Raw genomic sequence first — 97,809 nt, 5'->3', positions numbered from 1 at the left:
CGCAGTTTCGTAAAAAAGAAGGAATTTTCTTTCCACAGCCAATATGGTCCTTTTTAACCAAATTTCAACTGGGAAAAACCGGCGATTCGAACGGTTGCGACGATTCCATGACAGTTACCGTGACAATTGGATGAATGAGCATGAAGCCTATGCCTTATATTCTGGCCGTCGATGGCGGCGGCACCGGATGCCGGGCGCTGCTTGCCGACAGCAATGGTGACCCCATAGGCCGAAGCACGAGCGGCCCTGCCAATATTGGTGCAGATCCGGCGACGGCTCTGGATAATATCATGCGCGCAGCGACGCTGGCCGTGCACGATGCAGGACTGGATGTCTCTATATTGAATGAGACCTGCGCCGTGCTCGGGCTCGCAGGCGCAAACTCGCTCCCGGACAAGGATCGCGTGGAACAGAGCCTGCCCTTCGGCAAGGTGAAGATCGTTTCCGACGCTGTTACCGCCCTGCAAGGTGCGCTCGGTCAGAAAGATGGCGCCATCGTTATTCTCGGCACCGGCTCGGTGTTCGTCAAAAGAGAAGAAGACGCCTTCGAGATTATCGGCGGGCGCGGCTTCATGTTGAGCGATCATGCGGGCGGCGCGCGGCTTGGTCGTGAACTTCTTGAAGAAACGCTGCTTGCTCTGGACGGCATGGCGGAGCACACGGAACTTGCCGATGCCGTGCTGGCACGGTTCGGCGGCGAACTTCGCCAGATCATAACCTTTTCGCGCACGGCGACGGCCGCAGACTACGCCGCCTTCGCTCCCATCGTTTTTGACTATGCGCATAAGGGCGATGCGCTCGGCCTTTCGATCCTGCAACGCGCCTGCTCTTATATTGCCCGCGGTCTGGATCGGCTCGGTATAGAAACGCTTGGCCGGTTCAGCCTGACGGGAGGCCTCGCCTCATCCTATGCAGCCCTGCCATTTCTACCGCATCGGGAACGCTTTCGGCCCGCGCTTGGCGATGCGTTGCAGGGAGCATTATCGCTCGCCTTGCTGGCCAACGGACGAAATTAGCCGCGTGAACGCCATGCGCCATCGCGGATGTTCCACACTATAGAAGTCACGCATCGTGCATTCCAAAATCGATTCCGATTTTCGGGCCGATGCTGTAGCGGCAAAAAGACTTGTCGCGGCGGGGTTTACCCCCTAACTTCTTATATACAGGCACTCACAGATATTCGGCCTGATCTTGCGAAACGGTGCCAGCTCACGCTGGCGGCGTGTGTGGCGTATTCTTTTCATGCATTTCCGGACGGAAACCGGTTTCCGTTCCCAGAGGAAATGCTCCACAGGGGTGGCATGCTGACTAAAAAGGGCAAATATGGCCTGAAAGCCATGGTGCATCTGGCGGGCGTTACAGATGGACAGCTGGTTTCGGCCAGCGAAATCGCCGAGAAGCACCATATACCGCGCAAGTTTCTCGACAATATTTTTACCGAACTTCGCAATGCCGGCTTCGTTCTTAGTCGCAAGGGCAAAGGCGGTGGCTTCTGTCTGGCCCGCCCGGCCCACGAGATTGCCATCGGCAATATCATCCGCGCGCTCGACGGCGCGCTTGCCCCCATCGCCTGCGCCAGCAAGACAGACTATCGCCCATGTGACGATTGCGATGAGGACGAATGCGAGGTGCGCCATATGATGCTCGATGTGCGCGAAGCCATCGCCAGCGTTCTGGATCATCGGACGCTAGCCGACAGCAAGGCCATGGATATAGCCTCACTGTCAGAATAGGCCTCAAGCCGCGGCGGCCGACCAGTTCGGGAACGGATCGTTCAGCCCCGACCAGCGCTCTGGCACGAAGTCTTCTTCCTCAAGAAGACATTGATCCAGCTCATCGATGAGCGCATCTTCCTGCATCGGATCGACACCGATGAACACAATCTCCTGACGCCGATCACCCCACACCTTATGGAAATATGGCTCCATGGCGCGCTGCCATTCGGGTTCCGCCGGCCAGTATTGCTTCGGCACGGATGACCACCAGCGCCCTCTTTTTCCGGTGCGGACCAACGCGCCCGCCTGACTGATTTCACCGACAAAATCCGGACGGGTGGCAAGCCAGAAGAAGCCTTTCGCCCGCACGACACCCGGCCAGCCCTTGTCGATGAACGATTGAAACCGTTCAGGATCGAAGGGACGTCGCGCACGATAGACAAAGGAGCGAACGCCATATTCCTCGGTCTCGGGCGTATGCGAGGCAAAGCCATGCAACTCCTTGTACCAGAGCGGATGCTCATGCGCCTTGTTGAAGTCGAAAAGCTTCGTGTCCAATATGGCGTCGAGCGACACTTCTCCGAAATCGACCTCCTCGATGCGGGCATCGGGATTGAGCGAGCGGATGACTTTGTGCGCCAGATCACGCTCCTCTTTTGAAGCGGTCGATATCTTGTTCAGCACGACGACATCGGCGAACTCGATCTGTTCAACCAGAAGATCGACAAGCGTGCGCTCGTCATCTTCGCCAAGGGATTCGCCGCGATCACGCAGAAAATCGCTCGATGCATAATCCTTCAGCAGATTGGCGGCATCAACAACTGTCACCATCGTATCGAGCCGGGCAACGTCCGAAAGACTGTTGCCCTTCTCGTCGCGAAACTCGAACGTGGCGGCAACCGGCAGTGGCTCGGCTATGCCGGTCGATTCGATCAGCAGATAATCGAAGCGTCCCTGAGCTGCCAGTTGTGAAACCTCCTTCAGGAGATCATCGCGCAATGTGCAGCAGATGCAGCCATTGGTCATTTCGACCAGCTGTTCATCCGTGCGGGAGAGATTGGCGCCGCCCTCACGAACGAGGGCGGCATCTATATTCACTTCACTCATATCATTGACGATCACCGCGACGCGGCGGTTCTCGCGATTATTGAGCACGTGATTGAGCAGTGTCGTCTTTCCGGCCCCGAGAAAACCGGACAAGACCGTAACGGGCAGTCTCTTTCTCATGACTCCGTTCCTCATCAAACTGGGTAGAATCAATCGTGATGGTGGTGATCGAGGTTGAAGGTCAGCGTGGTGAAATAGCTGAGCTTGTCCGCTTCCTTTGAATCAGACAGCGGCCTGGAATAGCCCGCCCCAACGACATTGAGACCCGCGTTGCGGATATTGATCCTGGCGATGCCTTCCGCGTCGGTTTTCACCGGCGCTGCGTGACTGTCATTGACATAATCCGCCGTGACCTCGACGCCTTCCACCGGCTTTCCGTCAAACAGAACCTGCACGGGAAGCTCGTTGCCCGCCTCCAATATTGTCGGGTCCATCAACGGAACGATTTCGAAAGGCAAACCTTGGGCTTCTGGCTTTTTGCGCAGATGATCCAGAATGGCGACAGCAAATTTCTGACTCTGGCTGGACTGTTTTGCGCCCGGCACTTCCGATTTCGGCTTGTTGACCCACTTGCCGTCCGGACCCTCGGCCCAGAAGCCATTGTCGAATGTGCCGCTGACCACGACTGCATCCTTGGGCACGCTCAGCAGGGCATGATCTTCCTGTCGTTTGATCTCGACGGCGACATCCTTGCCCTCTCCATTCTTGGCCGTAACCGTCTTGAGCTTCTGCGGGTCATAGGCCTCATCGCTTGCGCCGTGACCGTAAACAACCGCCTGCGTTCCGTGACGTTCTGCAATCCAGATTCCATGAGCACCCGCGATTGCGGGAGCAAGAAAAGTCAAGACAGCACCAGCCTGAAGCGCCTTCACAAAGCTACGCATTCTCTTCTCCTTAATGTTATATCATAACAGATTTAGTGGTGAAAATAGGCGGCCTGAGCCGCCTTTGAGTGTCGAAATGCAAGTTTCGATCCGCTTCAATCAGGTCGAGGCGCACTCATTAGAGCATGTCTCCCGAAAGTGGGAACCGGTTTCGGGATAAAGACATGCTGAAAAACAAACAGATAGAGTATTTCCAATGATTCAATTAAAACAGGAAATGCTCTAGTGCCGGGCTGCCCGTAAGTTAAAGCAGGGTCCAGCCCGGCACCGTTGCGACCGCTACCAAGTTATGGGCGTGCACCTGGCGAGGGCGCGGTCGCAGCTGTTGGCCCTATTTCGACAGACAGTCCTTCAACGAATCCGCCAGATTGCGAATGAGCTGCGGATAGAGATCCGGACCATCCTTCAGTTCTGCCCCCAGCGGATCGAGAACGCCTGTCCTGGCATCCGTTCCTTCGATAACTGTATTCACCAGCTTCGGTTCGAACTGCGGTTCGGAGAACACGCAGGTTGCGCCAAGCGATTTGATCTTCTCGTGAATTTCCTTGATGCGCGCGGCACCCGGCGCCTTTTCCGGGCTGACCGTGATCGATCCGGCCGCCTTCACACCGAAACGATTTTCGAAATACTGGTAGGCATCATGGAAGACGATAAACGGCTTGTCCTTTACCGGCTCCAGTTCGCTGGCGACTTCCTTGGTCAGCGCGTCAATCTTCTCGCCATAGTCCTTGGCGTTCTTTTCATATTGCGCAGCGTGTTCGGGGTCGCTTTCGCCGAGCGTCTTGGCGATATCCGCCGCCAGAACCTTTCCGTTTTGCGGGTCGAGCCAGAAATGCAGATCATATTCACTGTGACCATGGTGATGGTCATGCCCGCTTTCCGATGCTTCGGCGGCATGATTGTGCCCCTTGTCGGCATCGGCGGCATCCTTCTTGTCATCGTTACCATGGTCATGACCTTCGGCACCATGGTTGTGACCTTCATGGCCATGGTCATGCGCTTCGAACGGACCACCTTCACGGAACTTCAGCTTGGTCAGTCCTTCCGCTTCACCAAGAGCGACAACCTTTGCGCCATCGCCAAGTGTGTCGATGGGCTTGTCGAGGAAGGTTTCCATCGACGGCCCGGCCCAGAAAATCACCTTGGCGTGCTCGATTGCTTCGGCATCGGAGGGTTTCAGGCTGTAGACATGCTCGGAACCCGCACCCTGAACGATCAGTTTCGGCTCGCCCACCCCCTGCATGACTGCGGAAACAATGGAATGGAGCGGTTTGATCGAGACCACGACGCCGTCGCGTTCTGCGGCAAGTGAGACATTTGCCGTACCAGCCAGAAATGCCGAGGCTAGGAGGAGGGAGCGAAGATGTTTCATAGTCTCTCTCTTGTACGATTGGGGAGGGGCACCACATTCTTGTGATATGTTATTTTATTACGTCAGTTGCGTTATGCTATAACGTCTGTCATAAGGTGAGGCAACCCCCATTTTGGAAAAATCACAGCGGCGGTTGCGCAATAGAGCGGCAACGGAAAAAGACGCTGGGAAAAATTTCGAATCGGCGGATGATCCGTGCGTGGGACACGAACATACAGGCATTGAAAGCCCGGAATAAATGAGCAGGAAGACCGCCCTCCCCGCCGAAAAAGCGCGGGAAACATTGATTGAACTGAAAGATGCCGGCGTCTATCGCGACGGGCGCTGGCTCGTGCGCAATGTCGACCTGAGTGTTGAGCGCGGGGAGATCGTCACCCTGATCGGTCCGAATGGCGCGGGCAAGAGTACCGCCGCCAAGATGGCGCTGCGCATCCTGAAACCAGACGAAGGCAGCGTGATCCACGCGCCGGGCCTGCGCATCGGCTATGTGCCGCAAAAGATCAATATCGACCGCACGTTGCCGCTTTCGGTCGAGCGCCTGATGACCCTGACGGGGCCTCTCTCGCGCGAGGATACCGAGACGGCCTTGGAAGTGGTGGGCATTCCGCATCTGGCCAAGGCGGAAATCGCTAATCTGTCAGGCGGCGAGTTCCAGCGTGCGCTGATGGCGCGCGCACTCGCGCGCAAACCGGACCTCATGGTGCTGGACGAACCGGTGCAGGGCGTCGACTTTTCCGGCGAAGCTGCATTGTACGAACTGATTGCGAAACTGCGCGACGACACAGGCTGCGGCGTGCTGCTGATTTCGCACGACCTGCATCTGGTCATGGCGGCGACCGACCGCGTCATCTGCCTCAACGGGCATGTATGCTGCAGCGGGACGCCGCGCGATGTGACGGCGAGCCCTGAATATATGCGGCTGTTTGGCAGCCGGGCCGTCGGACCGCTTGCCGTTTATGAGCATCATCACGATCACACGCATCTGCCGGACGGGCGCGTGCTTCATGCCGACGGTTCCGTGACGGATCACTGCCACGCCGATGACGGCCATCATCATGACCATGAACACGGGCATGATCATGAACATCATCATCACGAAGGGAGCGCGCCGCGTGCTTGACGATTTCTTCACCCGCGCCATCATCGCCGGTGTCGGGCTTGCGCTCACGACCGGACCGCTCGGCTGCTTCATCGTCTGGCGGCGCATGGCCTATTTCGGCGATACCATGGCGCATTCCGCCCTGCTCGGCGTGGCGCTGGCGCTCATTTTCGACATCAATATGATGATCGGCGTGTTCGCCGTTGCCGTGGCGATTTCAGCCATTCTGCTGCTCTTGCAGCGCCGACACACATTGTCGGCGGATTCGCTGCTCGGCATCCTGTCCCATGCCACGCTGTCGCTTGGCCTCGTCCTCGTTGCCTTCATGACATGGGTGCGCGTCGACCTGCTGTCGTTCCTGTTCGGCGATATTCTGGCTGTCTCGCGAATGGATATCGCCTTCATCTATGGCGGCGGGGTGTTTGTGCTGGCGGTTCTGGCCTGGTTGTGGCGTCCTTTCCTTGCTGCCACCGTCAGCGAGGATATTGCCCGCGCCGAAGGCATGAACCCCGCCCTGTCGCGCATTGTTTTCATGCTGCTTCTGGCCATCGTCATCGCCATTGCGATGAAGATCGTCGGAATTCTATTGATAACCTCGCTGCTGATCATTCCGGCAGCGACGGCACGCCGCTTTTCCTCCACACCCGAACAGATGGCCATTCTGGCCTCACTGATCGGTGCTGCGGGGGTTATCGGCGGACTTTATGGTTCCATTCATTTCGACACGCCATCCGGCCCTTCCATTGTGGTCGCGGCGCTTGCCATTTTCATTTTGAGCCTGCTACCCCTACATAAGAGGGAAAAGGCATCACCGAAACGGATCGCTGGACAATGAGCACGCATCACCATCATCACGCCCCGCAGGACCTCACCCGCAATCAGACACTGGTTTTCGACGTTTTGTCCAAAGCGGAAGGCCCACTCAGCGCCTATACGATCCTCGACCAGTTGCGTGACGACGGTTTCCGCGCACCGTTGCAGGTCTATCGCGCACTGGAAAAGCTGCTCGATTACGGGATGATTCATCGCCTTGAAAGCCTCAACGCCTTCGTTGCCTGCGCGCACCCGCAATGCCATCAGCAGGGTCTGGTGGCTTTCGCGATTTGCGAGAAATGCGGTCAGGTGACGGAATTCTCCGACGCGGCGATCGAGAACCTTGTCAGCGCCTGGAGCCTTCAGAACGGTTTCAAGTCGCGCAAGACGACACTGGAGCTGCGCGGCCTCTGCGAAGCTTGTGGCGAGCACTGACAAACAGGAACCTGTTCAAGGTAACCATGTCCGCAAAATCCCGGTTTAAAAAGTAACGCATCGGCAATCGAAACCTGCTAGATTAGTCTCAGGGGAATAGCAGGTAAGATTTTGATATGGCACGGGTTAAGCCATCCCACGAACGTCGTAGGGAAGAGAGACAGCGTACAAGGCTGCGCTCCGGAAAGATCGTGGGGCTCGATGGGCGTTTCATCATCGAATGCCAGTTCAGCGATATCGCGCCCCATGGCGCCAAGCTGAGAACTGTCGAAGTCCCGACCCTGCCCGAACGCTTCTGGCTGTTTGACGATTATTACGGACGCGCGCTTCTGGCCCGCGTGGCCTGGCGGGATGGTCGTGAAATGGGTGTGGAGCTTGTATCCGACCCGGCGGTCGCACCGCTCGATGACGAGCGCCTCGCCCAGCTTGCAGGAAAATACTATTCGCTGTGACTGACAGGCTCTGCGTTGGCCTGCTTCTCTGACTGCTTGGCCGGTGCCGTCGGTGTCGGCGTGCCGCGCATGTTCATGGCACGGATTTCTTCCGCTGAAATATAGTTGAACTGCTCGACCAGAAGGTCCTTGATGACCGGCTCGGGGAACCGCGCATTGAGATCGGTGATGATCGAGGCACGAACGTCCTCGAAACTCACCTTCTCGACCTCTTTCGTATCCGAATAGCTGCCATAGAATTTACGGAATATCTCATCGTTGATGAAGAATTCGAGCGGCACGGTCAGCTTCTTGCGAATGTTCGAATCGACCGTATAGACAAGCTGCGTCACCACATAACCGGCGACGCCGCCATTCGAGATGATCGGCACGCTCATCACATCTGTCTTGACGTAATCCACGCCGCCAAATCCACTGGTCGCCGCCTGCGCCTCACCCGAAGATGAGACGTTCTGGCGAACCGCCAGGAAAAGCGAGCCGAAAGCGACGGCACAAATCCACAGACCGATGGCAATGATGCGGATCATCGTGCGTGACCGAGCCTCACACTCTGCATGCTGTAGGTGCCGTCCGCTTCCTGCGTTTCCAGCGCACCGCGAATGAGATCAGCCAACTCACCGACGGCCCGCAGATGCAGCTGCAGCGCTTCGCAATTCCTCTCGAGCTTCTGCTTCAGGCTGTCGAGCAGCGGCTGAAGCCGCTTCATCGTCGCCGGTTCGGCAGCACTGGCCGCTTTCTTGATCGCCTTGTTGAAATCATAAAGCCCACGGCTCTTGCGGGAGTTGATTTCCGCCAGATCCGGATTGCCGCCCTCCAGAAGAAGACGCGTTTCAGTATCGATGACATCTTCCAGACGTTGGATTGCCCGCACGACCGGCTTCAATGTGGGGTTCTCGGCCGGTTCCTCTGCCAGCGCCTGACCCGGTTCGCTCGTGACAGTGACGATTTGCGAATCCTCTGGCGGCAGGCTGTTTTCAGAGCTTGTCTCGGTCATTTAGGGGTCCTCAATTATGAAGCATGGCGGACGCTATGGTTGCGGGCCAATCAGCCGCGCGCGCTGTCCGTATCGCTGTTGTTGTCGAGTTGCTTTTGAATGAGCTTGCGTTCGAAGCCATGCACAATGTCCTTCGATACGCCGTTCTGGCCCACACTTTCTCCCAGATTATTGATCACGTCTCCTAACGCTATCGTCGTCGGCGCGTCTGCCCGCCCGTTGCGCGCCGCCTGTTCCTCAAGCAACTTGGCAATGCCGACACCGCCGCCATCCGCCATCTTGTTTGCCATGGCTTCCGCCATCATGGACTTCCAGTATTCACCGGCAATCCCCTTCCCGAAGGTCGCCGTCGTGTCACTGGTGAACATCGACTGCACGAAGGATTGCAGCATGAAGGCCTCGAACTTGCGATAAGCCGGACTGGCCGCATTCTGCGCATCCGGTCGCACGCTGACCCCAGCCGCAAGGCTGTCGGAAAAGCTGGCGAAATTATCCCGCGTCAGTCCACCACCGGCGGCGGGTGCCGCCATTGTAGCTGCCCCAGTGGATGCCACCATGGTTCCCGATGCGGACGGCGCTCTCAGCCGTTCCGCCGCCATGCGATAGGCTTGCGGATCGGCGGCACGCGCCACGTCCATCACCAGATCTGACGGCGGGTTGATCGCCATGCGCCATTCCTTCTTCTGTTGATTGCACCATAATGGGTCAAACTTGACTGAAACTTGTGCGTGCGTTCAGCCTCAATTTTGCGCTCAATCAGGGTTTTGCGGCCTATTTGTCGTTTTCCGGCTAATAAATTCCTCGATTAGGCTGGAAAGTTCGCGCCGTTCGCGATCATTTTCAGCATCCGTCAGGCGATCTTCCAGCAACTCGACACGTCTTTGTTCCTGCAAAAGTGCTTTGCGTTGTGATTCGAGACGCTGCTCAAGCTGCAGCGATTCGGCAGCGTTATTGCCGAGGCGCTTGATGAGCAGCGACGGATCGATATTGAGCGCATCGCCATCATAGCGGCGGTCCTGCATGGCGATCAGCGCCTCTCGCTCTTCATCCAGCGCGCCCTTGCGCGCATTGGCTGCAGCAAGAGCCTGTTCCAGCCGGGCGCTTCCGAGCTTTTGCAGTTCAATGAGCTTCTTGAGATTGCGCGGATTCGTCATAGCTGCCCTCAAAACAGCTCGCGAAGCTGCGTCGCAGTTTCGTTGGTGAAGAAGCGCAGGAGTTCCGGCAGGATGAAATAGACCACCAGCAGCCCTCCCCCCAGCACGAATGGCATCGATACGAAGTAAACCGGTATGGTCGGCGTCAGCTTGTTCACCAGACCGATGGCGAAATTGACGAGAATCGCAAAAACGATGAACGGCGCTGCAATACGCAGCGTTGCCAGAAAAGCCGCCGAAAGCGCATCGGTGAAGTCGATCATTGCCGCATCGGGGCGAAACTGCCCGTCAACCGGAATCGCCACATAGGAATTGAGCAGCGCCCGGAAGATTTCCAGATGCATATCGGTAATGAAGAACAGGAACAGAGCGCTGAAAGTGACGATGGTGGCAAGTGTCGCCTGCGGTTCGCTTTCGGTGATGGCATCGGCAGGCGAGCCGGAATATCCGACTGAAACCGCCATCGTGCTGGCCATGAATTGCAGCGCCCAGAAATAGATATGCGCCAGAATGCCGATCACCGCGCCGACAAACATTTCGCTCGCCATCAGGCGGAACAGGGTCCACGGTTGCCCGGCATCGACAACGGTAACGATACGCTGCAACACCAGCGGCAGGACCGCGAATGAACAGGCCAGTGCAATGTAGAGTCTGACCTGCAACGGAATGCGCGCACTCGAAAGCCCCGGCATCAGCATCAGGCACGCGCCGATGCGGCAGAACGCCAGAACGGCGGCCAGGATGATTTCGTTGAGCGGCAATTGCGCGACAGGCACTCAAGGCCCTTTCATCGTATGAAGCAATAACTACTCCCCTCGCCCTTCGAGACGCCAAGCCTCGACAAGCTCGGCATGGCTCCTCAGGATGAGGGGTGTGGACGCTAGAACTCTTTCCTCATCCTGAGGAGGTGTCCTGAGCAAAGCGAAGGGAACCGTCTCGAAGGATCAGAGGATCGACGAACGCTGTCCTCTTACGAAATCGCGCCGAGTGACTTCACCTCCACGCCACGTGCGATTTCGACATGGGACAAGACAGGCAGGGTGGCGAACAAGCGCTCGATAATCATGCGAATGTATGGCCGCGCTTCCGGTGACGAAACCAGCACGAAACGTTCGCCATTGTCGAAATGCTTGCGAATGACGGTGGAGGCCTCGGTGCCGAACTGTTCCAGCAGGCGCGGATCGATGTCGAATTCGACGATTTCACCTTTGGCATCACGCTTGAGGCTCTGGTGGAAGACCAGATCCCAGCGATTGCCGAGACGCAGAACGTTCAGCACGCCATTGTCGGAAAGATCGCCGCAAATCTGCTGCGCCATGCGCATACGGACATGTTCCACGATCATTTCCGGGCGGCGAACGAGCGGTGCGATTTCCGCAATGGCTTCAAGGATCAGATGCAGGTTGCGGATGGAAATGCGTTCGGCGAGCAGCAGCTTCAGCACCGCCTGCAGGCCCGAATAGGAAATATGCGTCGGGCAGATATCTTCCAGAAGCTTGCGATATTCAGAGCCGAGACGGTCCAGCAGAATGCGCATATCTTTGTAGGAAAGAAGCTGGGCCAGATTGTTGCGGACGATTTCGCTCAAATGTGTCAGCAGGACTGAGAGATTGTCCACGGTCATATAGCCATCGCGGCGGAGATCGGACGCAAAGGTTTCCGGCACGGAATAGGCGCGCATACCGAAGGCCGGTTCGCGCACTTCCTCACCCGGAATGGATGGGATCGGGCGGTCGCCAAGCACGACAAGCGTTTCACCGACGCGCAGCTCGTGGCTGGCAACGGCCGTACCGTGAATCTTGATGCGATAGCTTTTCGGCGGAAGCGCGATATCGTCCGTGACCTTGATTTCAGGGATGACGAAACCGTATTCCTGCGCGAACTTGCGGCGCATCTTGTTGACGCGATGCGCCAGCTCCTGCTGCGATGCGATCAGGCGGGCGGAAAGCTGCTTGCCGAGGCAAAGCTCGATCTGGTTGGTTTCGAGCGACGCCTTGACGGAATTGCGCTCCTGCTCTTCCGCTTCGCGCTGCTTCTTGCCGGCCTCGTTGGCTTCCGCCTCGCGCTGGCGCGCTTGTCGTCGGGGTACGGCAATACCGATGAAAGCCATTGCGCCACCGAGCATAAAGAACGGGAAGGCTGGCAGGCCCGGCATGATGCCGAGGACGAAAAGCAGCATAGCCGCAACCAGAAGCGCCTTCGGATAGGCACCCAGCTGACCGAAGATCGCCTGATCGGCAGAGCCGCGTGTGCCGCCCTTCGACACCAGAAGACCGGCGGCAAGCGAGACGATCAGGGCCGGAATCTGCGTTACCAGACCATCGCCGACCGACAGCTTGGTGAAGACATCGGCTGCGTGCGCAATATCCATGTCGTGGCGCGTAGCGCCGATGATGATACCGCCGAAAATATTGACGGCGGTGATGATGAGACCGGCAATCGCATCGCCGCGAACGAATTTCGAAGCACCGTCCATGGAGCCGAAGAAGGAGCTTTCCTCTTCCAGCTCGCGACGGCGGCGCTGCGCTTCCTTTTCATCGATCAGGCCGGACGACAGGTCGGCATCGATGGCCATCTGCTTGCCGGGAATGGCGTCGAGGGTGAAGCGCGCGCCCACTTCCGCGATACGCGTCGCGCCCTTGGTGATGACGAGGAAGTTGACGATGATGAGAATGCAGAAAACGACCAGACCGATGACGAAGTCGCCGCCCATCACGAATTGCGAGAAACCGTGAATCACGTGTCCTGCGGCGAGATAGCCTTCATTGCCATGGGTGAGAATCACGCGCGTCGTCGCGATATTCAGCGACAATCGCATCATGGTGGCGATCAGCAGTACCGTCGGAAAGGCGGAAAAATCGAGCGGGCGCTGGATCCAGAGCGCAACCATCAGGATCAGAACCGAGAACGCGATCGAAAATGCCAGGCCGATATCCAGCACGACAGCCGGAACAGGCAGGAAAAGCACGGTCAGGATGATGATGATGCCAACCGCCAGCCCCATATCGCTGCCGGTCAGAAGTCCGCTTTTCATCAAGGGTTTAGCCGCTGCCTGCTGCACATCCATCTCCTGTTTCGGGACGGACCTTAGCTCGCGAAGCTTGCGCGAAGGCTACGTGCTAGAACCCCTTCTCGATACGAGAATAGGCCAGCAGCGTGAAGGAGTTGATCTGCGCACCGACGAACGGCGCGGTGAGGGCCAGCACGACGAAAATGACGATGATCTTCGGCACGAAGGTCAGCGTCATTTCCTGAATCTGCGTCAGCGCCTGGAAAAGTGCGATGCCGATGCCTGCAAGCATGGCGGCAAGCACCGCCGGACCGCTTGCCATAAGCACGGTCCAGATCGCAGAATTGACGATATCAAGCGCGTCGGCTTCGTTCACCGCATCGGTCCTAGCTGATCTTGACGCCTGCACCGATCATCAGCGTCTTGCCGTCTTCCAGTTCGGCCAACATGCCGTTTGACTGGATGGTAACGGATTTTACGACGCCCGATATGCTGCCATCGGCATTGGTCAGCGTACGACCGATCCAGCCCTCAGCCTGTGTCAGAGACGTATTGGCGATCAGCGTTTCAAGCTTGCTGTTCATCTGCACGGCCTGCTCGACATTGGAGAAGGTCGCAAGCTGCGAAACATATTGCGTCGCGTCCATGGGCTGCGTCGGATCCTGATTCTGCATCTGGGTCACCAGAAGTTTCAGGAAGGAATTATAATCGACGCTCGCCTTGTTGGCAGCGGAATTGCTGTTGTTCGTCGTGTTGTTATTCGTCGTATTTGTGCCAATCGGCGGTGTCGTGGTCATGGGTTTGCCTCCGCAGATTTCCGGGTCGCAGCCACGGGCAAAACAGGGCTCTCAAGGCCCATCAGTTCGGCCTCGCGTGGATATTGCGCGCGAATTGTCTTGAGCGCCTCGAAAATGCGCCCGTTATGCACCAGCTCGTCGACCAGCTTCAGCGCATTCAGGATTTCCGCATCCTTGAACGTCGAGAACATGCCTTTCAGCATCTGCGCGAAAGTGGAGTGGGCCTGTTCGCGCATGGCCGGTTCGATCAGCATCATCTGCGCAGCGAAATAGAGCTGGCGCAGCGGCGTGGTCGTGTCTTCCGGCTGGAGAACATGGTTTTCCAGAAGGAAGGTCGCATCGTTCAGGAGTTCGAGCGAGACCTTGCGGTCGGCTCTCAGTACGGCACCGTTGATGAAGATTCGTTCGCCCGCGCGCAGCGAAAGGCGAATGGCCGGTTTTCCGTTTGGGGTCATCTCAAAGCCCATCCCGGATCGATTGTGTGATCTCGATCAGCGTGGCGTAATCATTGCTTTCGCCCTGACGGATGCGCTCGATTTCCTTCAGCACGAAAATACCGACGGAAATGATCGCGGCCTTCAGTTCCTTCGGCAGCACATTTTCCTCGGACCCCAGATCATCGATGATCGTGGTCCAGAGCTTTGTCGTGAAATAGGCCGCGTCAATCGCCTCACGCGAGCCGCTGCCATTTGCCTTCGCCGCCTCGAGCATTGCGATGGAACGGTCGAACAATGCCCGTTCCCGTTCCTTGGCGCTCGCCATATCGTCATTCATGACATCTTCGTAGCGCATCTGATACATGGTTTCTCCGTCTATCAGTTCGGACGGGCTCGCATCATGCTGCGTCCGTCCTCATTTCATCTCAACTATCTGAGATAGTTGAGCAGGCTCATATTCTGCAGCTGAACCGTCAGCGAATAGGACGTTTCAATCTGTGTCTTCAGAGCGTTGACGCGTGTCGCCGCTTCATAAGGATCGACTTCTTCGAGATTGAGCACAGACTGGTTCAGGATTTTTTGCTGTGCCGCGATGCGCGTGGTTGCAGCTTCGGTGCGCGACTGGGCGAGACCGAGCGTCGTCTGTTCCGAGGTGGTTTCGGTGATCGCCGTCGTCGTCGTCTGCATGGCCTGATGCGTCAGGGCTTCAAAAGCCGAGTTATTGAGGCCGATGGTTGCGAATTCGGCCACCATGACCGCCGACATGATGGTCTTGCGGAAACCGTCAGCATTGGCCGAGATCGATGTATCCGCCGTTTCTGTCGGCGAAATACGGCTCTTGATCACCGTGTCCGATGCATCCGACCAGTTTGCGGCCCAGTTGGCATCGTTGAACTCGTCAGCGAAATCACCTTCCAGAAAGGCCTTCATTTCGTCGCCGGTGATGTTCGCCACCTGCGGATCGTCGATGGCAAAACCGAAATGTGTCTGAAACGCCTGGCGCACCGCTGTCTGCGCGGCGCTGCCTTCGGTATAGTCGGCAACCGGCTTCACATCGGTGTTTACACCGGCAAAGATATATTCGCCGTTATAGCTGGTGTTGAGCAGACCGGTGACGGAGTTGAGAATAGACTTTGCCGACTTCGCAATCGTGGAGGCACTTTCGGCGGTATTGTTGGCGCCCGTCAGGTCGCCCAGAAAGTTCTGCGTGTTCTCGATGATCGTGCCGGCAGCGGTCTGCGTCGCATTCATGCGCTGCTGCACCAGCTTGTTCATGTCTGTAAGCACGCTCAGGCGATCGTATTCCTTGCGCAACGATACGGTCTGGCCAGACTTGGAGCCAAGCGACAGACCAACATCGAACACGGTTCCCGTGGTCGCTTCCTGCTGCGCCTTCAACATTTCGGCCTTGTTCTTCGCCACAAGGGCTCGCAGGGCTGACGTTGCGCCATAGGTGGAAATCGATTGCGCTTTCATTGGCCTCACACCGCGTTGAGAAGATCGTCGAGCATTGCGCTGATCGTGGTCAGCACCCGGCTCGATGCCTGATAGGAATGTTCAAGATCGAGAAGCAGCGCCATTTCAGTATCCATATCGACACCATTGGCGTTGGAAAGGGCTGCGTCTGCCTGGCTGGCAATCGTCGCATTATAGGAGAATTCGCTGTTGGCCTTCTGGCGCTTGCCTTCAAGCCAGCTGATCGATGATGAGCTGTAGTCCGTCAGGCTGGAGTTTGTCGCCAGACCCGCCACCGAATTGAAAGTCATCGGCTCGGAGAATGCTTCGTTGAGCGCACGCAGGCGATCGCTGAAACCTGCCCCACCTTCAGTATTGTATTTGTAGTCAGGTCCGTTGGCCCCACCGTCGCGCAGAAGAAGTGAGCTGCCGCCTTCCGACGTAACGAAGGCCGACGACACCTTGATAGTGCCTGCAATGCCTGCCGAGACGCCCGCACCGGGAACATCCGGCGAACCGGCCCAGCTGAACAGGCCCGTCTTGTCCGCGCCAACGCCGGTCTGGTCGCTTTCGGCGAACATCGTCACCAGATTGCGCGCAATCTCATCAAGCTGCATCTGATATTGCGGGGCGATCTGGTCACGCAGCTGCAGCAAGCCGCTCAGGCGACCCGTTCCATAAGGCTGGTCGAATGTCTCGTGGTTGAGCGGAACGCCATCCACCAGTACCGCCTTGCCGGCAATACCCGGCGCCAGCACAGTCGATTGCTCGAAGCTCACCTTGCGCGCCGTGGTCTCAAAGAGTGTCACGCCGTTCTCGGCAAAAATGACCATGTCATTATCGCCGCGCATCATGGTGGTGATGCCGATCTCGCCGGAAAGCTGCTTCAGGATCGAGTCGCGCTGATCCATATAGTCGGAGACATCGCGATTGGCGCGCGTACCGCCGACGATCTCCTGATTGATCTTTTCGAACTTGGCGAGAAGATCATTGATGTTGGCGACGGAATCCGCGATTTCACGGTCCGCATCATTGCGCAGCGACTGAACCTGCTTGGTTCCGGCATTGAGCGCATTGGCAAGCGATTGCGCCGTGGAGACAACACTGTCGCCAAGCGCGCTGTTGGACGGAGAAGCGGCAAAGGTCTGGAGTGCATCGCGCAAATCGCCGATCAGTGCCGATGGCGAACCGGAATAATTATCTGCCGAATAAAGCGACGAAAGGCGGTCAAGCCCGCCTGCGAGAATGGAAGAGGAAGAAGCCGTACTGTTGGACTGGATGAACTTGTTGAACAAGGCTTCATCCGCCGACCGGCTGATGCCCACGTAAAGAGAACCGTAGGGCCCCGATACGAGAGAAGCCGTGCGCCGGGAATAATCCGGATCGTTGGCGCCCGCAATATTGCGAGAGACAACGGAGGTCTGCTTGGACGTTGCCGCAAGCGAACTTTTGGCCGTCAGAAGAGCAGAACTAAGCGACATCTTACCCCATCCTACAAGTGCATCCCCGAAAAGCGCGAAGCGGTCTCGCGTCCGGAAATGCGGCTAAAACAAACACCTGGAAAGCCCCTGATAATTCCGCTGATATCGGAACTGCCCCATGTGCGGACCGTGTCTGTTGCCTGAACGGTCCGTATTCTCAATGCTGCAATTCCGGGGAAGACTTTTTCGCCATCCCCGGAATCGTCTCGATTTATCTCTTCAGATTGACCAGCACGTCCATCAGTTCGGAACCGGTCTGGAATACTTTCGAATTGGCCGTATAACTGCGCTGCGCCTCGATCATGTCGGTCAGTTCCTGCGCAATATCGGCGTTGGATTCCTCCAATGTGCCCGACATGACCTTGCCCATGCCGTCGCTCTGCGGGAAACCGAGGCGGACATCGCCCGAGTCCGCGCTCGGCAGGAACACGTTGCCGCTCACAACCGTCATGCGATCAGGGCTTGCCACATTGGCCAGCGGAATACGCGCCAGAACCTTCTGTGTGCCGTTTTCGTAGATGGCGACGACCGAACCGTCATTGGCCACATCCACGCCCTTGACCGCAGATGGTGCCTGACCGTTAATCTGCGCCTGCGAAATGGTGTAGTCACCTGCGCGCTGCGTGGATGCACCCAGATTGAGATTGAGATTCTGACCGCCATAGGGTCCAAGATCAACCGCAACACCACCGGCAGACGTCATGTCGCCTGTTGTCGGATCGAATGTCAGCGTCGTCGGACCACCGACCACTGCATCGTCGGCAGCATTCTTGACCGTGACGCTCCATTCATCCGCACCGGTCTTGGTGAAATAAACGTCGAGCGTGATCTTCTCGCCCTTGTCATTATAGGAAATCAGCGACGTCTTGTGATTGAACTCACCCGCCGCCGGGATCTGATCGGTAGACGGCAAATTGACCGTGAAATTGCCAGACGTGCTGGCCTCCGGCGGAAGTGCTGCACTGTTGACATTGATGATGTTCAAACCGGCCATTGTCAGCGCGCCAGCCGGGTCGTTCGGGCCCGCGCCCAACAGATAATAGCCGGCTGAGTTGACCAGATTACCGTTCTTGTCGGGAACGAAGGAGCCAGCACGGGTCAGGAAGGTCGAGCCGTCCGCCCCCTGCACCACAAAATAGCCGTTGCCGTCGATGGCAAGGTCTGTCGTGGACGATGTGGAGCGGATGCCGCCCTGGTCGGAAATGCCGTAACGAACATCAGTCAGAACGCTGCCGGAATTATACTGTCCGCCAGTGCTGGGCAGAACGAGCGACGAAAACTGGGTTTCCGCACGCTTGTAACCGACGGTGCTCGCATTCGCGATGTTGTCAGCGACCGCCGACAGGCGGTTCGCCTGCGCGTTCATTCCCGAAACACCGGTCCGCATCATACCGTAGAGGCTCATTGGCAGCTCCTGATTAGTTGTAGCAACCAGCTCAAAGTCCGAAACCGTCGGGCTGGAATTCGTAAAACCGAGCGACTGAATCGGCACACCGATCCAATCATCCGCGGTAAAGCTAATGGACCACGCTTGCGTGAAACTGTAGCCTCGGGATTTTCTACGCTTTTACTGAGGAGACAGGCGCAATTTCAGAAATCCGCAAATGTGCTCGAAATCGCGATACTGGGGATTATGGAGATGCAGCAATATCACTCGATATTGATGCAGTAGCCGAGGAAGCGCTTGGAATCGATCGGATCGAAACCCATCTGCTCACGCAGCTTCTTCCGCAACTTGCTGATATGGCTTTCAACGACGTTTTCTTCGACTTCACTGTCGAAGATGCCGTAGATCGCGCTGAAAATCTGCGCCTTGTTGAGGCGACGACCGCGATTGGCGATCAAATATTCCAGGATGCGGCGCTCGCGACGCGGCAGTGGAAAATCGATGCCATTGATCTGCGGATCACGACCATCGGAGAAAACACGGATCGGGCCGAGCTCAGTGCCGCTGTCGTTGGAAGCAGCTGATGCACCTGCACGGCGGCGGATCGCATTGATGCGCGCAAGGATTTCACGCACATGCACCGGTTTGCGAACAACATCGTCAACCCCGGATTGAAACAGCTCAAGTGTATGTTCAAGCGAGGGGCGATCGTTGACGGCGATGACGGGCGCCTTGCAGCGTTCACGAATCCGGGCTGGAAGGCGATGCTGATCTGCACATTCGCCGATCAGAAAAGCTTCGACAGCCATAATATCCTGTTGTGGAACGCTCTCGACCCATTCGTCGAAATCGGTAGGGGTAAAACCTGTTGTCGTGATGCCTTCGCGACCGAACCAGGAAGAGTATCCTTCAGTCACTATGTCCCTGTCGTCTACGACAACAATCATCGGCCCGCCTTCCGAATCAATATGTTAGCCCAAGCACGATAGGAATAACTGGCAGGAGGAATCAGCAACAATGGCAATTAGTTGCCCGCAATATATTGGGAGGCAATTTAGTATATTCTAATTTAATGGGAATCGCACTGATTGCAATGCGCCTACCTCTTTAGCCGTAAGAACCTTAACCAGATGTTAACGGCTCACGAACTTTTACGATTCTTTACAAGGGCTTAAAAATCCGCGTGCTAATTTAGCTTCCACCGGACCCGGCAATCACAGGTTGAACATAGACAAACCGGGTGTATCTGACGTTCTGTTACAACCTGTAAAATTCCAAGGGATCCCTGTTCAGCCGAAGCAGAAGCTTCGTGCCTGTGGCGTCCAGTTTCCGAAGCCGGTGGCGACCATATTCGTCATCACGCGACAGACATAACGCTTCTGGGCGGGGTCGTTGTTCGGGCCTGCGTGATAGCGCGCAACCGCCATCGTCCAGTTGCCTTCGCGCTGTCGAAGCTGCCGCAGAAAACGCGCCGCATAATCAACATTGAGGCTCGGCATCAGCATCGCGGCGACCGACGGAAATTCCTTGCCGTGATAATAATAGTTGATCTGCATGCAACCGAGGTCGACCAGCTTCGCACCTTCGGCCCGCACTTCCTCGAAGCGTCTCACCGCCGCCATTTGCGATGGCATAAATTCGGCACGGCCTTCAATATTCATCGCATAAGGTTGCAGCGAGTTCTTGCGACCGGTTTCCGTGAGGCCGACCGCGTAGAGTATGCCAAGCGGCACATCGTAGCGGGCGGATGCCCGGTGCATTTCACGCTCGCAGATATTTTCGGCGCGGGCCGGGCTGCTATCAGACAACCAGACCGCGGCCGCGGCCATCATTGCGAGAAATACCGTTCCCGTTGTCATGAGCGGTTTGCATGTCTGAACGCTCGCGTCCTGCCTGACCGGATTCGCCATTCTGCCTGCCCTCACCGCCCATAAAACCCGCCTGTGCCTCAGCGCCGTTTCGCCCGTCGAAGCCCTGCTGCATGTTGAAAGCTTGCTGCTGACCCGGTTGCTGGCCCGGTTGCTGGCCACTGGCCTGTTGCTGGCTCGCATTCTGCGATGCCTGTGCCTGCTGGACGGCACCTGCCGCGTTGCGGTCGGCGACAGTCACTGAAATTTTCGCATCGTCTGCAATGCCCGCCGCTTTCAGTGCTTTCTCAATCATCGAGCGGTCAGCGGCGAGCGCTTCCGCCGCATGGGTCTTTTCAGCGACGAGATGCACCTCGATACCTTCCGACGCCACACGGATACGCGCCGTCACCGCTCCAAGCTCAACCGGATCGAGCTTGATCTGCAAGGTCTTGACCGTTCCGAAGCTGCGCTCGGAAACCACCTGAATGTCGGCTATCCGGGCTGCTGCCTGCGATGGCGTGGTGGCTGCCTTGATGTCTGCAGGCGCGTTACCCTTTGCGGGTGGCTGCTGCTGGATATCAGTTCTGTCAGGCATTTGACCCGACTGCTGCTGTGCCGACCCCTTATCAGTTTTCAGAAGGCTGGCGAGATCGTCTGGAGCGTTTTCGGCCTGATTGTCGCCGGTAGCCTTCGGTGCGTCCTGATTGATTGCCTGATCCGGTTTGGTGCTGGCCGTTGGGATTGCTGCAGCCTTCGAAGGCACTGTTTCAGGCGTGCGTTTCTTCAGATCGGCCTGCAGCTCGCCCCCCTGCCCCTCGACCTGTTTCGGATCGATGTCCTTAATTAAGGCAGAAAGCGGATCGGGGGCATTTGTGTCGTTTTTCGCAGTATTCGGCGTGGAAAAACTGTGATTTGCCCCTTTCAATTCAGGCGAAGAAGCGTCCAAAGAAAGGAGATTTTGTGGCAGGGCAAACAGAGCGACCGGCTTTGAACCTTCCTCATCCTTCGTATCTGTCTCATCCGAACCCGCATTGGCTTCGCTGTCGCTCTTCTTTTCGACCTTGCCCTGAGGCTTTTCGAGAAGCGAACTGAACAATTTTGCCGGGTCAGCATTATCCTGCGCCTCACCCTCGGCTTTTGCCTGGGAAGGACCTGAATTTCGGGCGAGCGAAGCAAGTCGGCTGGTGGAATTCAGCAAAATATCAATGCTCATTGAACGGTCTTTCCTAGCAAGGCATCGATCTCGGCGAGCTTGCGCCGCGCATCTTCCATCGTTTTCTGCAAGTCGTCTTCCGGCTGGTTCTTGACCGGCTTCATGCTAACCGCCGCCGGGGTCGGCTCAGGTTTTACGACCTCATGCTCCTGCGAATCCGCCACTGCCATTGGCGGCACATCCCGTTCGGTGAGAGCGGGTTTTGCAGGCGGCAAAGCATCTGGAGTGCGTGTAACCACCGTGCCGACCGCTTCAGCGGCCTTCAACAATTTCCGGTCACGCTCCTGCAATTTGTCGGGTGAAATCTGCGACAGTTCACGCAGCGCGCTGCCCGCCGAATCCGAAGCCACATCGCTTGCAGCAGCATAAAGATTGGCGCGGGTAGGGTCGGCCTTCAGCCTGTCAGCAAGTTTCTTCGCCTCTGCCGACATGAAACGCGCCCGCTCCGTCTGGCCATCTACAAGCGTACCGCGCGCGATTTGCAGATAAAGCGAATATTGCATCACCGGATCGGCAGAGCCGATCAGTTTTGCCAGCTCCGCATTGCCGATACGGTCGTTGAGTTTCACCGCAGCATCGACAAACTGCGCCATGAAATCACGCATATAGGGCGAACGCGGAAAGCGCTGGAGATAGTTGCGCGACAGGAGCCTGATCTTGTCGGCATCGCCGAGCTTGGCCGCAATCGGCATCGAACGGCGGATTGCCGCTTCCTCAAACAAGGTGCCCGGCGCATCGAGCCGCACCTGATCAAGCCGCATCAAGGCCGTCGCTGGGTCGAAGGCGGTCATCTGGCTAGCGGTGACAAGCACGATGGATGCCTTCAGTTCCGCTGGAACATCAGGCGAAAGCGGGACCGAGAAAAGTTTCACCACCTCAATCGTCTGGCCGGAAGCATAGGCCAATGCGCCCTTGACCAGCTCCGGCGGCACCGCATCGGTCTTGAGGTCGGCAAGAACCTTGCGCACCGCTTCCGGATTGCCGCCGTTGAAGAGATAGATGATCGCCGCATAGACATTTTCCGGATTGCTCCAGACGTCATTCGACGCTCGGCCCATATCCGCGCTGACAAAGCCCAGAAGCTTGTTCAGCATCACCACCGCCTCCGGTTTTCCGGCGACGACCTGATCCTGCAACATGCGCAGCGAACGCACGAGCTTGTAAGGCTCCAGCACCGGCAGCGCGCGGGTCTCAGCCAGTGCCTGCGTCTGCGCAAAGACTGGATAGGCCGCTCCCATCAGGGAGAAGCCTGCAACACATGCCAGCAAAGAGCGCATGGCGAGCTGCATCATGGAGCGGATTTCAGGAAAATATCGATGCGGCGGTTTTCAGCCGCATTCGGATCGCTGGCGTTCTTGGGCTGGCGGTCAGCATAGCCTTCAACGCGCAGCACACGCTTTTCATCGAGCCCGCCGCGAACCAGCATGTAATAAGCCATCTGCGCCCGCGCCGAAGACAGACGCCAGTTATCATAGGTCGCGCTCTTGAACGGGCGCGCATCCGTATGCCCACTGATGATGACTTCACCCGGCTGGCGGGAAATCACCTGCGCTATACGCTCCAGCATCTGCACCACGCGGGCATCCGGCTTGGCCGAGCCGATGGTGAACATGCCATAATCGATCTTGTCGGTGAGCTGGATCATCACACCGCCATCGACCGGAACGACCGTCACATCCGGCATCGGCTCGGCTTTTTTCGCCTCAACGCCGTCTTTCGCGGCTTCGCCCTCAGCTGCCTTCTTCAGGTCGGCAATGAGCTGCTCCTGCGTTTCTGCAGGCTTTGCAGCTTCCTCCGGCTTCGGCTGTGCTGTTTCCGACTTGGGTGGTGCGGCAGGCGCAGCATCGGGCGGGGTCAGGTCATCGACAGCCTTGCTCGACCAGTAATCCGGGCTGAACGGATCGCGATAGGCTTCACCGCCTTCGGCACCCGTTGCCGGACCGGATTGCGAGGTACCGCCATCGCCCTTGGCCGACTGGTTCTGCAGAACACCGGTTTCATGAGCCAGTTCCGAGAGGACCGCATAGGGTTCGCGGAAAAGCTGGCGCTCTTCCTGGTCGCTTGGCGGCGCAACCGTCGTATCGTTGATGACCTTCGTGCTGTTTTCGATCTTCTGGTCGCTCTCATAGCGAACCTTGCCGTCTTTTTCCTCGACATCCTGCACGCCCTTGGAGCTTGAATGCCGGTCCATCAGCTTGACGGGGTTGAAATAGCTGGCAACCGCTGCCTTGGTTTCCTCATTGGCGGCATTGATGAGCCACATGACGAGGAAGAAGGCCATCATTGCAGTCATGAAGTCGGCATAGGCGATCTTCCACACGCCACCATGATGGCTGTCATGGTCGTCGTGCCCGCCCCGGCGAACAATGATGATCTCACGTTTGGTTTCGGGATCAATGCTCATTGAACCGCAGCCTTCAATTCTTCAAGAAGCGGCGCGATGCGCGTTTCAAGCTTCCGGTCGCCAAAGGAAAAGGAAAGTTCTTCCGCCCCGGTTTCTGAAAACCGGCAACCTGACGGCAGCAGAGCCGCATGATCGCGAAGCGGTGCAATCAGTCGCGCTGGACCGGAGATTTCCGGTGCTTCGCCATCGAGCGCCAGTGCCGCAATGCGCCGCGCAAATTCCGCGACCGCCTCACGCTCCATCTTTTCCGCCAGCAAAGGCATCAGGATTTCGGCGATCTGACCGGAAAAGTTTCGTTCAAGCGCGGTCAGCGCTTCGGTCAGACTACCCGCCAAGAGCAAGGCCTGCTCACGCGAAAATGCAGCGCGCAATGTCTCGATCTCGGCCTCATGTTCGCGCAAAAGCCGCGTCTTTTCAGCGTCGTAAAGCGCCTGGGCTTCCCGGTGGCCGTCCTCGCGCCCTGCTTCGAATGCCAGGCGCTTTTCTTCCTCGATGGCGATGATGGCGGCGACTTCGGCCTGCTCGGCAGCGGCGGCTTTCTCAGCCGAGACGGGGCGCTTCGCTCCATCGCCGCCTGCCTGTGGCGGGGGTGTGTCTTTCAGCGGCATCTGCGGCGCAGGCGCAGCAATGATCTCGATCGCCTCATCCTCAATATGATGGGTCGAAAAATCGGGAAGATAACGGCTGAGGGAAAGCGCGCTCATCGTCAGGCCGCCTCAAGCTCCGGCATGGCCGAAACCTTTACGGCCGATTCCCTCAATGGCTGGGCTTCGCGGCTCGCGGCGGTTTCGTGAATCCACTGCTTGAGAATGGAGGCGACGCGCTCCTCATCCATGTCGATCATCTGCTCCAGACGTAGCTTGGCAGGCATGCGCATGCGCTGGCGAAGATCGCTGAGGCTGGTCTTCATCTGATCGGCATAGGCCTCCGGCCCACCGATGACAGCCTGCACGCCTTCACCAGCCGCCTGACCGCCGACGAAATTCGGCATTGCCACTTCACTCGTCTCGCGGACGGCCACTTCCGTGCCGGTTGGCTTGGCATTCTGGTCACGCAGCAGCGGACGCAGACCGAACCAGATCAGGAGACCAACGGCGGCAAGGATTGCAAGCGCATTGACAAAGGAACCGCTCTGGCGAAGCACAGTATCGGTCCACGGCGTGGAGACCGGCTCCATATCGGCACCGGCAGGGTCGAGGAAGTTCACCGCCGTCACATTAATGACGTCACCGCGATCCGCATTGAGACCGGCAGCCGTTGCAACGAGGTCGCGGATCTTGGTGATCTGCTGATCGACGAAATTGGCAGGCGGCGGTGTGGTACCCGCAGTTTCCAGAAGGCGCGCCTGATCGATGACCACGGCAATGGACAGCCGCTTGACGGTATAACCGTCGCTGACGGTGGAGACAGTCTTGCTGTTCATTTCGTAATTGGTCAGTTCCTCGCGGCGGTCGGTCTTTTCCGTCGAGCTTTCGCCGTTGCGGTTCTGGATTTCTTCCTGCGGAATGTTCTGTTCCACACCGGTTGCATTGTCGTTACGATTGTTGCGGGAATCGCCGCTTTCACGGACAACACGTACGGAACGCTCGACGCGGGATTCAGGATCGTAGGTCGTCTCGTTGATCTGGCGGCGGTCCGTATCGAGCACGGCCTGAACGCTCGTCTGGAAATGGCCAATGCCGAGATAAGGCGCCAGCGCCTTGCGAATGCTGTCATCCACATTGCCTGCAACCTGCTGTTCCAGCGAGGCGGTCATGAGGGCTGCGCCATTGGCAGCTTCGCCAGCCGATGCCAGCAGACGACCGTTGGTGTCAAGAACAGTGACGGCGGAAGCATCGAGCGATGGAACGGCGGCAGCGACCAGCTGGCGGATGGACTGTGCAGATTCGGCAGCAAAGCCGCCTTCGGCGCGGATGACGACCGAGGCGGACGGCTTCTGGTCGCCACGACGGAACGAGCCTTTTTCTGCCATGACTATGTGAACGCGCGCGGCTTTCACACCACGAATGGCCTGGATGGTGCGGGCGATTTCGCCTTCAAGCGCACGAACGCGGGTGATTTCCTGCATGAACGATGTGAGGCCGAGCGAACCCATATTGTCGAACAGCTCGTAACCGGCATTGTTCGAGGTCGGCAGGCCCTTTTCAGCCAGATACATGCGGGCATTTTCAGCCTTGCCGATGGGCACGAGGATGGACGAGCCGTCAGCCTTCACGTCGAAAGGAATGCCTGCTTCACCGAGCGCAAGGCCCATGCGGTTCACGTCGTCACGCGAAAGGCCGACATAGAGCGTCTCGTAGGATGGGCGGCTCAGATAGATGCTCGTATAGAGGATCGCGCCCATGAGTGCCGCGCCCACCAGTCCGAGCGCGATGAGTTTTCGCGCGCCGAGCTTGCCGAGCGTACCCTTGAGCTGTTCGATCAATTGCTGGAAATTCTGCTGCATCCACACCACCGCCATAATGATGCATGCAAACTAGCCCGCGAAGCTTGCGCGAAAGTGGCGGCTGATGAAGCAAGTGCTTCCGGAAACTGGTATTGAGCGCAAAGAATTGGGGCGCGGAATAAATCCCGCGCCCCGTTTTCCGCCCAAAGACATCCGATCCGATCAGGTCGGTTCGGATGCGAACCCCTGATTTACCTGAGAACTCGCGAGCGCCGGCAACCCGGCGCCCTTGCTGTCTACTCAGATTAGCCGCGGAACAGCGACAGGATGTTCTGGTTCGACGAGTTGGCAATCGACAGAGCCTGAACGCCGAGCTGCTGCTGAACCTGAAGAGCCGACAGACGTGCCGATTCCTTGTTCATGTCAGCGTCAACGAGCTGGCCAACGCCCTTTTCGATCGAGTCCGAAAGGCTCGAAACGAAATCCTTCTGCATGTCGATGCGTGCCTTTGCGGCACCCAATTCAGCAGCAGAAGTTGCCATCGAGCCGAGAGCGGCTTCAATGTCGGTCAGGAGGTTGTCGAATGCCGCGCCTTCGGTCCCAGCCACGTCCGTAGCGTCATAATCCGTAACGCCGGTCAGATCAGCGACATTGATGTCGAGGATCGACTTGGCAGATGCACCGCCGTTCTTGTCGAGAACGCCGGCAGCCGTGCCGGTGCCGGAATCGATAAGGCGCGTCGTGGAGTAATTCACGGAAATCGTGCCGGTCGTTACCTTGCCCGAAGCATCACGGTTGTAAGAGGTGATGACGTTGAGCGAATTGCTTTCAGCTACTGCCGGGGTGGCAGTAGGATCAGCGGTGTCCTTCGACGAATCCGAGGTCAGCAGGTTGGAGCCGGCATAGTTGGCGCCGGAAACATTGTCCTTGAGCTGAGCAACATAGGTTGCGATTTCGCTCTGAATCTTGGCGCGATCTTCCGCACCAGAAGTCTTCGCAAGAAGAACCTTCTGCTTGATCTGGTCAACAACTTCGATGGCCTTGTTCATGGCCGTATAAGCTGTGTCAACCTTGCCAGCACCGAGGCCGAGCGAATCCTGCACAACCGAGTTGGCTTTGTTGTCCGAACGCATGGTCGTTGCGATGGACCAGTAAGCAGCGTTGTCGGATGCACCGGCAACCTTGAGACCGGTCGAGATACGGTTCTGGGTTGATTCCAGTGCCTTGTTGGTCGAAGAAAGCGTCTGGAGAGCGGTCAGAGCCGACGAATTTGTAAGAATGCTAGCCATAGTTTTTTGCCCCTTGGGAAAAACAATCTGAGGGACAGGCCGGATTTTTATATTACCGGCATGGTGGAGCGGCATCATGCCTGTTGCCGCGTAACGCGCGGAAACCCACCATGAGGATCGTCGTAAGCTCGAAATATTAAGAGATTACTAAATAATCCGCTCAAATTTTAATTGAGGTTTTCTTTTTCATCAAGTGGGTTCCTGACAGATCGACGCGACCCACCGGTCCAAACTTATCCCCACTCCATATGTTCGCCTTATGTTCCACAAGTGTTAACTAATGGAAGGAAGATCATGCTTCGTTTTTCAATTCTGGCTGTTTCGCTCGTCGCCGCTTCAGCTGCATTGGCCGACAATCAGATCACAGTGAACTGGATCAACAATGCGGGCAAGTCCATCAATTATACACAAGGCGCCTGTAATCCCGACGGAAAGTGTACACGACCATCGACAATTGCGAATGGTGCAACCGGCGTCCTCACACACAAGGCAGAAGATGATACTTATCTACGTTCGATGATTGCGAGGTACCGCTATTCCGATAACACCGTTTATAAGTCGTGTCAGTTGACGGTTTATGCTGAAGGGCCAAGCTTCACCAATCCTGCACCTGGATGCAAGGCGTCGGGCTATAGTCGGCATTTCATCAAGTCCGACGGTACCGGCAGCAGCCCCACCTGTACTCTTGTGGCCGAAGAGGTCAATCATGACACCTGCGACTATAAGCTGACAGTCCGCATCAACAACTGAACTTTCGGAACGAGCTGCGGTGTGTCAGCTCGTTCCAGTCTCTACGAAAAGGATCGTATTAGGCTTCCGACCAGAATATTCCAGCCGTCGATCAGCACGAAGAACAGAATCTTGAACGGCAGCGAGATCACCGTCGGCGGCAGCATCATCATACCCATCGACATGGTGAGCGTCGCCACGACGAGGTCGATCACCAGAAATGGCAGCACGATCAGGAAGCCGATTTCAAAACCACGCCGCAGTTCCGAAATCATGAAGGCTGGAACCAGCACGCGGAAATCGACGATACCGTCATCGCCGGTGCGGAACGATGGATCAGCGAGATCTTCAAAGAGCCGCAGGTCCTTGTCACGCACCTGCCCCATCATGAATTCACGGAAAGGCTGCGATATTTCACCGAAAGCAGCTTCCTGCGTGATTTCATTGCGCATCAGGGGCTGCACGCCATTGTTCCAGGCCCGGTCGAAGGCGGGCGCCATGACATAGAAGGTCATGAACAGGGCAAGCGAGATCATCACCATGCTGGCAGGCGCGGTCTGGAGGCCAAGCCCCGAACGCAAAAGCGAAAAAGCGATGGCAAAACGCGTGAAGCTCGTCACCATGATGAGCAGGCCCGGCGCAATGGAAAGCACCGTCAGAAGTCCGAACAACTGCACGATCTGACCGCTCGCAGCACCACTGCCCGCAGGCAGCAGATTGTCGAGCGTCAGCGGCTGCTGCGCCTGTGCGGAAACGGTGAGAGCGAGCGTCAGGAGAACGCCAAGACCAAGAAGTTTTTTCATTCTACGACCAGTGCCGAAATGAAAACACGTTCGACAGCACCTTCCGAACGCAGGCGCGCGCGTTCTTCCAAATCGGAGCGCAAATAGGCAAGCCCGGCCGCGCCCTGCAATTGCATGAGGTTGACACTGCGCAGGAAGCTCAGGAAATCATCGCCGACGCTTGCCGCCACCGCCGCCGGAATTTCATGGCCCGGCTTTGCCACCAGCGAGGCTTCGAGACGCACCCAGGTATTCTGCGGAATACCGAGATTAGTGATGATCGGCTGCAGCGGCACGACGGTGCCGATGGAACGCGATTCGAAGTCGCCCTGCTTCGGCTTGTCTTCCTTGCCGGAAGGTTTGGCCGATGCCAGCTGATCGGCGGAAATCATGCCGCCCAGATACCAGCCGCCACCGCCCGCGATGACGGTCAGAACCGCGACAGCCGCCAGCAGCCCCGTCAGGGAGCCTTTCGCCTTACCGTCTTTTTCCGTTACCGTCGTATCACTCATGCTCAGCGCCCTAGAACGGAGAAACCTGATCGAGAATCTGCTGGCCGTAAGGCGGCTGCTGAATCTCGCTCAGACGTCCGCGGCCACCATAGGAAATGCGGGCCTCGGCAATCTTGTCGTAGGAAATCGTGTTATTGCCGGAAATATCGCGCGGACGCACGACACCGGCGACATTCAGCACGCGCAGCTCATTGTTGACGCGCACTTCCTGAGACCCGCGGATGATCATGTTTCCATTGGGCAGCGTATCGGTGACGATGGCAGCAACCTGCAGGCGGATATCTTCACTGCGCTCGATGGTGCCCTTACCCTTCGACTTGCTGTCGGAATGGGTGTTGAGCGAAGCATCCATGTCGCCGCCGGCACCGGCACCCGTGCTGCTGCTCGTGGCAAACGAACCACCGGCACCGTAAATGCCCTTCGACACACGCTCGCGATCCGTCTTGTTATCGAGATTGGCGCGATCGTTGATTGAAATGATGACGGTCAGGACATCACCCGGCGTCGCCGCACGCGGATCCTTGAAGAAATTGGTCGAACGCTGGTCCCAGAGCGAATAGGTCGCCTTGCTCGGACGCGCCGGATAGCCGTTGAACTGCGGATTGTTCTGAATACCAAGATGGGCCGCAACCGGGGACAGATCGGGTGCCCGACCGATTTCCTCCGGCTTGGTGGCACAACCGGCCAGAAGAACCAGTACTGCTGCTGTAAGGGTTGCTTTGTTCATGCTGTTTTTCATTGAACCGTATTCCCGGACTGCGCCGCGGCGCGCTGATCCCTGCCCGACTGATCCTTCACAGCCTGCGGTGCAGTCGTCGTGCGCTGCGAACCGACGATGACGCGGGCCAGCTTGGCCGCCTTTTCCGGCGGCATTTCATTGAGGATGATGCTGGATACGCGCGGGTTGAGCTTGAGGATCAGGGCTGCCGCCGCTTCGTCACCAATCAGCGCCATCTGCGCCGCCGCTGCATCGGGCTTCATTTTCGAGATGATATCGACCAGCGAATCCTGCGCCTTGCTGACAAACTCGTCGCGGCGCTTCAGCCACATTTCATATTCCCGGCGCTTTTCCTCAAGCGCACGCATCCGTTCCTCGACATCGGCCTTCAGCTCGGTCAATTGCTTGGCCTGCAGCGCGTAGCGGGCGTCCGCCGCCTGATCGTCGATATTGCCGCAGAACTTGCGGATTTCATCGAGGTTGCCAAGCGGCGGCGAAGAAGCAAGCTGCTGTGCCGCCGATGCCTCTACCGGTACTGGAGCGGGCGTCGCCGCCTGCTGCGCCAATGCCGGAGCGGAGGCAGCCAGAAGCAGCGCTACTGCCGAACCATACCGGATCATTTTATGAGCCATGGTCATTGCACCACCAGTTCCGCATGAAGCGCGCCGGATGTCTTGATAGCTTGCAATATTGCGATGATGCCGGTCGGCTTCACGCCGATCTGGTTCAGGCCCTTCACCAGATTTTCAAGATTTGCGCCGGTCAGAATGCCAATCTTGGCGTTCTGCTGGTTGACGGCGATATCGGTGTTCGGTTCGACAGCCGTTACACCATCGCTGAACGGCTCTGGCTGAACGACCATCGGGGTTTCTGTTACACGAACCGTCAAGCTGCCATGGCTGATCGCCACTTTGGAGATACGCACCTTCTCGCCGATGACGACAGTTCCTGTCCGTTCGTCAACCACCACACGCGCCACTTCGTCAGTCGTGATCGGCAGGCCTTCAAGCTCTGCGAGGAAACGTGCGGCAGGCACGTTCTTCGGACGCGACAGGCGGATCGTCTTGGCGTCGCGCGCAATAGCGACACCGCGACCATAACGGCGCTTGGCGAAGACATTGATCGTGTCGGCAGCGCGCACGGCAGTGGTGAAATCAGGATCGCGCAGCTCGACGATCATTTCGGTTTCCTTGCCGAAATTACCCGCCACTTCGCGTTCGACCAGCGCGCCATTGGGGATGCGACCGGAAGTCGGCACACCCTGCGTCACGCTTGCGGCTTCACCTTCCGCCGCAAAGCCGGACACGATCATGTTGCCCTGCGCAACGGCATAAATCTGATTGTCGGCACCCATGAGCTGGGTCATGACCAGTGTGCCGCCCTGCAGCGACGTCGCATCGCCGAGTGACGATACCGTCACATCGATGCGCGAACCGGCACCGGCAAAGGCGGGCAGGTTCGCTGTCACGATGACCGCAGCCGTGTTTTTAGAGCGGGTGGAGTTGCGCGGCGCGCTGATGCCGAGATTGTCCAGCATGGCGCGCATGGACTGTTCGGTGAACGGCGAATTGCGCAGGCTGTCACCGGTGCCCTTGAGGCCGATGACAAGACCATAGCCCACAAGCTGGTTTTCGCGCACGCCCTGAATGGTGGCGATATCCTTCAGGCGCGCAACCGCGCTTCCCCGGCCAAGTTCGGCATAGGCCATTTTCGACGGATCGCCACCCGAGCCAAGCCAATCGGCATCAGCATCCACTGCGGAACCGAATTCCCGCGCATTCTTCGACGACTCGTCCGCAAATCCTGCAACAGGCTGGAAAACGAGCGCCAGGACGGCGAACAAAGTGGCGATCTGGGCGGCGCAAGTTTTTCTCACTGCATCCCCACCTGAATGCGCCCATTGGCCAGCACCGTGCCGGACACGATGATGCCGCTATCGACGTTACGAACCTTGATGAAGTCGCCAGCCGCGCCGGATTCAAGCGGCGTGCCCATGGCGGTTATGGTCAGCGTACCGGCGGTAAAGACCAGCGGCGCCGGTACACCGCGTGTAACCAGAGACGGCTCCCCCAATGCGGAAACGAGGATCGGCTTGCCGGGGAGCAGCGTCTTGCGCGCCACCTTGCCTGCCGCCTGATCCGGGGACAGCACATATTGGGTCGCCGCCGGCGCATTGATGAAGAACTGCTTCTCCAGCAATGCCGTATCGCTTACGATCTGGCCGGGATAGACGGTGGCCGAAGGCACCACAAAGGCGATGCGGTCTGCCGCACTTGCACCAGCCATTGCGGCAAGCAGGAAGCCACCGGCAAGAACCAGCCTTTTCTTTTGAAAGATCGCCTTCACACAGCCCATCGCCATCACCGTCAGCGCAAGTTCTTCGATACGGTTGCCGCCATTTCGTCGGCAGCCTGAATAACCTTGGAATTCATTTCATAGGCACGCTGCGCCGTGATGAGATCGGTGATTTCCTTCACCGGATCGACATTCGACGCTTCGAGATAGCCCTGCTTGATCGAGCCGTAGCCCGGATCGCCTGGCACGCCGACCAGCGGACCGCCGGATGCTTCCGTCTCGCGATAGAGATTGCCGCCGAGCGGCTCCAGACCCGCTTCATTGGTGAAGTTGGCGAGGGTCAGCTGGCCGAGATCGACCTGATTGACCTGATCCTGCAGCTTGGCGAAAACCTGTCCCGTATCGGTGACCGTCACTTCAACGGCGTCTGGCGGAATGGTGATCGCCGGTTCGACAGGATTGCCATCGAGCGTCACAAGCTGGCCATCGGCATTCTTGTTGAACGCGCCAGCGCGCGCATAAAGCGTCTCGCCGGTCGGGCTCTGAATCTGAAACCAGCCCTTGCCGGTCAAAGCCAGATCGAATGGATTGCCGGTCTGGTTGAAACTGCCCTGCATATGGAGATTGCGCACCGCTGCCGTCTGCACGCCAAGGCCAACCAGAGCGCCTTCCGGCACGATGGACTGGTTAGCCTGATTGGGCACGCCTGCCGTACGCTCGGACTGATAAAGAAGATCGGAAAATTCCGCACGCGCGCGCTTGAAGCCCGTTGTGTTGATATTGGCGATGTTGTTGGCAATCACTTCCAGATTGAGCTGCTGGGCGTTCATGCCGGTGGCGGCGATCGTCAGGGCTTTCATGGCTTATTTATCCTTGGCTACCGCAAATCAGATGGGCATACGGCTGATTTCGAGATAGGCCTGCACGATCTTGTCGCGGATCGCGATGGCCGTCTGAAGCGACTGTTCGGCTTCCATGACTGAGCTGACCACATCGCGCACCGGCGCATCGCCCTTGATGCCCTGAATGGACGTCGCTTCAGCCGTCTGCAGCTTCTGGCCGACGGAATCCGTCATCTGAGACAGAACTTCGCCGAACGAGGCACCCGGAGCTGCCGGAACAGCCTGCGGCGCGGAAGTGGAACCCACGCCCTTTTCGGCTACGGTTTCCGAGAGGCGCGACAGGGCATTGCGCGCCGAAATGCTCATGATCGAGTCGTACATTATGTGCTCCTCAAGAGATCGATGGTCATGGAAATCAGCTCACGGGCTTGTTTCACGACCTGCAAATTGGCTTCATAGGAACGATTGGCTTCGCGCATGTCCGCCATTTCGACGACCATGTTGACATTGGGGTAACGGACATAGCCGCGCTCATCCGCTGCGGGATGGCTCGGCTCGTATTGCTCGATAAAGGGCGATGTGTCCTTGCCGACTTCGGCAATGCGAACTTCGGCGGCTCCTGTGCCCTGTTCCAGCTCGGTACGGAAGGACACCGTCTTGCGGCGATAGGGATCGGCGTCGGCAGTCTCGGCGGTGGACTGCGCATTGGCGATGTTTTCGGAAACGATGCGCAGACGCGTCGATTGGGCTGAAAGGCCCGACGCTGCGATCTTCAATGTGCTTTGCAAGGCATCGGAAGACATAACTACCCCTTCGCGACCGAAAGCATCATGCGATGGAACGCTTTGACGATGCTTGTGTTGAGCGAATATTCGCGGGCGATCTCACCGGCCTTCATCATTTCCTGTTCGACATCGACCGTATTGCCGGAATGGGTCTGCTCGGTGATGTCGTCCGGCCGCAGGCGCGCACCGGTAATCCCGTCGGCCCCGGATTCCAGATGCAGGGGGCTGGTGGCAGCCATGGTAAGCTGCGTCTTGTCCAGTACATCCGCGAAAGGCTGCACGTCCCGCGCCCGGAAATCCGGCGTGTTCGCATTAGCGACATTGCCCGCAACAGTGGCTTGTCTCACCGACAACCACTGCGCCTGCCTTGCAGCCAGATCGAAAAGATGAATGGAGCTCATGGAGTTTCCCGCCTTTACAGTTGATTAACTTAAAGGCCGGAACTTGCGTCAAGCTTGCGGGAGGATAGGGCAGGAGGGCCTTATTGCCTTCCCCCTCACCTCCGCATCTCAATCACATCGCCCGACGATGTCGTGAGCTGCCAGGTGCCAGCACCGCGACCGATTGAGACAAGGTGACTGCCATCCGGCAGCAACGAGCCTTTTTCGACGAACCAGTAGCCTGACGTATCCTCGATCATCGCCATGCCGCCGACGACTTCGCGCAGCGCGAAAACCGGCTTCGGGAACGCCTGCCCATCCCCGCTTCCATCGCCGCCATTGCCCATGCCGGTGCCCGGAAGCCCCTTGCCGTTCGACATGACCGAGCCTGTCATCGTGTTGTCCACATCGGCATTCGGCGCAACCTGCTCCGATGGTCGGAAGGACGGAAAACGACGCACCGTTTTCTGTTCCGAACGGTCCAGCGGATCGATGATCTTGCGCTCGGCCTTCTCGGGCGAACCCAGATCGACGCGCTGAAGATAGGTGACGAAAGGCAGCATCGCACTTCCGGCGGCGAGTGTGATGGCCGCGATCTTGAGGTAGCGATCCACCTTGCTCTGCGGCTTCTTCATGCCTTCCTGTCGTGCAGCGGCCTCGACCTCCGCCGTCAGATCTGCAAGGAGTTTCTCTTCCTTTGTCTTGCGAAAGCCCGTCATCATGCGTGTTGCGCCTGTCTGTCGCCGCGCAGTGCTGCGGCAAGGTCGTTATAGGGATCGTCCGATAGGCCGGTTTCCGGCGATTGCTGCAAGGCGTCGTAAATGCGCGGCACAAGATCGACCGCCTGGTCCAGAAGGCCGTCATGGCCTTTCTGGTACGCCCCGATGGCCCGCAGGTCGCGCGTTTCCTCAAAACGGGCAACCATGCCCCGCAATTGGCTGACCAGCTTGCGTTGTTCCGGCGTCCAATTGTGTTTCGCAAGGCGCGAAACCGAGCCCGGAATATCGACCGCCGGAAAGCGTCCCTGCGCTGCAATCGCGCGGTCAAGCACGATGTGGCCGTCCAGCGTGCCGCGGATCGTGTCGGAAACCGGATCATTGTGATCGTCGCCGTCGACCAGTACCGAATAGATGCCGGTGATGCTGCCTCCCGCTTCCGTGATACCCGGCCCCGCGCGCTCCAGAAGACGTGGCAATTGGCTGAAGACGCTTGGCGGATAGCCACGCGAAACCGGCGGTTCCTCAGCGGCAATCGCCACTTCACGCGCTGCATGGGCAAAGCGCGTGACGGAGTCGACGATCAGCAGGACATTCTGACCAAGATCGCGAAAATATTCGGCGATGGCCGTCGCCGTATTGGGCGCGAGGCGGCGCATCATCGGGCTTTCATCGCCCGTTGCAACCACGGTTATCGTTTTGTCCAGGTGACCTGCCATGGTCTCTTCCAGCATCTCGCGCACTTCGCGTCCACGCTCGCCGGTCAAAGCCAGTACCACCGTGTCGAAATCCGCCGCACGCGTCATCATCGCAAGCAGCGTCGATTTGCCGACACCCGATCCTGCAAAGATGCCGATACGCTGGCCGAAGCAAAGCGGCGTGAAAATGTCGATGACATTGACGCCTGTACGCAAGCCGCGATCCACCCGCCCGCGGCGCAAGGCAGCCGGTGCAAGGCTCTCGGATGCCATTGGCCGGGTACCGGGCTGCAACGCGCCCTTCCCGTCAACCGCCTCGCCCAGCGCATTGATGACACGTCCGCGCCATTCGAGTGCCGGGCGGATGCGCATCGGCCCTTCCTCGAAAACCGCAGCGCCAAGCGACGGAATGATGCGGTCATCGAAGGGTTTGACCAGCACCTGCGTGTCAGCCACCCGAATGATTTCGGCAAGGCTCTGGCCGCCTTGCGCGTGGATCGCCACCGCATCGCCCAAATGCGCATCACGCGAAAGCCCGCGCACGGCAATCGCCGAGCGTGACACGTCGCTCACCGTTCCGCCGATACCGGTGAGCGGCTTTGGCGCCACCGATTGCTGACGGGCAAAAGCGGCCAGACGGGAGAGCGGCAGATCAGGCGTCATCCGTTTCTGGAGCCCAGGGTCTTGATGGCTTCAGAGACGGTGCTTTCCTGCTGCGACAAGAGATTGTTGACCTGCTCGAAGGCGCGGCTCACGCTGATGAGGCGGGTCATCTCCGTCATGGCATCAACATTCGATCCCTCGATCATGCCCTGCACGACGCCCACGCTGTTGTCGTCGGCCACCGGCTGGGCAGGCTTGTTCGGGATCACGCCGGATGTGCCTGCATAGGTCAGGTCGGCATCGGCCGGGATAGTGTAAAGACCGATGGCACCGATCTGTGCTCCGTTCTGGTAGATTGCGCCGTCGCTTGAAATCTTCGGTGCGCCGCCGCCGGGATTGAGTACGATAGGGGCACCGCCGACATCGAGAACGGGGTGGCCGGTGATGGAAACGAGATCGCCCGTCGGCAGCATGTTCATGCGCCCGTCACGCGTATAAATCTGCCCCTGCGGTGTCGAGACCGACATCCAGACATCGCCCTTGACTGCAACGTCCAGCGGATTGTCGGTCTTGATCATCGGACCTGCTTCGGTACGGATGAAGCTCTTGCCCGCCGTGGCGAAACTCACATCGTCGCTGGCCTTGTTTGAAACGATGGTATCGAACTTGGTGCCCTCGCCCCGGAAACCGACCGTTGAGACATTGGCGACATTATGAGCAATGGCATCCATCCAACGTTCCAGCGTGATGAGCGACGAAAGCCCGACATAAATCGAATTATTCTGCATCGCCTAACGCCCGCCCGGCTTGAAGTTCTGCAAGGTGCTGAGAATATCCATCGAAATGCCGACGGACGAGGTTCCGCCCAGAAGCAGGGACGCAATCGACGCCGGGCTGCTCGCCGTTGGATTGTTCATCTCATACATGGCGGTAAAGCGCGAAATGAGCTTCGATACGTAATCGGGATCGGACATCTTGGTGAAGTCGATCTTGTCCTCGATCATCTTCGCCTGCTTGTCGACATCGGCGTTGGATATGCTGGATGGCCAGCCGAAGGTCGTCTGGATCATCGACACCAGCGCCTTGTCGCCAAGGATTTCGTAGGCATTGGTGATCGTCGGCGCCTTGCGTGCGAAATAGAGTGCCAGCCGCACGCCTTCATTCTGGCTTCCGGCTTCCGTTTCCAGCGTCTGACGAAGATATTTGTCGACGACACCTTGTTGGGCCGCAGTGCTCTCAGTCGCCTCTGCGCCCTTGCCTGCAAAGTCGAAGACGGTTGCAAATTCCTTGTAGCGTTTGTCGGTCAGCTTGTTCGCCATGGCATCATCGCTCGTGATGCCTTCGGTCAAAATCTTGCGGACAAACGCCTTGGCGAAGGCCATGTCTTCCAGACCGAACGCCTTCATCGCGTAATTATAAAGGCGGCTATCGGCCATGAAATCATCGATGGATTTCACCTTGCCGATATTCTCCTTGTAGTAGGCGGTTTCCCGCTCCACCATCGGTTCCTTCGAAACACGCTGCAACGACCGCGTCATATCCGACGCGATCAGGCGATAGCTCGTCATCGTATCGACCATGCGCATGACCCCCTTCCGGTATTTCGATCCTTTATGAAAGACCAAGCTTGTCCGAAGCTGGCTTCCGCCCGTGCCAGTTGGCAAGCTTCGCGCAAGCCGCGATCCATAAGGTGCAATGAACGAACTTGTACGCGGGAGTCTCGAGCTTTGGGCATTATCGTCGGTCTTGTCATCACACTGGGTTGTATGCTGGGCGGCTTTATCGCCATGGGCGGACATGTCAGCGTGCTCATTCAGCCCTGGGAATTCGTCATCATTCTGGGTGCGGCACTCGGGACCTTCTTCATCGCCAACCCTTTCTCGCTCGTGAAAGACACGGGCCGCGCCTGCATGGAAGCATTCAGCAATGCGGTTCCAAAACAGCGCGACTATCTCGACGTTCTGGGCGTGCTCTACAGCCTGATGCGCGAGCTGCGCGCCAAGTCGCGCAACGAAGTGGAAGTGCATATCGACAACCCGAAGGAATCGTCGATTTTTCAGGCCTATCCGAGCGTATTGAAGAAAGAAGACCTCACCCATTTCATCTGTGACTATTGCCGCCTCATCATCGTGGGCAATGTGCGCTCGCATGAAATCGAGGCGCTGATGGACGAGGAAATCCACACCATCGCCCGCGACAAGCTCAAGCCCTACCACGCCATGGTCAGCATTTCCGAAGCCCTTCCGGCACTCGGCATCGTTGCCGCTGTTCTCGGCGTCATCAAAGCCATGGGCGCGCTGGACCAGTCGCCGGAAGTGCTGGGCCATCTGATCGGTGCCGCCCTTGTCGGCACCTTTGCCGGCATCTTCTTCTCTTACGGCGTGGTCGGCCCGATCGCAGCCAAGATCAAATCGACCCGCGAAAAGAACAATCGCCTTTACATCGTCGTGAAGCAGACGCTTCTCGCCTATATGAACGGCTCCCTGCCGCAGATCGCCGTGGAGTATGGCCGCAAGACCATCTCCGCCTATGATCGCCCGACCATCGATGTGGTCGAGCAGGAAACCATGGCGAGCGCGCCGACCCAGCAGGCAGCGTAAGATGACTACCCCCGACACAGCCACATTGGGGCAAAACCGCAAAAGCGATGTTCTGGCCGAGAACCTGCTGCGTGCAGCGGGTCTTTCAGGCGACGACCTGAAATCGCTTGCCCATGTGTTCAAGGATGCCTCGACCCATTTCTGTGACCGGCTGAAACATGGCTGCGCTGCCGCATTCGACGTTGAAGCAGGCCAGGTGGAAAGCACTGACGATGCTGCCTTTGCCGATATTCTCGACAAGGCTGCGATCATCGCACCTTTGAAGGCCGAGCGTTGGGGCAGCACACTTTATCTCACCGCCGATGCGACGCTCGTTTTCTCCGTGATCGAAGCCATGTATGGCGCCCAAGGTAATATGGGCCATGTCGGCTCTGTCGATGAGGACCGGCCTTTCGGCATGCTGGAACAGAAGATTTCCGCTCTTCTTGCCGGTCATCTCGCCAGTTCTCTCGATCAGGTTTTTGCCGCAAACGGACAGGCGCTTTTTACCGCCGGTGAATGCACCGACACAGCCGAATTCGACCGTGAGAATTTCGAGCGCTCGCGCCTTTTCGCCTGCCGCATCGATGTTACTGCCGCAGGCAAAACCGGGCAGGTTCATCTGCTGCTGCCGCGCAGCACGCACAAGCCGATGCAGGATGCCGTGGCAGCCTTTTTGCGCCGTCCGATGAACCAGACCGATCCGAGCTGGGCGAAGAAGATGCGGCAGGAAGTCAGCCGTGCCCGCATCGAACTCGAAGCTTTCATCCAGCAGGGATCGATGACGCTGGACGCATTGTCGATGCTCGAAATCGGTCAGGTTCTCAAACTGCCTGTCGATGCCATGGAGCAAGTGCGCCTACGCGCCGGCGATCAGCAGCTTTTCAAGTGCACGCTCGGCAAATCGGGCATTCATTTCACAGTCAAGGTCGGCGACCCGGTCAATCAGGAAGAGGATTTCATCGATGAGCTTGTTGCTGGCTAACGTGCTTTCCACATTGATGGCTCTTGCCTCGCTTGCTGCGCTCATCGTGGTTGGCCGCAAAGCCAACGAGACGATCAAGCTTGGCAAGCTGCTGGCGCTGCGCGTTGCAGCCGCCTCCAACGGTTTGGAGCGCGCCGTCAAGGCGATCCAGAGCGAACGCACCGACCTGACGGACGAAAACAACAAGCTCGAAGCCCGTCTTGCCGAAACACAGCGCGTGCGCCGCGAAATGGAAGAGGCCATCGAAGAACTGAACAGGCTGCGCAAAGCCCTGACCCGCGACATCCGCCATGCGCGCAACGTCGCTGACAGCTCGCCGCGCACCGAAGACAAGATCGCCACTGCCACCGAACAATCGCTCCCGAAGGAAAAGAACGCGCTGCCGGTTTTCGTGCGTCGCGCGGTTCGTAAAGCTACCGTCGAACTTGCGGGGCAGGCATGAGCGCTGACAACAAGGACAAGAACATGCAGCAGGAACTGGACGAAGCCATTGAGGAACTGCGCGAGGAAAAGCCGCGCGGCACGCAGAAGGGCGCATCCAAACCCAATCTCGAACTCATCATGGGCATCCCTGTCGATGTTCAGGTTGTTCTTGGCGGCACGACCATGCCAGTTGCCAATCTGATGAAGCTTGGTCGCGGTGCGGTCATCACCCTCGACAAGCAGATCGGCGATCCGGTCGATATCGTGGTCAATGGCCGCGTCATCGCCCGTGGCGAAGTGATCGTCCTTGAAGACGATTCCTCGCGCTTCGGTGTCAGCCTCACCGAAATCATCGGCAAGTAACGGACGTGACCATGGCCGACAATGAACAGCAAGCCCTCGCGGAAGACCTTGAAGGCGGCGCTACCGGCCTCGTCGATACGCTGACCGGCCCGCAAAAGGCGGCAGCGATCCTCGTTGCCATCGGACGCCCCGCTGCCTCACGTCTTCTGAAGCATTTCAATGCCGAGGACCTGCGCAAGCTTGCCGGTCATGCCCGTACGCTGGAACCGATTTCTCCGCTCGACTTCGAACAGCTGGTCAAGCAGTTCGAGGATTCCTTTGCCGAAGGCGCGCCAGTTTCAGAAGCCGCCCAACGGTTCGAAGGTCTCTTGCGGGAAGCTCTGCCGCAGGAAGAAGTCGATGCAGTTCTGGAAGACCGCGTTCAGCCGCAGCTCGTTCAGGAATCGGTCTGGGTGCAGCTTGGGCGCCTGCCGGTTGATAACCTGCAGGCCTATCTGACCGACCAGCATCCGCAGATCATCGCCTATATCGTGTCGAAGCTGCCATCCGACCTCGCAGCCCGGCTGTTCGTCGTCCTGCCGCCTCAGCTGCGCAATGCCGTCGTGCAGCGCTCGCTTCATATTGGCAATGTGGCACCGGCGGCTGCGGAACTTCTCGAAGACGTGCTGCGGCGCGATCTTCTCGGTCGCAGCGATTCCGGTCCGGTCAAGGCGCATCACGGCCAGATCGCCAACATCTTCAACCAGCTCGACAGAAGCGAGATGGAAGAACTGATGGCGAGCCTGGAAGATCTCAACCGCGACGATCTCAACCGCATCAAGGCCAAGCTCTTCACCTTCGAAGACATCGAGCGCCTGTCGCAGCGCGCGCGCCTGCTGCTCTTCGATGAAGTGCAGACGGAACAGATCGCAACCGCACTTCGTGGAGCAGACACAAGGCTTCAGGAACTCGTTCTCTCGTCGCTTTCGACCCGTGGTCGCCGCATGGTGGAAACAGAGCTTGGCGCCGAGCAGGGCAACATAACCGCGCAGAACATTGCCGATGCGCGCCGCACGATAGCCCGTATCGCCATCGATCTTTCCGAGCGCGGTATCATCACCCTCGACGCAAGCGAAGCTTCGTCCTGATCCTGTGTGACCCATGGCAGATGATGCTGACAAGGAAAGCAAAACAGAAGAAGCCACCGAGCAGAAGATCCGCGACGCCTTGGAAAAGGGCAATATGCCCTTCTCCCGCGAAACGCCGATCCTCGCCGGTATCGCTTCCTTTCTGATTATCGCGGTCTTTGTCGCAGGGCCTGCCACCACGAAGCTCGCCGTCTTCCTGCGCGAACTAATCGACCGCCCCGAGGACTGGCTCCTCAACAGCGCGGAAGATGCAAGCCGCCTGTTTGGCGTGCTGGCGCTGGCAGTCGGTGCAGCCCTGGTGCCAGTGTTCATCATCATTCCGCTTGCCGGTATTGCAGCCTCCGCATTCCAGAATGCGCCGCGCTTCGTTGGCGAACGCATCCGCCCGCAGGCATCCCGCATATCTCCGCTTAAAGGCTGGCAGCGGATTTTCGGGCGCGCCGGTCAGGTGGAATTCCTCAAATCGCTGGCGAAATTTCTGGCGGCAAGTGTCATCGTCTTTGTCGTCTTCTTCAACGGCAACAGTCTTTTCACAGATGCGGTCGCTTCCGACCCGAGCGCCTTGCCGGAGTTTCTGCGCGAGAACATGGTGCGCCTGCTCGTCGCCAATGTTCTGGCCATTACCGCAATTGCGGCATTCGACCTTGCCTGGTCACGCATTCACTGGCGGCAGGAACTGCGCATGACGCGACAGGAAGTCAAAGACGAACTGAAGCAGTCGGAAGGCGACCCGCTGGTCAAATCGCGCCTGCGTTCGCTTGGCCGCGACCGTGCGCGCCGCCGCATGATCAACACCGTTCCGACGGCAACGCTGATCGTCGCAAATCCGACTCATTTTTCCGTAGCACTGCGCTACAAGCCCGATCAGGATGCAGCCCCGATCGTTGTAGCAAAGGGACAGGATCTCATAGCACTGAAGATAAGAGAGATTGCAGCGCAGCATTCCATCCCGATATTCGAGGACGTTCCGCTGGCGCGCGCGCTCTATAAACAGGTCAATGTCGACCAGATGATCGCGCCCGAATTCTACAAGGCTGTTGCCGAGCTTATCCGGGTGATCAATGCACGGCACGCGATACATTGATGAATAGCCATGATTTTTATATATTTCAGAACAGTGACAGCCTGTTCCCCCAGATCGGCGGTGAAACCATGAAGAGCCTGCAATTCTCGAACGAGCGCGAGGCGATTATTGCCCAGAACCTGGTTGAGGTCGCAACCGATCTTCGTCTGGTCGATCCGGCGGATTACATTGCTTTCATACGCTGCGAGCTTTTTGCCAATATCGCCGATATCGTCAGTTCAGCTACCGAGCTTTATTTCTTTCCCGGCACGCTGGAACTCGGCCATGGCGGCGAATATCTCTGCGACTGGCAGTCGGCTCCAGCCATCGTGCTCGACATGGAATTCCGCAATCAGGGCGTCTATGCCTATTTCCGCCTGACGCTGACCGACAAGACTGCCGGAGTAGAGCTGAACCATATCGCCTTCGAAGATGCGGATGAAGACCCGGCCAAGAATACGGCGAGGCTTGCCAACGCATTCGACGCCGCACGCCTGCCGCTCAGAAAAAGGGCCTGAAGCATTTCCAGCAAAAGTGCGGAGTGGTTTGCGCAAGGCAGATGTGGCGAGAAGAATAAACAAACACCGGATGTCTCAGCATCCGGTGTCGTTATAATCAGGTCTTTATACTGCGGCTGAACTACACCAGATGGTGAACTTCCGGCATTTCGATAATGCCGAGCGACAGCGCCGTCGCGACAGCCGACGTGCGGTTGGAACAGTTGAGCTTGATCTTCGCATTCTGGAGATAGGTCACGACGGTCCAGCGCGCGATACTCAGGATTTCCGCAATCTCTCCGTCCGTCTTGCCGTTCGCGGCCCAACGCAGGCAGTCGACTTCACGCGGGGTGAGAAGGCTTGCGACCGTCGCAACATCCTTGCAGCCGCACAAGGCTGAATGAATGATCCCGGACAGACTCAGCAGGCGCGGTCGAAGCTTGGCCACAAATTGCTCGCGATCCTCGTCGGGGCTCATCTCGAACATGAACAAGGTGCATCCCACAGCACCTTTCTGGCTCCGGGCTGACACGGCGACGAAGATGTTGCCCAGTCCGTGCTTTTCCGCATCCTGCAGCAGTTCAGCAATGGACGGGCACTCATTGGCATCTTCCTGAAGATCGCGAACGATACCGCTGGCATCATTCTGGAAATAAGGCGCGTCTTCCTGAAAGATCGGATCGATGACGAAATAATTCTTGGTGGAATAACGCGCAGTCCAGGAGGTCGGCACGGTCATCACGACTGTCAGATCGGAAGAAGTGGTTTTCGTGCAGTCACCCATGCGCCCGCGATAGGTATGCATGATGTGGCGGCAACCGATCTCATCGCGAATTCGCGTCAGGAGAGCAAGGGTGTCGCTTTGGAAGGCCGTTCCAAAGAAGGTCTTCTTAAAATTCGGAAAATGAATGAGATCGAGTGTCATTTTTACAATATCCTTGGTACGCAAGTCCGAGGGTTACTTTGTTGCCGTCTTGAAATATCAGCGAATCGTGTCCCTAGAACTTTTCAATCGTTTATAAGTGACATAAAAAATGTAGTCTCTGGCAACCCGCAATTAATGGATTGCAATCCTTTACACACAAGAACAGTGCGTAAATTATGGCCCTCAAGCAAAATTTATAGATTGAGCCAAAAATAAAATTTTCTAAATCGATTTGTAAAAATCAACTGTTCTCTTTTTGAACACTTCGCTGCTCCGTGCCATAGGCACGGTAGAAAAAGTCGATGGCGAGCTCAACGTTTTTACGAATCGTTTCCGCCGATGGCGGTTCCGGCAAAACGCCAAACAGGCGAGGCCGATAGAGGCCAGACAGGAACAAATCGGAGAGCTGATAGGCCATTTTCTCGGGATCGAAAGGCTCCAGTTCGCCATTCTTAATCATATCATCGAGATACTCGGCCATGAGAACGAGGCTGCGCTTCGGTCCGCGCTCGTAGAAGCGGGCTGCAAGCTCGGGCTTGCGCTCGCTGACACCCAGAACAATGCGCTGCGCGCGCACTGCCGTCGGCGAGGTTATCAGCGTGACCAGCGCCACGCCGAAGTCGGTCAACTGCTGGCGCGAATTAAAACCCTTGTCGAGTTTTTCGATCAGTTCACGAAACATTGTATCGCGGTAATGCTCGCATAGTGCGACGAACAGATCTTCCTTGCTGTTGAAGTAAACGTAGATCGTTCCCTTCGACACGCCAGCCTCGCGCGTGATGTCGTTCATGCTGGCTGCGTCAAACCCCATGCGCAGGAACACATCCTGAGCGCCTTCAAGGATTTGGCGGCGTTTTGCAGGGTCCTGACCGGCGCCGAGCCGCGTGCGACCGCATTCCGTTTCGGAGCAGGACGATTTGCTGTTTCCGGGTCGGCCGACACCTTTTTCATCATGCCGGTTCCGGTCATGCATCATCGTATCCGGTGTTCCTTTGGTGTTGCGATCAGGCTTCATTCTTCGAGACTCTTAACTTTTTTCGAACCAAGCGGTTCGATATCCTCTTGATATGCGCATCTTATTGATCTATGTCAACATCGAACCGAACGGTTCAATCCGAAGGATGTGCAGAAAGTTTCCCCTATGTCCGCCCCGAAGTCCGTTGATAAGGCCGATATTCATCCGTTCCCCAACGCCAAGAACTTCGCCTCGGCAACCCAGCCAGCGACAAGTGAGGCGCCTCTGAACGAGAGATCGCAGCCCCATACCGTACCGACCCCGCAGGAAGCCGCCCCAAAGGAAACTGCCAAAGAACCTGCAAAGAAAAAGGGCTTCGGCAAACGTGTCCTTCTTCCCGGCATTCTGACGGTCGCGGTCGCCGGAGGCCTCTGGTTTGCCTATGACTGGTGGACAGTTGGACGTTTCATGGTTTCAACCGACGACGCTTATGTGCAGGGCGATATTGCGTCCATCGCGCCGAAGGTTACGGGCTATATCGAAAACATCCCGGTGGTCGCGAACCAGCAGGTCAAGGCTGGCGACGTCATCTTCCAGCTTGACGCGGGTGATTACCAGATCGCGCTCGATGAAGCAGAAGCCAAGCTCGCAACCCAGAAGCAGACCCTCATCCGCATCAAGGCTGAGACCGATGCTGCGCAGGCCATTCTTCTGCAGGCCAATGCCGACAAGCAGGCCGCAACAGCAGTCCTGACCAATGCGCAAAACACGATTGCACGCGTGCAGAAGCTGCACGAAACGCGTTTCGTCGCGCAGGCTGATCTCGATACGGCGCAGTCCTCACTGGACCAGGCACGCGCCAAGGTCGCTGGCGGCGATGCGCAGATCGCTTCCGCCAAGGCCAATATCGAAGTGCTCAACGCTCAATATAGCGAAGCCGACAGCACGATGAAATCGCTGGAACTTGCCCGCGATAAAGCCGCGCGCGATCTTTCCTTCACGTCGCTGCGCGCGCCGTTCGACGGTGTGATCGGTAATCTTGCTGGCAAGAAGGGTGATCTCGTTTCGCCGGGCCAGAAAATCGCGGCACTTGTTCCGGTCAATGAGCTTTATATCGACGCGAACTTCAAGGAAACGCAGCTCGCAAAGATCAGGACCGGTGAAACCGCGCATATCTATGTCGATGCAATCGACGGCACGAAATTCGACGGCAAGGTCGCGTCCATCGCCCCGGCCTCGGGTGCAGTGTTCTCGCTGCTGCCTCCGGAAAATGCAACCGGCAACTTCACCAAGATCGTGCAGCGCGTTCCTGTTCGCATCATGATCCCGAAGGAAGCGCTCGAATCCGGCAAGATTCGCGCGGGCCTGAGTGTCGTGGTTGATATCGATACGCGTACGGCACCCGACGAAAAAGCCGACTGATCGAAATCGGCAGATCCTATTGAAGTAACACATGGCGGCGCGGCGAAACGGATTTCGCGCCGCCTTTCTCTTCCATTCCGGAGTGCGCCGTCATGGCCGCAGATACGACAATGGGGCCAGTAGCCCCGGCGGATGACCGCATCGACCCGAAGAAGGCCGTAGCCTTTCTGGCCATGGTGTTCGGCATGTTCATGGCGATCCTGGACATCCAGATCGTCTCGGCATCGCTTGCTGAAATTCAGGCGGGTCTGAGTGCCAGTTCCGACGAAATATCCTGGGTTCAGACATCCTACCTGATTGCCGAAGTCATCATGATTCCGCTGTCGGGCTTCCTCGGACGCCTGATGTCGACGCGCGTTCTCTTCACCCTTTCGGCGGCAGGCTTTACCCTCGCAAGTATGCTCTGTGCGACAGCGACGAACATCGAGCAGATGATCGTCTACCGCGCCATTCAGGGCTTCATCGGCGGCGGCATGATCCCCAGCGTGTTCGCGGCTGCCTTCACCATCTTCCCGCCTTCCAAGCGCTCGATCGTCTCGCCGATGATTGGCCTTGTGGCAACGCTTGCGCCTACCATCGGCCCCACGGTAGGCGGCTATCTGAGCCACGCCTTCTCCTGGCACTGGCTGTTTCTGGTCAATGTCGGTCCTGGCATTCTGGTCACCATCGCCGCATGGAACCTCATCGACTTCGACGAAGGCGACAGTTCGCTCCTCAGCAAGTTCGACTGGTGGGGCCTTGCCGGCATGGCAGCTTTCCTCGGCTCGATGGAATATGTGCTTGAAGAAGGCCCGCGTAACGACTGGCTGCAGGATGAAGCCATCTTCATTCTGACCGGCGTCATGATCATCGGTGGTATTCTCTTCTTCTTCCGGGCCTTCACGGCTGAAGAACCCATTGTGGACTTGCGCGCCTTCAAGAACGTCAACTTTGCCTTTGGCTCACTGTTTTCGTTCGTGATGGGCGTCGGCCTCTATGGCCTTACCTATCTTTATCCACTCTATCTCAGCAGCATACGCGGCTACGATGCCCTGATGATTGGTGAAGCGCTGTTCGTCAGCGGCCTTGCCATGTTCTTCACCGCGCCATTGGCAGGCTTCCTGTCAAACCGCATGGATCCGCGTCTGATGATGATGATCGGCTTCCTCGGCTTTGCGGCAGGCACATGGATGGTGACCGGCCTCACTGCAGACTGGGATTTCTACGAACTGCTGCTACCGCAGATCCTGCGCGGTTGTTCACTGATGCTTTGCATGGTGCCGATCAACAATCTGGCGCTCGGCACGCTTCCGCCTGCTCTGCTGAAAAATGCGTCGGGTCTTTTCAACCTGACCCGTAATCTGGGTGGCGCTGTTGGCCTTGCCGTGATCAACACGATTCTGACCCGTCGCGGTGACATGCACTATGAGCGTCTGGCGGAGCATGTCCGCTGGGGCAATGCCGAAGCGGAGAAAATGATCGCCAGTCTGACAGCCAAATACAATGCGGCTGGCATGGACGGCGCAACAATCGCCATTGCCAAGCTTTCCGGCATTGTGCGCCAGCAGGCTACCCTGCTCTCCTTCATCGATGTGTTCTTCATTCTCACGATGATGTTCTGCTCGCTTGCTGTCTGCGCCGTTATGCTGCGCAAACCGAAGCAGGTCGCCGGTGGTGGTGGAGGGCATTAAACCTTCCACCTCACAACTTCATACGAAACCCGCAAGGGTTCATTCAACTTTCGGAAGTTTTCGTTTATCCTCGATATCCGACATTGATGCCGCGCTGGGACAAACCCTTGTCGCGCAGGGAAAAGCCTCTCGCAGAATTGTGACAGCGGTGAATTTGCTGTCACATTTCCTGTCATAAAAATGCTGCTCCCGCTAACGGATGAATTGCTAAGTCCCTGAAAACGTGTTTCACTTTCCACCGCTGACAGTTTGTGACAATCCATAAACTGTCATCCAACCGTCATGTAGGGCGGGTATCGGGAATGCGCGAGCACCGGAATCGACCGGGGGCGTTCGCCGGACCTTAAACAGGGGAGTCAAACAATGCTTGCTTACACAGCGCGTCTGCTGTCGCTTTCGACGGCAATCGCCGTTGCCGGGGTTTCCATCGCCGCTGCTGAACCGTCAGCCGAACTGATCGCCGCTGCCAAGGCAGAAGGCGAACTGACCACCATCGCACTCCCGCATGACTGGTGCGGCTATGGCGAAATCATCAAGAGCTTCAAGGACAAGTACGGCCTCAAGGTCAACGAACTGAACCCGGACGCCGGTTCGGGCGATGAAATCGAAGCCATCAAGGCCAACAAGGACAACAAGGGCCCGCAGGCTCCTGACGTCATCGACGTCGGCTTCGCCTTCGGCGCATCGGCCAAGAAGGACGGCCTCATCCAGCCTTACAAGGTTGCAACATGGGACGAAATTCCGGACAGCGCCAAGGATGCTGAAGGCTACTGGTACGGCGATTATTACGGCGTTCTGGCCTTTGAAGTGAACAAGGACATCGTCAAGGATATCCCGCAGGATTGGGAAGACCTTCTCAAGAGCGACTATGCCAACTCTGTTGCGCTTGCAGGCGATCCGCGCGTTTCCGCACAGGCCATCCTCGGCGTTCATGCCGCCGGTATCGCCCGTGGCGGTGAACCGGGCGAAGCTGCAGGCAAGAAGGGCCTTGAATTCTACAAGGAACTGAATGCCAACGGCAACTTCGTTCCGGTCATCGGCAAGGCTGCCTCGCTGGCACAGGGTTCGACCCCGATCGTCGTCCGTTGGGACTATAACGCTCTCGCCGACCGCGACACGCTCAAGGGCAACCCGGAAATCGAAACCGTCATTCCGAAGTCGGGCGTCATCGCTGGCGTGTATGTTCAGGCAATCAGCGCCTACGCACCGCATCCGAACGCTGCGAAACTGTGGATGGAACACATCTATTCGGATGAAGGCCAGCTCGGCTATCTGAAGGGCTACTGCCACCCGATCCGCTTCAATGCAATGGCGAAGGCTGGCAAGATCCCGCAGGAACTGCTCGACAAGCTGCCGCCGGCAGAAGCCTATGAAAAGGCTATCTTCCCGACCCTGGAACAGATTGAGGCCGCACAGACCACGATCACCAAGGAATGGGACAGCGTCGTGGGCGCAAACGTTCAGTAAGGACCTGTAAGCGCCAAGTACACACTTGTCGCATCGAACACATATCGCGTCGGCCTTAGAGCGCATCCCGAAAAGTGTGAAACGGTTTTCGGAAAAGATGCGCGGTGCAGAACAAAAGTTGAGATACATTGATCTGGTTTATTCAGATCGGCGTATCTCAACGGTCGGCGCGATATCAAAGCGGCTTTCATCTGAGCCGCCGGTCCTCTTTTCCAAACAGCGTCTCGCTCTTTGGCAAACAGGATGCGCAGTTCAAAAAGAATACTAGCTATTTCCGGCAGGGGCGAATGGCAGCCTGCCGATCGCAAAAAACAAGAACAAAAGTCGAAACGGTTCTGTCAGTTCCGTTCTGGCGGGAACCGGTCTAAAGAAAGAACGTATGAGTTCAATAGCCGAAACATCAGCCCCCAGCGGAGTGCGCAAGCGCCGACTTCCGTTGTCATGGCTTGGCGTGACACCGTTTTTCATCTTCGCCATTTTGTTCCTGATCTGGCCGACGATGTATCTCATCATCGGTGCATTTCAGGACCCGGCCGGAAACTTCACGCTCCAGAACATCCACGATCTGTTCCAGCCGCAAATCATGAGCGCGTACTGGGTATCGATCAAGGTCAGTCTCGCATCGGCCATTGGCGGCGCGATCATCGGCTTCTTTCTGGCCTGGGCGGTCGTTCTCGGCAACCTGCCTTCGTGGCTGCGCCCGACGGTATTGACCTTTTCAGGCGTAGCATCGAACTTTGCAGGCGTGCCGCTTGCCTTCGCCTTTCTGGCGACACTGGGGCGAACCGGCTTTGTGACGATCCTGCTCAGGGAGTGGTTCGGTTTCAATCTCTATTCGACAGGTTTCAACCTGCTCTCCTTCTTCGGTCTGACGCTGACCTATCTGTTCTTCCAGATACCGCTGATGGTGCTGATCCTGACGCCCGCGCTCGACGGACTGAAAAAGGAATGGCGGGAAGCCTCATCCATTCTGGGTGCGACCACTGCGCAATACTGGCGCATGGTGGCCTTCCCGATCCTGTGGCCGAGCCTGCTCGGCACGACGCTTCTGCTGTTCGCCAATGCCTTCGGCGCAATCGCAACCGCCTACGCTCTGACGGGCTCCTCGCTCAATATCGTGCCGATCCTGCTCTATGCCCAGATCCGCGGCGACGTTCTGCATAACCAGAACCTCGGCTACGCGCTGGCACTTGGCATGATCGTCATTACGGGTGTTTCGAACCTCATCTATATTTGGCTGCGCATTCGCGCCGAGAGGTGGCAGCGATGAAAAAGAAAGGCATTAATGCCCAGAAGATTGGGGCCTGGATCGCCTTCCTGATCGGCGCAATCTACTTCCTCGTGCCGCTCATCGGCACGTTCGAATTCTCGCTGCGTATGCGGCGCGGCGAATATTCCTTCGATGCCTATCGGGTCGTGTTCTCCGATCCGAACTTCCAGGCCACCTTCGGCTATTCGATTCTGCTTGGCTTGCTCACCATCGTTTTCGGTGTTCTTCTGGTGGTGCCTACGGCCTATTGGGTGCGCCTGCGCCTGCCGCAACTGCGCCCGGTGATGGAATTCATCACGCTGATGCCATTGGTCATTCCGGCCATCGTCATCGTGTTCGGTTACTTGCGCATCTACAACTCGTCATCGTGGCTGCCGTTCACGGCATCCACCCGCGCGACCGACCTGCTCCTGATGTTCGGCTATATGACGCTGTCGCTGCCCTATATGTATCGCGCTGTCGACACAGCGATGCGCACGATTGATGTTCGCACGCTGACCGAAGCAGCCCAGAGCCTCGGCGCGGGCTGGGGCCGCATCATGTTCAAGGTGATTTTCCCTAACGTCATCTCCGGCGTGATGAGCGGTGCCTTCATCACATTCGCCATCGTCATCGGCGAATTCACGCTGGCTTCGCTTCTGAACCGTCCGGCCTTCGGTCCCTACCTGCAGCTGGTCGGCGCAAACCGCGCCTACGAACCGTCAGCGCTGGCGATCATTTCGTTCGGCATCACGTGGCTCAGCATCATCATGCTGCAGCTCGTCTCGCGCCTCAATAAATTCAAGACAACCGCCGGGTAACATTCATGGCTTTTCTCAACATCAAAAACCTGAAAAAGAGCTTCGGCGCCAATACCGTCGTCCACGATTTCAACCTCGCCGTGAAAAAAGGCGAATTCGTTTCTTTCCTCGGTCCATCGGGCTGCGGCAAGACAACCGTTCTTCGCATGATCGCCGGTTTCGAAGCGCCCGATAACGGCGCCATCGAAATCGACGGCAAGGATGTGGTCGATCTCAAGCCCAACCAGCGCAATATCGGCATGGTGTTTCAGGCCTATGCGCTCTTTCCGAATATGACGGTGGCGCAGAATGTTTCGTTCGGCCTGCGCGTTGCCGGGAAGCCGAAGGCGGAAATCGACGCCACCGTGCAGGAGATGCTCGGCCTCATCCGCCTCGACCATCTGGCGGATCGTTATCCCTATCAGATGTCCGGTGGCCAGCAGCAGCGCGTGGCACTGGCCCGCGCGCTTGCCACCAAGCCGCAGGTTCTTCTGCTCGACGAGCCTCTATCGGCGCTGGATGCGAAAATCCGTATATCCTTGCGCGAAGAAATCCGTGCCATCCAGCAGAAGCTTGGCATTACCACCGTCTTCGTCACCCACGATCAGGAAGAAGCGCTGTCGATTTCCGACCGCATCGTGGTCATGCACGAAGGCCGCGCCGACCAGATCGGCTCGCCGTTCGACATCTATAACCGCCCTGCCTCACGCTTCGTGGCATCTTTCGTCGGCACACTCAACATGCTGGAAGCCTCGGTTAGCGAACCCGGCAAGAACAGCATCGAACTCGACGGCCGCACCATCACCGTGCAGGAAAAGCTCGACCATCATCCGAAGGGCAAGCCTGTCACATTGGCCTTGCGCCCGGAAGCTGTCAGCCTCGAAGCACGCAAGAGCCACGATACCTCGCTGGATGCGACGATCGAGGACGTGCACTTCCTCGGCTCTGTCATCCGTACACGTGTGGCGCTTGGCAAGAACCGCCTGTCGTTCGACACGTTCAACGACCCCACCCAGCCTCCGCCGCAGCGCGGTGACAAGGTGACGGTGCATTTTGCCTCGCATGATCTGCTCGTGCTGGCAGATTAAAATAAAAAAGCCGCCCGATGGGTGGCTTTTTCAATTATAGCGAATTTTATTCGCCCCAGGGACCGTGGAAATCACCATCCTTATCGATACGCTTGAAGCCGTGCGAACCGAAGAAGTCGCGCTGGCCCTGAATGAGATTGGCCGTGCCGAGCGCCTGCGTGAAGCTGTCGAAATAGCTGAGCGCTGAGCCGAGCGCTGGCAGAGGCAGGCCAGCGAGTGCCGCCTTGGCGACGATCTGGCGCAGGCCCTTGGAAGCCTTGCTCATGCGTTCGACAAAAGCAGGTGCCAGCAGCAGGTTGCGGCTTTCGCTGTCTTCGAAGGCATGGGCAATATCGTCCAGAAGCTGCGAACGAATGATGCAGCCTGCGCGCCAGATGCGCGCCGTTTCGGCAAGCGGAATGTTCCAGCCATGCTCTTGCGAGGCGGCTTCCATCACCGCAAACCCTTGAGCATAGGCAGCAATTTTGCCAGCAAGCAGGCCCTGCTCCAGATCGGCAAGGAATTTTGCCTGATCGGAAATGTCGAGGCTGCGCGAACCCGGCTTGTAGGCCTTTGCGGCAAGCTCACGCGTAGCCTTCAGCGAGGACAGCGAGCGCGCGGCAACAGCGGCTTCGATTGCCGTTGCCGGAACGCCAAGCATCTGCGCCTCGATGGCCGCCCAGCGGCCCGTGCCCTTCTGACCGGCTTCATCGAGGATCATGTCGACCATCGCCTTGCCGGTTTCCGGATCGGTCGCCTTCAGCACCTTGGCGGTGATTTCGATCAGATAGGAGTTGAGCGGGCCTTCGTTCCACTTCTCGAACACATCACCGATGGCCGGAGCCGAAAGCCCGAGGCCGTCCCGCAGGATGCCGTAGATTTCGGCGATCATCTGCATGTCGGCATATTCGATACCATTGTGGATTGTCTTGACGAAATGACCGGCGCCATCCGGGCCGACCAACGCGCAGCAGGGCTCGCCCTTATATTTGGCGGCGGCAGCAAGCAGGATCGGTGCGATGCGCTCATAGGCTTCCTCAGTGCCGCCGACCATCATCGACGGGCCATGGCGTGCGCCTTCCGCACCGCCGGAAACGCCCATGCCGACAAAGGTCGGGTCGTTGGGGCCAAGTGCCTTCAGACGGCGCACCGTATCGCGGTAATCGGAATTACCGGCGTCGATCATGATATCGCCCTTCTCAAGATAAGCCTTGAGGCGGGTGGTTTCGGCATCCACGGGAGCGCCTGCCTTGATGAGGAAGATGATGGGACGCGGCTTGCGGATATTGGCAGCCAGATCCTCGAAAGTGGGGCAAGGGATGATCTTGTCGCGCAGCGGGCCAGCCTTTTCCATGAAGGCTTTGAGCACAGGCTCATCACGGTCATAGACGGCTACCGTGTAGCCTTTCTCGGCTATGTTCAGCGCCAGGTTGGAGCCCATGACGCCAAGGCCGACCATTCCGATATCTGCTTTTTCCATTTTGTGCCCTTCAGAAATGCAACCGACCGGCCGTCGTCTAGACACATGCAGAACATCGAACGCCGACAAGCCGAACCGATAAGAATAGGCTGCAGCCGGATTTCGGCAGCAGCGCATGTCAATCTGTATCCTATTGTGGGATGATCTAGGGCATATGACGCAAAGTTGATAGACCTCCCATGACGAAAATCACCGGTTTTGCCCGTGGAAGCGTCTGGTTAAATCGGTTAGCTCACCCCAAAAACCTGTATTTCGCGCACTTCACACCCGTTCCAGCTTGCGATGCGGCAGCGGCGGCAATTCGACAATTATCGCGTCATCCGCCTTCACCGTGCCGCCTGCAAAAACGACGGTCATGATGCCGGACTTGCGAACAAGTTCGCCATCGGGCGTGCGATCCAGCACAGCATCGAGAAGCCCGGTCTGGAAATTCTCTATCTGGGAGCAAGGGTTGCGCAGGCCCGTTGTTTCCAGAACGACCTCGTCGCCAATTCGGATCAAAGCGCCCTGCGGCAGCCCCAGAAGATCAACGCCGCGCGTGGTGACGTTCTCGCCAAGATCTGCGGGCGCGACATCAAAACCCTTTTCCGCAAGCTCGTCGAAAAGCTCGGCATGAATGAGATGCACCTGCCGCAGATTGGGTTGCGTCGGGTCGGCCCGCACGCGTGAACGGTGCTTCACCGTCACGCCTTGATGCGCGTCGCCTTCGACGCCGAGTCCTGTGACGATGCGGATTTCCGGCACAACCTGCTTTGAAAAACGATGCTCGCCATCCCGCGCCACAGCCACGACAAATCCACGCATCACGTCCACCTCCCCTGACAGGATAAACAAACTTCGTTAGCCGCATTAGGGGCTGTCGGGTATTAGGTTTCGGGCGTGGCGTGAGACGGATTTTGTTCCTGAACAGGAGGACAGACCGCGGTGGAGTAATTCTCCACAAGGGCTGTTCGACGCATTCAGGGAGAAAATCCGCCACGTCCCGAAGGGATATGGTGAAAATGGCCCAGTTTCGCGTCGCAAAACCTTGATGGAGAACTACTCCACCTTCGGTTTTGCTCCTAAACCTGTGCAATTTTCATCCATACCGCGCTCCAAAACTAATACTCGACAGCCCCTACATGGGTTATATAGCACCTGTATGAAGCGGTGGGGCAAGCACGTGAATCGCGACAAGCAGGTAAAAACGGATTTCCGCTGGGGCATTTGGGGCACAGGCACGATAGCCGCCGCCTTTGCTGCCGATATTCAGGCAAGTACCGGAATGCGCGTTACCGCAGTCTGCTCGCGAGCATCAGAGACCGCCGAAACATTCCGGCGACGTATCGGCGCCGACAAGGCGTTTGGCGATTCAGGTGAATTTCTTTCCGACGCCGATATCGATGCCGTCTATATTGCTACCCCGAGTGCCATGCATGTGCTGCAAGCCATGCAGGCAATCGCAGCGGGCAAGCCCTGCCTGATTGAAAAGCCGCTCTCGCTGGATGCTGCTGGCGCGCGGCAGATCGAAGCTGCGGCAAAAGCAAAAAACGTCTTCGCCATGGAAGCCATGTGGAGCCGGTTTCTGCCTGCTATCCGCGCTACCAAACAGCATATCGATAATAGTCGCATCGGCACTGTGACGCGCATCGAAGCCGATCTTTCCTATATCCGTGCCTACGACCCGCAAAGCCGCTTCTTCAGCCCGGACCTTGGCGGCGGCGCAGCATTCGATCTGGGTGTGTATCCGGTTTCGCTTGCATTGTATTTTCTCGGTCTGCCGGATCATGTCGATGGTCGCTGGCAGCGTGCCAAAAGCGGCGTGGACATGCGCACCGAGTTCCAGCTTGGCTGGCAGGGTGCCACGGCCAGCCTCTCCTGCGGCTTCGACCGCGACGGCGACAATCGCATGCTGATCGAGGGAACCAGGGGCACGATCCTCATCCACGCGCCGTTTCTGAAAGCCCAGAGGCTGACTCTGTTTTCAGCCTTTGCGGCGCGGTCGTCGCTCGGGCCGAATGGCGGCAAAGGCCTTGTCGGCAAGGTTATGAACCGTCTGCCCCTGCCGGGCCGCACAATCGAAACTCATGCCTTTTCCGGCAACGGGCTGCAGTTTCAGGCCGAAGCGGTCCGCGATGCGGTGCGAAGCGGCCAAATCTCCAATGCGATCATGCCACTCGACCAGAGTGCAGCCGTTGCCGATATCGTCCGCAAGGTGCTGGCTAGAGCATGATTCCGAAAAGTGGGAACCGGTTTTCGGATAAAATCATGCTCAAACAAAAGTTTAGAGCGGGATAACGATTCAACTTAAAAACATCACGCTCTAAAGGCTAGAAGCTGCTTCTCATCCTGTAAGGCTGTGCATTTTCGCCAGCATTGTTCAAGGCAAGCGCGATTTCAGTGATATGCAACGCCACATCACCGGAAAAGAATGCCTTATCGCCAGTTTGGATAGCCCGAGCCTGATCGGCAATACCGCGCACGAAATCGATCTGCGAAGGATACATCGGCAGCGACCGCTTGTCGGCCTTCGGATAGGAGAGCTTTTGACCGACGGTCGGTTTCCATGACAGGAACTTGCCGATGCGCATTTCCAGAATACCGAACAGGCGCGCCAGAAAACGGCGTTTTTCTTCCGTGCGCTCAAGACGGACAGCCGAGCGATTATCCCAGAGATCATCCACCACAATCGAGCCCTTGTCGGCAACGATTGTCAGGCTGCGATCCTTCGGCATCGCAAGCCCGGATGTGAGGCGTGCCACCAACCCCGACCTGAAAACAAGACAGCCGACCGAAAAATCGGGCGCCATATGCAGATGTTCGGTCCCCGGCCCCTTGTCGGGAAAGGTTATGGCGGAAAATGCCGAAACGCTCTCGACCGGGCCGAACAGCGACACCAGCCAAGACAGCGCATAGCCTGCATGTTCCAGCGTACAACCGATCTCGAACTCGTGCAGGCCCGGCCATGGCGCTCCCGACTGGGAACGCCAGGTCGACCATTTGTCACGAAACACCGGGCCGTCTTCCATTTCGGCATAAACCAGCCGCGGCATGCCGATCCCGTTGATCACGCTTGCTACCAGACGATAGGCTTCGCTGAGGCCGTTTGCCGGGGCCGCCGCCAACGTGAGGCCAGCTTGCTGTGCAAAAGCGACCAGCGCTTCCGCATCCTCATAATTCATAGCCAGCGGTTTTTCGGAATAGACATGTTTTCCGGCGGAAAGTGCTGCATGCGAGATTTCAAAATGGCTTTCAGGTGTTGTCAGATTGACGACGATCTGCACGTCTGGATCGGCCAGCACGGCCTCGAAACTTTCATAGGCGCTAACTGAATAGTGCGCGCAGAACGCTTTCAGTCGTTCAGGTGACCGATCATAGACCCCGCGCAGCTTCAGCTCGGGATAATTGCGCAGCGTGGTCATATAATAGTCGGCAACAAACCCGGTTCCGACGATTGCGATATTCATGAATTGGCTCCGGCTAAAAGCATTTCCAGCAAAAGTGCGAAGCGGTTTTGCGTTGGATAATGCGTATAAACAAAGAGATAGAGCGGTTCTACGATTCTGTTTTAACCGGAACCGCTCTATCGTTTGGGAATGATAATTTTCGCGGTCAGTCTGAGGCCGAATATCGCAAAGACGAGCGTAAGCCAGACCGGGTCCATGCGGCGAAAGAAGAAGCTTTCCAGCATGGCGTTCAACGTTCCGAAGAAGACGATCATCAGGAAGAAATCGGCAAGCAGCAGATTTTCGCGCACCGGACGGCACCGCAGATAATTGATCAGCGGCATGACGATGATGGCCAAGATGGCGCAGATCAGCGCCGGAATCCCCATCGATAATGCAATATCGAGATAGCCATTATGTCCATGCACGATGCCGCGCACATCCCAATCCAGATAATAGGGATTCGCCGCCTCTTTCACGATTGGCGTGCCCCAGAAGCTTTCATAGCCGAAACCGGTCCAAGGGCGATCGGAAAGCGCCTCAACGGCAAAGGCCCAGATGGAAGTGCGTCCGGTGAAGGTCGGATCAACATCAAGCTGCAAAACGAGCTGGTGCATCGGCTCGAAAAGAACCGTGCCGAAGGTGAACAGCGCGAGCAGAAACTGGATCGTGAAAACTGCCACCGGCGCAAGAAAACGGAGACCAAAAATGCCGGGGCCGATCACGAGCAGCATGGCGAGCGGCACCAGTGCCGCAGTGGTTTTCGATCCGGTCTGCGAAACGAAGATCAATGCAGAAACCGCAATCAGAAAACCGCTTACGCGCCAGCCGCGCCGCCACAGATAGACACCGGCAAAGGCAAAAGCGGCCATGACCGGACCGGCAATGTTCTTGTGCGTGAAGACACCGCGCCAGAGATAGGCGTTTTGCGGCTCCAGAGCGTCGGCGCCGTGTGTCCCGAGATTTGGCAGGAGGAGGACGCCCGCATAGGAAATGACAATCACGACCGAAGCCACCGCGACCAGCATCGACGAATAGGCATCGCCATCCTGCGGCAGGCTCAAAACAGCGATGACGGTCAGAATGCCGATCATCGTCAAAAGCACGCCGCGCATGGCGGTTGACGGATCGAGGCTTGCGAAAACCGATGCGAACAGGAAGGCGAACATCAACAGCCATCCGGGGCTGACAATTTTGACCACTTTTTTCGGGTCGGCAAACATCGCAAGCGACAGAAGCGCCACCGCGCCGAGGCAACCGAAACCAAGCTGATTGATGACATCGCCGCCGCCCGATGCGGCACCATCGGCTGCGGCACTCAGCGGATTGAACGGACGGAATGAAATCAGCAGGATGCAGAACGTTATCGTGGCGATAACAAGTGCAATCGTACGGATCGTCGCCCGCATATCGGTTTGCGCTGCAACGTCGGAGCGGGTGTCAGTTCTTGTCCGGGTTGCGATACTGCTCATTCAGATATCCAAAATGGGCCATGACCCGGCCCAACCCGATATGGATGAAATAGGTCCCGACCGGCACGAAGCGCGCCGCGAATCCGCGCCGCAGCGCCTTGATTGGAGAATAACCCAGAAGTGCAACGCTTTTCAAAAAGACACGGACCTGACCGAAAGGCTCGTCCTTGCGCTGGCGCTGTTCGATCAGTGTCGACAGAACACCGTTGCGCAAGCCGCGCGCCGTGATCCAGTCGCTCTCCAGCCGCCGCGCCGGAATGGTTTCACGGACAATGCCTTCATTGCACCATGCGATATTAAATCCCTTGGCCCGTGAACGATTGATGAAATCTGAATCGCCGCCGCCGGTGAAGTTGAACTTCAGGTCCATGAACGGATAGCCAATGGCTTCCAGAACCGGACGCGCAATGAGCAGATTACCGGATGAATAGATGATCGGAACCGGGCCGGTCTTGTTATAATGCGGCAGGAAGACAGGATGTCGCGCCCATTTTTCTGCGCCCGGCTTTTCAAAGATCGGATATTGCGGGCCACCGACGAGGCTGGCGTTATAACGCTCGGCAGTGGCTACCATGTTTTCGATCCAGGCCGGATCAGCCAGTTCATCGTCATCGATGACGATGACATATTTGAAGTTCGGAAAGTAGGTCATCGCCGTCAGCCAGCCCGCATTATATGCGTTGCAGTTGCCGCGATGGGATTCGACAATCAGCATGCCGGTATATTTTCCGGCCTCGAACTGAGGCGCCGCAACCTTGGCGCCTTCCTGGTCCTCCGCCTCGTTCTCGATCACCACGACCGCGAAGCGGCGGCTCGTGACCTGAGCATTCAGCGTATCCAGCGTCCGGATGACATGCTCCGGACGGCGGAACGTCGGCAGCGTTACCACCACCTCGACTTCATCGAAACGAAGCCCAGGAGTTTTAGCAATTACTTGTATATGACTAGGTAAATCAGACATAAACGCTACCGGATATTTCGAACTTCTATATTTGTTTATCCGCCACTATTGAAAAACATTTAAAGAAAAGTTCACCGCAGGACTATAAACACTGGTCAAAACTATCATAGAGCATACCGACCCGAAATGTTAAGGGTTTTAAGATGAATAATGCATTAGGAAAAGCTTGAGCGCGCACCATTATTTTTGATGCTGCCAGCGCGAAAATGATTGTTCAGGAGTTGAATTGCCGTCCCCTCACCTTGTTTTCGTGACATCGATTGTTCCGCACGGAGTACCGACCACCGGCTATGAAGTGGCAAACGCCGCCGTGGTCGACGGCTTGCGTCGTTCGGGAGCAAAGGTGACCGTCCTTGGCTTCACATGGCCGGGCGTGAAAGCCGATGCTGCAGATACTGTCGTTCTGGGCGAAGTCGAAGTACGGACCGAAGGCGCGGGTATCAAGCGCAAGATCGGCTGGGTGCTGAAATCCTTCCTGACCGGCCTTACGGTTTCCTCGGCGAAGCTGCGGGTGATACCAGCTGAGACACTGCACGCGGCCATCGCCAAGATCGGCCCGTTCGATGCCTATGTGCTGAACGGCGTGACCTTGCCCGGTGCATTTGAAGACATCTTCAAGGACAAGCCCTCGCTGTTCGTGGCGCATAATGTGGAATATCGCTCGGCAGAAGAAAACGCCGCCGACGCCGGAAGCTTCGTCCAGAAATTCCTGTTTGGTCGCGAAGCCCGTATTCTGAAAGGATTGGAAAGCCGTCTCATCGGGAATGCCCGCTTCGTTTTCACTTTCGCCGAAGATGACGGGCCGGCGCTCGGCCTCGGCCCTGATCGGTTTGCGACAATGCCGCTTGTTACGCCGGGCGGGATGCAAGCCGCACAGCAGCGGCCTGTCAAGTACGACCTCGCCCTGATCGGCACATGGACTTGGCACCCAAACCGCATCGGGCTCGAATGGTTCCTGCGCGAGGTAAAGCCGCATCTTCCAGACGATATTTCCATCGCAATTGCGGGCAACACGCCCGCCGATCTGATTGCTACATGGTCGGGTGTGGGGTCCGATATCAATTTCGTCGGCAAGGTGCCGGACGCGACTGAATTTGTCGAAAGCGGCGCGCTTGTACCGCTCATCAGCCGTGCGGGAACCGGCGTGCAGCTCAAGACCATCGAGACATTCGAACTGGGCATGCCAAGTGTCGCGACATCGCATTCCGTGCGCGGTATCGGCAATATTCCGGACAATTGCACCATTGCCGACGACCCGAAGGCATTCGCTGCGGCAATCGTCGAGCGCATTGAAAAGATAAGGTTGGGGGATCGCCAGAGACTGGACGGCAAAGCCTTTACAGGGTCACAAATCGAAGGCATGGACCGCGCAGTTGCCAGAGGTCTGCAAGCACTTCATGGCGAAGAGAAAAATACGGACCAGGCATGATGCATACCGAAAATGTCACTTACCGGAATATCCTTGGCGTGAAGGTCGCCTGTTTTGACTGGGCCGGCGCCTTTGCCTTTTTCGAGAACCGCATCAATGAAGGCCGGTTCATGAAACAGGGTTGGCTCAATGCCAACAATTCCAACATTACGGATACCGACCCAGCTTACCGCACTGCATTGCAGGATTTCCTGATCCTGCCCGACGGTGTGGGCGTCGATATTGCAAGCAAGGTCGCCTATGGCAGCAAGTTCCCTGCAAATCTTAACGGAACAGACTTCATTCCGGGCCTTCTGCAGCATATGAAACGCCCGCTGAAGGTTGCACTTCTCGGTGGCGGTCCGGGCGTTGCCGCCGATACCGCGCAGCTCTTCATGCAGCAGATACCGTACCATGAATATCGCGTCATTTCCGACGGCTTCTTCAAGCCCGCAGATCTCGACAGCATTCTCGGTCAGCTCAAGGAATTTCATCCCGATATCCTGCTCGTCGCCATGGGCGTTCCGCGCCAGGAACTCTTCATCGACAAGCATATCACGGCGGAGCATTGCACGGTGGCGAGTGCGGTCGGCGCGCTGTTCGACCTGCACACGGGTCGTGTGCAACGCGCCCCGCACTGGGTGCGCAAGATCCAGATGGAATGGGTGCACCGGCTGCTACAGGAACCGCGACGGCTCGCAAAACGTTATCTCATCGGCAATCCCGTATTTCTGTGGCGCGTTGCCAAAGGCTGGATGAAGGGAGAGCCCCGGTGAAAACCGCAATCGTCACAGCCAGTTGGGATCAGGATTTCGAGCGCTGCAAGCTGCTTTGTGAAACCATAGACAAATATGTCAGCGGTTTCACGAAGCACTATATCCTTGTCGACAGCAAGGACGTTGCCCTGTTCCGCAAACTCGAAAGCACACAACGCGTCATCATCGATGAACGCGATCTGCTGCCCTCATGGCTCCACGCCTTCTGGGACCCGACCTATCTGTGGCGCAGGCGCGTTTGGCTCTCACTCAGAACCAAGCCGCTGCGCGGCTGGCATGTGCAACAGCTGCGCCGCATCGCACTTGCCGGTGCCGTGGAGGAAGATGGATTTCTCTATACGGATTCCGACACGGCTTTTCTGCGTCCCTTCGATTGCGACACACTCTGGCACCACGAAAAGCTCCGGCTTTTCGTGCGTCCCAATGCGCTTGCAAATCCGGAATGGCCCGAGCATCCGGTCTGGGCGGCCAATGCGGCAAAGCTGCTCGGCATCAGGAAAGGGAAAAGCGGGCTGAACGACTATATCGGCCAGCTGGTCTCATGGCGGCGCGATAGCGTGATTTCCATGTGCGAAAGGATCGAAGCCCATACCGGACAACATTGGGTGGCAGCCCTTGGCAATATACGTCGTTTCTCCGAGTGCTTCATCTATGGTCGCTATGTCGATGACGTCCTGCACGGCTCCGGTCATTACAGCGACACCCATGATCTGTGCCGGATGCAATGGTTCGCACCACCGCCGAGCGAAGAGGAATTCCGCACCTTCATCGCGGAAATGGAACCGCATCAGGTCGCCATAGGCATGCAGTCCTTCCTCGGCCTTTCGGTCGATGACATTCGGCGGATTATCGGAGCCTAAATCTCAAACACGTTTTGCCGGCAAACGAATGCTCGTATAGGTGAAAACCAGCGACAGCAGATAGAGCCCGGCGAATACGACGTTGAGGCCGAGAATCCAGTCGTGATTATCGGCATAATTCACGAGCAGAAGCCAGACGAAGAATGCCTTGGCAGCGGTCATCAGCACCATGCTCAATGTCCTCAGACCGGACTGGCCGCGCGCATAGAGAATTTCGGTCTGATACTCGATGAGGTTGCGAAAACCCGGTACGAGCAACACCAGCGGCAGCAGCCCGACAATCGGGGCAACGCTTGAACCGAGTGCGTTCGGGAAGATTTGCAGGAACACGACCATAGCGCCAAGACCTGCCACCGAGACGGCAAAGACTGCAAGTTCCAGCCCGGCGCGGATGCGCAAAGAGGACAACATGTCCGGCGTACGCATAAGCTTTTGCACCAGCATCATGTTGAAGGACCGCACAGGCAAAGCTGTCAGATCGACAAGCCGCATGATGATCGCATAAAGACCCGCCGTCGCAGGCCCGCCAACGGTCAGCACAAGAAGCTTGTCGAGCTCGGCCTGAATATAGAACAGCAGTTCGGCCCCCATGACTGCAATCGCATCCGAAAGCCGCCGCATATAGAGAACCGGTTTGAAGCGGAGCCGGATAGACGGATAGAATTTCAGCGCCGTCAGCAGCGCAACGCCATTGGCCGCCGCATACCACCACGCCCAATGGGCGATGTCATGAACACTCGCCAGCCACATGAACAGGACAGCCGCCACAGCGCGCGTGGCTGTTCCGAAAATCACCAGCCCCGCCGATATGCCGAACCGGCGCAGGCCATTGTTGACGATGATGATGATTTCCGTCGAACGCCAGAGCAAGGCTTCCGCAAATACCACCACGGCAAAAGGCAGAAATGAAATGTCGCGGCTGAAAAAGACGAAATAGACCAGCCAGGACGCCAGTGCGAACAGTGGCAGGGAAACCAGAAGAGCGACAAGAAAACCCGCCGTATAGATGCCGAGCAGGCGCGGCTTCACTGTCGATATGCGATAAAGCGGCGAACTGAAGCCCAGAGAAACGATGCGTGACAGAACCACGCCTGTGCCCGACGCAGTGGCAAATATGCCGAAATCACCGGTCGGCAGTGTGTTTGCAAGCGCAATGAAATAGACAAGCGAGACGACCAGCCTGCCAGCGGATCCGGAAAACAGGGACAGGTAATCGCGCACCATTCCGGCGTTATTGCCTGACAGTTTCCGGAGCGCTTTCGCTATCAACAGGGAGCCTCGCCTATCATAGTCTGGTGCATGTGCCTGTTCGTTGGAACGGAGGCATAATCGGGGTTTAGCTAAAAAGACTTAAACTCTTCTTTGCAAGCTCAAAGAGTAAACAAGCAAAAGCTAAAGTTGCAGATTCAAGGAATTGGCACTTCACCTCGACATTATTTTAACGTTTTGTTTTCTATAAAAAATTACATTCGGCCTTGAGGTGCGAGCCAATCGGATTCCCGTTTGGCATGCGGAAGCCTTGGCTTATGGATTTCAAAGCAGCCGTTGGCGCCGGAAACGGTTGAGACGGCTTACAGACACGGACGATTTCGGCAATGAGCGATCACGAGGAGCGCAGAAAGGCGGGAGTTGAGAAACCTCTTCTCGCATTCTCCGACGCTCGCCCCGCTGGTCGTTTTGACAGCGAAACCGCACCACCCTGGACACCACCGGCGACGCCGGATGAACGCGCCGCGTTCTTTCGCCAGCACGATCATGCTGCGCAGGAAACACCAGAACCGGCGGAACCTGTTCTCGAAGAGGAACTGGATGATGCCGATGTCGCCGAGCTGCAAAAGCGCGTCGCGCTGATCGAGGCGGAACTGGAACGCAAGGTTCAGGAACGCGAGCGCCGCAAAGTCACAGTCGAAACTCCCGTTCCAACGCCAGAGCCGACCCGCGCGCCGGCCCCGGAGCCGATCAAGCGCCAGCGCCCTGTCATTGACGGACCGGCACCTGATGCGGAATGGAAACCACTGATCGATCCGCGCATCGCTATCGACGTGCTGCGGGGATCGCGCAAGCTACTGCTTGTCAGCACACTACTGGGTGGTGTGGTCGCCGCGCTCTATGCATTGTCCTTGCCGCAGATGTATGTCGCATCGACGGATATTCTGGTCGATCCGCGCAATATCAAGACCGTTGGAGACGAACTGACGCCAGGTCAGCTCCCGACCGATGCGTCACTTGCCGTTGCGGAAAGCCAGGCACGCATCATCGATTCCAGCAGTGTGCTGCTGAAAGTGATCGACAGGACCGAACTGACAAAAGACCCCGAATTCAACGGCACTCTGGTTCCGACCGGCATTGCCGGGCTGTTTGCACAGATCAGGGATATGCTGTCGCCCAAAAAGGCAAGCGACAGCCAGACACTGCAAACCCGCGTCCTGTACAATCTGCACAAGAGCATCGCCATCGGTCGCGACGCCAAGACCTTCATCTATTCAATCTCGGTGAAAACGCGTGATCCGCAGAAATCGGCATCGCTTGCGAACACGATCAGTTCCGTGTTCCAGAGCGAGCTTGCATCCGTGCAATCCGATGCTGCACGGCGCACCTCGGACGAACTGTCGAACCGTCTTGCCGATATGCGCGCCAATGTCGAACAGGCGGAGCGCGCAGCAGCTGATTTCCGCGCCTCACGCGATCTCGTCAATGTCGACGGCAAGCTGATCAGCGATAACGACCTGACCCGGCTCAACGACCAGTTGACCAACCAGCGCGCTGAAACAATGCGGCTTCAGGCCCGTGTGCAGGTACTGAACAGCGCCACATCCGACAGTGTTGTATCCGGTACCTTGCCGGAAGATCTGCGTTCCAACACGCTGACCGCGCTGCGCGCGCAATATGCGCAGGCGCGCCAGACGGCAAGCGGCCTGTCCACCCAGCTTGGGCCGCGCCATCCGGCACTCATTCAGGCACAGTCGCAGGCAGGCACGGTCCTGAACGACATCGATGCCGAATTGCGACGCATCCGCTCCTCGTTGCAGGTCGAGGTCGCCCGGTCCACGCTGCAGGAAAAGGACCTCACTGCCCGCCTGGCGCAGCTAAAATCGCAACAGGCGAACAATAGCGGCGATCTGGTGAAGTTGCGTGAGCTTGAGCGCGAAGCCACAGCACGGCGCTCGGTCTACGAAGCCTTCCTCCTGCGCTCGCGCGAGACGAACGAACAGGAAGGTCTGAATACGGCCAATGTCAGGGTTTTGTCGGAAGCTCGCCCGCCGCTCGATCCCGCAGGCACATCGCGCAAGCTGATCGTCATTGCCGGGCTGATTGCAGGCTTCCTTGCAGGCCTTGCAATCACAGCCGTCCGCAACTTCGGACGGCTGCTGCGTCTATCTTAGAGCGCGTTTCGATCTGATTGGATCAGATCGGCGCTCTATCTCTTTGTTTTGACGCGCATCTTTTCCGAAAACCGTTTCACACTTTTCGGGATGCGCCCTAATTCACGCGGACTGCCGCAAAGAGGTCTCAACGCGCGGCACCTTGCGCCCGCTGGCACGCAGAATGCCGTGCGCCCCGTCAAGATGGCCGGGCTTCAGCTCCAACGCCAGAAAGCGACGCTTTTCATAAGGGCCGGGCATGGCAAGCTCGCCGGTCTTTTCAGCGGTGAAGCCGAAACGCTCGTAGTATTCCGGATCGCCGACAAGGATGATCGCGCCATGGCCGCGGTCTTTTGCTTCATCGATCGCACGACGCATCAACGCCGAACCGATACCGCAACCGGCAGCGAACGGATCGACCGCCAGCGGGCCGAGCAGCAAGGCAGGCACCGGAAAGCCGAAAACATCGAGACCGGCATGGACATTCCATAGCCGCACAGTACCTGCAAGCAATCCGTCTTCGCCAAGCGCGGCAAAAGCCAGACCGTCCGCAGGCAGGCGACCGCGACGCAGCTTTTCCGATGACTTCCGGCGACGGCCTTCACCCATCGCGCGATCCAGCAGCGATTCACGCGCAAGCACGTGCTCCAGCGTTTCGCCCGCTATTGTGAAAGCCGGAGCGACGATGGTTGCAGTATGTTCCTGAATTTCCAGAGTTACATTCATGACATCTATCCCCGCAAAGCGGCAGCAGCACACCCCACCCAGCGCCTTGCAGCACTGGGCGGATTGAGAGGATCATTCGGGACTTTTGAAGATATGATCTAATCCGAAAATCGGTTCCCACTTTTCGGGATCATACCAAGTCTGAATGATCAGATGACGTAGGATCGGAGCGGTTCGAAGCCGTTGAACGCCACCGCCGAATAGGTGGTGGTGTATGCGCCCGTGCCTTCGATGAGGATTTCATCACCGATGGTCAGCGAGACCGGCAGCGGGTACGGCGTCTTTTCATAAAGTACGTCCGCGCTGTCGCAGGTCGGGCCAGCCAGCACGCATGGTTCGGTTTCGCTGCCGTCATGCGGGGTCACGATCTGATAGCGGATCGCCTCGTCCATGGTTTCGGCGAGACCGCCGAACTTGCCGATGTCGAGATAGACCCAGCGCACATTGTCGTTGTCTGCCTTGCGCGAGACCAGAACCACTTCGGTCTTGATCACGCCTGCATTGCCGACCATGCCGCGACCCGGTTCGATGATGGTTTCCGGGATACGGTTGCCGAAATGCTTGGACAGCGCATCGAAGATCGCCATGCCGTAGGCCTGAGCAGTCGGCACGTCCTTGAGGTAACGGGTCGGGAACCCGCCGCCCATATTGACCATGCGCAGGACAATGCCTTCGTCAGCCAGGGTGCGGAACACCGATGCTGCATCGCCAAGCGCGCGATCCCATGCGGAGAGGTCCGTCTGCTGCGAGCCGACGTGGAACGATACACCGTAGGAATCGAGACCGAGCGACTTTGCATGGCGCAGAACGTCGATGGCCATCGCAGGCACGCAACCGAACTTGCGCGACAGCGGCCACTCAGCACCTTCACCATCCGTCAGCACGCGGCAGAACACGCGGCTGCCGGGAGCGGCGCGAGCAACCTTCTCGACTTCTTCAACGCAGTCGACCGCATAAAGGCGAATGCCCAGCTCGAAGGCGCGCGCAATATCGCGCTCCTTCTTGATGGTGTTGCCATAGGAGATGCGGGTTGGCGTTGCGCCGGCTTCCAGAGCCATTTCGATTTCAGCAACCGACGCAGTATCGAAGCACGAGCCGAGCGAAGCGAGCAGGCGCAGGATTTCCGGCGCAGGATTTGCCTTCACCGCGTAGAAGATGCGCGAATAGGGCAAAGCCTTCTCGAAGCTCTGATAGTTGTCGCGCACGACGTCGGTGTCGACGACGAGGCAAGGACCGTCCGGACGGCGGGTGTTGAGGAAGTCGATGATACGCTGCGTTGCCATGGTCGTTCTCCCGCACGGCTTGATCTTGCCGTATTCTGGTGCGTAACCCCGAAAAGTTTCAGACTTTTCGGAAAGGATTACGCAGAAAAGGACTTAGAGAATTTCGCAGGTCCTCTTTGGACCAAGAGAAACTCTAAGGACAAAGTGTGCATGAACGCATCCGCCGTGAGGCCAGCCTTTGGAGGTGCTGATGTCACGCGAAAACTCATGCGGCGATGGAACAACGCTAAACCCGCGTTACTCCGCTTTGTCTGCCTTGGATTGGAATTGGAGAACCGCATCCGCACTTCTGGCAATGAAGGTGTGCCTCTTCAGTAATTTCGGCTTTTGGACAGCCGAAAGACACTAGAAAGGCCCGCACCGTCGTTGCTTCAAGATGTCCTCGATCTGGCGGTTGGCCAACAGATCGACTGGAGCGGTTAGGTCCAGGTACCGTACCGAATTCCTCACCATTCGAGGATCGGCGGACACCCACAGGCACGTGCGACTTTGGGCAAGCGCGATATAAGCGCAAAGTCGTGTCCATTCAATGACAAAAATTCCTCCGGACGAATTTATTTTGGCAGGATCGCGTTGAACGGCACGCTTGCCATTGTTCAATATAAGTGAAACATTCGCAGCTCAGACCTGCCTCGAAAGAGCGTAAATAGACCGTTAATTGCTGCATGTTGTGAACAATGGCCAGTTTCGATCCCTTCAACGCCATCATTGCAAAACCCGAAAAGTCACCCGTTCACACAACGGACGGACCGCTTAAAGGTGAACGGCTGGCCGTAAAAGACATTTATGACGTCGCCGGAATGGCAACCGGATGCGGGAATCCGCAGATCGAGGCCGAATCACCTCGCGCCGAAAGATCGGCTCCGGTGGTGGAGAAGCTCCTCGCCGCCGGTGCCGAATTTGTCGGCAAGGCGCAGACCGACGAACTTGCCTTCTCCCTGATGGGGCAGAATTCGCATTTCCCCTATCCGATCAATCCGGCAGCACCGGACCGCGTTACCGGCGGCTCATCATCCGGTTCGGCAGCAGCAGTTGCGGGCAAACTCGCCGATATTGCGCTCGGCTCCGATACGGGCGGCTCCATTCGGGCACCTGCAAGCTTTTGCGGTCTCGTCGGCCTGCGCACCACCCATGGCCGCATTCCGCTCGAAGGCATCATGCCGCTTGCGCCCTCGCTCGATACGATTGGATGGTTTGCACGCGATATCGACCTTTACGACCGCGTTGGCTCTATCCTGCTTGGCAACGACGCCCGAGAATTCAGGCTGACGCAACTTCTCTATATGCCGGTTCTGGAACAGCTTCTGCTCGGTCAGCAGGAAACAGACGCCTATCGCACCATGTTCGCCCAAGTGCGACCGCACTTCTCGGGTCTCAAGGCGGCGAGCCAGCCGACGCTCTCGATAGACGAACTCTATCTGGTCTTCCGCCACATACAAGGCGCGGAAGCCTGGGCGACACACGGCGGCTGGATTTCCTCCGGCGATCGCAAGCTCGGCCCCGGCGTCGCGGACCGTTTTGCCTTCGGTGCGGAAATCGCCGCTGATCTCGTTGCCAGCCAGCGTATGCGCCGAGCACAATTCGCGCAGGAACTCGAACAGATCGTCGGCAATGATGCCGTGCTGGCACTCCCGACCGTACCGGGTGCAGCTCCGCTGGCAAAAGAGCCTTTCGAGACCTTGCAGGCCTATCGCGAACAGGCTTTGCGCCTGCTTTGCCTTTCGGTACTTTCCGGCCTGCCGCAGATCACATTACCTTTGGGACAGGTGCAGGGCGCACCTTTCGGGATTTCCTTCATCGGACCACGCGGCAGCGACCGGGCGCTGATCGGGCTGGCCAAAAACATCATCGGGAAGCGGGGCTAGACCATGGACACCCTCACACGTATGCGCGCCTTCATCGACGTGGTCGAGGCGGAAGGCTTTTCCGCCGCTGCGCGAAAAATCGGGCGCTCCAAGGCGCTTCTTTCCAAATATGTGCGGGAATTGGAGGACGAACTCGGTGCACGCCTTCTCAACCGTACCACGCGGCAATTTTCGCTGACCGAAGCCGGTCACACCTATTATCACCGAGCGGTGGAGATCATTCGCGAGATCGACGCGCTGCAGGATGCTGTCAGCGAAACCAGTTCTGACGCGCGCGGGCGTATCAAACTGTCGGCCCCGCGCACTTTTGCCGATGCCGTCATTGGGCAGTCGCTGATCGACTTTTGCCTCGCCCATCCGGACATTGTGCTCGATGTGCGGCTGGATGACCGTTTTGTCGATCTGGTGGAGGAAGGCTTCGATCTTGCGATCCGCATCACGCGTTTGCAGGACTCTTCCCTCATTGCCAAGCGCCTGTCGCCATTCCATTCCATCCTGTGCGGCGCGCCCGAACTCATCTCCCGCGTCGGCAAGCCCGAACGTCCAGAAGATCTGGCCGATCGGCCTTGCATCATCGACACCAATGCACGCTCGCGCAACAATTGGCATTTCCGCAATACGGATGGCTCGATGATGACAGTTCCCGTCAACGGTCCCATCGAGGTGAACAGCCCCGTCGCCACCAAGAATGCAGCACTCGCCGGGCTTGGCTTCTGCATGCTGCCCGCCTTCATCGCCGAAGAAGAAATCGAGCGCGGCAGGCTGGTTGCGTGTCTGGATGAATTCATCGTGAAGGATGGCGGCATCTATGCCGTCTATCCACATCGGCGCTATCTGCCGGCAAAAATCCGGGCATTGGTCGATTTTCTGACCCAATGGTTCAAGGAGCGGGAATAGAATGCATCCTGAAAAGTGTGAAACGGTCTTCGAGACCAAGATATACGATAAAGCAAATGGAACGTCGCACTTTTGTCGCCTTCGGGCATAAGCGTGGGAAAACTCTAACGGAAAGTTTTATGCTGGTTTCGTCGTCTTGGCTCAAAAACAGGTTCGTTCGGTCTGCCGCAGCTGCGCTGCTGGCCGGTCTCGTGCCGACGGCTGCGCTCGCTCACCCGCATGTCTTTGCCGACGCACGACTGGAACTGACCATAGCCCCCGATGGCACAGTGCAACAGCTTGCGCATGTATGGCGTTTCGACGACGTTTTCTCCTCCACCGTCCTGATGGAATTCGACAAGAATGGCGATCTGCAGCTCGACAAGAATGAATTGATCGACCTCGGCCATGTCATCAACGGCTCGATTGCCGAGTTCAAGTATTTCCAGACTGTTCTGGACGATGGCAAGGACGTGAAAATGGCGAGGCCGACCGACCTCGCAGCAGATTTCACCGACAATCGCCTGCTCATCATCTTTACGAGCAAGCCTGAAAAGCCGTTGAAACTCGCCCCCGGCCACAAGGTCAGCTTCGGCGTCTACGACCCGACTTTCTATACTGCCATCGATTACATGAACGACAGCGATCTGGTTGTGAAAGGCCTGCCCGCAGGCTGCACCTCCAAGGTCGTGCGCCCCAATCCGGATGAAGCGCTCGCCCAGAATCAGGCGACACTGACCGATGCCTTCTTCAACGATCCGGCAGGCACGGACATGTCGAAAATATTCGCGACCCGTCTTGAGATAGACTGCGAACCGAAAGGGAAAACAGGCTGATGAGAAAACCGGCTACCTTCATTCTAACTCTCTGCCTTACGATGATCGTTGCGCAGGCCTATGCGCAGTCATCGCTCGGTATCGGTGCGAATGAGGTGGCGATGAAGCCAACCGGGCCTTTCGCGCACATCATTCTCTGGATGAACGAACAGCAGCGCTCGTTTTATCTCGCCATGACCAATGCGTTGAAAGCCATGCGTGAAGATCCTTGGCAGGCTTCGGTTCTGGTCGGACTTTCCTTCGTCTATGGCATTTTTCATGCGGCAGGGCCCGGCCATGGCAAGGCGGTCATCTCGTCCTACATGATCGCCAACGAAACGGCGCTGCGGCGCGGCATCTTCCTGTCGTTCATTTCGTCGCTTTTGCAGGCCATCATGGCCATCGCCGTGGTCGGCCTCGCATGGTTCCTGCTGCGTGGCACCGGCATTTCCATGAATCAGACCGCCCGTTATATGGAAATTGCAAGTTTTGCGCTGATCCTGTTTTTCGGCCTTTGGCTTCTGGCGCGCAAACTACCGCTACTTTTCAAGAAGCAAGACGATGCAAGCCCCAGCCCGGCCTCGTCGCTTTTTGCCGCAGCACCCGAACCGGCAATGGCTTCCGGTCCGGCATGGCAGGGCAGTATTTCGCAGACCACGCGCGCGGCGGCTGCCACAAGCACAGTAAAGCTCAATTACAAACCCGCAACCGCTGCTGCATCGGATCATATTTTCATCGGCGAGGGCGATGTGTGCGCCGCGTGCGGCAACGCCCATATTGCCGATCCGTCGACGCTCGGCGACGACTTCAACTGGAAAACGGCGTGGTCGGCGATTTTCTCGGTGGGCCTGCGTCCCTGCTCCGGCGCGCTGATCGTGCTGACGTTTGCGCTTTTGAATGGCCTGATGGTCGGCGGACTGCTTTCAGTCTTCGCCATGGCGTTCGGCACATTCATCACCGTGGCTGTTCTTGCCACGCTGGCTGTCACAGCAAAAAACACGGCCTTGCGATTTGCAGGCAGCAATGCCATGTCCGGACGGCTGAAGGCGGCAATCGAAGTTGCCGCCGCCCTGTTCATCGCGCTGACAGGTGCGCTTTTGCTCAGCGCTTCGCTGGTTGGTTAATCCTTGTTCTGGCGGCGCGAGCGCAGCCAAAAAATGGCGAAGAAGCCCAGAACGAAAACTATCGGGAAGATAATCGCCGCGATTTGCGAGCGCTCGCCCAGCGCCAGCATGATGCTGGGCACGAAATAGGCAAGCACCCCGAAGCCAATCAGGATGATGGCGGCAGCAATTGCCGGATTACTCTTCTTGCGCTCAGCCAAGATCACGAAACTCCTCCAGCTTCTTCTTCTGCTGACCGTCACTATCAAAGTTTTCCGGCGCAAGCCATGCCTGATAGGCTTTCTTCAAGGCAGGCCATTCGCTGTCGAGAATGGAAAACCATGCCGTATCGCGGTTCTTGCCTTTCGCCACCATATGCTGGCGGAAAATCCCCTCGAACGAAAAGCCGAAGCGCTCCGCAGCCCGCTTGGACGGCAGATTGTCGTTGTTGCACTTCCATTCGTAGCGACGATAGCCAAGCTCGTCGAAAATATACTGCATGAACAGGAATTGTGCTTCGGTGGCGGCGGGCTTGCGCGAAATCAGTGGACCCCAATAGATGTTGCCGATTTCAATCGCGCCGTGAGCGGAATCGATGCGCATCAGGGTCTGGCGTCCGGCGACCTTGCCGCTGGCCTTGTCGATGACGGCGAAAAACTGCGGGTCTTCGCTTTTCGCCACCTTTTCCAGCCAGGGCTCGAATTCTTCCCAGGTTGCGGGCGGAAACTCGAACAGCCACGTAAAGCGTTGGTCTGCATCGGTGACCGAAGAAGCGGCGAAAAGTTCGTCCCCGTGCTTCTTCGGGTCCAGCGGTTCCAGCCGTACATATCGACCTTCAAGCACTTTGCGTTCCGGCTTGGGGCGCGGCGTCCAGTTCTGCAAATCAGTCATGCCTATTCTCCCATTCGGCCGAGACAGGAGCATAAAACAAGCGGGGCGAAAACCGGATTATTGTCCCCGCGTCATTTTTCCCGAATAGCCGCCCGATCAACGGAAACCGCCTTCACCAGCGCAACCACATGGTCACCTGTTTGAAGGGCCAGTTCATCTACAGAACGCCGCGTCAGCCGCGCACCAAGACGACGTCCCTGAAAGTCCAGCGAAACATAGGCATTCGGGCCATCATCCGCCGTAACGGCAGTGACGGTCACCGGCAGCACATTGCGGATGCTAATCGCTTCCGGCACCTTACGTGCGATGGAGACGTCGCGCGCACGCACGCGCAGCCGCACACGCATATTCTGTTCCAGCCCCGCATCGCTGAGCTGGAACGACGCGCCACCGAGATCGATTTCTGCCAGTTTGTAGCGCTCGTCATAAGACGAAACCATACCCTCCAACAGCACGCCACCGCCCTCGCCCTCGGCGTCGATCAGCGGAAACACATCCGCCGCCGCACCACTTGCCGTCACCCGGCCAGCGGAAAGAAGCACAATTTCGTCAGCAAGCCGCGCGACTTCATCGATTTCATGGCTCACATAGACGATCGGCACGTGGCTTTCATCGCGAAGACGCTCGATGAAGGGCAGAATTTCCTGCCGGCGCGCATGGTCGAGTGAAGAAAGCGGCTCGTCCAGCAAAAGAAGTGCGGGATCAGACAACAGCGCGCGACCGATAGCGACACGCTGGCGTTCGCCGCCGGAAAGCGTCGATGGCCGCCTGTCGAGAAGATCATCAATGCCGAGCAGCGCCACCACCTCGTCAAAGCTCCGTGTCGCCTGCCTGTGCCCGGCCCAACGCGCATAAGTCAGGTTCCGCTTCACGCTCATATGCGGAAACAACCGCGCTTCCTGAAACACATAGCCGATGCGGCGCTTTTCCGGTGGTAGATTTACGCCCTTTTCGGCATCGAACAGCGTGAAGTCACCCACGGCAATGCGTCCGCTCTCCGGACGGAGTGTTCCGGCAATCATTTTCAGAAGCGTCGTCTTGCCGGCGCCCGAATGGCCAAACAATGCAGTCACGCCCCAGTCGGCGGCGAAATCGGCCTCGACAGGAAACCTGCCATTGCGCCCTTTGATCGAGACAGCAAGCCCGCTCATTTTGTCGCTCCCGCAAGCCTGCGCTGCAACCACTCGGAAAGGACCACGGCGGCAATTGAGATAGCTGCAGATATGGCAATCAGACGGAATGCTTCGGCATCACCCGTTGGCGTCTGCATCAGGGCATAGATGGCAAGCGAAAGGGTCTGCGTTTCGCCGGGAATGTTGGATACGAATGTGATCGTAGCACCGAATTCACCCAGCGCCTTGGCAAAACCAAGCACTGCGCCTGCAAGCACACCGGGTAGCAAGGGCGGCAGAATGACCGTGAAGAAAGCCGTGAAGCGGCTGGCGCCAAGCGTGCGCGCCGCTTCCTCAAGTCCGCGATCCAGCCCCTCTATCGAAAGCCGGATCGGCCGGACGAGCAACGGAAACGCCATGACACCGGCGGCAAGGGCGGCGCCCGTCCAGCGAAAGGCAAAGGAAAGACCGAACAATTCCTGCAAAGGCGCTCCCAGAGCACCCCGCGCGCCAAACAGGATCAAAAGCAGATAGCCCGTCACCACCGGCGGCAGGACCAGCGGCATGGTGACGATAGCCTGCGCCAGAGACTTGCCCGGAAAATTGAACCGGGCAAGAATCCAGGCGACGATAAAGGCAACTGGCAGCGCAACAATGATGGCTATTCCGGCAACCCGGAGCGACAGAGACACAATCTGCCAGACATTACTCTCAATCATCTTTGACCATCATTATTCAGCAGCCTCCGCAGCTCCCACGAAGCCCTTGTCCTTGATGATCGCCTGACCGGCATCGCTTTCAAGGAAAGCCAAGAAAGCCTTGGCGGCATCGGTTTCGTTCTTCGCAACAAGTGCCGCCGGGTAAAGGATCGGGGCGTGGCTGCTAGCAGGGAAGCGATAGGCTTCGACCAGTTCCGGTGCCGCGGCACGGTCCGACGCGTAGACGATGGCCGCCTTCACTTCCGCGCGGCTGACATATTGCAGCGCAACGCGAACATTCTCGGCAAATACGCCATTCTTCTCGACGTCTTTCCAAATGTTGAGCTTTTCAAGCGCTGCCTTGCCGTATTTGCCCGCCGGGACATTTGACGGATCACCCATGGCAAAACGACCGGCGCTCAAAAGCTCCTTGGCGTCACCCTTCGGCGTGTCTTTCTGCGTTGCAATCACCAGCGCATTGCCGGCGATCACCTTGCGTGAAGCCTTGTCGATGGCATCGGCCTTTTCGACATAATCCATCCAGTCGAGATCGGCGGAAATAAAAATCTGCGCCGGAGCGCCCTGCTCGATCTGCTTGGCCAGAACCGACGAAGATGCAAACGACGCGACCACTTCGGTACCGTCCTTGGCCTTCATCTGCTTGGCAGCTTCTTCGATAACGTCTTTCATGCTGGCGGCAGCGAAAACAGTCACCTTCTCGGCAGCATGGGCAACCGAGGCGGCACCCGCAGCAACGGTGATGAGAAATGCGGCGATCAGTTTCTTCATGAGTATCCTCCATATTGCCTGCGACGACAGGCAAACCATCATCCGCCGGAAAACCGGCGCTGTTTCTGTATGAGCATTGGAGATTTCCTATACCCCGACTTGCGATGATGGGTGTGATGGAGGCAAACGCGACCCGGATGCCGTCAAACCCTTGATGCACGGGCGTCCATGCAAAAGCCGCCCAAATTCCGTAACGAATTCAGATCGTTCCGGAACCAGAGCCACCATAATGGGATGAAATCTGTTTGACCAGCCCTGTGGGGATGCATGCGGCAATAGAGCATTTTCTGTTTTGATTAAAACATTGGAAATGCTCTATTGTTTTGTTCTGACGCGCATCTTGTCCGAAACCGTTTCACACTTTTCGGGATGCGCTTTAGAGCATTGCCGCAAATTGCGTCAACTGCCGATGTGCTTGTGCGCCCCACGCATTTCGGCGAGCTTCACCTGCTTCTGGCGTTCTGCGTAGCGGGCGCGATCTTCCGGCGTGCGCTCGTCATAACAACCGGCACAGGAAACGCCTTCCTCGAAAAACTGTGAAAGCTTGTCCTCCGGCGAAATCGGGCGGCGGCAGGCACGGCACAGTTCGACATCGCTTTCAGCAAGGCCATGGCCCACGGCCACGCGCTCGTCGAACACGAAGCACTCGCCGTTCCACATGCTGTCCTCACGCGGAACTTCCTCAAGATATTTCAGGATACCGCCCTTTAGATGAAAGACATCGTCGAAGCCCAGCCCCTTGACGAAGGCCGTTGCCTTTTCGCAGCGAATACCGCCTGTGCAGAACATGGCGATCTTCTTGCCTTCCAGCTTGTCGCGGTTCTGCTCGACCCATTCGGGGAACTCGCGAAAAGTCTTGGTCTGCGGATCAAGCGCCCCTTCGAATGTGCCGATGGCATATTCATAATCGTTGCGCGTATCGACCACGACGGTGTTCTCATCGGCGATGAGTGCGTTCCAGTCCTGCGGCGCGATATAGGTGCCAACGCTTTTCAGCGGATCGATGCCATCGACACCCATGGTGACGATCTCACGCTTCAGCCGCACCTTCATGCGATGGAACGGCATTTCGGTCGCATGGGAATATTTGAGCTCCGGGTCAGCCAGACCGGGGATAGCCGTGATGTGCTGCACCAGCTTTTCAATTGCCTGGGGTGTGCCTGCAACCGTCCCATTGATGCCTTCCGCCGCCAGAAGCAGCGTTCCCTTGATGCCATTCGAGCAGCAAAGCTTGGCAAGCGGCTCGCGCAGGCTTTCATATTGCGGGAGCGGCGCAAAGCAATAAAGGGCGGCAACGGTGAAAGGCAAATTGCTCATCGGTTCTATCTTCTTTGAAAACTATCCCGCAACTAATCCCCACAAACGGCGAATTCAAGTCAACTTTATCCTCATGCGACCAAGACGCCCCAAAATCCGCCTCGAAGACCACTTTTCGAGGAGAGAGATATGTTCGACAGCCAGACAATTGCAGCCCTGACGACAATGGCAGATGAGACGGAGATTAACCCGGCGGCTTTGCTGGCAATTGCGGAAGTGGAAAGCGGCGGGAAGGCGCTATTCGATATCAGCGGAGGCAAAGAACCGGCCATCCGGTTCGAAGGGCATTATTTTGACCGCAGGCTGTCCGGTCGTCTACGCGACTATGCCAGAACCAACGGCCTGTCGGCACCAGTTGCAGGCCAGATACGCAATCCGAAATCGCAAGCTGCGCGCTGGCTTCTGCTTGAACGTGCGATGGGCTTGAGCAAAAAGGCAGCGCTCGAATCCACCTCCTGGGGGCTGGGGCAGGTTATGGGTGCGCATTGGGAATGGCTTGGTTATGCCACCGTCGATGAACTTGTGGCGGAAGCACGCGGATCGATTGCCGGGCAGGCGCGGCTGATGCTGCGCTTCATCGAAAAGGCAGAGCTTCTCGACGTGCTGAAGGCCCGTAACTGGCGCGAGTTCGCCCGACGCTATAACGGTCCGGCTTTCGCCCGCAACGAATATGACAAACGCATGGCCGAAGCCTATCAGCGCTGGCAAAAGCGGCTTGAGAACTTTAAAAGAGCCGCGTGATCAAGCCTTCTTCAATGGTGGACAAACCGACGAAGGAGATTTAAATCGATTTATCCACTCAAACAGCCGAGCAAGCCGATGTCCCAGAAAACCGATCTTCTCGTCCCCATCATGACAGGCCAGCCGGTCATTCCGGTTCTGTTGATCGACAAGGTGGAACATGCTGTTCCGCTGGCACGCGCGCTTGCCAAAGGCGGATTGCCCGCCATCGAAATCACCCTGCGCACGGCTGCGGCACTCGATGCCATCCGCGCGGTCGCATCGGAAGTGCCGGAAGCAATCGTCGGTGCCGGGACGATCCTCAATGCCAAACAATATGAGGATGCAGCGAAGGCTGGTTCGCGCTTCATCGTCAGCCCCGGCGCAACGAAATACATCGTCGCTGCCGCCAATGACAGCGACGTGCCACTTCTGCCCGCCGCCATCACACCGAGCGAAATGCTGGCGCTCCGCGAGGAAGGCTATACCCATTTGAAATTCTTCCCCGCTGAACAGGCTGGCGGCGCATCGTTCCTGAAGGCGCTGTCCTCTCCGCTGGCCGGAACCTTCTTCTGCCCGACAGGCGGCATCAGCCTTGCAAACGCCAGGAATTACCTGTCGCTGCCGAACGTCGTCTGTGTCGGCGGCTCGTGGGTTGCACCGAAAGAACTCGTCGAGGCTGGCGACTGGGGTGCAATCACCGACCTTGCAAGCGAAGCAGCTGATTTGAAAAACTGAGTAAGATCAAACGCGAATGAGAAAAGGGGCCTCGAAGGCCCCTTTTCTTTTGGTTTGTCATCGTTTGGATGGCGATCAGTTGGTTTCCGTGAACTTGGCCACCGTCAGGAAGGTAACGGCATTGCCGCTGAACTGGTTGGCGCGTTCGGTCGGCAAATTGCCACGCTGGAAACCTGCCGTGTAGACCATGGCCGGTGCGGAGCGCATCGCATCGTTGCGGAGGACCGGATTGGTCACCGGTATGGCGCTCGACACCGATTCCGTCGACATGGCGACTTCCGAAGCTGGCATTACCGCAGGCTGGACAACTGCACGCGGCTTGGACTGGGCCTTGGCTACATAACGCCCGCCCTTCGCGGTGGTACGAACACCCGTCTCGGCTGCCTTGCCAATCGCTGCAACCTGTTTATGGACTGCGGCAGAAGCAGTGGCTGTCGGCTTTGCCGGTGCCGTGCGGGCAACCGAAGCTGTCTGCACAGCTGCCGGAGCCTGTTTTGGCGCAGCGTCTGCAACCTGCTTGCTGTCATAATAATCGTCAGAAGGCGGTGCGATCAGTTCGCCGATCTCATCCCTCTTGGAAAGCAGGGCAAGCTGCGTGTTGGCACGCGGCGCTTCCTTCGGCAGCGGGAACGCTGCCGTTTCGCCCGGCTGCGGCACAGCCGCATTGCCTGCATCGGCAAGCTGCGTCGGTTCGGCCTGCTGGCTATTGACCAGCGCGGCAATCGCATCCTGACCGTTTGTAGCAGGGCTTTCACCCGGACGCGTCGGACGCGCTGACGGCACCACCGCAGCTGCAAGCTGCATATTATCCGTTTCAAGCTGCGGGCGAGCCGACGGGATTGGCACAAAACCATTCATCAGCGGCGAAGGCGTGCCAGCATCGGCAACCTGAACCGTATTCGCATCCACGGCGGCACGGGCGGCAGCTGCCGCATCGGCGGCAGGTTCGGCTGCGGCGAGTGCAACGGCATCCTGTGGCGCCATTGCGGGTTTGCGAGCCGGGATAGGAACGTTTAGTGCGGCGACCGGGACTTCGGCTGCGGCCTGTGCATCAAGGCCCGTTTCCGGACGCGGTGCCTGTACCGGAAGCGGAGCATCGCGGGCAGGCAGAGCAGCAACCATAGTTTCACGCGGCTGCTGGACCGGCTCTTCCGGAACCGCTGCCGGAGCCTGACGCGCAGGCGCTGCACGAGCTGGCCGTGCCGTGGCCGGCGGGGCGCTCACATCACCAGTGTCTTCTTCTTCGTCGGCACCGCCGCCAAACAGCGCACCGAACAGGCTCTTGCTGCGACGCGGCGCGGAATTGCTGGCCATCAAGATCTCGCCGCCACCGGCCTTGCGCTTCTCGATCATGGCCAATGCCTGCTCATAGCCCGGCAACGGCTTGCCGTCTGCGGGAAGGTGAGCGGTCTTGCCATCCGGGAAGAGTGCGAGCAGTTCGCGGCGGCTCATGCGCGGCCAGGAGCGAACATTGCCAACATCCATGTGGACGAATGGCGAGCCGGAACGCGGATAATAACCGACGCCACCGATCTGATAGCGCATGCCGATGCCGCGCAATTTTGCCAGAGGTACGCCGGGAATATAGAAGTCCATCGCTCGGCCGAGCATATGCTGGCTCTTCTTGGCAACGCCGGTCTTCGCGGAACGCGAGCGCAGCATGGCATTGGTGGCCGGTGAACGATAAGCGGAAACGACGGTGATATACTGGCTCGATCCAGTGGAGCGATAGACCTGCCAGACCAGATCGAACAGGCGCGGGTCCATCTTGGTCGGCTCGTTGCGGCGCCAGTCTCGCAGGAAAACGTTCAGCTTCTTCAAACCCTGGGCGTCAAAGCGACCGTTTCTCTTGAAGACGATTTCCGCTTTTTCACCGGTGTGAACGTAATAAAGCTTGAGAGAGCGGGTTTCAGCCGAAGCCTGCGAAGGAGACAGCGCCATGAGAACCGCAGCAGCGGCAAGGGCAGACGGAACGGACATAGATGCCTTCATCCCGGTCCAAACCTTCGCAAAGCGCGCTTTAATGGTCGATATGCTGTTCATCGAATCGTATCGCCTTACCGTTTTTCCGCCCCAGAAGCATTCTCCAGGCATCCCTCGGGACTTTCTTTGTGGTGCCACAAAAAGCCTGCGTCCCAGTTCCGCTCGAGCTCCGATTGTCGGATTTAATGGTTAATGGACGCTTAGTGAACAACAAATGAGGAAACACCATGGCAAAAAAGCCACACACGCGCATCTATTTTTGTCATGGTTAAAAAATTATTAACAGTCTTTAATCGGCAACAGTACCTGCCAAGCGTGACAGCCAATCTATTATAAACGACTAAAATTCAATTGGTTACGCAGAGTTTCATCAACTGGCAGCACGGTTGAAAGGGGTCGTTTCCCCCTCCTCATCGGCACCCGGCCCCTTGCCGGAAATCGACGTCACATCGATGCCATATTCCTTCAGCTTCCGGTAAAGTGTGGTTCTTCCAATGCCCAAACGACGAGCAACTTCACTGATTTGCCCGTCATAATGAGCAATCGCGAACCGGATCATTTCTTCTTCGGCTGCGGCAAGCGTGCGTACCTCGCCTGCCCCATCGATCCCGCTGAACAAGCCCGACTGACCACTCACCGTCGGATCGTGATCGACAAGGTTGAACCGAACCGATTGCTGCACTGCCCTTGCAGCCTCTGCCCCCGCACCGATCTGTGCGAAATCAGCTGCCGTCAGTTCGCCAGTCTCGCAGAGAAGGACGGCACGATAAACGGCATTTTTCAGCTCCCGCACATTGCCGGGCCAATGATAGGTCTTCAGCTTTTCCAGCGCATGGGTGGTGATGCCGGTGATATGCCCCATCCGTTCTTCGCTGACATAGCGCATCATGAACTGATGCAGCAGGATCGGAATATCTTCCAGACGGTTGCGCAACGACGGCATAGCAATGGCAAAGGAGCCGAGCAGATGGTAAAGCCCTGCATGGAAGCGCCCCATATGGACAAGATCGGCCAGAGGGCGGCTGTTCGATGCCATGATGCGGGCGTTGGACAACGTGCGCTCGCCTCCGCCGCCGGCCTCAAACTGGCCGGACTGCATGGCGGCAAAAAGCTTGATTTGCGTGTGGCGTGGCAGCGCACCTACCTCATCCAGAAAGAGCGTCCCACCATCGGCTTCCACGAGTTTTCCGAGGCTGCGGATGACATCATCCTCGCGGCGGTCACGCCGTGCAGTCGAAACGCCGAAGAAAACTTCGTCGGCATTGTCGACGGTCAAGGTGCGGCAATCAACGGTCACGAAAGGGCCACGCCAGCGGGCACCGCCGCTGCAAATAGCGCGCGCCAGTGTTTCCTTGCCGCTGCCGGGCTCTCCTTCGATCAGAAGCGGTGCATCCAGCGCCGAGGCCCTACGTGCCAGAATGCTGACCCGCTCCATTTCCGGGCTTTTGATCGCCATGTCGGAAAGTGTCAGATGAGCTTTCAGGGATGAGCGGGCGCGGCGGATTTCCTGCGTCAGCGCATCGATCTTCAGAACATTGGAAACCGAAACCTGCACACGCTCGAAGGCGACCGGCTTGGTCACAAAATCGACCGCGCCCATTTTCATTGCCTGCAGAACCGGCTGGAGATCATCATTCTGAACGAGAACAATAACGGGAACATTATTTCCAGCTTCGCGCATCCGGCGCAAAACGGTCAGGCCATCCATGTCCGGCATCGATAGATCAAGCAGCATCAGGACGATGTCCTTACGCTGGCTTACGAAACCGAGTGCGCTTGCTCCACCGTCAGCAAGAATGGTCCGATAGCCCATGCGCATGACTATCGCTTCAAGATTGCGCCGATGAATCGGATCGTCATCCGCTATGAGTATGCGCGTGGCCATTAACAGCTATCATCAACCTATGGAGTTCCCACGCCCAAAATACTTAAACAGTTTAAATGTCTCATATTCCAGGCGCGTTATTTGGAGGCAAGCCTTCGTCGAATGCAAGGTACTAAATGTACCTAAGCGTCCCATTCACAAAAATTGTATCCTGAATCCACTTCCTGATTCAGGTATTTGCTTTTCTGCAATCTACCACGGGACAGGCCATCACAAAATTTCGAGGCGCTTTTCCCACCTCTTGGCGATCCTGGCAAGACATGCGAGAAGAGGCCTAGTAGAGCGGTTCCGGTTAACGCGGAATCGTGGAACCGCTCTATCTCTTTGTTTGTACGCATTATCCGACGAAAAACCGTTTCGCACTTTTTCTGGAAATGCTCTTGGAGAATGTTCATGACCCGCTTTTCAGAATCCGTTTCCTTCAACAAGGTTTTGCACGCACCGGCCAGTGATGCGGTTGCTGCCGAAACGACTGACCTCGGCAACCTGCCGGAATGGAATCTGGGCGATCTTTATCCGTCTGCGGACAGCGCAGAACTGAAAAACGATATCGAAAAGGCGATGAAGGACGCTGCAGCCTTCGAGGAACGCTGGAAAGGCAAGCTCGGCGACGAAGCAGCCAAGACCAATGGCGGCAATTTTGTCGATGCAATCAGGGAATTCGAGGCTCTCGATGAGCTGATGGGCCGTATCGGCTCCTTCGCGGGCCTCTACTATTATGGTGACACGTCCGACCCGAAGCGCATGAAGCTTTTCGGCGACGTACAGCAGAAGCTGACCGACGCCAGCACCCATCTCATTTTCTTCGGCCTTGAACTGAACCGCATCGAGGATGCAGTTCTCGAAAAGGCGATGAGCGACAATGCGGCCATTGGCCATTACCGCCCATGGCTGACCGATCTGCGTATGGACAAGCCGTACCAGCTTGATGACAAGCTGGAGCAGCTCTTCCATGAAAAGTCGATTACCGGCTACAGCGCCTGGAACCGGCTGTTCGATGAAACGATGTCAGGGCTTCGCTTTGAAATCGATGGCAAGGAACTCAGCATCGAGCCGACGCTGAACATGCTTCAGGACGCCGATGGGGCCGTGCGTAAAAAAGCCTCCGATGCACTGGCAAAGACTTTTGCCGCCAATCTGCGCACATTCACGCTGATCACCAACACGCTCGCCAAGGACAAGGAAATCTCCGATCGCTGGCGCGGTTTTCAGGATATTGCCGACAGCCGCCACCTTGCCAACCGCGTCGAGCGGGAAGTGGTGGACGCGCTGGCCAAGGCGGTGGAAGACGCCTATCCACGCCTTTCGCACCGTTATTATGCCCTGAAAGCCAAATGGCTCGGCCTCGAAAAGCTTGAAAACTGGGATCGCAACGCGCCGCTGCCGGAAACGCCGCAGGCGCTTATCTCGTGGGATGAAGCGCGTGAAACGGTGCTGTCCGCCTATGGCAATTTCGCGCCGGAAATGGCCGCAATCGCCAAGGATTTCTTCGACAAGAACTGGATTGACGCGCCGGTGCGCCCCGGCAAGGCGCCGGGCGCTTTCGCGCATCCGACCGTGCCGTCTGCGCATCCTTATGTGCTGCTCAACTATATGGGCAAGCCGCGCGATGTGATGACGCTTGCCCATGAGCTTGGTCACGGCGTGCATCAGATTCTGGCTGGCGGTCAGGGCGCGCTGATGGCCTCAACCCCGCTGACGCTCGCCGAAACCGCCTCGGTCTTCGGCGAAATGCTGACCTTCCGCTCGCTTTTGGAGCGGACGAAGGACAAGCGCGAACGCAAGGCCATGCTGGCCCAGAAGGCTGAAGACATGATCAATACGGTCGTGCGCCAGATAGCCTTCTACCAGTTCGAACGTCGCGTCCACACCGAGCGCCGCGAAGGCGAACTGACCGCAGAACGCATCGGCGAAATCTGGATGGATGTGCAGCGCGAAAGCCTTGGCGATGCCGTCAATCTCAATCCGGGTTACGAGACCTTCTGGACCTATATCCCCCACTTCATCCATTCACCGTTCTATGTCTATGCCTATGCTTTCGGCGATTGTCTGGTGAACTCGCTTTATGCGGTCTACCAGAACTCGGAAAAGGGCTTCCAGCAGAAATATTTCGACATGCTGAAGGCTGGCGGCACCAAGCACCACAAGGAATTGCTTGCGCCGTTCGGTCTGGATGCAAGCGATCCGGATTTCTGGAGCAAGGGCCTGTCAGTGATCGAAGGCATCATCGACGAGCTTGAAGCCATGGAAGACTGAGCACTTGCGTGACTCACCAAAGCAATAAGCCGCTTATCCTGTTCCGGGATGACAAGGCGGGCCGCGATGTGCTTTTCACGGCCCCCTCATCGATCATTCGCGCCGACACACCTGATGAATTTGAACCCGCATGGGATGCGATGCAGGCGGCCCATAATGCCGGAAAATGGCTTGCGGGTTATCTATCCTATGAAGCCGGCTATCTTCTCGAACCCAAGCTGAAGCCGTTGCTGCCAGAGGGACGCAATGCCCCGCTTCTCTGCTTCGGCGTGTTCGATGGCCCTTCCGACCAATCGATGCACGGGCGCAGCGAAGACAATGCCACCTTTCTGCGCGATCCGGTCGAGCAATGGTCGTTTGACGACTATGCGCCCCGCTTCGAACGCTTGCACCAGCACTTGCGCGAAGGCGATTGCTATCAGGGCAACCTCACCTTTCCGATCCATGCGGAATGGGGCGGCGATCCGCTGATCCTGTTCAACATGCTCGCAAAACGTCAGCCGGTTCGCTACGCGACCTATTGCGATCTTGGTGGACCGATTGTCCTGTCGCGTTCGCCGGAACTTTTCTTTGAAGTCGACGGCGACGGGTGGATTGAAACCCATCCGATGAAAGGCACCATGCCCCGCGGTGCGACGCCTGAAGAAGACGAGCAGAACCGCCAGTTTCTGCTGAACGATCCGAAGAATCAGGCCGAAAACCGCATGATCGTTGATCTGCTTCGCAACGATATTTCGCTTGTCAGCGAAGTAGGATCGCTCGATGTGCCGGAACTCTTCCGCATCGAAACCTATCCCACCGTCCACCAGATGATCAGCCGCGTGCGGGCCAGACTGAAAGAAAACCTGCCATTGCGCACGCTCTTTGCAGCCCTTTTCCCGTGCGGCTCGATCACCGGCGCACCAAAGATCAGCGCCATGGAAATCCTGCGTAAACTGGAGACCGGGCCGCGCGACATTTATTGCGGCTCGCTCGGCTGGATCGAGCCAAGCGGGCGGATGCGTTTCAACGTTGCCATTCGCACGATCTCGCTTCTCGATGAAAATCGTGCAATCTTCAACGTCGGGGGTGGCGTGGTCTTCGATTCCACGGCGCAAGCGGAGTATGAGGAATGTCTTCTGAAAGCACGGTTCGCAGCACTGTCGAGCCACACGGGGCGCAGGCCGTGATCATGGAGCCGGATTATCAGCTGATCGAAACCATGCGCTGGGAGCCGCTCTCGGGCGTTTTACGCTTCGATTTGCATATGGCACGCCTCGAAAATTCCGCCCGTGAACTCGGTTTTTCCTGCAATATGGAAGCTGTCCGGCAGAAGGTTTCAGAAAGCGGAACCGGTGAGCAGGCCCTGAAGCTGCGGCTGACACTTGCGCCCGATGGCGTGGCCACCGTCTCGACCATGCCTTTTGAACCACTCTCCTGCCAGACGATCTGGCGAATCGCGATTGCCCGCACGCACCTTGATCACAATGATACTCTGTTGCGCCACAAGACGACGCGACGGCAGGCCTATATCGCAGCACGCGAAGAGTATTCGACGGCAGAGATCGACGAAGTCATTCTGCTCAATGATCGCGGCGAAGTCTGTGAGGGAACTATTACGTCAATATTTCTCGATGTAGGCGGCACGACCTGCACGACGCCCGCCCTGTCATGCGGCCTCCTCGACGGGGTTCTGCGCCGTGAATTGCTGAACAACAATATTGTCGAAGAGGGTATCGTTACCGTCGAAACGCTCAAAAATGCGCGCAACATTCTCGTCGGCAATTCGCTGCGCGGTATGATCCGGGCACAGCTAATCGAGGCTTAAAAAGCCAATCCGCATTAAACATGTATTGATGTCATAGGCTTGTGACGTTTCTTTCTTTCTATGAAGTTGTGTTATCGTTCCCGCGCATAAGCTAAATCGGGCTAAGGATAACCCAACACCGCAATTCTGCGGCACCTCAGAGGAAGAAAATGGCGAAAGCGAAATGGCAAGTCTATGGCGAGATAACCGGCCCCGTCATCATGATCGGCTTTGGGTCGATCGGGCGCGGTACCCTGCCGCTGATTGAACGTCATTTCAAATTCGACAAGTCGCGCATGGTCGTTATCGATCCGAGCGAAGCCAATCGCAAAATCCTCGATGACAAGGGCATCCGCTTCATCAAGGAAGCAATCACCAAGGACAATTACAAAAAGGTTCTTGGACCTCTCTTGAAAGAAACGGAAGGCCAGCCTTTCATCGTCAATCTTTCGGTCGATACCGGATCACTCGATCTGATGCGTTCCGCCCGAGAGCATGGCGCGCTTTATATCGACACCGTGGTGGAACCCTGGCTCGGCTTCTATTTCGATGAAGAAGCTGACAATGCCTCGCGCACCAATTATGCGCTGCGCGAAACGGTGCGCGCTGAAAAGCGCAAGAATCCCGGCGGCACGACCGCGGTTTCCTGCTGCGGCGCCAATCCGGGCATGGTCTCGTGGTTCGTCAAGAAAGCGCTCGTCGATCTTGCGACTGAACTGAAGCTCGATTTCACCGAACCGGCAGCGGATGATCGCCACGGCTGGGCAAAACTGATGAAAAAAACCGGCGTCAAGGGTATCCACATCGCCGAACGCGATACCCAACGCGCAAAAGAGCCGAAACCTTTCAACACATTCTGGAATACATGGTCCGTCGAAGGGTTCATCGCCGAAGGCTTGCAACCGGCAGAGCTTGGCTGGGGCAGCCATGAAAAATGGATGCCCAAGAACGCCCGCAAGCAGAAGAAGGGCAACAAGGCAGCGATCTTCCTCGAACAGCCGGGCGGCAATACCCGTATTCGCACCTGGTGTCCGACGCTCGGTGCGCAATATGGCTTGCTCGTCACCCACAATGAAGCGATCTCCATCGCCGATTTTTTCACGCTGCGCGACAAGAAGGGCAAGCTCGATTTCCGCCTGACCTGTCACTACGCCTATCACCCGAGCAATGACGCCATTCTGGCCCTTGATGAAATGTTCGGCGCAAGCGGCAAGGCACAGCCGGTGCAGCACGTTCTGGAAGAGCATGAAATTCTGGACGGCAGCGATGAACTTGGCGTGCTGCTCTATGGCCACGACAAGAATGCCTATTGGTACGGCTCGCAGTTGACCGTAGAGGAAGCGCGCAAACTTGCGCCTTATCAGAACGCGACTGGCCTGCAGGTTTCCTCAGCCGTTCTGGCGGGCATGGTCTGGGCGCTGGAGAATCCGCACAGCGGCATCGTCGAGACCGACGAGATGGATTACCGCCGTTGCCTTGAAGTCCAGATGCAATATCTGGGTCCGTTGAACGGTTATTACACCGATTGGACACCGCTGGAAGGTCGCGGCCATCTGTTCAAGGAAGACCTCGATACCAAGGATCCGTGGCAATTCCGGAATATTCTGGTTCGCTAATCAAGCTGGCCCGGCTTCGACCGGGCCATTCCATGAGGAATATGTGCGTTTATCGATATTTGCCCGCAATACGATAAAGCTGGCTGTAAGCCGGTTTCCTGATCTGATGGCTCTGATCTGCGGACTTCTGGTCTTGCCCTGGATTCTAGGTGTGCCGGGGCATCCCAGCCAGACGGTGCAGTTTGGATGGACGATCGGGCTAATCTCGATTGTCCTCTATCTCGCTCTCTACCAGTTAACGAAATCCATTGCCTCCATGGTCTCGTTCAAGAACAATACTGCGCTCAAGCACTATCTTCGTCGCGCACTTTCAGCGTCGTCGGTGATCGTCGCCGTCATGATGTTTATATCGGCAATGCTGATTTTCGGGTCGTGACAGCGAAACGGAAAGATCGGGCACAGCCTTCCACTCTGCGCGGCGATCTTGCATCATTGTCAACAAATCGACAAACGGAGGCCCATTCCTCACAATGAGGGCTTGTTTTCGTGCAAGTTTCAATACATCAAACTAACCATCCCCGAGCGGTTCCAATCGGCACGGAATCGTTGAAGCCGCTCTAAATACTTGGTTTTACGCATTTCAGACGCCAGCCATTTCGCAGTTCTGGCCCGAAAATGCTTTAATGGAGAGCATGGATATGAAACGCTTCCGCATCATTGCCCCTCTTGCAGTCATGTCGCTGGCGTTGGCCGCGTGTGAAACGACTGGCCCGGTCGGCGGCAATGTCCCGACCGTATCCCGCGCCCCTGCCGGCATCGAAGGCAGCTGGGTCGATCCAAACGGCATCGTCTCGTCGTTCAACGGCGGCATTTTCGAGACCCGCTCCACTGACACAAACGAAAAGCTTGCCGAAGGCAACTACCGTTACCAGTCGCCGCAGCTTGTCGAGATCGACATGCGTTCCATCGTGCGCGGCACATCGTCAAAAGTGAACTGCGCACTTGTTTCTCCGACGCAGCTCAACTGCACGTCGTCGTCGGGTTCGCGCTTCTCCCTGACACGGCGCGCGGCAGCATAAGCACCCGATATCTTGCGTAAGTTTCAAATATTTACGGCGCGAAAAACATTCGCGCCGATAGAATTGCGCCAGCGGCAATTGTCAGGATTGTAATTTGTCTTTTTTTCTCTAGTTTTCCGGCTGAACAGGAGTCGGAAGATGAGTGAGATGGATAAAGTGCAGGAGAAGCCCAGCCAGACAACCAAAACTGAGGTGCAGGCAAAACTGCCCAAGGTCGGTGTTCTGCTGGTCAATCTCGGCACACCGGATGGCACGAGTTACGGCCCGATGCGCCGCTATCTGGCCGAGTTTCTCTCGGATCGCCGCGTCATCGAATGGCCGCGTCTTATCTGGTATCCGATCCTTTACGGCATCGTTCTCAACACTCGCCCGAAGCGTTCCGGCAAGCTTTACGACCGCATCTGGAACCGCGAGAAAAACGAATCTCCGCTGCGGACCTATACACGCGCGCAGGGCGAGAAGCTTGCCGAGGCGCTTGCCGACTATCCGAATGTGGTCGTGGACTGGGCAATGCGCTATGGCCAACCCTCCATTGAAAGCGTGACCGACCGTCTGCTGCAGCAAGGTTGCGAGCGGATCGTCATGTTCCCCCTCTATCCGCAATATTCGGCAACGACGACAGCGACGGTGAACGACAAGTTCTTCGAAGCGCTCATGAAAAAGCGCTTCCAGCCAGCGGTGCGCATCGTCCCGTCTTACGAGACGGAACCCGTTTACATCGAAGCACTGGCCCGCTCCATCGAGAAACATCTGAAAACACTTTCCTTCAAGCCGGAAGTGGTCCTCGCATCCTATCATGGCATTCCGAAAAGCTATTCGGACAAGGGCGACCCCTACCGCCAGCAATGTCTTGAAACATCGCGCTTGCTGCAGGCCCGGCTGGGCCTTGATGACAGCCAGTTTCGCTCCACATTCCAGTCGCGCTTCGGCCCGGAAGAATGGCTCCAGCCTTATACCGACGAAACGGTGGAAGAACTGGCCAAGCACGGGGTCAAGTCGATGGCCGTTCTCAATCCGGGTTTCGTGGCCGACTGTCTGGAAACAGTGGACGAGATCGGCAATGAGGCTGCTGAAGAATTTCTGGAAAACGGCGGCGAGAGTTTCAGCCATATTCCGTGTCTCAACGACAGCGAAGACGGCATGAAGGTCATCGAGACACTGGTGCGCCGCGAATTGCAGGGATGGGTGTAAGGCAATAGGCGATTAGGGCAGTATGTTTGCCGCGCTAAAGCATCTATTGTCATATTGCCCTACTGCCTTAATGCCTTAAAAGGGAAACAATCAATGACCGGTTTCGATATCACGCTGCTCATTCTGGCCGCACTGGTTCTGGCAACGCTGTTTGCCGGTATCAAGACCGTGCCGCAGGGGTTCAACTACACAGTCGAGCGGTTCGGACGCTATACGCGCACCCTCAATCCCGGCCTCAATCTGATCGTGCCATTTTTTGACCGCATCGGCGCGCGCCTCAACATGATGGAGCAGGTGCTTGATGTGCCGACGCAGGAGGTCATCACCCGTGACAACGCCATTGTCGGCGTTGACGGCGTGGCTTTCTATCAGGTGCTGAACGCAGCACAGGCAGCCTATCAGGTCGCGAACCTGCAATATGCGATCCTCAATCTCACCATGACCAACATCCGTACCGTCATGGGTTCGATGGATCTCGACGAGCTGTTGTCGAACCGCGATGCGATCAATGATCGTCTGTTACGGGTCGTCGACGAAGCTGCCCATCCGTGGGGCCTCAAAATGACCCGCGTGGAAATCAAGGATATCAATCCGCCGGAAGATATCGTCACCTCGATGGCGCGCCAGATGAAGGCAGAGCGTGACAAGCGCGCGCAGGTTCTTGAAGCCGAGGGCGACCGCAACGCGCAGATTTTGCGCGCCGAGGGTCAGAAGCAGTCACAGATTCTCGAAGCTGAAGGCAAGCTGGAAGCGGCCAAGCGCGAGGCAGAGGCACGCGAGCGCCTCGCGGAAGCCGAAGCGAAAGCCACCACCATGGTTTCCGATGCGGTTGCCAGCGGCAATGTACAGGCGCTTAACTACTTCGTTGCGCAGAAATATACGGAAGCTCTCAGCAATATTGCCAGCGCCAAGAACCAAAAGGTCGTGCTGATGCCGCTTGAGGCGAGTGCCCTTATCGGCTCGCTCGGCGGTATTGGTGCAATTGCCAAGGAAGTCTTTGGTGATGGCAGCAGGCCGGTAGACCCGGCACCGCAGCCGCCGACCCCTTCCCGCCCGCGCAGCGTTCCGTCCGCAGGGCGCTAAAGCTGCTCAAAAAAAGGAAGAGAGGGCGCCATGATTATCGAATTTCTGTCCGGTCTTGGCATATGGAACTGGCTCGTTTTCGGGCTGATCCTGCTCATTCTGGAAATCTCTGCACCCGGCTTCTTCTTCATCTGGTTCGGGCTTGCAGCACTTGTAACCGGTGCGCTCGCCTTTCTCTTGTCTTCGACGACAGGGTTTGGCTGGCAGTTTCAGACGGTTGTGTTTCTGGTTCTGGCCGTCATTTTCGTGCTGGTGGGGCGTCGCTTTTTTGGCTCACGCAGCACCGATGCAGACGAGCCCTTACTCAATCGTCGCGGCGAGCAGCTGGTCGGCCAGCGCGCGACATTGACCGAACCGATCATCAATGGTCGCGGGCGTATCCGTATCAACGATACGATGTGGCGCGTGAAAGGCCCTGATCTGCCAACCGGAACAGAAGTCCGCGTTGTGGCTTTTGATCCGGTCTCGCTGGAGATTGAAGTGGCAGAATAAGGCAGTAGGGCAATATGTCTGCCCTACAAAACATAATGCCTCAATGCCCTATCAAGCAGCGCCGATCCGCAGCAGGTCGTGGAAATGCACGAGCCCGATCGGGCGCCCGGCCTCGGTGACGATCAGTGCGCCGATGTGATTTTCATTGATGGTGTTGAGTGCCGCCGTCGCCAGCATGTTCTGGTCAACCGTCTTGGGCTTGCGTGTCATGACGTCGTCAACTGCCAAAGCCGCAAGGTTTCGGCTCAGATTGCGCGATATATCGCCGTCTGTGACGATGCCTGCCAGATCACCACCACCGTCGACAACCACAACACACCCAAAACTCTTCTGCGCCAGAACCTTCATCGCGTCCGGCAGAGAGGTGCCCACTTCCACCAGCGGGAGGCGTTCGCCGCGATGCATGATATCGCGGATATGGATAAGACTTGCCCCCAACGAACCACCGGGATGAAATGTCTTGAAGTCACTCGGGGTGAAGCCGCGCGCTTCCAGAAGTGCTATTGCCAGCGCATCACCGATGGCAAGCTGCATCATGGTTGAGGTCGTGGGCGCCAGACCATGCGGGCAGGCCTCGGCAGTTTTCGGCAAGAGCAGCACGACATCCGCAGCACGACCAAGCGCAGAATCCTCACGTGAGGTAATCGCGATCAATGGAATGCGGAAGCGCTGCGAATAATTGACGATCCCCTTCAATTCTGCCGTTTCACCCGACCATGAGATGGCCAGAATAACATCGTCGCGGTCGATCATGCCGAGATCACCGTGATTGGCTTCCGCCGAATGAACGAAGAATGCCGAAGTACCGGTCGAGGCAAAAGTAGCAGCGAGCTTGGAGCCGATATGACCGCTCTTGCCGACGCCCGTAACGACCAGACGTCCGCGCGAGGCGACGATACGCTTCACCGCTTCGACAAAGGGGCCGGAAAGGCCGTCATTCAGCGCTTCTTCAAGCGCTGCGAGGCCCGCATTTTCGGTCTTTATGGTGCGCAGCGCCGAAGCAATAGTCGCTTCCGCATCTGCCGGAGGGATGATCTGATCGAGCTTTTCCATGGCGGCAAGGGTTAACTTTTTCACAGTCGGTTGTCCAAACATTTGTGCAGCGAGCATCGCCATGAATTCAGCCGCAGCAACCAAGAATTAACCATGTGCCTTTACCGTTCATCTACCACGTTGCGACGGTTTGAAAACACGACATGCTATTTGCCAAGACCCCTTCTGGCGGTTCGACGCCCATTGCCCGCAGGCTGCAATGCCTGTTTTTGTCGGGCGTGGCGATAGCAATCTGGCATGGTTCTGCATTTGCTCAGGAAGCCTATCTGCGCGGAAGCGTTGCCGAGGACGTGCTTTCAGCCTCCTCGCCGGAAACGCTCGCAAATCGCGGGCTTGCCGCGCCCGGATATGATGACGGCGCCAGCGAGACGACCGACGACAGTTATACCCCGCCTGAAAACACGACAGCGGCAGATCCGACCACGACAACACAAACCGCTCCGACCGTTCCCGTGCCGCAGGACCGTCAGCCGCTTCGACCCGACAATATTCGTGTTGGCTCGGTCGATACCGACGCAAGCGACGAAACGGGCCGGGCACAGCGCGAAAATCTCCGGCAATCGCCCGAGCAGGGGCGCAGCTCCACGCAGGAGGTCGATCCGTTCGCGCCGGTCGGCATTCGCACCGGTTCGTTCATCCTGCGACCGTCGCTGGAACAGGGTATCCGTGTCACGACCAACGGCGACAACAGCGCAAGCGGTTCCAGCGCCGTTCTCAACGAAACCACGTTGCGGCTCAATGCACAGTCGGACTGGGCGCGCCATCAGGCAACACTCGACGCTTCGGGCACATGGGCCAAGTCTATTTCGGGCGAAGACGTTTCCGAACCGCAGGTCGATATTCAGGGCAAACTGCGTTTCGATCTCGGTGACCAGACGACCGTCAACACTGGCGCAGGCTATCGGCTGCGCCGCGAAAGCGCGTCAAGCCCGAATGGGGTCGTCGGCGCATTGCAACGGCCTCTGGTTCACACACTCAATGGAAGCCTCGGCGTCGAACGAGACATGGGCCTGATCTTCGGCAGCGCAACCGGACGGGTCGAACACGATATGTACGGCGATGCGGAACTATCTTCCGGCGGCACGGTCACCCAAAAGGACCGTGACAACACCTATGCCAGCATTACGTTGCGCGGCGGTTTTAGCCTGTCCCCGGCGATCAAGCCCTTCACGGAAGTTGAACTGGGCAAGCGCATCTTCGACGAAAAGGTAGACAGCAACGGCTATGAACGCAGCGGATCGCAATTTGCACTGCGCGGCGGCATGATGCTGGATATGGGCGAGAAGCTGAACGGCGAATTCGCCGCCGGTTACATGCGCGCCAACAGCGATGATTCTCGTCTTGGCGATATCAGCGGACCGTCGATCAATGCAGCGCTCAACTGGTCACCGCTGCGCGGAACCGATGTGAGCCTCTATGCGCAGACAATGGTCGATACTTCGACCACGCCCGGCATTGCAGGGTCGCTCCTGCATTTTGCCAGCCTCGATGTGACGCACCGCATACGTTCAGACCTGAGCCTCAATGGCAGGCTCGACGCGAATATCCGGCAGAACAAGGATGGCACCGGAACCGATTACACGATCGGTGCGCAGATCGGGGCAACCTACTGGATCAACCGGTTTGTCGGGCTGGATGCGCGCCTGCGTCACGAATTCCTGACAAGCAAGATTTCCGATCGCGAATATACCGCCGACAGCGTCTATCTCGGCGTGAAGGTGCAGCGTTAGAGCATGTCTCCCGAAAGTGGGAACCGGTTTCGGGATAAAGACATGATTAAAAACAAACAGATAGAGAATTTCCAATGATTCAATTAAAACAGGAAATGCTCTAGAGTAGAGATAAAACGGCACCCCTTTCGGGATGCCGTTTTATCGTGAGTTTAAGCGAGCCAGAACAGAATACACGCCATGCCGAAGCCCAGAAGCCCGATAAGGGTTTCCAGAACCGTCCAGGTTTTCAGCGTTGTCTTGACGTCCATATTGAAGAAACGACCGACGAGCCAGAAACCGGAATCGTTGACGTGGGAGAGCATGACCGACCCTGCAGCAAGGGCAATCACCACCGCGGCGGTCTCAAGCCCGTGATATCCGGCAGCCTGAACGGCAGGCTGGATAAGCCCGGCAGCCGTTATCAGCGCTACCGTTGCCGACCCCTGTGCTACGCGCAAAATCGTTGCGATCAGGAAGCCTGCCACGATGACAGGCAGTCCTGTATCGGCGAACGCATTTGACAAGGCGTCGCCAATGCCGGAAGCACGCAGAACACCGCCAAACATGCCGCCTGCGCCCGTAATCAGGATGATGGAACACACCGGACCGAGCGCCGAATCGAGAATGCGTTCGACGCTGGCTGCATCTCTGCCGCGCCGTGGTCCGAGCACATAGGATGCCACCAGCACTGAAATCAGGAGAGCAACCGGCGTCGATCCGATCATTCGCGCCAGCTGATACCAGTTTGCATCGGCGCTGACCCAGCCTTGCGCGCGGGCAAAATCGAGCCCCGTATTGATGAAGATCAGAACCAGCGGCAGCAGAAGCAGCAACATGACCAAGCCGGAACTCGGAGGATTGACAGCTTCTTCTCCGTTTTTCCCGGCATCAAAACTATCGGGGATCGGAAGTACGATCTTCTTGCCGATCCATGCACCAAAAAGGTGCCCGGCGATGAACCAGACAGGTATGACGACCACGATCCCGACGAGGATGAGAAGCCCCACATCTGCACCCAGAAGCTCGGATGCAGCCACCGGGCCCGGATGCGGCGGCACGAAAACATGCATCACCGAAAAGGCCGCTGCGACCGGAATACCGTAGAGAAGCAAGCTTCCTTTCAGGCGCCGTGCGACAGTGAAGACCACGGGAAGCATCACGACCAATCCCGCATCGAAAAAGATGGGGAAGCCGAAGATGAGCGACGCGATGCCAAGCGCCATGGGCGCGCGCTTTTCGCCGAACCGTCGGATGAGATCGTCGGCAAGTGCCTGTGCGCCACCGGATATTTCAAGCAACCGGCCCAGCATTGCGCCAAGACCGACCAGAAGTGCCACCCCGCCAAGGGTTGACCCGAAGGCGGAAGTGATTGTCGTCAGAATATTGCCTGCCGGGATGCCGGTCGCGAGCGCCGTCAAGAGGCTGACGATTATAAGCGCTACGAAGGCATGGACACGAAACCGGATGATGAGCAAAAGCAATAATAGAACAGCGCCCACCGCGATCGAGATGAGCGCGCCTGCACCCATCGTCTGCTGGAATTCCTGCATGCTTTATTCCTTATGAGGGGGAGGAACCTGTTTGACCGATTGCACCCAAAAGATGTTTCACACTTTTTTGGGTACGTACTAGGCCAAAAGCCTATTGTCATTGTCAAAAAAAGCAAGTTTCACGGAAATAATACCCGCGAATCGGGTAGGAGGGCATTTTAGGCCCTCCTCCCACACCAC

The 97,809-nt window shown here is 57.4% G+C and carries 99 protein-coding genes; 41 read left to right on the top strand and 58 right to left on the bottom strand.

Annotated elements, in window-relative coordinates:
* Positions 1 to 134 precede the first annotated feature (134 nt).
* Both CES86_RS27005 and CES86_RS27000 read left to right on the top strand, forming a co-directional pair.
* Positions 135 to 1,016: a BadF/BadG/BcrA/BcrD ATPase family protein gene (locus CES86_RS27005; protein WP_094515885.1), complete on the top strand. Its 882-nt coding sequence runs from the start codon at positions 135 to 137 to the stop codon at positions 1,014 to 1,016.
* A gap of 285 nt (positions 1,017 to 1,301) precedes the next feature.
* On the top strand, positions 1,302 to 1,733 hold the full coding sequence (locus CES86_RS27000; RefSeq protein ID WP_012093486.1) for an RrF2 family transcriptional regulator: 432 nt from the start codon (positions 1,302 to 1,304) through the stop codon (positions 1,731 to 1,733).
* Between the two features lie 3 nt (positions 1,734 to 1,736).
* Here the strand turns inward: CES86_RS27000 and zigA are convergent, their stop codons facing one another.
* The 3 genes from zigA to znuA form a co-directional block, all read right to left on the bottom strand.
* On the bottom strand, positions 1,737 to 2,942 hold the full coding sequence (gene zigA / locus CES86_RS26995; protein WP_012093487.1) for a zinc metallochaperone GTPase ZigA: 1,206 nt from the start codon (positions 2,940 to 2,942) through the stop codon (positions 1,737 to 1,739).
* A 29-nt stretch (positions 2,943 to 2,971) separates the two neighbouring features.
* On the bottom strand, positions 2,972 to 3,706 hold the full coding sequence (locus CES86_RS26990) for a DUF4198 domain-containing protein (protein ID WP_010660762.1): 735 nt from the start codon (positions 3,704 to 3,706) through the stop codon (positions 2,972 to 2,974).
* 331 nt (positions 3,707 to 4,037) lie between these two features.
* A complete protein-coding gene (gene znuA, locus CES86_RS26985) occupies positions 4,038 to 5,078 on the bottom strand; it encodes a zinc ABC transporter substrate-binding protein ZnuA (RefSeq protein ID WP_094515884.1) in 1,041 nt (346 codons plus the stop codon).
* Positions 5,079 to 5,316: 238 nt separating this feature from the next.
* On the opposite strand from znuA, the gene CES86_RS26980 reads away from it, so the two are divergent.
* The 4 genes from CES86_RS26980 (at position 5,317) to CES86_RS26965 (ending at position 7,877) form a co-directional block, all read left to right on the top strand.
* On the top strand, positions 5,317 to 6,198 hold the full coding sequence (locus tag CES86_RS26980) for an ATP-binding cassette domain-containing protein (protein WP_094515883.1): 882 nt from the start codon (positions 5,317 to 5,319) through the stop codon (positions 6,196 to 6,198).
* Positions 6,152 to 7,012 carry a zinc ABC transporter permease subunit ZnuB gene (gene znuB, locus CES86_RS26975; RefSeq protein WP_094515882.1) on the top strand — a complete coding sequence of 287 codons (861 nt, stop codon included), beginning with the start codon at positions 6,152 to 6,154 and terminating at the stop codon, positions 7,010 to 7,012. Before CES86_RS26980 ends, znuB begins: the two co-directional genes overlap by 47 nt.
* Positions 7,009 to 7,425 (top strand): Fur family transcriptional regulator, encoded by a 417-nt coding sequence (locus CES86_RS26970; protein WP_010660758.1) that lies wholly within the window; start codon positions 7,009 to 7,011, stop codon positions 7,423 to 7,425. The genes znuB and CES86_RS26970 overlap by 4 nt, the downstream gene beginning before the upstream one ends.
* A 116-nt stretch (positions 7,426 to 7,541) precedes the next feature.
* Complete coding sequence (locus CES86_RS26965) at positions 7,542 to 7,877, top strand: PilZ domain-containing protein (RefSeq protein ID WP_010660757.1); 336 nt, start codon at positions 7,542 to 7,544, stop codon at positions 7,875 to 7,877.
* Here CES86_RS26965 and CES86_RS26960 read toward each other — a convergent pair.
* The 21 genes from CES86_RS26960 to CES86_RS26855 form a co-directional block, all read right to left on the bottom strand.
* Positions 7,865 to 8,404 carry a hypothetical protein gene (locus CES86_RS26960; protein ID WP_010660756.1) on the bottom strand — a complete coding sequence of 180 codons (540 nt, stop codon included), beginning with the start codon at positions 8,402 to 8,404 and terminating at the stop codon, positions 7,865 to 7,867. The genes CES86_RS26965 and CES86_RS26960 overlap by 13 nt on opposite strands.
* Positions 8,401 to 8,871: a flagellar protein FlgN gene (locus tag CES86_RS26955; protein ID WP_012093491.1), complete on the bottom strand. Its 471-nt coding sequence runs from the start codon at positions 8,869 to 8,871 to the stop codon at positions 8,401 to 8,403. The genes CES86_RS26960 and CES86_RS26955 overlap by 4 nt, the downstream gene beginning before the upstream one ends.
* A gap of 50 nt (positions 8,872 to 8,921) precedes the next feature.
* Complete coding sequence (locus CES86_RS26950) at positions 8,922 to 9,539, bottom strand: rod-binding protein (protein WP_012093492.1); 618 nt, start codon at positions 9,537 to 9,539, stop codon at positions 8,922 to 8,924.
* Positions 9,540 to 9,623: 84 nt separating this feature from the next.
* Positions 9,624 to 10,025 carry a hypothetical protein gene (locus CES86_RS26945; protein WP_094515881.1) on the bottom strand — a complete coding sequence of 134 codons (402 nt, stop codon included), beginning with the start codon at positions 10,023 to 10,025 and terminating at the stop codon, positions 9,624 to 9,626.
* 8 nt (positions 10,026 to 10,033) lie between these two features.
* Positions 10,034 to 10,801, bottom strand: coding sequence for a flagellar biosynthetic protein FliR (gene fliR / locus CES86_RS26940; RefSeq protein WP_012093494.1), 768 nt, complete (start codon positions 10,799 to 10,801; stop codon positions 10,034 to 10,036).
* Positions 10,802 to 10,995: 194 nt separating this feature from the next.
* The gene (flhA, locus tag CES86_RS26935; RefSeq protein WP_181834088.1) at positions 10,996 to 13,092 is read right to left on the bottom strand and encodes a flagellar biosynthesis protein FlhA; all 2,097 of its coding nucleotides are present in this window, start codon (positions 13,090 to 13,092) and stop codon (positions 10,996 to 10,998) included.
* A 52-nt stretch (positions 13,093 to 13,144) separates the two neighbouring features.
* Positions 13,145 to 13,411 carry a flagellar biosynthesis protein FliQ gene (fliQ, locus tag CES86_RS26930; protein WP_006469393.1) on the bottom strand — a complete coding sequence of 89 codons (267 nt, stop codon included), beginning with the start codon at positions 13,409 to 13,411 and terminating at the stop codon, positions 13,145 to 13,147.
* A gap of 10 nt (positions 13,412 to 13,421) precedes the next feature.
* A complete protein-coding gene (gene flgD / locus CES86_RS26925) occupies positions 13,422 to 13,832 on the bottom strand; it encodes a flagellar hook assembly protein FlgD (RefSeq protein ID WP_010660750.1) in 411 nt (136 codons plus the stop codon).
* Positions 13,829 to 14,287: a flagellar biosynthesis repressor FlbT gene (gene flbT / locus CES86_RS26920; protein ID WP_012093496.1), complete on the bottom strand. Its 459-nt coding sequence runs from the start codon at positions 14,285 to 14,287 to the stop codon at positions 13,829 to 13,831. Before flbT ends, flgD begins: the two co-directional genes overlap by 4 nt.
* A gap of 1 nt (position 14,288) precedes the next feature.
* The gene (gene flaF / locus CES86_RS26915) at positions 14,289 to 14,633 is read right to left on the bottom strand and encodes a flagellar biosynthesis regulator FlaF (RefSeq protein WP_012093497.1); all 345 of its coding nucleotides are present in this window, start codon (positions 14,631 to 14,633) and stop codon (positions 14,289 to 14,291) included.
* Positions 14,634 to 14,698: 65 nt separating this feature from the next.
* A complete protein-coding gene (locus CES86_RS26910; RefSeq protein ID WP_012093498.1) occupies positions 14,699 to 15,745 on the bottom strand; it encodes a flagellar hook-associated family protein in 1,047 nt (348 codons plus the stop codon).
* 5 nt (positions 15,746 to 15,750) lie between these two features.
* Positions 15,751 to 17,205 carry a flagellar hook-associated protein FlgK gene (flgK, locus tag CES86_RS26905; protein ID WP_094515880.1) on the bottom strand — a complete coding sequence of 485 codons (1,455 nt, stop codon included), beginning with the start codon at positions 17,203 to 17,205 and terminating at the stop codon, positions 15,751 to 15,753.
* Positions 17,206 to 17,416: 211 nt separating this feature from the next.
* A complete protein-coding gene (locus CES86_RS26900) occupies positions 17,417 to 18,610 on the bottom strand; it encodes a flagellar hook protein FlgE (RefSeq protein ID WP_040128577.1) in 1,194 nt (397 codons plus the stop codon).
* Between the two features lie 245 nt (positions 18,611 to 18,855).
* Positions 18,856 to 19,539, bottom strand: a complete 684-nt coding sequence (ftcR, locus tag CES86_RS26895; RefSeq protein WP_010660744.1) for a flagellar transcriptional regulator FtcR — start codon at positions 19,537 to 19,539, stop codon at positions 18,856 to 18,858.
* Positions 19,540 to 19,881: 342 nt separating this feature from the next.
* Positions 19,882 to 20,424, bottom strand: coding sequence for a transglycosylase SLT domain-containing protein (locus CES86_RS26890; protein WP_012093501.1), 543 nt, complete (start codon positions 20,422 to 20,424; stop codon positions 19,882 to 19,884).
* Positions 20,393 to 21,655, bottom strand: a complete 1,263-nt coding sequence (gene fliK, locus CES86_RS26885) for a flagellar hook-length control protein FliK (RefSeq protein ID WP_094515879.1) — start codon at positions 21,653 to 21,655, stop codon at positions 20,393 to 20,395. Before fliK ends, CES86_RS26890 begins: the two co-directional genes overlap by 32 nt.
* Entirely contained in the window at positions 21,652 to 22,893 is a 1,242-nt protein-coding gene (locus CES86_RS26880) for a chemotaxis protein (protein WP_374828244.1), read from the bottom strand. Before CES86_RS26880 ends, fliK begins: the two co-directional genes overlap by 4 nt.
* Before the next feature lie 50 nt (positions 22,894 to 22,943).
* Positions 22,944 to 24,059 carry a flagellar motor protein MotB gene (locus tag CES86_RS26875; protein WP_010660740.1) on the bottom strand — a complete coding sequence of 372 codons (1,116 nt, stop codon included), beginning with the start codon at positions 24,057 to 24,059 and terminating at the stop codon, positions 22,944 to 22,946.
* Positions 24,056 to 24,763 carry a hypothetical protein gene (locus CES86_RS26870; RefSeq protein WP_094515877.1) on the bottom strand — a complete coding sequence of 236 codons (708 nt, stop codon included), beginning with the start codon at positions 24,761 to 24,763 and terminating at the stop codon, positions 24,056 to 24,058. The genes CES86_RS26875 and CES86_RS26870 overlap by 4 nt, the downstream gene beginning before the upstream one ends.
* A 2-nt stretch (positions 24,764 to 24,765) precedes the next feature.
* A complete protein-coding gene (fliF, locus tag CES86_RS26865; RefSeq protein WP_094515876.1) occupies positions 24,766 to 26,520 on the bottom strand; it encodes a flagellar basal-body MS-ring/collar protein FliF in 1,755 nt (584 codons plus the stop codon).
* Between the two features lie 230 nt (positions 26,521 to 26,750).
* Positions 26,751 to 27,734, bottom strand: a complete 984-nt coding sequence (locus tag CES86_RS26855; RefSeq protein ID WP_012093507.1) for a flagellin N-terminal helical domain-containing protein — start codon at positions 27,732 to 27,734, stop codon at positions 26,751 to 26,753.
* A 294-nt stretch (positions 27,735 to 28,028) separates the two neighbouring features.
* On the opposite strand from CES86_RS26855, the gene CES86_RS26850 reads away from it, so the two are divergent.
* Positions 28,029 to 28,484, top strand: coding sequence for a hypothetical protein (locus CES86_RS26850; RefSeq protein WP_040128573.1), 456 nt, complete (start codon positions 28,029 to 28,031; stop codon positions 28,482 to 28,484).
* A 41-nt stretch (positions 28,485 to 28,525) separates the two neighbouring features.
* Here the strand turns inward: CES86_RS26850 and fliP are convergent, their stop codons facing one another.
* From fliP to CES86_RS26780, 14 genes are all read right to left on the bottom strand, one after another.
* On the bottom strand, positions 28,526 to 29,266 hold the full coding sequence (fliP, locus tag CES86_RS26845) for a flagellar type III secretion system pore protein FliP (RefSeq protein WP_010660736.1): 741 nt from the start codon (positions 29,264 to 29,266) through the stop codon (positions 28,526 to 28,528).
* Complete coding sequence (locus CES86_RS26840) at positions 29,263 to 29,757, bottom strand: flagellar basal body-associated FliL family protein (RefSeq protein WP_012093509.1); 495 nt, start codon at positions 29,755 to 29,757, stop codon at positions 29,263 to 29,265. The genes fliP and CES86_RS26840 overlap by 4 nt, the downstream gene beginning before the upstream one ends.
* Before the next feature lie 10 nt (positions 29,758 to 29,767).
* A complete protein-coding gene (flgH, locus tag CES86_RS26835; RefSeq protein WP_094515875.1) occupies positions 29,768 to 30,496 on the bottom strand; it encodes a flagellar basal body L-ring protein FlgH in 729 nt (242 codons plus the stop codon).
* Positions 30,493 to 31,113: a MotE family protein gene (locus CES86_RS26830; protein ID WP_010660733.1), complete on the bottom strand. Its 621-nt coding sequence runs from the start codon at positions 31,111 to 31,113 to the stop codon at positions 30,493 to 30,495. Before CES86_RS26830 ends, flgH begins: the two co-directional genes overlap by 4 nt.
* Positions 31,110 to 32,351 carry a flagellar basal body P-ring protein FlgI gene (locus tag CES86_RS26825; RefSeq protein WP_012093512.1) on the bottom strand — a complete coding sequence of 414 codons (1,242 nt, stop codon included), beginning with the start codon at positions 32,349 to 32,351 and terminating at the stop codon, positions 31,110 to 31,112. Before CES86_RS26825 ends, CES86_RS26830 begins: the two co-directional genes overlap by 4 nt.
* Entirely contained in the window at positions 32,348 to 32,830 is a 483-nt protein-coding gene (flgA, locus tag CES86_RS26820) for a flagellar basal body P-ring formation chaperone FlgA (RefSeq protein WP_010660731.1), read from the bottom strand. Before flgA ends, CES86_RS26825 begins: the two co-directional genes overlap by 4 nt.
* A gap of 11 nt (positions 32,831 to 32,841) precedes the next feature.
* The gene (flgG, locus tag CES86_RS26815; protein WP_012093514.1) at positions 32,842 to 33,630 is read right to left on the bottom strand and encodes a flagellar basal-body rod protein FlgG; all 789 of its coding nucleotides are present in this window, start codon (positions 33,628 to 33,630) and stop codon (positions 32,842 to 32,844) included.
* Between the two features lie 27 nt (positions 33,631 to 33,657).
* Positions 33,658 to 33,993, bottom strand: a complete 336-nt coding sequence (locus CES86_RS26810) for a flagellar hook-basal body complex protein FliE (RefSeq protein ID WP_010660729.1) — start codon at positions 33,991 to 33,993, stop codon at positions 33,658 to 33,660.
* Positions 33,993 to 34,415 (bottom strand): flagellar basal body rod protein FlgC, encoded by a 423-nt coding sequence (flgC, locus tag CES86_RS26805; protein WP_012093515.1) that lies wholly within the window; start codon positions 34,413 to 34,415, stop codon positions 33,993 to 33,995. Before flgC ends, CES86_RS26810 begins: the two co-directional genes overlap by 1 nt.
* Before the next feature lie 2 nt (positions 34,416 to 34,417).
* Positions 34,418 to 34,798, bottom strand: coding sequence for a flagellar basal body rod protein FlgB (gene flgB, locus CES86_RS26800; RefSeq protein WP_012093516.1), 381 nt, complete (start codon positions 34,796 to 34,798; stop codon positions 34,418 to 34,420).
* A 95-nt stretch (positions 34,799 to 34,893) separates the two neighbouring features.
* The gene (locus CES86_RS26795; RefSeq protein WP_012093517.1) at positions 34,894 to 35,499 is read right to left on the bottom strand and encodes a hypothetical protein; all 606 of its coding nucleotides are present in this window, start codon (positions 35,497 to 35,499) and stop codon (positions 34,894 to 34,896) included.
* A complete protein-coding gene (gene fliI, locus CES86_RS26790; protein WP_012093518.1) occupies positions 35,496 to 36,854 on the bottom strand; it encodes a flagellar protein export ATPase FliI in 1,359 nt (452 codons plus the stop codon). Before fliI ends, CES86_RS26795 begins: the two co-directional genes overlap by 4 nt.
* Positions 36,851 to 37,582: a flagellar basal-body rod protein FlgF gene (gene flgF / locus CES86_RS26785; RefSeq protein WP_094515874.1), complete on the bottom strand. Its 732-nt coding sequence runs from the start codon at positions 37,580 to 37,582 to the stop codon at positions 36,851 to 36,853. Before flgF ends, fliI begins: the two co-directional genes overlap by 4 nt.
* A 3-nt stretch (positions 37,583 to 37,585) precedes the next feature.
* Entirely contained in the window at positions 37,586 to 38,374 is a 789-nt protein-coding gene (locus CES86_RS26780) for a DUF1217 domain-containing protein (protein ID WP_094515887.1), read from the bottom strand.
* A gap of 147 nt (positions 38,375 to 38,521) precedes the next feature.
* Between CES86_RS26780 and motA the strand changes: the two genes are divergently transcribed.
* The 7 genes from motA (at position 38,522) to CES86_RS26745 (ending at position 43,792) form a co-directional block, all read left to right on the top strand.
* Complete coding sequence (gene motA, locus CES86_RS26775; RefSeq protein WP_010660722.1) at positions 38,522 to 39,394, top strand: flagellar motor stator protein MotA; 873 nt, start codon at positions 38,522 to 38,524, stop codon at positions 39,392 to 39,394.
* 1 nt (position 39,395) lies between these two features.
* On the top strand, positions 39,396 to 40,358 hold the full coding sequence (locus CES86_RS26770; RefSeq protein WP_094515873.1) for a FliM/FliN family flagellar motor switch protein: 963 nt from the start codon (positions 39,396 to 39,398) through the stop codon (positions 40,356 to 40,358).
* Positions 40,339 to 40,800 (top strand): BAB2_0123 family type IV secretion system effector, encoded by a 462-nt coding sequence (locus tag CES86_RS26765; protein WP_029929830.1) that lies wholly within the window; start codon positions 40,339 to 40,341, stop codon positions 40,798 to 40,800. Before CES86_RS26770 ends, CES86_RS26765 begins: the two co-directional genes overlap by 20 nt.
* Complete coding sequence (fliN, locus tag CES86_RS26760) at positions 40,797 to 41,144, top strand: flagellar motor switch protein FliN (protein WP_012093523.1); 348 nt, start codon at positions 40,797 to 40,799, stop codon at positions 41,142 to 41,144. The genes CES86_RS26765 and fliN overlap by 4 nt, the downstream gene beginning before the upstream one ends.
* Positions 41,145 to 41,155: 11 nt before the next feature.
* Positions 41,156 to 42,211: a flagellar motor switch protein FliG gene (locus CES86_RS26755; RefSeq protein WP_010660718.1), complete on the top strand. Its 1,056-nt coding sequence runs from the start codon at positions 41,156 to 41,158 to the stop codon at positions 42,209 to 42,211.
* Between the two features lie 13 nt (positions 42,212 to 42,224).
* On the top strand, positions 42,225 to 43,295 hold the full coding sequence (flhB, locus tag CES86_RS26750; RefSeq protein ID WP_010660717.1) for a flagellar biosynthesis protein FlhB: 1,071 nt from the start codon (positions 42,225 to 42,227) through the stop codon (positions 43,293 to 43,295).
* A 68-nt stretch (positions 43,296 to 43,363) separates the two neighbouring features.
* Positions 43,364 to 43,792: a hypothetical protein gene (locus CES86_RS26745; RefSeq protein ID WP_012093524.1), complete on the top strand. Its 429-nt coding sequence runs from the start codon at positions 43,364 to 43,366 to the stop codon at positions 43,790 to 43,792.
* A gap of 121 nt (positions 43,793 to 43,913) precedes the next feature.
* On the opposite strand, the gene CES86_RS26740 is transcribed toward CES86_RS26745, so the two are convergent.
* Together CES86_RS26740 and CES86_RS26735 are read right to left on the bottom strand one after the other, a co-directional pair.
* The gene (locus CES86_RS26740; RefSeq protein WP_010660715.1) at positions 43,914 to 44,696 is read right to left on the bottom strand and encodes a helix-turn-helix transcriptional regulator; all 783 of its coding nucleotides are present in this window, start codon (positions 44,694 to 44,696) and stop codon (positions 43,914 to 43,916) included.
* Between the two features lie 241 nt (positions 44,697 to 44,937).
* Positions 44,938 to 45,711: a TetR/AcrR family transcriptional regulator gene (locus tag CES86_RS26735; protein ID WP_029929827.1), complete on the bottom strand. Its 774-nt coding sequence runs from the start codon at positions 45,709 to 45,711 to the stop codon at positions 44,938 to 44,940.
* Positions 45,712 to 45,837: 126 nt separating this feature from the next.
* Between CES86_RS26735 and CES86_RS26730 the strand changes: the two genes are divergently transcribed.
* The 6 genes from CES86_RS26730 (at position 45,838) to CES86_RS26700 (ending at position 53,347) form a co-directional block, all read left to right on the top strand.
* On the top strand, positions 45,838 to 47,073 hold the full coding sequence (locus CES86_RS26730) for an HlyD family secretion protein (protein WP_094515872.1): 1,236 nt from the start codon (positions 45,838 to 45,840) through the stop codon (positions 47,071 to 47,073).
* A gap of 92 nt (positions 47,074 to 47,165) precedes the next feature.
* Positions 47,166 to 48,743, top strand: a complete 1,578-nt coding sequence (locus tag CES86_RS26725; RefSeq protein WP_010660712.1) for a DHA2 family efflux MFS transporter permease subunit — start codon at positions 47,166 to 47,168, stop codon at positions 48,741 to 48,743.
* Between the two features lie 363 nt (positions 48,744 to 49,106).
* A complete protein-coding gene (locus tag CES86_RS26720; protein ID WP_010660711.1) occupies positions 49,107 to 50,210 on the top strand; it encodes an ABC transporter substrate-binding protein in 1,104 nt (367 codons plus the stop codon).
* Positions 50,211 to 50,589: 379 nt separating this feature from the next.
* Positions 50,590 to 51,480, top strand: coding sequence for an ABC transporter permease (locus CES86_RS26710; protein WP_010660709.1), 891 nt, complete (start codon positions 50,590 to 50,592; stop codon positions 51,478 to 51,480).
* On the top strand, positions 51,477 to 52,280 hold the full coding sequence (locus tag CES86_RS26705; RefSeq protein WP_010660708.1) for an ABC transporter permease: 804 nt from the start codon (positions 51,477 to 51,479) through the stop codon (positions 52,278 to 52,280). The genes CES86_RS26710 and CES86_RS26705 overlap by 4 nt, the downstream gene beginning before the upstream one ends.
* A 5-nt stretch (positions 52,281 to 52,285) precedes the next feature.
* On the top strand, positions 52,286 to 53,347 hold the full coding sequence (locus tag CES86_RS26700; protein WP_010660707.1) for an ABC transporter ATP-binding protein: 1,062 nt from the start codon (positions 52,286 to 52,288) through the stop codon (positions 53,345 to 53,347).
* 46 nt (positions 53,348 to 53,393) lie between these two features.
* On the opposite strand, the gene gndA is transcribed toward CES86_RS26700, so the two are convergent.
* Both gndA and CES86_RS26690 read right to left on the bottom strand, forming a co-directional pair.
* Positions 53,394 to 54,806, bottom strand: a complete 1,413-nt coding sequence (gndA, locus tag CES86_RS26695) for an NADP-dependent phosphogluconate dehydrogenase (protein WP_012093528.1) — start codon at positions 54,804 to 54,806, stop codon at positions 53,394 to 53,396.
* Between the two features lie 261 nt (positions 54,807 to 55,067).
* Positions 55,068 to 55,610 (bottom strand): MOSC domain-containing protein, encoded by a 543-nt coding sequence (locus tag CES86_RS26690; protein ID WP_094515871.1) that lies wholly within the window; start codon positions 55,608 to 55,610, stop codon positions 55,068 to 55,070.
* 358 nt (positions 55,611 to 55,968) lie between these two features.
* On the opposite strand from CES86_RS26690, the gene CES86_RS26685 reads away from it, so the two are divergent.
* A complete protein-coding gene (locus CES86_RS26685) occupies positions 55,969 to 57,018 on the top strand; it encodes a Gfo/Idh/MocA family protein (protein ID WP_094515870.1) in 1,050 nt (349 codons plus the stop codon).
* Positions 57,019 to 57,115: 97 nt separating this feature from the next.
* On the opposite strand, the gene CES86_RS26680 is transcribed toward CES86_RS26685, so the two are convergent.
* The 3 genes from CES86_RS26680 to CES86_RS26670 form a co-directional block, all read right to left on the bottom strand.
* Complete coding sequence (locus tag CES86_RS26680; protein WP_094515869.1) at positions 57,116 to 58,252, bottom strand: Gfo/Idh/MocA family protein; 1,137 nt, start codon at positions 58,250 to 58,252, stop codon at positions 57,116 to 57,118.
* 116 nt (positions 58,253 to 58,368) lie between these two features.
* Complete coding sequence (locus CES86_RS26675; RefSeq protein WP_094515868.1) at positions 58,369 to 59,703, bottom strand: O-antigen ligase family protein; 1,335 nt, start codon at positions 59,701 to 59,703, stop codon at positions 58,369 to 58,371.
* Positions 59,672 to 60,664 carry a glycosyltransferase family 2 protein gene (locus tag CES86_RS26670; RefSeq protein ID WP_010660701.1) on the bottom strand — a complete coding sequence of 331 codons (993 nt, stop codon included), beginning with the start codon at positions 60,662 to 60,664 and terminating at the stop codon, positions 59,672 to 59,674. Before CES86_RS26670 ends, CES86_RS26675 begins: the two co-directional genes overlap by 32 nt.
* A 226-nt stretch (positions 60,665 to 60,890) precedes the next feature.
* Here CES86_RS26670 and CES86_RS26665 point away from each other — a divergent pair, with 226 nt between their 5' ends.
* From CES86_RS26665 to CES86_RS26655, 3 genes are read left to right on the top strand one after another with little or no spacing between them, the layout of a single operon-like run.
* Complete coding sequence (locus CES86_RS26665) at positions 60,891 to 62,093, top strand: glycosyltransferase (RefSeq protein WP_094515867.1); 1,203 nt, start codon at positions 60,891 to 60,893, stop codon at positions 62,091 to 62,093.
* Positions 62,090 to 62,848, top strand: coding sequence for a WecB/TagA/CpsF family glycosyltransferase (locus tag CES86_RS26660; protein ID WP_094515866.1), 759 nt, complete (start codon positions 62,090 to 62,092; stop codon positions 62,846 to 62,848). Before CES86_RS26665 ends, CES86_RS26660 begins: the two co-directional genes overlap by 4 nt.
* The gene (locus CES86_RS26655) at positions 62,845 to 63,708 is read left to right on the top strand and encodes a DUF6492 family protein (protein ID WP_181834089.1); all 864 of its coding nucleotides are present in this window, start codon (positions 62,845 to 62,847) and stop codon (positions 63,706 to 63,708) included. The genes CES86_RS26660 and CES86_RS26655 overlap by 4 nt, the downstream gene beginning before the upstream one ends.
* A 3-nt stretch (positions 63,709 to 63,711) precedes the next feature.
* Here the strand turns inward: CES86_RS26655 and CES86_RS26650 are convergent, their stop codons facing one another.
* A complete protein-coding gene (locus CES86_RS26650) occupies positions 63,712 to 64,977 on the bottom strand; it encodes a lipopolysaccharide biosynthesis protein (RefSeq protein ID WP_094515864.1) in 1,266 nt (421 codons plus the stop codon).
* A gap of 326 nt (positions 64,978 to 65,303) precedes the next feature.
* Between CES86_RS26650 and CES86_RS26645 the strand changes: the two genes are divergently transcribed.
* Complete coding sequence (locus CES86_RS26645; RefSeq protein ID WP_094515863.1) at positions 65,304 to 67,091, top strand: GumC family protein; 1,788 nt, start codon at positions 65,304 to 65,306, stop codon at positions 67,089 to 67,091.
* Positions 67,092 to 67,193: 102 nt separating this feature from the next.
* On the opposite strand, the gene CES86_RS26640 is transcribed toward CES86_RS26645, so the two are convergent.
* Both CES86_RS26640 and odc2 read right to left on the bottom strand, forming a co-directional pair.
* Positions 67,194 to 67,796, bottom strand: coding sequence for a GNAT family N-acetyltransferase (locus CES86_RS26640; protein ID WP_094515862.1), 603 nt, complete (start codon positions 67,794 to 67,796; stop codon positions 67,194 to 67,196).
* A gap of 149 nt (positions 67,797 to 67,945) precedes the next feature.
* Positions 67,946 to 69,079, bottom strand: a complete 1,134-nt coding sequence (gene odc2, locus CES86_RS26635; RefSeq protein ID WP_010660694.1) for an ornithine/lysine decarboxylase — start codon at positions 69,077 to 69,079, stop codon at positions 67,946 to 67,948.
* Positions 69,080 to 69,756: 677 nt separating this feature from the next.
* Here odc2 and CES86_RS26630 point away from each other — a divergent pair.
* The 4 genes from CES86_RS26630 to CES86_RS26615 all read left to right on the top strand — a co-directional run bounded on the left by CES86_RS26630 (position 69,757) and on the right by CES86_RS26615 (position 73,759).
* Complete coding sequence (locus CES86_RS26630) at positions 69,757 to 70,944, top strand: amidase (protein ID WP_094515861.1); 1,188 nt, start codon at positions 69,757 to 69,759, stop codon at positions 70,942 to 70,944.
* A 3-nt stretch (positions 70,945 to 70,947) separates the two neighbouring features.
* Positions 70,948 to 71,841 carry a LysR family transcriptional regulator gene (locus CES86_RS26625; protein ID WP_010660692.1) on the top strand — a complete coding sequence of 298 codons (894 nt, stop codon included), beginning with the start codon at positions 70,948 to 70,950 and terminating at the stop codon, positions 71,839 to 71,841.
* Positions 71,842 to 71,960: 119 nt separating this feature from the next.
* The gene (locus CES86_RS26620; RefSeq protein WP_094515860.1) at positions 71,961 to 72,656 is read left to right on the top strand and encodes a DUF1007 family protein; all 696 of its coding nucleotides are present in this window, start codon (positions 71,961 to 71,963) and stop codon (positions 72,654 to 72,656) included.
* Positions 72,656 to 73,759, top strand: a complete 1,104-nt coding sequence (locus CES86_RS26615) for a nickel/cobalt transporter (protein WP_094515859.1) — start codon at positions 72,656 to 72,658, stop codon at positions 73,757 to 73,759. The genes CES86_RS26620 and CES86_RS26615 overlap by 1 nt, the downstream gene beginning before the upstream one ends.
* On the opposite strand, the gene CES86_RS26610 is transcribed toward CES86_RS26615, so the two are convergent.
* The 6 genes from CES86_RS26610 to trhO all read right to left on the bottom strand — a co-directional run bounded on the left by CES86_RS26610 (position 73,756) and on the right by trhO (position 78,545).
* Entirely contained in the window at positions 73,756 to 73,965 is a 210-nt protein-coding gene (locus CES86_RS26610; protein WP_010660689.1) for a hypothetical protein, read from the bottom strand. The genes CES86_RS26615 and CES86_RS26610 overlap by 4 nt on opposite strands.
* The gene (locus tag CES86_RS26605) at positions 73,952 to 74,629 is read right to left on the bottom strand and encodes a GNAT family N-acetyltransferase (RefSeq protein ID WP_094515858.1); all 678 of its coding nucleotides are present in this window, start codon (positions 74,627 to 74,629) and stop codon (positions 73,952 to 73,954) included. Before CES86_RS26605 ends, CES86_RS26610 begins: the two co-directional genes overlap by 14 nt.
* A 71-nt stretch (positions 74,630 to 74,700) precedes the next feature.
* Complete coding sequence (modC, locus tag CES86_RS26600; protein ID WP_012093542.1) at positions 74,701 to 75,780, bottom strand: molybdenum ABC transporter ATP-binding protein; 1,080 nt, start codon at positions 75,778 to 75,780, stop codon at positions 74,701 to 74,703.
* Positions 75,777 to 76,460 (bottom strand): molybdate ABC transporter permease subunit, encoded by a 684-nt coding sequence (gene modB / locus CES86_RS26595; protein WP_012093544.1) that lies wholly within the window; start codon positions 76,458 to 76,460, stop codon positions 75,777 to 75,779. The genes modC and modB overlap by 4 nt, the downstream gene beginning before the upstream one ends.
* Positions 76,461 to 76,472: 12 nt before the next feature.
* Entirely contained in the window at positions 76,473 to 77,228 is a 756-nt protein-coding gene (gene modA / locus CES86_RS26590; RefSeq protein ID WP_012093545.1) for a molybdate ABC transporter substrate-binding protein, read from the bottom strand.
* A gap of 399 nt (positions 77,229 to 77,627) precedes the next feature.
* On the bottom strand, positions 77,628 to 78,545 hold the full coding sequence (gene trhO, locus CES86_RS26585) for an oxygen-dependent tRNA uridine(34) hydroxylase TrhO (RefSeq protein WP_012093546.1): 918 nt from the start codon (positions 78,543 to 78,545) through the stop codon (positions 77,628 to 77,630).
* A 129-nt stretch (positions 78,546 to 78,674) separates the two neighbouring features.
* Here trhO and CES86_RS26580 point away from each other — a divergent pair, with 129 nt between their 5' ends.
* Positions 78,675 to 79,286 carry an N-acetylmuramidase family protein gene (locus CES86_RS26580; protein WP_094515857.1) on the top strand — a complete coding sequence of 204 codons (612 nt, stop codon included), beginning with the start codon at positions 78,675 to 78,677 and terminating at the stop codon, positions 79,284 to 79,286.
* Between the two features lie 78 nt (positions 79,287 to 79,364).
* The gene (locus CES86_RS26575; RefSeq protein WP_094515856.1) at positions 79,365 to 80,003 is read left to right on the top strand and encodes a 2-dehydro-3-deoxy-phosphogluconate aldolase; all 639 of its coding nucleotides are present in this window, start codon (positions 79,365 to 79,367) and stop codon (positions 80,001 to 80,003) included.
* Positions 80,004 to 80,078: 75 nt separating this feature from the next.
* Here CES86_RS26575 and CES86_RS26570 read toward each other — a convergent pair whose 3' ends face one another.
* On the bottom strand, positions 80,079 to 81,995 hold the full coding sequence (locus tag CES86_RS26570; protein WP_094515886.1) for a DUF882 domain-containing protein: 1,917 nt from the start codon (positions 81,993 to 81,995) through the stop codon (positions 80,079 to 80,081).
* A gap of 361 nt (positions 81,996 to 82,356) precedes the next feature.
* The gene (locus CES86_RS26565; RefSeq protein ID WP_010660680.1) at positions 82,357 to 83,871 is read right to left on the bottom strand and encodes a sigma-54-dependent transcriptional regulator; all 1,515 of its coding nucleotides are present in this window, start codon (positions 83,869 to 83,871) and stop codon (positions 82,357 to 82,359) included.
* Between the two features lie 393 nt (positions 83,872 to 84,264).
* Between CES86_RS26565 and CES86_RS26555 the strand changes: the two genes are divergently transcribed.
* From CES86_RS26555 to CES86_RS26515, 9 genes are all read left to right on the top strand, one after another.
* Positions 84,265 to 86,127 (top strand): M3 family oligoendopeptidase, encoded by a 1,863-nt coding sequence (locus CES86_RS26555; RefSeq protein ID WP_012093553.1) that lies wholly within the window; start codon positions 84,265 to 84,267, stop codon positions 86,125 to 86,127.
* An 8-nt stretch (positions 86,128 to 86,135) separates the two neighbouring features.
* A complete protein-coding gene (locus tag CES86_RS26550; RefSeq protein ID WP_094515855.1) occupies positions 86,136 to 87,296 on the top strand; it encodes an aminodeoxychorismate synthase component I in 1,161 nt (386 codons plus the stop codon).
* Positions 87,239 to 87,934: an aminotransferase class IV family protein gene (locus CES86_RS26545; RefSeq protein WP_094515854.1), complete on the top strand. Its 696-nt coding sequence runs from the start codon at positions 87,239 to 87,241 to the stop codon at positions 87,932 to 87,934. Before CES86_RS26550 ends, CES86_RS26545 begins: the two co-directional genes overlap by 58 nt.
* Before the next feature lie 149 nt (positions 87,935 to 88,083).
* Positions 88,084 to 89,529, top strand: a complete 1,446-nt coding sequence (locus CES86_RS26540; protein WP_094515853.1) for a homospermidine synthase — start codon at positions 88,084 to 88,086, stop codon at positions 89,527 to 89,529.
* Between the two features lie 43 nt (positions 89,530 to 89,572).
* The gene (locus CES86_RS26535) at positions 89,573 to 89,905 is read left to right on the top strand and encodes a hypothetical protein (RefSeq protein ID WP_012093557.1); all 333 of its coding nucleotides are present in this window, start codon (positions 89,573 to 89,575) and stop codon (positions 89,903 to 89,905) included.
* Between the two features lie 262 nt (positions 89,906 to 90,167).
* The gene (gene omp10 / locus CES86_RS26530) at positions 90,168 to 90,548 is read left to right on the top strand and encodes an outer membrane lipoprotein Omp10 (RefSeq protein ID WP_010660674.1); all 381 of its coding nucleotides are present in this window, start codon (positions 90,168 to 90,170) and stop codon (positions 90,546 to 90,548) included.
* Between the two features lie 138 nt (positions 90,549 to 90,686).
* On the top strand, positions 90,687 to 91,739 hold the full coding sequence (gene hemH / locus CES86_RS26525; protein WP_094515852.1) for a ferrochelatase: 1,053 nt from the start codon (positions 90,687 to 90,689) through the stop codon (positions 91,737 to 91,739).
* Between the two features lie 93 nt (positions 91,740 to 91,832).
* A complete protein-coding gene (locus CES86_RS26520) occupies positions 91,833 to 92,822 on the top strand; it encodes an SPFH domain-containing protein (protein ID WP_094515851.1) in 990 nt (329 codons plus the stop codon).
* A gap of 30 nt (positions 92,823 to 92,852) precedes the next feature.
* A complete protein-coding gene (locus tag CES86_RS26515) occupies positions 92,853 to 93,314 on the top strand; it encodes an NfeD family protein (RefSeq protein ID WP_010660671.1) in 462 nt (153 codons plus the stop codon).
* Positions 93,315 to 93,365: 51 nt separating this feature from the next.
* On the opposite strand, the gene CES86_RS26510 is transcribed toward CES86_RS26515, so the two are convergent.
* Entirely contained in the window at positions 93,366 to 94,367 is a 1,002-nt protein-coding gene (locus CES86_RS26510) for a KpsF/GutQ family sugar-phosphate isomerase (RefSeq protein ID WP_029929782.1), read from the bottom strand.
* Between the two features lie 143 nt (positions 94,368 to 94,510).
* Here CES86_RS26510 and CES86_RS26505 point away from each other — a divergent pair, with 143 nt between their 5' ends.
* On the top strand, positions 94,511 to 96,097 hold the full coding sequence (locus tag CES86_RS26505; RefSeq protein WP_094515850.1) for an outer membrane beta-barrel protein: 1,587 nt from the start codon (positions 94,511 to 94,513) through the stop codon (positions 96,095 to 96,097).
* Positions 96,098 to 96,249: 152 nt separating this feature from the next.
* Here the strand turns inward: CES86_RS26505 and CES86_RS26500 are convergent, their stop codons facing one another.
* Positions 96,250 to 97,629, bottom strand: a complete 1,380-nt coding sequence (locus CES86_RS26500; RefSeq protein WP_010660668.1) for a GntP family permease — start codon at positions 97,627 to 97,629, stop codon at positions 96,250 to 96,252.
* Positions 97,630 to 97,809 lie beyond the last annotated feature (180 nt).

The sequence above is a fragment of the Brucella lupini genome (genome assembly GCF_002252535.1).
Lineage (GTDB): Bacteria > Pseudomonadota > Alphaproteobacteria > Rhizobiales > Rhizobiaceae > Brucella > Brucella anthropi.
The sequence above is the reverse complement of the archived record's forward strand: the minus strand, read 5'-3'. Positions and strand labels throughout refer to the sequence as shown.

Bases quoted from the DNA above. Each gene is read 5' to 3' on its own strand.
- fliP (WP_010660736.1), bottom strand. From the start codon at position 29,266: ATGAAAAAACTTCTTGGTCTTGGCGTTCTCCTGACGCTCGCTCTCACC.
- CES86_RS26515 (WP_010660671.1), top strand. From the start codon at position 92,853: ATGATTATCGAATTTCTGTCCGGTCTTGGCATATGGAACTGGCTCGTT.
- CES86_RS26690 (WP_094515871.1), bottom strand. From the start codon at position 55,610: ATGCGTGGATTTGTCGTGGCTGTGGCGCGGGATGGCGAGCATCGTTTT.
- CES86_RS26965 (WP_010660757.1), top strand. From the start codon at position 7,542: ATGGCACGGGTTAAGCCATCCCACGAACGTCGTAGGGAAGAGAGACAG.
- flbT (WP_012093496.1), bottom strand. From the start codon at position 14,287: ATGACCCCAAACGGAAAACCGGCCATTCGCCTTTCGCTGCGCGCGGGC.
- CES86_RS26645 (WP_094515863.1), top strand. From the start codon at position 65,304: ATGAGCGATCACGAGGAGCGCAGAAAGGCGGGAGTTGAGAAACCTCTT.
- CES86_RS26630 (WP_094515861.1), top strand. From the start codon at position 69,757: ATGGCCAGTTTCGATCCCTTCAACGCCATCATTGCAAAACCCGAAAAG.
- flhB (WP_010660717.1), top strand. From the start codon at position 42,225: ATGGCAGATGATGCTGACAAGGAAAGCAAAACAGAAGAAGCCACCGAG.
- CES86_RS27005 (WP_094515885.1), top strand. From the start codon at position 135: ATGAGCATGAAGCCTATGCCTTATATTCTGGCCGTCGATGGCGGCGGC.
- CES86_RS26770 (WP_094515873.1), top strand. From the start codon at position 39,396: ATGACTACCCCCGACACAGCCACATTGGGGCAAAACCGCAAAAGCGAT.
- trhO (WP_012093546.1), bottom strand. From the start codon at position 78,545: ATGAGCAATTTGCCTTTCACCGTTGCCGCCCTTTATTGCTTTGCGCCG.
- flaF (WP_012093497.1), bottom strand. From the start codon at position 14,633: ATGTATCAGATGCGCTACGAAGATGTCATGAATGACGATATGGCGAGC.
- CES86_RS26640 (WP_094515862.1), bottom strand. From the start codon at position 67,796: ATGAATGTAACTCTGGAAATTCAGGAACATACTGCAACCATCGTCGCT.
- CES86_RS26710 (WP_010660709.1), top strand. From the start codon at position 50,590: ATGAGTTCAATAGCCGAAACATCAGCCCCCAGCGGAGTGCGCAAGCGC.
- flgF (WP_094515874.1), bottom strand. From the start codon at position 37,582: ATGCAGAATAATTCGATTTATGTCGGGCTTTCGTCGCTCATCACGCTG.
- CES86_RS26735 (WP_029929827.1), bottom strand. From the start codon at position 45,711: ATGAAGCCTGATCGCAACACCAAAGGAACACCGGATACGATGATGCAT.
- hemH (WP_094515852.1), top strand. From the start codon at position 90,687: ATGAGTGAGATGGATAAAGTGCAGGAGAAGCCCAGCCAGACAACCAAA.
- CES86_RS26960 (WP_010660756.1), bottom strand. From the start codon at position 8,404: ATGATCCGCATCATTGCCATCGGTCTGTGGATTTGTGCCGTCGCTTTC.
- CES86_RS26855 (WP_012093507.1), bottom strand. From the start codon at position 27,734: ATGGCTAGCATTCTTACAAATTCGTCGGCTCTGACCGCTCTCCAGACG.
- modC (WP_012093542.1), bottom strand. From the start codon at position 75,780: ATGAGCGGGCTTGCTGTCTCGATCAAAGGGCGCAATGGCAGGTTTCCT.
- CES86_RS26700 (WP_010660707.1), top strand. From the start codon at position 52,286: ATGGCTTTTCTCAACATCAAAAACCTGAAAAAGAGCTTCGGCGCCAAT.
- CES86_RS26580 (WP_094515857.1), top strand. From the start codon at position 78,675: ATGTTCGACAGCCAGACAATTGCAGCCCTGACGACAATGGCAGATGAG.
- CES86_RS26570 (WP_094515886.1), bottom strand. From the start codon at position 81,995: ATGAAGGCATCTATGTCCGTTCCGTCTGCCCTTGCCGCTGCTGCGGTT.
- flgA (WP_010660731.1), bottom strand. From the start codon at position 32,830: ATGGGCTGTGTGAAGGCGATCTTTCAAAAGAAAAGGCTGGTTCTTGCC.
- CES86_RS26910 (WP_012093498.1), bottom strand. From the start codon at position 15,745: ATGAAAGCGCAATCGATTTCCACCTATGGCGCAACGTCAGCCCTGCGA.
- CES86_RS26680 (WP_094515869.1), bottom strand. From the start codon at position 58,252: ATGAATATCGCAATCGTCGGAACCGGGTTTGTTGCCGACTATTATATG.
- CES86_RS26880 (WP_374828244.1), bottom strand. From the start codon at position 22,893: ATGGGAGCGGCCTATCCAGTCTTTGCGCAGACGCAGGCACTGGCTGAG.
- CES86_RS26520 (WP_094515851.1), top strand. From the start codon at position 91,833: ATGACCGGTTTCGATATCACGCTGCTCATTCTGGCCGCACTGGTTCTG.
- CES86_RS26545 (WP_094515854.1), top strand. From the start codon at position 87,239: ATGTCTTCTGAAAGCACGGTTCGCAGCACTGTCGAGCCACACGGGGCG.
- flgB (WP_012093516.1), bottom strand. From the start codon at position 34,798: ATGAGCTCCATTCATCTTTTCGATCTGGCTGCAAGGCAGGCGCAGTGG.
- CES86_RS26765 (WP_029929830.1), top strand. From the start codon at position 40,339: ATGAGCTTGTTGCTGGCTAACGTGCTTTCCACATTGATGGCTCTTGCC.
- CES86_RS26510 (WP_029929782.1), bottom strand. From the start codon at position 94,367: ATGGAAAAGCTCGATCAGATCATCCCTCCGGCAGATGCGGAAGCGACT.
- flgD (WP_010660750.1), bottom strand. From the start codon at position 13,832: ATGACCACGACACCGCCGATTGGCACAAATACGACGAATAACAACACG.
- CES86_RS26540 (WP_094515853.1), top strand. From the start codon at position 88,084: ATGGCGAAAGCGAAATGGCAAGTCTATGGCGAGATAACCGGCCCCGTC.
- CES86_RS26990 (WP_010660762.1), bottom strand. From the start codon at position 3,706: ATGCGTAGCTTTGTGAAGGCGCTTCAGGCTGGTGCTGTCTTGACTTTT.
- CES86_RS26890 (WP_012093501.1), bottom strand. From the start codon at position 20,424: ATGATGGCCGCGGCCGCGGTCTGGTTGTCTGATAGCAGCCCGGCCCGC.
- CES86_RS26830 (WP_010660733.1), bottom strand. From the start codon at position 31,113: ATGACCATGGCTCATAAAATGATCCGGTATGGTTCGGCAGTAGCGCTG.
- CES86_RS26605 (WP_094515858.1), bottom strand. From the start codon at position 74,629: ATGACTGATTTGCAGAACTGGACGCCGCGCCCCAAGCCGGAACGCAAA.
- CES86_RS26505 (WP_094515850.1), top strand. From the start codon at position 94,511: ATGCTATTTGCCAAGACCCCTTCTGGCGGTTCGACGCCCATTGCCCGC.
- CES86_RS26795 (WP_012093517.1), bottom strand. From the start codon at position 35,499: ATGATGACGGGCTTTCGCAAGACAAAGGAAGAGAAACTCCTTGCAGAT.
- CES86_RS26625 (WP_010660692.1), top strand. From the start codon at position 70,948: ATGGACACCCTCACACGTATGCGCGCCTTCATCGACGTGGTCGAGGCG.
- CES86_RS26500 (WP_010660668.1), bottom strand. From the start codon at position 97,629: ATGCAGGAATTCCAGCAGACGATGGGTGCAGGCGCGCTCATCTCGATC.
- flgH (WP_094515875.1), bottom strand. From the start codon at position 30,496: ATGAAAAACAGCATGAACAAAGCAACCCTTACAGCAGCAGTACTGGTT.
- CES86_RS26555 (WP_012093553.1), top strand. From the start codon at position 84,265: ATGACCCGCTTTTCAGAATCCGTTTCCTTCAACAAGGTTTTGCACGCA.
- CES86_RS26900 (WP_040128577.1), bottom strand. From the start codon at position 18,610: ATGAGCCTCTACGGTATGATGCGGACCGGTGTTTCGGGAATGAACGCG.
- CES86_RS26850 (WP_040128573.1), top strand. From the start codon at position 28,029: ATGCTTCGTTTTTCAATTCTGGCTGTTTCGCTCGTCGCCGCTTCAGCT.
- flgC (WP_012093515.1), bottom strand. From the start codon at position 34,415: ATGTCTTCCGATGCCTTGCAAAGCACATTGAAGATCGCAGCGTCGGGC.
- znuB (WP_094515882.1), top strand. From the start codon at position 6,152: ATGATCATGAACATCATCATCACGAAGGGAGCGCGCCGCGTGCTTGAC.
- CES86_RS26870 (WP_094515877.1), bottom strand. From the start codon at position 24,763: ATGAGCGCGCTTTCCCTCAGCCGTTATCTTCCCGATTTTTCGACCCAT.
- CES86_RS26615 (WP_094515859.1), top strand. From the start codon at position 72,656: ATGAGAAAACCGGCTACCTTCATTCTAACTCTCTGCCTTACGATGATC.
- CES86_RS26670 (WP_010660701.1), bottom strand. From the start codon at position 60,664: ATGTCTGATTTACCTAGTCATATACAAGTAATTGCTAAAACTCCTGGG.
- fliK (WP_094515879.1), bottom strand. From the start codon at position 21,655: ATGAGCATTGATATTTTGCTGAATTCCACCAGCCGACTTGCTTCGCTC.
- fliN (WP_012093523.1), top strand. From the start codon at position 40,797: ATGAGCGCTGACAACAAGGACAAGAACATGCAGCAGGAACTGGACGAA.
- CES86_RS26780 (WP_094515887.1), bottom strand. From the start codon at position 38,374: ATGGTCGATACGATGACGAGCTATCGCCTGATCGCGTCGGATATGACG.
- odc2 (WP_010660694.1), bottom strand. From the start codon at position 69,079: ATGGCAACGCAGCGTATCATCGACTTCCTCAACACCCGCCGTCCGGAC.
- flhA (WP_181834088.1), bottom strand. From the start codon at position 13,092: ATGGATGTGCAGCAGGCAGCGGCTAAACCCTTGATGAAAAGCGGACTT.
- CES86_RS26565 (WP_010660680.1), bottom strand. From the start codon at position 83,871: ATGGCCACGCGCATACTCATAGCGGATGACGATCCGATTCATCGGCGC.
- CES86_RS26705 (WP_010660708.1), top strand. From the start codon at position 51,477: ATGAAAAAGAAAGGCATTAATGCCCAGAAGATTGGGGCCTGGATCGCC.
- modB (WP_012093544.1), bottom strand. From the start codon at position 76,460: ATGATTGAGAGTAATGTCTGGCAGATTGTGTCTCTGTCGCTCCGGGTT.
- ftcR (WP_010660744.1), bottom strand. From the start codon at position 19,539: ATGATTGTTGTCGTAGACGACAGGGACATAGTGACTGAAGGATACTCT.
- CES86_RS26675 (WP_094515868.1), bottom strand. From the start codon at position 59,703: ATGAGCAGTATCGCAACCCGGACAAGAACTGACACCCGCTCCGACGTT.
- flgG (WP_012093514.1), bottom strand. From the start codon at position 33,630: ATGAAAGCCCTGACGATCGCCGCCACCGGCATGAACGCCCAGCAGCTC.
- CES86_RS26810 (WP_010660729.1), bottom strand. From the start codon at position 33,993: ATGTACGACTCGATCATGAGCATTTCGGCGCGCAATGCCCTGTCGCGC.
- CES86_RS26730 (WP_094515872.1), top strand. From the start codon at position 45,838: ATGTCCGCCCCGAAGTCCGTTGATAAGGCCGATATTCATCCGTTCCCC.
- CES86_RS26955 (WP_012093491.1), bottom strand. From the start codon at position 8,871: ATGACCGAGACAAGCTCTGAAAACAGCCTGCCGCCAGAGGATTCGCAA.
- CES86_RS26950 (WP_012093492.1), bottom strand. From the start codon at position 9,539: ATGGCGATCAACCCGCCGTCAGATCTGGTGATGGACGTGGCGCGTGCC.
- fliF (WP_094515876.1), bottom strand. From the start codon at position 26,520: ATGGCGGTGGTGTGGATGCAGCAGAATTTCCAGCAATTGATCGAACAG.
- CES86_RS26740 (WP_010660715.1), bottom strand. From the start codon at position 44,696: ATGACACTCGATCTCATTCATTTTCCGAATTTTAAGAAGACCTTCTTT.
- CES86_RS26970 (WP_010660758.1), top strand. From the start codon at position 7,009: ATGAGCACGCATCACCATCATCACGCCCCGCAGGACCTCACCCGCAAT.
- CES86_RS26575 (WP_094515856.1), top strand. From the start codon at position 79,365: ATGTCCCAGAAAACCGATCTTCTCGTCCCCATCATGACAGGCCAGCCG.
- CES86_RS26755 (WP_010660718.1), top strand. From the start codon at position 41,156: ATGGCCGACAATGAACAGCAAGCCCTCGCGGAAGACCTTGAAGGCGGC.
- CES86_RS26745 (WP_012093524.1), top strand. From the start codon at position 43,364: ATGAAGAGCCTGCAATTCTCGAACGAGCGCGAGGCGATTATTGCCCAG.
- CES86_RS26840 (WP_012093509.1), bottom strand. From the start codon at position 29,757: ATGAGTGATACGACGGTAACGGAAAAAGACGGTAAGGCGAAAGGCTCC.
- fliI (WP_012093518.1), bottom strand. From the start codon at position 36,854: ATGACGCCTGATCTGCCGCTCTCCCGTCTGGCCGCTTTTGCCCGTCAG.
- CES86_RS26725 (WP_010660712.1), top strand. From the start codon at position 47,166: ATGGCCGCAGATACGACAATGGGGCCAGTAGCCCCGGCGGATGACCGC.
- CES86_RS26945 (WP_094515881.1), bottom strand. From the start codon at position 10,025: ATGACGAATCCGCGCAATCTCAAGAAGCTCATTGAACTGCAAAAGCTC.
- CES86_RS26620 (WP_094515860.1), top strand. From the start codon at position 71,961: ATGCTGGTTTCGTCGTCTTGGCTCAAAAACAGGTTCGTTCGGTCTGCC.
- zigA (WP_012093487.1), bottom strand. From the start codon at position 2,942: ATGAGAAAGAGACTGCCCGTTACGGTCTTGTCCGGTTTTCTCGGGGCC.
- gndA (WP_012093528.1), bottom strand. From the start codon at position 54,806: ATGGAAAAAGCAGATATCGGAATGGTCGGCCTTGGCGTCATGGGCTCC.
- CES86_RS26660 (WP_094515866.1), top strand. From the start codon at position 62,090: ATGATGCATACCGAAAATGTCACTTACCGGAATATCCTTGGCGTGAAG.
- CES86_RS26875 (WP_010660740.1), bottom strand. From the start codon at position 24,059: ATGAGCATTGATCCCGAAACCAAACGTGAGATCATCATTGTTCGCCGG.
- flgK (WP_094515880.1), bottom strand. From the start codon at position 17,205: ATGTCGCTTAGTTCTGCTCTTCTGACGGCCAAAAGTTCGCTTGCGGCA.
- modA (WP_012093545.1), bottom strand. From the start codon at position 77,228: ATGAAGAAACTGATCGCCGCATTTCTCATCACCGTTGCTGCGGGTGCC.
- CES86_RS26720 (WP_010660711.1), top strand. From the start codon at position 49,107: ATGCTTGCTTACACAGCGCGTCTGCTGTCGCTTTCGACGGCAATCGCC.
- znuA (WP_094515884.1), bottom strand. From the start codon at position 5,078: ATGAAACATCTTCGCTCCCTCCTCCTAGCCTCGGCATTTCTGGCTGGT.
- omp10 (WP_010660674.1), top strand. From the start codon at position 90,168: ATGAAACGCTTCCGCATCATTGCCCCTCTTGCAGTCATGTCGCTGGCG.
- CES86_RS27000 (WP_012093486.1), top strand. From the start codon at position 1,302: ATGCTGACTAAAAAGGGCAAATATGGCCTGAAAGCCATGGTGCATCTG.
- CES86_RS26980 (WP_094515883.1), top strand. From the start codon at position 5,317: ATGAGCAGGAAGACCGCCCTCCCCGCCGAAAAAGCGCGGGAAACATTG.